This window comes from Parathalassolituus penaei (genome assembly GCF_026626885.1).
Taxonomy (GTDB): domain Bacteria; phylum Pseudomonadota; class Gammaproteobacteria; order Pseudomonadales; family Oceanobacteraceae; genus Oceanobacter; species Oceanobacter penaei.
The window spans coordinates 112,173-227,515 of the sequence record NZ_JAPNOA010000016.1; the positions used below are offsets into that span (position 1 = coordinate 112,173).

General features: G+C 55.6%; 103 protein-coding genes (2 of these 103 cut by a window edge). 46 read left to right on the forward strand and 57 right to left on the reverse strand.

Translation table 11 applies throughout. The annotated features are described in order from the left end of the window. The 3 genes from OUO13_RS03720 to nadC all read right to left on the reverse strand — a co-directional run. Positions 1 to 341 carry the 5' portion of a pilin gene (locus OUO13_RS03720; RefSeq protein ID WP_283172503.1) on the reverse strand. 118 nt of this gene lie to the left of the window's left edge, so the window shows 341 of its 459 coding nt (coding positions 1–341); its start codon is at positions 339 to 341; the stop codon falls past the left edge of the window. 333 nt (positions 342 to 674) lie between these two features. After that, entirely contained in the window at positions 675 to 1,334 is a 660-nt protein-coding gene (locus OUO13_RS03725) for a hypothetical protein (RefSeq protein WP_283172504.1), read from the reverse strand. A gap of 296 nt (positions 1,335 to 1,630) precedes the next feature. Beyond that, entirely contained in the window at positions 1,631 to 2,482 is an 852-nt protein-coding gene (gene nadC, locus OUO13_RS03730) for a carboxylating nicotinate-nucleotide diphosphorylase (RefSeq protein ID WP_283172505.1), read from the reverse strand. 237 nt (positions 2,483 to 2,719) lie between these two features. On the opposite strand from nadC, the gene ampD reads away from it, so the two are divergent. Both ampD and ampE read left to right on the forward strand, forming a co-directional pair. Continuing rightward, the gene (gene ampD / locus OUO13_RS03735) at positions 2,720 to 3,271 is read left to right on the forward strand and encodes a 1,6-anhydro-N-acetylmuramyl-L-alanine amidase AmpD (protein WP_283172506.1); all 552 of its coding nucleotides are present in this window, start codon (positions 2,720 to 2,722) and stop codon (positions 3,269 to 3,271) included. After that, positions 3,268 to 4,161, forward strand: coding sequence for a regulatory signaling modulator protein AmpE (gene ampE / locus OUO13_RS03740; RefSeq protein ID WP_283172507.1), 894 nt, complete (start codon positions 3,268 to 3,270; stop codon positions 4,159 to 4,161). Before ampD ends, ampE begins: the two co-directional genes overlap by 4 nt. 230 nt (positions 4,162 to 4,391) lie before the next feature. On the opposite strand, the gene OUO13_RS03745 is transcribed toward ampE, so the two are convergent. Next, positions 4,392 to 4,739: a PilZ domain-containing protein gene (locus tag OUO13_RS03745; protein WP_283172508.1), complete on the reverse strand. Its 348-nt coding sequence runs from the start codon at positions 4,737 to 4,739 to the stop codon at positions 4,392 to 4,394. Positions 4,740 to 4,885: 146 nt separating this feature from the next. Beyond that, positions 4,886 to 5,284, reverse strand: a complete 399-nt coding sequence (locus OUO13_RS03750) for a globin domain-containing protein (protein ID WP_283172509.1) — start codon at positions 5,282 to 5,284, stop codon at positions 4,886 to 4,888. A 455-nt stretch (positions 5,285 to 5,739) separates the two neighbouring features. Between OUO13_RS03750 and OUO13_RS03755 the strand changes: the two genes are divergently transcribed. Then, a complete protein-coding gene (locus tag OUO13_RS03755) occupies positions 5,740 to 5,889 on the forward strand; it encodes a hypothetical protein (RefSeq protein WP_283172510.1) in 150 nt (49 codons plus the stop codon). A gap of 322 nt (positions 5,890 to 6,211) precedes the next feature. Next, positions 6,212 to 7,306, forward strand: coding sequence for a 3-deoxy-7-phosphoheptulonate synthase (locus OUO13_RS03760; protein WP_283172511.1), 1,095 nt, complete (start codon positions 6,212 to 6,214; stop codon positions 7,304 to 7,306). A 539-nt stretch (positions 7,307 to 7,845) separates the two neighbouring features. Here OUO13_RS03760 and OUO13_RS03765 read toward each other — a convergent pair. The 4 genes from OUO13_RS03765 to OUO13_RS03780 form a co-directional block, all read right to left on the reverse strand. Then, positions 7,846 to 8,607 carry a sulfite exporter TauE/SafE family protein gene (locus OUO13_RS03765; RefSeq protein WP_283172512.1) on the reverse strand — a complete coding sequence of 254 codons (762 nt, stop codon included), beginning with the start codon at positions 8,605 to 8,607 and terminating at the stop codon, positions 7,846 to 7,848. A 116-nt stretch (positions 8,608 to 8,723) separates the two neighbouring features. After that, positions 8,724 to 9,521: a PepSY-associated TM helix domain-containing protein gene (locus OUO13_RS03770; protein WP_283172513.1), complete on the reverse strand. Its 798-nt coding sequence runs from the start codon at positions 9,519 to 9,521 to the stop codon at positions 8,724 to 8,726. Between the two features lie 25 nt (positions 9,522 to 9,546). Next, positions 9,547 to 10,080, reverse strand: a complete 534-nt coding sequence (locus OUO13_RS03775; protein ID WP_283172514.1) for an FMN-binding protein — start codon at positions 10,078 to 10,080, stop codon at positions 9,547 to 9,549. Then, a complete protein-coding gene (locus OUO13_RS03780) occupies positions 10,073 to 11,305 on the reverse strand; it encodes a cytochrome-c peroxidase (RefSeq protein ID WP_283172515.1) in 1,233 nt (410 codons plus the stop codon). Before OUO13_RS03780 ends, OUO13_RS03775 begins: the two co-directional genes overlap by 8 nt. A gap of 224 nt (positions 11,306 to 11,529) precedes the next feature. On the opposite strand from OUO13_RS03780, the gene OUO13_RS03785 reads away from it, so the two are divergent. The 6 genes from OUO13_RS03785 to OUO13_RS03810 all read left to right on the forward strand — a co-directional run bounded on the left by OUO13_RS03785 (position 11,530) and on the right by OUO13_RS03810 (position 19,085). Then, on the forward strand, positions 11,530 to 13,059 hold the full coding sequence (locus tag OUO13_RS03785) for an imelysin family protein (protein WP_283172516.1): 1,530 nt from the start codon (positions 11,530 to 11,532) through the stop codon (positions 13,057 to 13,059). Between the two features lie 12 nt (positions 13,060 to 13,071). Continuing rightward, complete coding sequence (locus tag OUO13_RS03790; protein WP_283172517.1) at positions 13,072 to 14,535, forward strand: di-heme oxidoreductase family protein; 1,464 nt, start codon at positions 13,072 to 13,074, stop codon at positions 14,533 to 14,535. A gap of 65 nt (positions 14,536 to 14,600) precedes the next feature. Continuing rightward, complete coding sequence (locus OUO13_RS03795; protein WP_283172518.1) at positions 14,601 to 15,854, forward strand: DUF1513 domain-containing protein; 1,254 nt, start codon at positions 14,601 to 14,603, stop codon at positions 15,852 to 15,854. A gap of 15 nt (positions 15,855 to 15,869) precedes the next feature. Beyond that, positions 15,870 to 16,946, forward strand: coding sequence for an imelysin family protein (locus tag OUO13_RS03800; protein WP_283172519.1), 1,077 nt, complete (start codon positions 15,870 to 15,872; stop codon positions 16,944 to 16,946). A 33-nt stretch (positions 16,947 to 16,979) separates the two neighbouring features. Beyond that, positions 16,980 to 18,143 carry a porin family protein gene (locus OUO13_RS03805; RefSeq protein WP_283172520.1) on the forward strand — a complete coding sequence of 388 codons (1,164 nt, stop codon included), beginning with the start codon at positions 16,980 to 16,982 and terminating at the stop codon, positions 18,141 to 18,143. Between the two features lie 117 nt (positions 18,144 to 18,260). Further along, on the forward strand, positions 18,261 to 19,085 hold the full coding sequence (locus OUO13_RS03810; protein WP_283172521.1) for an HAD hydrolase-like protein: 825 nt from the start codon (positions 18,261 to 18,263) through the stop codon (positions 19,083 to 19,085). Here the strand turns inward: OUO13_RS03810 and OUO13_RS03815 are convergent. The 4 genes from OUO13_RS03815 to gpmI all read right to left on the reverse strand — a co-directional run bounded on the left by OUO13_RS03815 (position 19,003) and on the right by gpmI (position 24,427). Further along, positions 19,003 to 20,223: a divergent polysaccharide deacetylase family protein gene (locus tag OUO13_RS03815; protein WP_283172522.1), complete on the reverse strand. Its 1,221-nt coding sequence runs from the start codon at positions 20,221 to 20,223 to the stop codon at positions 19,003 to 19,005. The two genes, OUO13_RS03810 and OUO13_RS03815, sit on opposite strands and share 83 nt — an antisense overlap. Before the next feature lie 12 nt (positions 20,224 to 20,235). Then, positions 20,236 to 21,615 carry a S41 family peptidase gene (locus OUO13_RS03820; protein WP_283172523.1) on the reverse strand — a complete coding sequence of 460 codons (1,380 nt, stop codon included), beginning with the start codon at positions 21,613 to 21,615 and terminating at the stop codon, positions 20,236 to 20,238. Between the two features lie 102 nt (positions 21,616 to 21,717). Continuing rightward, entirely contained in the window at positions 21,718 to 22,890 is a 1,173-nt protein-coding gene (locus OUO13_RS03825) for a murein hydrolase activator EnvC family protein (RefSeq protein ID WP_283172524.1), read from the reverse strand. A gap of 4 nt (positions 22,891 to 22,894) precedes the next feature. After that, on the reverse strand, positions 22,895 to 24,427 hold the full coding sequence (gpmI, locus tag OUO13_RS03830) for a 2,3-bisphosphoglycerate-independent phosphoglycerate mutase (protein WP_283172525.1): 1,533 nt from the start codon (positions 24,425 to 24,427) through the stop codon (positions 22,895 to 22,897). 241 nt (positions 24,428 to 24,668) lie between these two features. Between gpmI and OUO13_RS03835 the strand changes: the two genes are divergently transcribed. Then, positions 24,669 to 25,082, forward strand: a complete 414-nt coding sequence (locus tag OUO13_RS03835) for a rhodanese-like domain-containing protein (RefSeq protein ID WP_283172526.1) — start codon at positions 24,669 to 24,671, stop codon at positions 25,080 to 25,082. 9 nt (positions 25,083 to 25,091) lie between these two features. Then, on the forward strand, positions 25,092 to 25,562 hold the full coding sequence (gene secB / locus OUO13_RS03840; protein WP_283172527.1) for a protein-export chaperone SecB: 471 nt from the start codon (positions 25,092 to 25,094) through the stop codon (positions 25,560 to 25,562). A 120-nt stretch (positions 25,563 to 25,682) separates the two neighbouring features. Here the strand turns inward: secB and OUO13_RS03845 are convergent, their stop codons facing one another. The 9 genes from OUO13_RS03845 to OUO13_RS03885 form a co-directional block, all read right to left on the reverse strand. After that, positions 25,683 to 26,339 (reverse strand): hypothetical protein, encoded by a 657-nt coding sequence (locus OUO13_RS03845; RefSeq protein WP_283172528.1) that lies wholly within the window; start codon positions 26,337 to 26,339, stop codon positions 25,683 to 25,685. 94 nt (positions 26,340 to 26,433) lie between these two features. Further along, positions 26,434 to 27,357, reverse strand: coding sequence for a sugar ABC transporter substrate-binding protein (locus OUO13_RS03850; protein ID WP_283172529.1), 924 nt, complete (start codon positions 27,355 to 27,357; stop codon positions 26,434 to 26,436). 121 nt (positions 27,358 to 27,478) lie between these two features. Beyond that, positions 27,479 to 28,981, reverse strand: a complete 1,503-nt coding sequence (locus OUO13_RS03855) for a CoA-acylating methylmalonate-semialdehyde dehydrogenase (RefSeq protein WP_283172530.1) — start codon at positions 28,979 to 28,981, stop codon at positions 27,479 to 27,481. Between the two features lie 63 nt (positions 28,982 to 29,044). Further along, positions 29,045 to 29,944, reverse strand: a complete 900-nt coding sequence (gene iolE / locus OUO13_RS03860; RefSeq protein ID WP_283172531.1) for a myo-inosose-2 dehydratase — start codon at positions 29,942 to 29,944, stop codon at positions 29,045 to 29,047. A gap of 46 nt (positions 29,945 to 29,990) precedes the next feature. Next, positions 29,991 to 31,844 (reverse strand): 3D-(3,5/4)-trihydroxycyclohexane-1,2-dione acylhydrolase (decyclizing), encoded by a 1,854-nt coding sequence (gene iolD / locus OUO13_RS03865; protein ID WP_283172532.1) that lies wholly within the window; start codon positions 31,842 to 31,844, stop codon positions 29,991 to 29,993. 58 nt (positions 31,845 to 31,902) lie between these two features. Next, the gene (locus tag OUO13_RS03870) at positions 31,903 to 33,819 is read right to left on the reverse strand and encodes a bifunctional 5-dehydro-2-deoxygluconokinase/5-dehydro-2-deoxyphosphogluconate aldolase (protein ID WP_283172533.1); all 1,917 of its coding nucleotides are present in this window, start codon (positions 33,817 to 33,819) and stop codon (positions 31,903 to 31,905) included. Between the two features lie 460 nt (positions 33,820 to 34,279). After that, a complete protein-coding gene (gene iolG, locus OUO13_RS03875) occupies positions 34,280 to 35,290 on the reverse strand; it encodes a bifunctional inositol 2-dehydrogenase/D-chiro-inositol 1-dehydrogenase (protein ID WP_283172534.1) in 1,011 nt (336 codons plus the stop codon). Positions 35,291 to 35,467: 177 nt separating this feature from the next. Then, positions 35,468 to 36,364 (reverse strand): sugar phosphate isomerase/epimerase family protein, encoded by an 897-nt coding sequence (locus tag OUO13_RS03880; RefSeq protein ID WP_283172535.1) that lies wholly within the window; start codon positions 36,362 to 36,364, stop codon positions 35,468 to 35,470. A 176-nt stretch (positions 36,365 to 36,540) separates the two neighbouring features. Next, positions 36,541 to 37,371: a TIM barrel protein gene (locus tag OUO13_RS03885; protein WP_283172536.1), complete on the reverse strand. Its 831-nt coding sequence runs from the start codon at positions 37,369 to 37,371 to the stop codon at positions 36,541 to 36,543. 609 nt (positions 37,372 to 37,980) lie between these two features. Between OUO13_RS03885 and OUO13_RS03890 the strand changes: the two genes are divergently transcribed. The 4 genes from OUO13_RS03890 (at position 37,981) to OUO13_RS03905 (ending at position 42,598) form a co-directional block, all read left to right on the forward strand. Further along, the gene (locus OUO13_RS03890; protein ID WP_283172537.1) at positions 37,981 to 38,913 is read left to right on the forward strand and encodes a sugar ABC transporter substrate-binding protein; all 933 of its coding nucleotides are present in this window, start codon (positions 37,981 to 37,983) and stop codon (positions 38,911 to 38,913) included. A 123-nt stretch (positions 38,914 to 39,036) separates the two neighbouring features. Further along, complete coding sequence (locus OUO13_RS03895) at positions 39,037 to 40,590, forward strand: sugar ABC transporter ATP-binding protein (RefSeq protein ID WP_283172538.1); 1,554 nt, start codon at positions 39,037 to 39,039, stop codon at positions 40,588 to 40,590. Between the two features lie 135 nt (positions 40,591 to 40,725). Further along, the gene (locus OUO13_RS03900; protein ID WP_428982318.1) at positions 40,726 to 41,700 is read left to right on the forward strand and encodes an ABC transporter permease; all 975 of its coding nucleotides are present in this window, start codon (positions 40,726 to 40,728) and stop codon (positions 41,698 to 41,700) included. Positions 41,701 to 41,866: 166 nt separating this feature from the next. After that, the gene (locus OUO13_RS03905; protein WP_283172540.1) at positions 41,867 to 42,598 is read left to right on the forward strand and encodes a winged helix-turn-helix domain-containing protein; all 732 of its coding nucleotides are present in this window, start codon (positions 41,867 to 41,869) and stop codon (positions 42,596 to 42,598) included. 1,260 nt (positions 42,599 to 43,858) lie between these two features. Here the strand turns inward: OUO13_RS03905 and OUO13_RS03910 are convergent. From OUO13_RS03910 to OUO13_RS03920, 3 genes are all read right to left on the reverse strand, one after another. Continuing rightward, positions 43,859 to 44,713, reverse strand: a complete 855-nt coding sequence (locus OUO13_RS03910) for a MurR/RpiR family transcriptional regulator (protein ID WP_283172541.1) — start codon at positions 44,711 to 44,713, stop codon at positions 43,859 to 43,861. A 249-nt stretch (positions 44,714 to 44,962) separates the two neighbouring features. Continuing rightward, entirely contained in the window at positions 44,963 to 45,994 is a 1,032-nt protein-coding gene (locus OUO13_RS03915) for a substrate-binding domain-containing protein (RefSeq protein ID WP_283172542.1), read from the reverse strand. Between the two features lie 34 nt (positions 45,995 to 46,028). Beyond that, the gene (locus OUO13_RS03920) at positions 46,029 to 46,226 is read right to left on the reverse strand and encodes a hypothetical protein (protein WP_283172543.1); all 198 of its coding nucleotides are present in this window, start codon (positions 46,224 to 46,226) and stop codon (positions 46,029 to 46,031) included. 317 nt (positions 46,227 to 46,543) lie between these two features. On the opposite strand from OUO13_RS03920, the gene OUO13_RS03925 reads away from it, so the two are divergent. The 12 genes from OUO13_RS03925 (at position 46,544) to OUO13_RS03980 (ending at position 55,921) form a co-directional block, all read left to right on the forward strand. Continuing rightward, positions 46,544 to 47,383, forward strand: coding sequence for a MurR/RpiR family transcriptional regulator (locus tag OUO13_RS03925; protein ID WP_283172544.1), 840 nt, complete (start codon positions 46,544 to 46,546; stop codon positions 47,381 to 47,383). A 62-nt stretch (positions 47,384 to 47,445) separates the two neighbouring features. Beyond that, on the forward strand, positions 47,446 to 48,276 hold the full coding sequence (iolB, locus tag OUO13_RS03930; RefSeq protein ID WP_283172545.1) for a 5-deoxy-glucuronate isomerase: 831 nt from the start codon (positions 47,446 to 47,448) through the stop codon (positions 48,274 to 48,276). Positions 48,277 to 48,422: 146 nt separating this feature from the next. Further along, positions 48,423 to 50,006 carry a peptide chain release factor 3 gene (locus OUO13_RS03935; protein ID WP_283172546.1) on the forward strand — a complete coding sequence of 528 codons (1,584 nt, stop codon included), beginning with the start codon at positions 48,423 to 48,425 and terminating at the stop codon, positions 50,004 to 50,006. A 134-nt stretch (positions 50,007 to 50,140) separates the two neighbouring features. Continuing rightward, the gene (gene rplM, locus OUO13_RS03940; protein WP_283172547.1) at positions 50,141 to 50,575 is read left to right on the forward strand and encodes a 50S ribosomal protein L13; all 435 of its coding nucleotides are present in this window, start codon (positions 50,141 to 50,143) and stop codon (positions 50,573 to 50,575) included. Between the two features lies 1 nt (position 50,576). Further along, entirely contained in the window at positions 50,577 to 50,969 is a 393-nt protein-coding gene (gene rpsI, locus OUO13_RS03945; protein ID WP_283172548.1) for a 30S ribosomal protein S9, read from the forward strand. 228 nt (positions 50,970 to 51,197) lie between these two features. Continuing rightward, on the forward strand, positions 51,198 to 51,794 hold the full coding sequence (petA, locus tag OUO13_RS03950) for a ubiquinol-cytochrome c reductase iron-sulfur subunit (RefSeq protein WP_283172549.1): 597 nt from the start codon (positions 51,198 to 51,200) through the stop codon (positions 51,792 to 51,794). Further along, positions 51,778 to 53,025 carry a cytochrome b gene (locus OUO13_RS03955; protein WP_428982315.1) on the forward strand — a complete coding sequence of 416 codons (1,248 nt, stop codon included), beginning with the start codon at positions 51,778 to 51,780 and terminating at the stop codon, positions 53,023 to 53,025. The genes petA and OUO13_RS03955 overlap by 17 nt, the downstream gene beginning before the upstream one ends. Continuing rightward, complete coding sequence (locus OUO13_RS03960) at positions 53,025 to 53,786, forward strand: cytochrome c1 (RefSeq protein WP_283172551.1); 762 nt, start codon at positions 53,025 to 53,027, stop codon at positions 53,784 to 53,786. The genes OUO13_RS03955 and OUO13_RS03960 overlap by 1 nt, the downstream gene beginning before the upstream one ends. Before the next feature lie 90 nt (positions 53,787 to 53,876). Beyond that, a complete protein-coding gene (sspA, locus tag OUO13_RS03965; protein ID WP_283172552.1) occupies positions 53,877 to 54,509 on the forward strand; it encodes a stringent starvation protein SspA in 633 nt (210 codons plus the stop codon). 8 nt (positions 54,510 to 54,517) lie between these two features. Further along, the gene (locus OUO13_RS03970; protein WP_283172553.1) at positions 54,518 to 54,922 is read left to right on the forward strand and encodes a ClpXP protease specificity-enhancing factor; all 405 of its coding nucleotides are present in this window, start codon (positions 54,518 to 54,520) and stop codon (positions 54,920 to 54,922) included. Positions 54,923 to 55,067: 145 nt separating this feature from the next. Next, complete coding sequence (locus tag OUO13_RS03975) at positions 55,068 to 55,544, forward strand: Panacea domain-containing protein (RefSeq protein WP_283172554.1); 477 nt, start codon at positions 55,068 to 55,070, stop codon at positions 55,542 to 55,544. A 2-nt stretch (positions 55,545 to 55,546) separates the two neighbouring features. Then, positions 55,547 to 55,921: a hypothetical protein gene (locus tag OUO13_RS03980; RefSeq protein WP_283172555.1), complete on the forward strand. Its 375-nt coding sequence runs from the start codon at positions 55,547 to 55,549 to the stop codon at positions 55,919 to 55,921. Positions 55,922 to 56,152: 231 nt separating this feature from the next. Here the strand turns inward: OUO13_RS03980 and gatB are convergent, their stop codons facing one another. The 3 genes from gatB to gatC form a co-directional block, all read right to left on the reverse strand. Next, positions 56,153 to 57,616 (reverse strand): Asp-tRNA(Asn)/Glu-tRNA(Gln) amidotransferase subunit GatB, encoded by a 1,464-nt coding sequence (gene gatB / locus OUO13_RS03985; protein ID WP_283172556.1) that lies wholly within the window; start codon positions 57,614 to 57,616, stop codon positions 56,153 to 56,155. Positions 57,617 to 57,626: 10 nt separating this feature from the next. After that, positions 57,627 to 59,081, reverse strand: coding sequence for an Asp-tRNA(Asn)/Glu-tRNA(Gln) amidotransferase subunit GatA (gatA, locus tag OUO13_RS03990; RefSeq protein ID WP_283172557.1), 1,455 nt, complete (start codon positions 59,079 to 59,081; stop codon positions 57,627 to 57,629). Between the two features lie 63 nt (positions 59,082 to 59,144). Continuing rightward, positions 59,145 to 59,432: an Asp-tRNA(Asn)/Glu-tRNA(Gln) amidotransferase subunit GatC gene (gene gatC / locus OUO13_RS03995; RefSeq protein ID WP_283172558.1), complete on the reverse strand. Its 288-nt coding sequence runs from the start codon at positions 59,430 to 59,432 to the stop codon at positions 59,145 to 59,147. Positions 59,433 to 59,558: 126 nt separating this feature from the next. Here gatC and OUO13_RS04000 point away from each other — a divergent pair, with 126 nt between their 5' ends. From OUO13_RS04000 to OUO13_RS04035, 8 genes are all read left to right on the forward strand, one after another. Next, positions 59,559 to 60,596 carry a rod shape-determining protein gene (locus tag OUO13_RS04000; RefSeq protein WP_283172559.1) on the forward strand — a complete coding sequence of 346 codons (1,038 nt, stop codon included), beginning with the start codon at positions 59,559 to 59,561 and terminating at the stop codon, positions 60,594 to 60,596. A gap of 124 nt (positions 60,597 to 60,720) precedes the next feature. After that, positions 60,721 to 61,563 carry a rod shape-determining protein MreC gene (mreC, locus tag OUO13_RS04005; protein WP_283172560.1) on the forward strand — a complete coding sequence of 281 codons (843 nt, stop codon included), beginning with the start codon at positions 60,721 to 60,723 and terminating at the stop codon, positions 61,561 to 61,563. Next, positions 61,563 to 62,039: a rod shape-determining protein MreD gene (gene mreD, locus OUO13_RS04010; protein WP_283172561.1), complete on the forward strand. Its 477-nt coding sequence runs from the start codon at positions 61,563 to 61,565 to the stop codon at positions 62,037 to 62,039. The genes mreC and mreD overlap by 1 nt, the downstream gene beginning before the upstream one ends. Beyond that, positions 62,036 to 62,605 carry a Maf family protein gene (locus OUO13_RS04015; RefSeq protein WP_283172562.1) on the forward strand — a complete coding sequence of 190 codons (570 nt, stop codon included), beginning with the start codon at positions 62,036 to 62,038 and terminating at the stop codon, positions 62,603 to 62,605. Before mreD ends, OUO13_RS04015 begins: the two co-directional genes overlap by 4 nt. 62 nt (positions 62,606 to 62,667) lie before the next feature. Then, complete coding sequence (gene rng / locus OUO13_RS04020; RefSeq protein ID WP_283172563.1) at positions 62,668 to 64,119, forward strand: ribonuclease G; 1,452 nt, start codon at positions 62,668 to 62,670, stop codon at positions 64,117 to 64,119. Between the two features lie 8 nt (positions 64,120 to 64,127). Next, positions 64,128 to 68,156: a YhdP family protein gene (locus OUO13_RS04025; protein ID WP_283172564.1), complete on the forward strand. Its 4,029-nt coding sequence runs from the start codon at positions 64,128 to 64,130 to the stop codon at positions 68,154 to 68,156. Beyond that, entirely contained in the window at positions 68,153 to 68,953 is an 801-nt protein-coding gene (locus OUO13_RS04030; RefSeq protein WP_283172565.1) for a carbon-nitrogen hydrolase family protein, read from the forward strand. The genes OUO13_RS04025 and OUO13_RS04030 overlap by 4 nt, the downstream gene beginning before the upstream one ends. A 69-nt stretch (positions 68,954 to 69,022) precedes the next feature. Next, positions 69,023 to 70,000, forward strand: a complete 978-nt coding sequence (locus OUO13_RS04035; RefSeq protein ID WP_283172566.1) for a magnesium transporter CorA family protein — start codon at positions 69,023 to 69,025, stop codon at positions 69,998 to 70,000. An 81-nt stretch (positions 70,001 to 70,081) separates the two neighbouring features. Here OUO13_RS04035 and OUO13_RS04040 read toward each other — a convergent pair whose 3' ends face one another. Beyond that, the gene (locus OUO13_RS04040) at positions 70,082 to 71,422 is read right to left on the reverse strand and encodes an adenylate/guanylate cyclase domain-containing protein (protein WP_283172567.1); all 1,341 of its coding nucleotides are present in this window, start codon (positions 71,420 to 71,422) and stop codon (positions 70,082 to 70,084) included. Between the two features lie 230 nt (positions 71,423 to 71,652). Between OUO13_RS04040 and OUO13_RS04045 the strand changes: the two genes are divergently transcribed. After that, positions 71,653 to 71,823, forward strand: coding sequence for a hypothetical protein (locus OUO13_RS04045; protein ID WP_283172568.1), 171 nt, complete (start codon positions 71,653 to 71,655; stop codon positions 71,821 to 71,823). Between the two features lie 30 nt (positions 71,824 to 71,853). After that, positions 71,854 to 73,089 carry a phosphoserine phosphatase SerB gene (gene serB, locus OUO13_RS04050; RefSeq protein ID WP_283172569.1) on the forward strand — a complete coding sequence of 412 codons (1,236 nt, stop codon included), beginning with the start codon at positions 71,854 to 71,856 and terminating at the stop codon, positions 73,087 to 73,089. A 75-nt stretch (positions 73,090 to 73,164) separates the two neighbouring features. On the opposite strand, the gene OUO13_RS04055 is transcribed toward serB, so the two are convergent. Beyond that, the gene (locus OUO13_RS04055) at positions 73,165 to 75,264 is read right to left on the reverse strand and encodes an EAL domain-containing response regulator (RefSeq protein WP_283172570.1); all 2,100 of its coding nucleotides are present in this window, start codon (positions 75,262 to 75,264) and stop codon (positions 73,165 to 73,167) included. 944 nt (positions 75,265 to 76,208) lie between these two features. Here OUO13_RS04055 and OUO13_RS04060 point away from each other — a divergent pair. Continuing rightward, positions 76,209 to 76,760 carry a hypothetical protein gene (locus OUO13_RS04060; RefSeq protein ID WP_283172571.1) on the forward strand — a complete coding sequence of 184 codons (552 nt, stop codon included), beginning with the start codon at positions 76,209 to 76,211 and terminating at the stop codon, positions 76,758 to 76,760. Between the two features lie 27 nt (positions 76,761 to 76,787). Here the strand turns inward: OUO13_RS04060 and asd are convergent, their stop codons facing one another. From asd to OUO13_RS04075, 3 genes are all read right to left on the reverse strand, one after another. After that, the gene (gene asd, locus OUO13_RS04065; protein ID WP_283172572.1) at positions 76,788 to 77,735 is read right to left on the reverse strand and encodes an archaetidylserine decarboxylase; all 948 of its coding nucleotides are present in this window, start codon (positions 77,733 to 77,735) and stop codon (positions 76,788 to 76,790) included. Between the two features lie 39 nt (positions 77,736 to 77,774). Then, on the reverse strand, positions 77,775 to 78,599 hold the full coding sequence (locus OUO13_RS04070; RefSeq protein ID WP_283172573.1) for a sulfurtransferase: 825 nt from the start codon (positions 78,597 to 78,599) through the stop codon (positions 77,775 to 77,777). A 134-nt stretch (positions 78,600 to 78,733) separates the two neighbouring features. Next, a complete protein-coding gene (locus tag OUO13_RS04075; protein ID WP_283172574.1) occupies positions 78,734 to 80,569 on the reverse strand; it encodes a hypothetical protein in 1,836 nt (611 codons plus the stop codon). Between the two features lie 102 nt (positions 80,570 to 80,671). Here OUO13_RS04075 and motA point away from each other — a divergent pair, with 102 nt between their 5' ends. Together motA and OUO13_RS04085 are read left to right on the forward strand one after the other, a co-directional pair. Next, positions 80,672 to 81,526: a flagellar motor stator protein MotA gene (gene motA / locus OUO13_RS04080; protein ID WP_283172575.1), complete on the forward strand. Its 855-nt coding sequence runs from the start codon at positions 80,672 to 80,674 to the stop codon at positions 81,524 to 81,526. After that, entirely contained in the window at positions 81,526 to 82,506 is a 981-nt protein-coding gene (locus OUO13_RS04085) for a flagellar motor protein MotB (RefSeq protein ID WP_283172576.1), read from the forward strand. The genes motA and OUO13_RS04085 overlap by 1 nt, the downstream gene beginning before the upstream one ends. Before the next feature lie 19 nt (positions 82,507 to 82,525). Here the strand turns inward: OUO13_RS04085 and OUO13_RS04090 are convergent, their stop codons facing one another. The 3 genes from OUO13_RS04090 to rsgA form a co-directional block, all read right to left on the reverse strand. Further along, positions 82,526 to 84,973: a sensor domain-containing protein gene (locus tag OUO13_RS04090; RefSeq protein ID WP_283172577.1), complete on the reverse strand. Its 2,448-nt coding sequence runs from the start codon at positions 84,971 to 84,973 to the stop codon at positions 82,526 to 82,528. Between the two features lie 248 nt (positions 84,974 to 85,221). Further along, positions 85,222 to 85,560 carry a cupin domain-containing protein gene (locus OUO13_RS04095; RefSeq protein WP_283172578.1) on the reverse strand — a complete coding sequence of 113 codons (339 nt, stop codon included), beginning with the start codon at positions 85,558 to 85,560 and terminating at the stop codon, positions 85,222 to 85,224. Between the two features lie 4 nt (positions 85,561 to 85,564). Further along, positions 85,565 to 86,590, reverse strand: a complete 1,026-nt coding sequence (rsgA, locus tag OUO13_RS04100; protein ID WP_283172579.1) for a small ribosomal subunit biogenesis GTPase RsgA — start codon at positions 86,588 to 86,590, stop codon at positions 85,565 to 85,567. 104 nt (positions 86,591 to 86,694) lie between these two features. Here rsgA and orn point away from each other — a divergent pair, with 104 nt between their 5' ends. Together orn and fghA are read left to right on the forward strand one after the other, a co-directional pair. Next, entirely contained in the window at positions 86,695 to 87,243 is a 549-nt protein-coding gene (orn, locus tag OUO13_RS04105) for an oligoribonuclease (RefSeq protein WP_283172580.1), read from the forward strand. Between the two features lie 45 nt (positions 87,244 to 87,288). Beyond that, positions 87,289 to 88,128, forward strand: coding sequence for an S-formylglutathione hydrolase (gene fghA, locus OUO13_RS04110; RefSeq protein ID WP_283172581.1), 840 nt, complete (start codon positions 87,289 to 87,291; stop codon positions 88,126 to 88,128). A 92-nt stretch (positions 88,129 to 88,220) separates the two neighbouring features. Here the strand turns inward: fghA and mtnC are convergent, their stop codons facing one another. From mtnC to dksA, 14 genes are all read right to left on the reverse strand, one after another. Then, positions 88,221 to 88,940 (reverse strand): acireductone synthase, encoded by a 720-nt coding sequence (gene mtnC / locus OUO13_RS04115; RefSeq protein ID WP_283172582.1) that lies wholly within the window; start codon positions 88,938 to 88,940, stop codon positions 88,221 to 88,223. A gap of 2 nt (positions 88,941 to 88,942) precedes the next feature. Continuing rightward, a complete protein-coding gene (locus OUO13_RS04120; RefSeq protein WP_283172583.1) occupies positions 88,943 to 89,488 on the reverse strand; it encodes a 1,2-dihydroxy-3-keto-5-methylthiopentene dioxygenase in 546 nt (181 codons plus the stop codon). Between the two features lie 51 nt (positions 89,489 to 89,539). Further along, positions 89,540 to 90,190: a methylthioribulose 1-phosphate dehydratase gene (locus tag OUO13_RS04125; protein WP_283172584.1), complete on the reverse strand. Its 651-nt coding sequence runs from the start codon at positions 90,188 to 90,190 to the stop codon at positions 89,540 to 89,542. Continuing rightward, positions 90,187 to 91,218 (reverse strand): S-methyl-5-thioribose-1-phosphate isomerase, encoded by a 1,032-nt coding sequence (gene mtnA / locus OUO13_RS04130; RefSeq protein ID WP_283172585.1) that lies wholly within the window; start codon positions 91,216 to 91,218, stop codon positions 90,187 to 90,189. The genes OUO13_RS04125 and mtnA overlap by 4 nt, the downstream gene beginning before the upstream one ends. Before the next feature lie 93 nt (positions 91,219 to 91,311). Continuing rightward, the gene (gene pgi / locus OUO13_RS04135; protein WP_283172586.1) at positions 91,312 to 92,970 is read right to left on the reverse strand and encodes a glucose-6-phosphate isomerase; all 1,659 of its coding nucleotides are present in this window, start codon (positions 92,968 to 92,970) and stop codon (positions 91,312 to 91,314) included. A gap of 178 nt (positions 92,971 to 93,148) precedes the next feature. Beyond that, positions 93,149 to 93,529: an aspartate 1-decarboxylase gene (panD, locus tag OUO13_RS04140; RefSeq protein ID WP_283172587.1), complete on the reverse strand. Its 381-nt coding sequence runs from the start codon at positions 93,527 to 93,529 to the stop codon at positions 93,149 to 93,151. Positions 93,530 to 93,645: 116 nt separating this feature from the next. Next, complete coding sequence (gene panC / locus OUO13_RS04145) at positions 93,646 to 94,512, reverse strand: pantoate--beta-alanine ligase (protein WP_283172588.1); 867 nt, start codon at positions 94,510 to 94,512, stop codon at positions 93,646 to 93,648. Then, entirely contained in the window at positions 94,509 to 95,318 is an 810-nt protein-coding gene (panB, locus tag OUO13_RS04150) for a 3-methyl-2-oxobutanoate hydroxymethyltransferase (protein WP_283172589.1), read from the reverse strand. The genes panC and panB overlap by 4 nt, the downstream gene beginning before the upstream one ends. A gap of 133 nt (positions 95,319 to 95,451) precedes the next feature. Next, entirely contained in the window at positions 95,452 to 95,970 is a 519-nt protein-coding gene (folK, locus tag OUO13_RS04155; RefSeq protein ID WP_283172590.1) for a 2-amino-4-hydroxy-6-hydroxymethyldihydropteridine diphosphokinase, read from the reverse strand. Next, on the reverse strand, positions 95,967 to 97,334 hold the full coding sequence (gene pcnB / locus OUO13_RS04160) for a polynucleotide adenylyltransferase PcnB (RefSeq protein ID WP_283172591.1): 1,368 nt from the start codon (positions 97,332 to 97,334) through the stop codon (positions 95,967 to 95,969). Before pcnB ends, folK begins: the two co-directional genes overlap by 4 nt. Positions 97,335 to 99,393: 2,059 nt before the next feature. Further along, complete coding sequence (locus tag OUO13_RS04165; RefSeq protein WP_283172592.1) at positions 99,394 to 100,812, reverse strand: sigma-54-dependent transcriptional regulator; 1,419 nt, start codon at positions 100,810 to 100,812, stop codon at positions 99,394 to 99,396. Next, a complete protein-coding gene (locus OUO13_RS04170) occupies positions 100,809 to 103,730 on the reverse strand; it encodes an ATP-binding protein (protein WP_283172593.1) in 2,922 nt (973 codons plus the stop codon). Before OUO13_RS04170 ends, OUO13_RS04165 begins: the two co-directional genes overlap by 4 nt. A 123-nt stretch (positions 103,731 to 103,853) precedes the next feature. Beyond that, complete coding sequence (gluQRS, locus tag OUO13_RS04175; protein ID WP_283172594.1) at positions 103,854 to 104,771, reverse strand: tRNA glutamyl-Q(34) synthetase GluQRS; 918 nt, start codon at positions 104,769 to 104,771, stop codon at positions 103,854 to 103,856. Positions 104,772 to 104,824: 53 nt separating this feature from the next. Further along, positions 104,825 to 105,259 (reverse strand): RNA polymerase-binding protein DksA, encoded by a 435-nt coding sequence (dksA, locus tag OUO13_RS04180; protein WP_283172595.1) that lies wholly within the window; start codon positions 105,257 to 105,259, stop codon positions 104,825 to 104,827. Between the two features lie 178 nt (positions 105,260 to 105,437). Between dksA and OUO13_RS04185 the strand changes: the two genes are divergently transcribed. Both OUO13_RS04185 and sfsA read left to right on the forward strand, forming a co-directional pair. Further along, positions 105,438 to 106,619, forward strand: coding sequence for a pyridoxal phosphate-dependent aminotransferase (locus OUO13_RS04185; protein ID WP_283172596.1), 1,182 nt, complete (start codon positions 105,438 to 105,440; stop codon positions 106,617 to 106,619). Beyond that, on the forward strand, positions 106,616 to 107,356 hold the full coding sequence (sfsA, locus tag OUO13_RS04190) for a DNA/RNA nuclease SfsA (RefSeq protein ID WP_283172597.1): 741 nt from the start codon (positions 106,616 to 106,618) through the stop codon (positions 107,354 to 107,356). The genes OUO13_RS04185 and sfsA overlap by 4 nt, the downstream gene beginning before the upstream one ends. An 11-nt stretch (positions 107,357 to 107,367) precedes the next feature. On the opposite strand, the gene OUO13_RS04195 is transcribed toward sfsA, so the two are convergent. Further along, a complete protein-coding gene (locus OUO13_RS04195) occupies positions 107,368 to 107,715 on the reverse strand; it encodes a Rieske (2Fe-2S) protein (protein ID WP_283172598.1) in 348 nt (115 codons plus the stop codon). A gap of 251 nt (positions 107,716 to 107,966) precedes the next feature. Further along, positions 107,967 to 108,317, reverse strand: coding sequence for a pentapeptide repeat-containing protein (locus OUO13_RS04200; RefSeq protein WP_283172599.1), 351 nt, complete (start codon positions 108,315 to 108,317; stop codon positions 107,967 to 107,969). 50 nt (positions 108,318 to 108,367) lie between these two features. Here OUO13_RS04200 and OUO13_RS04205 point away from each other — a divergent pair, with 50 nt between their 5' ends. Then, positions 108,368 to 110,794, forward strand: coding sequence for a DNA polymerase II (locus tag OUO13_RS04205; protein WP_283172600.1), 2,427 nt, complete (start codon positions 108,368 to 108,370; stop codon positions 110,792 to 110,794). Positions 110,795 to 110,832: 38 nt separating this feature from the next. On the opposite strand, the gene OUO13_RS04210 is transcribed toward OUO13_RS04205, so the two are convergent. The 5 genes from OUO13_RS04210 to dsbD form a co-directional block, all read right to left on the reverse strand. Continuing rightward, positions 110,833 to 111,492 (reverse strand): response regulator, encoded by a 660-nt coding sequence (locus tag OUO13_RS04210; protein WP_283172601.1) that lies wholly within the window; start codon positions 111,490 to 111,492, stop codon positions 110,833 to 110,835. Then, the gene (locus OUO13_RS04215) at positions 111,489 to 113,651 is read right to left on the reverse strand and encodes a sensor histidine kinase (RefSeq protein ID WP_283172602.1); all 2,163 of its coding nucleotides are present in this window, start codon (positions 113,649 to 113,651) and stop codon (positions 111,489 to 111,491) included. The genes OUO13_RS04210 and OUO13_RS04215 overlap by 4 nt, the downstream gene beginning before the upstream one ends. A gap of 239 nt (positions 113,652 to 113,890) precedes the next feature. Then, complete coding sequence (locus OUO13_RS04220) at positions 113,891 to 114,136, reverse strand: HP1242/YdcH family protein (RefSeq protein WP_283172603.1); 246 nt, start codon at positions 114,134 to 114,136, stop codon at positions 113,891 to 113,893. Positions 114,137 to 114,215: 79 nt separating this feature from the next. Continuing rightward, positions 114,216 to 114,650 carry a thioredoxin TrxC gene (gene trxC / locus OUO13_RS04225; protein ID WP_283172604.1) on the reverse strand — a complete coding sequence of 145 codons (435 nt, stop codon included), beginning with the start codon at positions 114,648 to 114,650 and terminating at the stop codon, positions 114,216 to 114,218. A gap of 52 nt (positions 114,651 to 114,702) precedes the next feature. Next, positions 114,703 to 115,343 carry the 3' portion of a protein-disulfide reductase DsbD gene (gene dsbD / locus OUO13_RS04230; RefSeq protein ID WP_283172605.1) on the reverse strand. Its footprint extends 1,276 nt past the window's final position, so only the last 641 of its 1,917 coding nucleotides appear in the window; its start codon lies off the right edge, out of view — the gene reads right to left on this strand; it ends in the stop codon at positions 114,703 to 114,705.

The following is a 115,343-nucleotide window of genomic DNA, read 5'->3' on the forward strand; positions in this document are numbered from 1 at the left end:
GGTACACCAGAGGTTGCAGTACCAAAAGTTACAGTCAGAACAGCAGTGCTATCCGCAACAGAGATGCTGGCTACATTGCCGGCTTTGTGGTCACCAGGGGTGCAAGATACGCCAGTGTAACCCTTCAGAGCGGTGGCACAGTCGGCTGGCAGAGCGGAGTAACGAGCAGCGTATTCACTTACTGCCAGCTGCAGTGGACGTGCCGCTGCAACAGAATTGGTGGCTTCGGTACGCAGTACGTAGTCCTGGTACTGAGGAATAGCAACAGCTGCCAGGATACCGATGATCGCAATAACGATCATCAATTCAATCAGGGTAAAACCTTTCTGCATGGTTTTCATAGGAAGTTCTCCACTTGCTACAGATATGTAAGGGTCAGGCAAATCAGTGTGCGCTGAAAGCCAAACCGGTTTGATTCTGCCAACCTTGGCGATCTGGCCGGTTTGTTGTGCTTCAATAGACTATAAGCGAATGCTGTGCCAACTTTTGATGTTGGGTTTCAGGCGCCTTTTTACGCCACTTTCGTGACGCTCATCACGGATTGTTGGACGATCAGTTCCGAAGTGCCGGAATATTGATGAATCAAGTGGTGTTGAAAAGGTCAGATATTGACAAAATTTGTCAGGTGCTTGGGCCCTGCGACGTAATTGGTCGCAGGGTTATAGAAGAACGATTTAATCACCCGTGGCTATCTGGATTTCACGCAGCTGGCCATTTTTTTCCAGTAACACCAGATTTTTGCCGCTCTGGCCCTGAGGAATGGTGTAGGCACCGTCTTTTTCGAGTAATCCGTCTGGGGTGCTCTGTTTCATAAACGCTGCGAACTCCGCTGCAGTGGTGGAATGCAGGTCGGCTGGTGTGATCTGCTCCAGGCTGGCAGCACCAAATGGCGTGAAGTTGTTATCCGGTGCGTAATAAAACAGCTTGTTATCGGAGTGTGAGAGGAAGGCTCGGGTTTCCGGGTTCACCTGATGTGCATACAGGGTATCGAACCCCGCAGCAGGCAGTGCGGTATACAAGGCTAACGGCCGGGTGGTATGGACGGTATAAAGCCCCGCTACCAGCGCACTGAGCTGGGCAATGGCAATCACGGCAAGGTCAAAGCGCAGGCTTTTTTTGGCCGGGTTAAAGACGATCAGGGTTAACAGTGGTCCCAGTACCAGATCCACACCGGCAATTAACAGCAGGGCCCGATGCCAGCCGGTATCCACTTTACTGAGGATGCCCGGATACCAGACGGTAAACACCATAATGACGAGGGCAATAAAAATCGCAAGGCTGATGCCGAAGTGAATGCCAGCAGCTTTAAAACGGTTCAGTTGGGTCAGATGCATGGTCAGTATTCCTTACAGACAATAACGGACAGTCGGCAAGGTAAGGGCGACGCTGGCGGCTTACAAGAGGCGCTGGTTCACTTTGCCAACATGGCTGTGAAGACCGTGATGAAAAGCAGTGGTTCCCATGTTGTCAGGCATGTCGTTAGACATGCGCTCAGGGAGGGGGGGGTGTCAGATCGTGTTTTGGTTGCTGGAGAGACCGCTTCTTTTATCCTGATCTTGTTTTACGGATCTTGCTGAATTAAAGAAGCGGAGCAGGTATATGGCTGGAGTGAACAAACGATGGTCGATAGTTATTTGATCAAACGCATACTCAAATCAATCGCTTTGCAATCTTTGGTCAGGGCGCCAATCGAGATGTAGTCGACACCGGTTTCGGCGTATTCACGCAGGGTATCGGTGGTGATGCCGCCGGAGGCTTCCAGTTTGATGCGGCCACCGGTCTGGTTGCGGCAGTGGGCGACAGCGGCGGTCATCTGTTGTGGGTTGAAGTTGTCGAGCATGATGATATCGGCACCGGCGTCCATGGCTTCGTCCAGCTGTTGCATGTTTTCGACTTCAACTTCTACCGGTTTGCCGGGGGCGATCTGGCGCGCGCGTTCAACGGCATGGCTGATGCCGCCGCTGGCCATGATGTGGTTTTCCTTGATCAGGAAGGCGTCATACAGGCCGATGCGGTGGTTGTAGCAGCCACCCACACTAACGGCGTATTTCTGGGCGATGCGCAGACCCGGCAGGGTTTTGCGGGTATCGAGCAGGCGTACGCCGGTGCCGGCTACGCGGTCGGCGTATCCGCGGCAGCGGGTGGCGGTGCCGGAAAGCGTTTGCAGGAAGTTGAGCGCGGCGCGTTCGCCGGTCAGCAGGCTGCGCGCTGGGCCAACCAGTTCAAACAGTACCTGGTTCGGGCGCGCCCATTGGCCTTCACTCACGCGCCAGATCACCTGTACTGATGGATCAAGCTGACGAAATACTTCGTTTACCCAGGCAACACCGGCCACAATGGCGCGTTCACGGGTGATGATGCGGGCATGCGCCTGTTCGTCCGCCGGGATCAGTTGCGCGGTGATGTCGCCGCTGCCGACGTCTTCGGCGAGGGCAAGTTGTACGGCAGTTTGGATATCGGCAGTGTGCTGGCGCAGGTCCATGGTAGCTCTCTATGGTCTGGGTCGGTGTTTGGCTGCGGGTTGTGCCGCTGTCGACATGAGGTCAACATGCGGGAGCGCAGTTTCAGCGGCGGGAATGTTACACCGAACCGGCCAAGTGTGCATTTTTATGCTGTGTCGGGTGGTTTGAAGCCGGTGTCGCGGCCAACGGCTGAACGGCTGCGGCTGAACGGCTGCGGCTTCTGCGGTGATGGTATTTGGAATAAAAGGAATCCGGGATTGAAATTGGTTAACGGTGTTCTTGATGAGGCGGTGTGGTGTCCTTCGCCCAACTTTGGTCCGCGGCCAGCGGCCGAGGTGTCATTGCTGGTGATTCATAACATCAGCTTGCCGCCGGGGCAGTTTGGCACTGGTTGTGTGCAGCGTTTTTTCCAGAACTGTCTGGATACCTCCGAGCACCCATGGTTTGCCAATATTGAAGGGGTGCAGGTGTCGAGTCACTGGTTGATCGAGCGTGACGGCAGCCTGTTCCAGTTTGTGAACGCAAACGATCGCGCCTGGCATGCCGGGGTGTCGACCTTTGACGGGCGTAACAACTGTAATGATTTTTCGCTTGGCATCGAGCTGGAAGGCACCGATGATCAGGCTTATACCGAACAACAATATGAAGTGTTGGTGGCCATGATTGCGGCGATTCGGGAGGCTTATCCGCTGATTACGCCGGATCGTATTACTGGCCATGAACACATTGCTCCGGGGCGCAAGACGGACCCCGGACCTGCTTTTGACTGGGCGCGTTTGCGTGCCGGAATCACAACGGGGGATGTATGAAATTTCTGGTGCTGTTCCTGGCGGTTCTGCTGCATTACCAGCTTCCGCATAAAACCAGTGTTCGTCGATTTCGCAGTTTTGAGGGATGGCTGGCGCGGGTTCACCGTTTGCCGGTGGTGGCGAACAGCTCGGCCGATCTGCGTTTTGGTCTGGTGGTAGTACTGCCGGTACTGGCCTTTGCGCTGGTGTTCTGGTTTGTGGAGTCGCTGGCCTGGGGGTTACCGGCTGCGGCGCTGGAAGTGGTGCTGCTGTATCTGATTTTGTCGGAACTGGCGATGAGTGATGCCCTTGATCAGTACCGCGAGGCCTTGCTGAAAGGTGATGTGCAGGGGGCGTTTCTGATTGCTGAGAAGTCTCTGGCGGTGCCTGCGTTGGGGATGAGCAACGATGCGCGAACCATGAATGAAAGTGTGATGCGAGCCGTGCTGTTCCGCTGGTTCCAGTATTTTTTCATGATGGTGTTCTGGTACATGGTGGCCGATGTGGCCGGTGTGGTACTGGCCTGGTTGACCCTCCAATACGCGCATACCCGTGCAGAAGGCAAACAGGATTACAGTAACCCGCGTGCCGCCTGGTATCTGCATTGGCTGGAGTGGGCACCAGTACGGGTGTTAGGGCTTACTTACTGTCTGGCTGGCAATATGCTGAGTGCCTTGCCGGTATGGCGGGCATCACTCTGGAATACCGGTTCTTCCAGTGAGCAGGTTTTAACTGACATTGCCGGAGCAGCATTGTCGTTTGCTCCTGGTCAGCGTGAGTGGCACAGCGCTGAAGATGATGTCGGAGCAGCCGCCATGGAGCTGGAAGAGTGGCACCAGTTGCACTGGCGTTCGTTGTCGGTGTGGATGGTGTGGCTGGCGGTGGCCACCATTGGCGGCTGGATGCTCTAGCGTTTACTTCTCGGGCATTCACATCCCGGGCTGAAAGTTGCCTTGCTCGACAAAGTGGACAAAGGTGAAATTGGCTGAAATTGGAATATCGCTGGTGAATTTTACCGAGTGTATTCGATTCGAAGGGCCGGGACGCTGAATTCTGGTGTTTGTGATGCAAAAAAATCGCGGCTTATCGATCCTGTCAGAAGGGGCGAGGCCGCGATTTTTATTTGGGGCTTGGTAATCCTTCAGCCTCGCATATAGCTGCGAATCATGGTGGTCATCATGTCGGATGCCCCTTCGATTCGGCAGCCCGCGCCATACAGGCTTGGCGTGATCAGTTTGCTCCAGACTACCTCGACGGTGCACAGGCCTTTTCGGTGAGTATCCAGATGTGGCGGGATGTCGACGAGCTCAAGCTGCAGGCGGGTTCCCGGCAGAATCGGCTGGTAAGAGGAAATCATCATGCCGCCATCGGAGCAGTTGAGCAGCAGCCCGACATATTCCTTGTTGGCTTGTTGGAACACGCTGACATTCTTGTGCAGGGCGGCACGGTCGTTCAGGCGCTGTTCTTGAAGGCAAACGGCTGTATTCATGGGACATTCCTTTTGTAAGTGGAACCAGGCTGGTTAGAAAGACTATCGAACCGCTATGTTGCAATTCAATGAACTTCCTCCAGCCTGCCAATACTTCCCAAAAGTCGTCAATGGGGACTAACTGCAGCCTTTTTGTCTAACGAGTGTTACTTGTCGTACATGCTCTGGATCAAATCGATGCTTGGGCGTAGAGTACGTCGCCACACTTGCTCGAGCTCGCTGGTCCACTTCGGATCGTGGCGAGACAGCGTTTCCATCAGAGCATCCAGCCACAGGCTGTAATACATCGGTTTGATGTTCATTTTCTTTTTGCTGTGACTTTCCCCAAGGGCGCGTATTTTGGTATCTGGCAGACCACGAGCGTGCATTACCAGCCATAAAATGCCGCTTCGCAGCAGAGCACGCTGGGATTCCATGTTGGTGTTGGCAAACATGGCACTGACGTCGGACGATTTACCCATAAAAATGGTGTAGAAGTCTTCGAAGAAAACGGCATTACTGCAGCTGCGTCCGTAGCTCTGGAATACGAGATCGGCGTCGCTCATTTGGAAAGCTCCTCGGGAATGGTGGTCGGCGGCCCGGAATGTGTCTGAGGATAAATTTGTCCGACAAGAGTAATCGTGAATCCTTATTATCAAAAGTATAATTATTGATAATTCATATAATTTGTCGAGGCTGCGACTTATCTTGTCGTTAGTGCTGATGGTTGTTGACACTACCTGCTGGCGAGTCCTTTATCACACTGATGCCATTCATTAATGACTAAACTGTCACTTAAGTTGACTGTCACATCATAGACATCTTTTGATTGGGATCAATATTGATTCGTGAAATAGTCTGTTAGTTGTCGCTTCCTGATCACATTGTGTACTGGTCATACCGTTTTCCGATTGCTTCCAACGGAGTCGGCCGGTGTCAAAAAGTTGGAGTGACGGGTTGTTTTTCCTGTGATAACGATTAGTATCCAGTAAATCACTAATTTGATATGTGTCTGACAATCATGAAAAACACCACTTCCATGAACAGCTCTGCTCACAGCGCCCTCGCGGCCGCTGCGCTGCTGTCTGGTCGTGATCTGGTTGCTCAGGTGGCGTATTGGCAGTTCGGTTTTGGCTATTTTTATTTTAGCCAGGAGCCCGGCTGCCACTAACGTACAACTCGTACACAGGCAGTCCCGGCTCACGCCAGACTGCCACCGGAAAACCCCGACTGGCAGTCCCAGTCGGGGTTTTTTTATGGCCGTAATTTTGGCTGATGCCGGTCAAACCGGTACAAGAGGGGAGATGACCATGGGTCGTTCCGTACAACACAACAGTGCGATGAAACATCGCATCTGGATCCTCGCGGATTGGGCGCACTGGCGATTTAGCTGTGCGGCGGCGCGTTGGCGTTATCGCCGCTTCTGAACGATTGCGGATTTACCAGTTATCTGTTGAACGAATTGAACCACACCCCAGGTCGGAGATTTTGAAATGAACGTAGCTACCTCTAATACCACCACTGCAGCAGGCACCACAGCCCAGAAGCAGAACCACGAAATGCCAGCCCGTATGGCTCAAGATCCGGCAGTGCGTCCATTGCCAGTGCCTGCAGAGCTGAAGCAGCGTCTGCCGCTGTCGGAAGCGCTGCAGCTGCAGGTGGATTGCCAGCGTCAGGCGATCCGTAATTGTCTGAACGGTAGCGACTCCCGTCTGCTGGTGATTACCGGTCCTTGCTCTCTGCACGATGAAGTCGCGGCTCTGGATTACGGCCGTCGTCTGGCGGCGCTGAATGAAGAACTGTCCGACCGTTTGCTGATTGTGATGCGCGCCTACGTCGAAAAGCCGCGTACTCATATCGGCTGGAAAGGTCTGGCCTACGACCCGGAGCGTAATGGCACTGGTGATATGGCGTTGGGTCTGGAACGTTCCCGTCAGGTGATGCTGGATCTGATTGCACTGGGCCTGCCATTGGCGACTGAAGCTCTGAACCCGCTGGCGATGCTGTACCTGGATGATCTGGTGAGCTGGACTGCCATTGGTGCACGTACCACTGAATCGCAGACGCACCGTGAAATGGTCAGTCATCTGCCAATGCCGGTAGGCCTGAAGAACGGCACCGATGGTTCGATCAGCACCGCGGTGAACGCCATGATTTCAGCTCGTCACAGCCATCACACCCTGGGTGTGGATTGCCATGGCCGTATTGCCATGCTGGATACTCCGGGGAACCCGGATACCCATCTGGTGCTGCGGGGTGGTCGTGGTATCACCAACTACGATGCTAACAGCATTGCGATTGCCCGCAAGGCGCTGGCGGATGCCGGTTGTAATACCCGTGTGCTGGTGGATTGCAGCCACGATAACGCCTGCAAGCAGCATGAGCGTCAGCTGGATATTGCTCTGCAGGTAGTAGATCAGCGCCGTAACACCCCGGAGATTCTGGGTGTGATGCTGGAAAGCTACATTGAAGCGGGCAACCAGAAAATGGACGGTGAACTGGTATACGGCAAATCCATTACCGACCCTTGCCTGAGCTGGGCACAAACCGATGGCCTGCTGCGCGAAATGCACGCGCGTCTGGGCTAATGGATGGCGTGACTAATAGAAAGCGGGATAAATGGATCAATGCCGATCAGTTAAGGACTTTCCAATACTGATCGGCATCAGGGCCATTCCTGCGTTGTTATACCCATGAATATGCCGGGCATAACACTACACGGTCAATTCATCCTCTTGGCGACAACCTCATCATAGATTGCCGACGTTGCCCAGCGCAGCTGGCTGCTTCTGCCCATCTGGGCGAGCCGGAATTCACCGCAACGGCCGACCCGGCCGGGGCATGGATGCCCCGCAAGGCCCGTTGGCACAGGGATGTGCCATCGGGCCGGGGTCGAAACGCCGTTGTCGGGGAATACCGGATAAACGAGCCCAGTCGGGCTAAGCAGGGGGAGGCCCGCCCGGCCGGGGGACAAGGTCCCCCAAGAGGGCATACGGATGTACCAATTAACAAGCATTGGAAATCGTGCAGCCATCTGCTGTCGGTGATAAGCGCAGAGTGCCACTGGATGCTTGACTGATCAGCATTGGGGTTAATGGAAAGCGGGGTAATGACAGTGTGGCGGGGGTTAACCCGCCAGCACTGGCTTGAGTGCCTGCCACAGCAGTTTGATGGCCATCAGGGTCACTATTACCTTGAAGGCCAGTTTGAATTTTTCCGCCGGAATTCGGTTCAGCACTTTCAGACCCAACCAGGTGCCTGCCGAGCCACTGGCGATCATGGCGATGGTTAATGGCAGCCATTGCCAGAAGGCAAACCCCACTGCGGTAAAGACCAGCGCCTTGAGGCTGTGCTGAAAGGTCATACAGGCCGCAAAGGTCGACGTCAGCTTCAGCTTGTCGTAGTTGTTGCGATGCACAAATCCGGCAACCAATGGCCCGGTCGCGCCCACAAACATGGTGACAAAGGTGGTGAAAGCGCCAGCGGCCATACGTCCGCCGTTGCTCATGTCGCGATTTGGCGGTTTGGGCCCCCACACCAGAAACAGGATAAATCCGCCAACGGCCAGCTGGATCACTGTTAATGGCAGTTGCACTACTACCATGGAGGCCAGTGCGGCACCGGCAACGGCACCAATGCAGAAAAACTTCAGCATCCTCCAGTCGATGTGCTGGCGCATCATGATGGCGCGGTTGCCGTTGGAACCCAGTTGTACCAGCCCATGTACCGGAATCAGCGCCGATACAGGCACAATCGAGGCCATAATGGCCAGCAGCAGCACACCGCCACCAATGCCAACGGCAGATGTCAGAAACGAGGTAAACCCGGCGGCCAGAATCAGGAACAGGGTATTGGTGAGATCAAGGCCAGAGGCCAGCAGCAGATCCATAACAGCTCCACAGACGTATGAGGGGCGATATTCCAGTGACTGGAGAATATGGCTATAAAACCGGCGCAGGATAGGTACTGCGTCCGGTTCCTGCAAGCATTGATATGCTTGTTGACTCAGTTACGTGGACGGCGTGAAGGGGTATTCCCCTGTCGATGCAGACGGCGGCGCAACCAGCTCCAGGCCCCAGACGCGGCCAGAAACACCAATAACAGGCTGGCGGCATCCACTACCAGTACGCCAAAGTCCCCAAACAAACGACCGCTGTGCAGGTCGAGCAGGAAACGCTCGCGGCTGATGCCGGGCAGGGGTTGTTCCTGATTGAGGCTGGATTTCAAATCGGCGGGTAATAGTTGTGGTGCAACGGCGGTTGCTGGTGTTGCATCAACGGCCGCTTGCCAGCTCCAGCTGTTGTCGTCCAGCCACTGTGGTTGGCTGTTGCTCAGGAATAACCACAGCTGGTCGTTCTGGTTGCTGAGGCCGGTCGCGTTGGTCGGCAGCTCGGGCAGATTTTCGATCAACTGACCCTCGTTGGTGCGTAACTGGGCGCGCTGGTCACACAGAACCACAATGTTGTCTTGCCAGCTTACCGCCCCCAGCAGGGTGGAGGAGCAGTGCTCAATCCCTTGCTGATTAAAGTAAATCTCGTCACCGACCTGGCTGACCCATACAGTGCCAGCCTTGAATCCCTGATCTGTTTGCCGCGGCGGAATGCCATACAGCGCACCGATCCAGCGGGCGTACACCGGTTTCTCATACCAGCCGAGGCTCTGGCTGTGATTGATCAGCAAACCGGTGACGGCCAGCATGATCATTACGGGCAGCAGCAGAATGCCAACGCGGCGATGCCAGAGAATCAGACGAGCCGCCATGGGCATGGATGGACGGCGGCGATGGGGTTGGGCGGGTTTCATACGTTTTCCGATGTGGATCGCCAGTTCAGGACGCTGGCAGATCCAGTTGAGAGTTCAGGTACAACACCCAGCGCACACTGCTGGTGACGGCTCGTACCGACAGGGTCGCGCCGGTAATGCCATCGACCTTGCGATCCAGATTTTGGTCAGTGGTCAACGTGGCATTGGCGAACTGCTCGGTGAAAAAGCGGTTTTTCACTTCCCAGCCACGGGACTCACGGAAGGCCAGAATCACCACATCTTTTACTTCCTTGCCTTCGGTAATCACGCCGATGCTGATCGGGCGTTCCTTGCCGATTTCTTCCACGATCCAAGCACGACGCGAGTTGTCGCCCTGCCAGTAACGCACACGCATACCGTTGTAGGCATGGCCAAAAATACTGGTGGCAGCCTGTTTGTGGTCATTGTTGAGCCACAGGGTTTTGACCTCGGGGGTTACCGCGGCGAACGCCTGTTTCAGAAAATCTGCCTGGCTGAGGTAATCCTCAGCCGCAGCCGGGCGGGCCAGCAACAGGCTGGCCAACAGACACAGGAACAGGGGGAAACGTTGATCAGTCACAGAGGCCATCGTCCGGTAACAGGGATTCATAACGGGCATCGGTCAGGGTGCGCAGGAAACACACCAGCGCGTCCACGTCGTCATCAGTGAGGGTGCTGCCATCCTGCAGTTCGGTGGTACTGATGGTGTCGCTCACCTCCGGATCGGCCCAGGCCACACCGGTTTCCGGGTTGAGGCTGTTGGTGGAGCCGGTCAGGAAGTGGTCGTAGAAACGGATAACGGTGTCGAGATCCCGGAATACGCCGTTGTGCATGTACGGGCCGGTAACTGCCACGTTACGCAGGCTTGGCACCTTGTATTTGCCTCGCTCACTATCGGCCGTAACCGCGGTGTTGTTGGTCTGCAGGCCGGTATCCACATAATCGTCAGCACTGCCATTGTCCGCACGGACGTCAGCATTCACCGGTACACCGATGTTGTGGTACTCGTAGCCGGAGAAGGTTTCCTTGGCGCTGCCCTGGGATTTCAGCTGGTGGCAGGTGGCGCAGTTGGTGAACTGCTGGGAGAAAAACAGCGCCTTGCCCAGAGTAGCTTTGTCGAGTGGGTCGTAAATGCTGGTATCACCGGCGATATAACGGTCGTACTTTGAATCAAACGGCGCAAACGTATCGGTATCTTCAAATGCCGCGATGCTTTCGGTGAGGGCGTTATAAGCGGTATCGGTGTCGTCAAAAACGGTGTCGCCGTACAGCAGCTTGAATGACGCCACATAGTCGGCATTTTCCAGCAAACGATCCACCACGCTGGCCTTGTCCGGCATTCCCATCTCAATACTGTTCACCAGTGGACCTGCCGCCTGATCCTGCAGGGTGCTGGCACGACCATCGTGGAACTGCCCACCCAGATAACCGCTGTAGTCGGATTGCTGGCTGTTAAAACGGGTGCGCGTACCGTTCGAGAATTCGGGGGTCTGGTTGGCATAGGCCGCTGAAGGCGCGTTGCGATCACCCAGAGAAGCACTGTCGTCACCCAGAGACGTGGCACGAACGAGGCCGTCGGAGCCGGTGCGGTTATCGACAAAACCGGCGTCCGGGTTATGGCAGGTAGAACATGCCTGGGTGCGATTCAACGACAGGTTTACATCACTGAACAGGCTTTCGCCCAGCGCGGCCTTGGTGGTAAACGTCGGGGTGGCTGATTCAGAAGAGCCACTGGAGCCGCCACCGCAGCCAGTCAGAACGCCCGCACTCAGCAGGCCAGTCATCAGGATTAATTGCCAGTTCATGATTTCGTCCGGTTGTTCGTCTGATCCGGTGGTCCCGGATTTCTGGTGAATACGATGCAATATGGTTTGGGATATTATCACAGCAGTTAACGCGAATCATGACCTACAGCAATTGCAAATTGTTATCATTAAACATATTGTAATGTCACTCAGGATCTAACAATTCATAAGCGTCCATATCCGCATCAAAGCAAGGCGCAGGAATCCATTCGCAGGAGATACCCATGAAGCTTTCCCACCTGGCAATTGCCGTTGCCACTGCAACCCTTTTGACTGCATGTGGCGGTGGCGGCGGCAGCAGCTCGTCTTCTACCGATACCGGCACTGATACCGGTTCATCCACATCCGTGATCAATGTGACCAAGGTTGCCCAGGTGGCTGAAACCAACGCCGATATCGCTTACGCGATTTACAGCGATGCCGTTACCACTGCCAAAGCCCTGCAAACGGCACTGGCGACTTTCCGCGCCGATCCAACCGCCGACAACCTGCTGGCGGCCAAAAAAGCCTGGCTGGTGGCGCGTGAACCGTACCTGCAGTCTGAGGTTTACCGTTTCCGTCTGAGCCCGATTGATTCCACCGATTACGAAACCGAAGATGGTCCGGAAGGTGACATCAACGCCTGGCCACTGGGCGAAGCCCTGATCGACTACGTACAGGTGAACAGCTCGGATTTTGGTACTGACCAGATTGGTGTGACTTCCAACAGCGTGGGGATCGCTGGTAATGGTGCGGTGACCGCCGACAGCCACGACAGCAACATCATCAACACCACCACCATTGAAATTAACGCCGATCTGCTGGCCAATACCGTAACCGCTGATGACGAGCGTGACGTGATTGCCGGTTACCACGCGATTGAATTCCTGCTGTGGGGCCAGGATCTGAAAGACGATTACACCACCACTGACGGTACCGACCGCGAACAGGCCGTCAAAACCGAAGCGGTACGTGGCGCGGTTGATCCGGTGAACACGTTTGCTACCGGCGGTGAACGTCCATTGTCTGACTTCGTACCGGGTTACGATGGCACCAGCACCACCTACGACTCCAGCTCCCTGAGCAACCGTCGTCACAAGTACCTGGAAGTGGCGGTTGCCAAGCTGATCGCCGATCTGGAACAGGTGCGTGATGGTTGGGCTGAAGGTTCTGCTTACCGCACCGCGTTCACCAACATCACCACCGAAGCAGTAGCCAAAGAGCGTCTGACGGAAATTCTGACCGGTATGGGCACCCTGTCTGAAGGTGAGTTGGCCGGTGAGCGTATGCAGATTGCATTCAGCGCCAACAGCCAGGAAGACGAGCACTCCTGCTTCTCTGACAACACTCACCGCGACGTCTGGCTGGATGCCGAAGGTATCTCCAACAGCTACTACGGTGTGTACAACGGTTACGACAGTGACCTCGATGGTGTCGACGATGCCGGTACTACCATCAGTGGTTACGGTATTGATGACTACCTGACCGATGTTGGTCTGACCACCATCAAGACCAGTCTGGAGTCGGCACTGACCACCACCGAAACTGCTTACACCGCGATTGATGCCAAGGCCCGTACCGGTGTGCCGTTTGACGTGCTGATCATGGATGCCAACCGCAATCGCACCAACCCGATCTACCAGACCATTGTGGCGCTGAACGCTCAGTCCTCCGTGATCAGCGATCTGGCGGAAGAACTGGGTCTGGATGCTGATGTGGTGGATGACGAAGCCTCTGCGTGTGACACCACTGATCCAGAAGCGACTTGTGACTGAGATGTGTGGTTGATGGGGTTGCTGCGACTGTTACCACTGTTGTTGCTGGCACTGCAGGCCTTTGGCCCGCGGGTGTGGGCAGCTGCAGATGCCAATCCGGTTTTGGCCGGTGGCAGTGGCAGCACCAGCCGTCAGCCCGGCCCGTCCTTTGACCGGCCGGTTGCCAATATGCCAGAAGCGTTACGTCCGGATTTTTATGCCGGACGGGCGCTGGCCGAACAACCCTGGATCAAGGCACCCACTGCCACCGATGCGCGTGATGGCCTTGGTCCAATCTATAACGCCCGAGCCTGTCTGGCCTGCCATATCCGTGGTGGTCGTAGCCGGGTGCCGGACAACAGCGGCGAAGCCCTGTTTGTTGGCCCGCTGGTCAAACTGAGCCGTGCCGGTGCCAACGCTAACACGATTGATCCCCACGACGGCGTACTGGCTGATCCGGTTTACGGTGAACAGCTGCAAGTACGTTCAGTAGCCCTGTTGCATCAGCTCGGCAAAGCAACGCCTACCGCCATCGCCGCCAGTGGTGATGTGGCTCCTGAGGCCGAAGTGCGACTGTTCTGGGACGAACAAACCTTCCAGTATCCGGATGGTCAGCAGGTGGTGTTACGTAAACCGCGTTTGCAGGTAACCGAAGCCGCTTATGGCGATTTTCATCCGGACACCCGTTTCAGCCTGCGTAATGCGCCTCCCATACATGGTGCCGGTTTGCTGGAACTGATTCCTGAAGCCGATATTGCTGCCAACGCCGACCCTGATGATCGTAATGGTGACGGGATTTCCGGCCGCCTCAATCAGGTCTGGGACCCGCGTGATCAGGCCATGCGCAGTGGTCGTTTCGGCTTAAAAGCCAATCGTGCCAACGTCGACAGCATCGTGGCTTCAGCATTCGCCAATGATATTGGCATCAGTAATCCGCTGTTCCCGAATCAACCTTGCAGCAGCGCGCAAACCCGCTGTAACCAGCAAGCCGATGGCAATAACGAAGACGGCTTTGAGTTGCCCGCCGACCTGCTGTTGCTGGTCGCTAACTTCTCTCGTCAGCTCGGTGTGCCGCGTCGTGATCCCCAGCAAGTTGCTGATACGGCGTCAGCAGCCCCGCTGTTTGAACAGACCGGTTGTAGCCAATGCCATCAGCCACGTTGGCAAACCGCTGCCAGCTCCGAATTTCCGCATCTGGGCAACCAGACCATCTGGCCCTATACCGACCTGCTGCTGCACGACATGGGCGATGGTCTGGCCGATGAACGTCAGGAGTTTTTGGCCAGCGGCCGTGAATGGCGCACACCACCTCTGTGGGGCGCGGGCAGTGGCCTGAAAGTGAATGGCAGTGGCCTGTTCCTGCACGATGGCCGTGCCCGTTCGGTGGAAGAGGCCATTCTCTGGCACGACGGTGAAGCCCGTGCGGCCCGTCAGCGGTTTATCGCGTTACCGCAGCCGCAGCGCCAGGCCCTGACGGCGTTTGTAGATTCCCTTTGATGTGTTTGATCACCCGTTAGAACAACCGACAGACGTTGCGGCGGGTCATGTGAGAGAGACGGACGATGAAATTACCTGAGCAAGCGGGCGTTGTGCCCAGCTCGCAGCGGCGTCGCCTGCTGCAGATGATTCCGGGTGGTCTGGTTGCGGCGGCAGTAGTGGGTGCCAATCCCGCTCGCGCCCTGACCTCTGCCACCAATTCCCATAACACCACAACCGCGCTGCCAGCCGGCTGGCACGAGGCCTGGGTGAGTGCCGAAGGTTCGGACGCCGAGCATTTTGGTCTGGGCTGGATCAGCCCGGATTTGCAACAGGCCAACTCGGTACTGGCCGGTTTTCGTGGTCACGGCATGGCCCAGAACCCGCAACAACCGGCACAGGTAGTGATGTTCTCCCGTGCGCCTGGCCGTGAGCTGGTGGTGGTGGATATCCACAAACAGTCCGTGCTGAAGCGTATCGACTGTCAGCCGGGTTATCACCTGGCGGGTCATGGCTGTTTCAGTGCCGACGGTCGCCTGTTGTATTCGGTGGAATCCAACTACGAAAAAGGCAGTGGCCAGGTGGTGGTGCGCGATACCAGCAGCTGGGCGATTGTCGCCGACTACAGCAGTGGTGGTATTGGCCCGCACGAAGTGCGTCTGATGCCCGACCAGCAGACCCTGGTGATTGCCAACGGTGGTCTGCTGACCCATCCGGATCGCAAGGAAGAAGTGCTGAATCTCGACAGCATGGACTCCAGTCTGGTCTACATGAACGGAGCGACCGGCGAAATCCTCAGCCAGTGGCGTCTGCCGGAAAGCAAGGCCAGCATCCGGCATCTGGATGTTGCCCCGGATGGCACCGTGGCGATTGCTACCCAGGTTCAACGGGCGGCCATGCACAACAACGATCTGGTGGCGCTGGGGGCCATTCACAAACCGGGTCAGCCTCTGCAGTTGCTGGCTGAGCCCAGTATGGTGCTGGCGCAGTTCGATGATTACATGGGCAGTGTGGTGATCAATGCCCGTGAGCGGGTCGCCGGATTCTCCAGTCCTCGTGGCAATCTGGTGGCGTTCTGGAATATCGACAGCCTCGAACTGGCCGGTTATTACCGCTTCCACGATGTCTGTGGCCTGGCCTGCAGTCGCGATCAGAAGCACTTTGTGCTGAGCAATTCCGCCGGTGAAGTGCGTCTGCTGGATGCTGCCAGTCTCAAGGAAAACCGCACTCTGCGCATGAGCTGGAATGACCGTCACTGGGACAACCATATGAACAGCCTGCTGGTGCCTGATCTGCATCTGTCTTTCCGCGCTGCTGCCAATCCTGTTACGAGCGCCTGATTTCCGGAACCCGATATGAACAAACTTCTGTTGTCCTCTTTGTGTGTGGCTGCGGTCGGCTGGTTGGCCGGTTGTGATGGCACTCGTCCCAATGATGTCGCCAGCCTGACCCAGGAATCTCTGGATCTGGCGATCGAACAGGTGGTCGATAACACCATTATTCCCGCCACCAATGATTTTCTGAGTGCCAGCCAGGATTTGTCTGGCAGTCTGGAAGAATTCTGTGCCGCACCGGATCGTGCCGGTCTGGAAACCCTGCAGGAACGCTGGAAAACCCTGGCCACCAACTGGTACGGCGTGCTGCCGTTCAACTTTGGCCCGGTCAATGATGACGTGGTGTTCCCGGCGTATCTGTACATCGATTCCTACCGTCTGCGTGGCACCAACTACACCGAAACCGTGCGTACCGAAATTGACAACCTGCTGGCAAGCAGTGATGAGCTGAACACCACCTATTTCGAAGGCAAAACCTTCCAGTACGTGGGTCTGCTGGCGTTGGAAGTGGCGCTGTTTGAAACCGCCGCCAGCCAGAACAGTAACCTTGATGCAGTGGTGGCAGAGTTTGTCAGCACGCCACGCAAATGTGAGCTGGCCAGCGGCCTGGCCGGGTTGATGGAAGAAAAAGCTCAGTACATCGTTGATGGCTGGAATACCTCTTACCTCGAAGGTGAAAGCTCATACCGCACCCTGTTTCTGGCCGGTGATCTGGATGGTTCAACCCCGCTGGTGGTGCTGATTACCTCGGTGCAGGAATACCTCGATTACCTCGACGCCCGCGATACCGTGAATAACGTTGCTCAACTGTCTGCCAATAACTGGGCCCAGATGAGCAAGGGTATTGATGTAATCGAAGAGCTGCTGGAAGGCACCGATGCCTCCACCGTCAGCCTGCTGGGGCTGATGGATAACTCCGGCAATGGCACCAACGCCGATACCGTACGCGCCAATATTGCTGCTGCTCGCGAAGCGATTGCCGACCAGGATTCGGTGAGCTTCAACAGCATGGCCGCGGCTCTGGATGGCAACTGCAAACGTGAAATTCCGGATTCCCTCGACGTCAGTCTGGGCATCAACTTCACCGACGGCGACTGAACCCCTTAATCACCTGATGCACAGGATTTTTGCATGAACAAGATGACCCCATTTGTACTGGCGCCACTGGCGGCCGCCATGATGCTGGCTTCCGGTGTCAGCCGCGCCGATGACCAGGACGAAACCATTCGCCGTCTCGAACAGCGCATTCAGGAACTCGACCAGCGTCTGGAAAGCATGGCTTCCAGCATGGAAGAACAACAATCCAGCACCGAAGCCAGCCGCGTGAAGATTGGTGGTTACGGTGAGATGCACTACAACCATCTGAATGAAAACGGCACCGATACCCGTACGCTGGATATGCACCGCGTGGTGCTGTTTTTCGGTTACGAGTTCAGCGAACGTGCCCGTTTTGTCACCGAGTGGGAAGTGGAGCACGTGCTGGTCAGTGCTTCCAGCAGTGGTGCCGTTGAAATCGAACAGGCCTACGTGGAACTGGATGTGACCAACAACGCCCAGCTGCGCACCGGTATCCTGCTGATGCCGGTGGGCAGTGTGAACGAAACCCACGAGCCACCAACATTCTACGGGGTGGAACGTCCGGTAATCGAAACCACCATTATCCCGACCACCTGGTACTCCGCCGGTGTCAGCTTTAACCAGCACTTCGACAATGGTGTGAGCTACGACCTGATGGTATCGGAAGGCCTGAAAACCGACGATCCAACCACCAGTTCCGATGCAGACCCGTTTGATCTGAAAGCGGGCAAACAGAAAGGCTCGTTAGCCGATGCCTACGATCTGGCATTGACCGGCCGTGTGACCTGGCGTGGTGTTTCCGGTCTGGAACTGTCCGGTTATGCCCAGTACCAGCCAGACCTCGACCAGAGTGCTGAAACCTCTTATGCCGAATCCGCCACCCTGCTGGGCGGTCACGTGATTTACCAGATGGGTGATGTCACGGCAAAAGCCCTGTACGCCCGTTGGGATGTTGCCGGTGATGATGCCAAGGCTGCTGGCAAGGATGTTCAGGCCGGTGGTTATGTGGAGCTGGACTGGAAAGCGGCTGAGCAGTGGGGCGCGTTTGTGCGTCACAGCGCCTGGTCCCAGCAGTCCGGTGTGGATGCGACCCAGTCTGATGTTGGTGTGAATTACTACTACTTGCCGGAAGTGGTATTCAAGGCGGATTATCAGCTGCAGAACGAAGACGCCGGTGATGCCGACGGCTTCAACCTCGGTATGGGTTACCACTTCTGATCCGTCTGGTGTAACCAGCGGTTCCATCCTGCCCCGAGGTGTGTCGGCGGGGCAGGATACCGCCAGCCCGTTCGCGGCTGGTGTCTTTTCCTCGTTGTGATGGTCAGCGAGGTTCTTATGAAAAAAGCCGTGTTGCTCGATATTGATGGTGTCTTGTGGTGGCAAGGGGCGTTATTGCCCGAAGCGGCCGAAACCCTGTTATGGCTGCAAAACTCTGGCATTCCGTATCGTCTGCTGACCAATCGTGCCAGTGCAACGGCGGCGGAGATGGCGGCGGAGTTGTTGGCGGCCGGACTGGCACAGGCGGGTGTTGGGTTAACCGCCGACATGGTTATCAATCCGGCATCGATGGCGCGGCAACAGATAGCCGATAGCGGGCTTACGAACTGGCAAGTGCTGGTGCCGGAAACTCTGGTGCCAGAATTTACTCACTGGCAGATCGAGGACTGGCAACAGGCCAAAGGACTGCTGCTGGCCGATATTGGCAATGGCTGGGATTACCAGACGCTCAACCAGTGTTTGCAGTTTTTGCTGGAAAACCCGCAGGCACCCTGGCTGGTGCTGGGGTTGACCCGTTATTACATCAATTCGGAACAGCAGGCGCGGCTGGACATCGGTGCGTTTGTAAAAGCTCTGGAATACGCCAGTGGTCGGCAGGCCGAGGTGATGGGCAAACCGGCGGCTGGTTTTTTCAGGCAGGCTGCTGTCAGCATGGGCTACAGGCTCGAAGATTGTCTGATGGTGGGGGATGACTGGTTAACCGATGTGTTGGCTGCTGAGGCGGCGGGTGTAAAAGGGGTGTTGCTCCGAACCGGTAAATACCGGCCCGGAGACGAGTTGCAGTGTCCGCAGGCGCGGGTTATGGACGCCCTTGCTGAGCTTCGTGCGCCTGGAATCCTTGTGACAGGATCAGCAACTGGTGGAAGTTGGCTGGCGGAGTAATTTCGTTACCGGCCGGGCAAGCGACTTCCTTGCGTGGATCGCGGATGATTTCAGCCCCCACCGGCAGAGCCTGCATCGGGTAGTCCGAATAATGTTTCTGCTGCGGATGCTGGCTGACACTGGTGGCCGCAAACGCCTTGGTCGACATCGGCAAATTGGTTACCGGAATGCCATAATCTTTTACCGGACGCGGGACCTGGCTCTGTCCGTTGGCCGGACGCGAGTTATCCTGTGCACGGTTCGACAAGTCACTGGCCAGCGGTGGCATCGGCTTGCCATTGATGATGAGCGGCTGAGCCGTAGCGCCTGGTGCTCGTCCTGATTTTTGATAGGCGGGCAGATCGGATGCCAATGGTGGCATGGGTTTACCCGGATTACCGGCTGCAGTAGCGACCATTTGTGCATGTGGTTTGGGAGGTTGGTCCGGCAGTACATGACTCAAACCTGCCAGCCAGAATCCGCGCTGGTTCAGGGCGGGTAATACCGACTCCAGATAATCCAGGGTTTCCGGATACGGATGCCCGATCAGTACGGCCTGGCCATGCTGGGCTGCCAGTTTCAGGGCCTCTTCAAAACGCGCATGCAGAGCCGCATGACTGCGGTCGTTGTCGAGGAACACATCCCGTGCTGTGGACGGCAATCCGGCCTTGCGTGCTTCAGCCAGCGCCACACTGTTGGAGGTGGTACGGCTATCCACAAAAAACAGCCCTTCCTGACTCAGTACTCCCATCACCCAGTTCATGGCATTGGCATTCTGGGTCAGCAAGCTGCCCATATGATTGTTCACGCCCTGCACGTAGGGAATGGCACGGATGTCGTCGAGCAGGGTGGATTCAATCTGCTGGCGATTCATGGTTTCGGTAAGTGCACCGGGGCCCAGCTTGTATTCGTTGGTGTTGGCCATCGGTGCATGCAGCATGATGGTGTGACCACGGCGGTAAGCCTCACGGGCCAGAGGTGCTGCCCATGGGGTGTGTGGCAAAAACGCGAGGTTAACCTGGCCAGGCAAACGTACGGCGCGTTCACCCAGGGCATGGTTGTTGCCGATATCATCAAGAATCAGAATCAGCTTGCCAGCCTGCGCCTGAGAGGTCAGGAGCAGGCTGCAAAGGGTCATCAGGGATAACAGACGCGACACGTCAAACCCCGATCATTTGCCCTGCGACAGCAGCGTCATGCCGCGCAGCAGGGTGTGGGCTTCATAAAGCTGGAAGTCTTTCGACAGCAGCTCTTCGGCAGATGGCATGTCATTGGCTGTTTTGCCTTTACTGGCTTTGGCATCTTGCGCCTTGCCTTCCGGCACCTTGCTCTTGTCCGCCGCCGGTTTGGCTTCAGAACCCTGGTCGTTCGGGTTGCTGAGGTGGCCTTGCAGGTCGGCTTCCTTGATCAGGCGCGGTTTGGCACGGGTGGTCACGTCACTCTGTTCAACCCAGATATCCGGGGTGATACCCAGCGCCTGAATCGAACGGCCACTCGGGGTGAAGTAACGGGCGGTGGTGAGTTTGACGCCCTTGTTGTTGGCCAGCGGCAATACGCTCTGTACGGAGCCTTTACCGAAGGACTGGGTACCGAGGATCAGGGCGCGTTTCTGGTCTTGCAGCGCACCGGCGACAATTTCAGACGCGGAAGCCGAGCCACCGTTGATCAGCACAATAATCGGCAGTTTTGGCACCAGGGTATCGGCAGTGGCGTTAAACACCTGATCTGAACTTGGAATACGGCCGTGGGTGGACACAATCACACCGCTGGACAGGAATATGTCGCCAATTTCAACAGCCGCATCCAGCACCCCACCCGGGTTGTTACGGAGGTCGAGAATCAGGCCTTTGACGGCATTCTGGTCGAGCCACTTTTTCAGGGCTTTTTTCAGCTCAGTGCCGCTGTTCTGCTGGAACTGGGTAATACGCAGGTAACCCACACCATCACTCATCAGCTCGGCACGGACAGAGGCGGATTTGATTTCGGCACGGGTCAGTTTGAAGGTCAGCAGGTTCTGTTCACCTTCACGACGGATTTCGAGGGTGATCGGAGTGCCCGGTTCACCACGCATACGGGCGATGGCGTCGTTGAGAGAACCGCCCATCACCGGTGTGCCATCAATGGTGACAATCAGGTCGCCGGTGCGAATACCGGCTTTCTGCGCCGGGGTGTCGTCGATCGGAGTAACGACCAGTACCAGACCGTCCTGTTGACCCACTTCCAGACCCAGACCGCCAAACTTGCCTGAGGTGGTTTCCTGAAGGTCGGAGAAGTCTTCCGGCTGCATGTACACGGAGTGTGGGTCGAGCGCGGTTAACATGCCGTTGATGGCATAACCAAACAGGGTTTCGTCGTCGATTTCCTCGACATAGGAGCTGCGGATTCGCTCGAACACTTCGGCGAAGTTGCGCAGTTCATCCAGAGGCAATTGAGCCTGTGATTCTGCAGGGGCAGCAGCGGCTTTGGTCGGTGCCGACTCCGCGTAAACACCGTTACTCAGGACCAGTGACAGGAGCAGGGTGGCGAACCGCCGTGAGGCTAGGGTTTGCATGAATATTCTCAACAGAAAGAGTGCACAAAGCATGGCACAAATCGGGCGTGCTGTTAACGTGCCACTGACGAGGAATGCCACTAACAGCGCGGCTGTTGTCGGTTATTTTCGGCGCAGCCAGCTGGCCGGATTTTGGGGTTGTCCGCCCTTGCGGATTTCAAAGTACAGGCCAGCCTGAGATTGACCACCACTCATGCCAACAGTTCCGATCACATCGCCCTGATTGACCCATGAACCAACGCCGTATTGCAGCGTTTGGGTATGGGCGTAGAGGGTCAGGAAACCATCGCCGTGATCGAGAATCATCAGCAGACCATAACCGCGTAACCAGTCGGCGTAGACCACCCGGCCATGATGCACAGCCTTGATCTTGCTGCCTTCCGGGGCTGACACCAGCCAGCCGTGCCAGTTGCCAGGGCCTTCACTCTGCGGCGTACCAAAACTGGCCAGCAGTTTGCCTTCCACCGGTTTGGGCAATTGGCCCTTGAGGCTGGCAAATGGACGGGCATCGTTCTTGCGGGGGCTTTTTTCGACCAGGGTTTGTACTTCCTGCAACAGGGATTCCAGACGCTTGCGGTCGGCTTCCTTGCTGCGTAGCCGTTGCTGTTCGTTTTGCATCTGTTGTTGCAGAGAGGCCAGCTGGCGCTGTTGTTCCTGTTTGCTGGTGGCAAGACTGTCGGTCTGTTGCAGCAGGTCGGCTTCGCTCTGGTGCAGTCGAGCTTCTTCGGCGGCAATGTCCTCGCGGATATGCTCAAGGCGCTGTAATTCGCTGATGGCGGTATCAATCTGCTGGATGCGGGCGTTATTGAAATAACCAAACCAGGTCAGCATCCGTCGCGCTTGTTCGGGATCGTCCTGGTTCAGCAATAACTTGACGGGGCTGTTGGAGCCCAGGCGGTAAGCCGCCTGAACCTGTGCCTGCAAGCGGGCACGATGAGCAGCCTGCAGCTCATTGAGCTGCGCCTGCTCCTGGTACAACTTTTTTACCTGGGCCTGCTCCTCCTGGAGCAGGCGGCGTGTTTCTTCAATCTTGCGGCTCAGCTCGTCAATGTCCTTATCGGTTTTTTGCATGGATGAACTGAGTTTGCTGTGTTCATCACTGGCCTGATTCAGCCATTGCTGCAGCTTGGCGATCTCAACCTTGAGTTCTTCCAGGCGGGCTTCATCAGCACTGTTATCCGCCGCGCTGGCCGGTTGTCCGGCCAACAGGGCAACAGCCAGCAGCGCCAGTGCGCTGCTGTTTAATCGAGTTTTCCACGGACGTGGCTGAGACATGGGATTAACCGAAGTTGACCAGGGATTCACCGGTCATTTCGGCCGGCTGTGGAATACCCATCATGGACAGCAGGGTCGGAGCGATGTCACACAGACGGCCTGGCTTGATCTGGCCCTGTTCACGCTGGTTTACGTAAATCAGGTGCACAGGCCCAGTGGTGTGCTGGGTCATGGCGCGGCCTTCTTCATCGACCATCATTTCGGCGTTGCCGTGGTCGGCGGTGATCAGACACTCACCACCCACTTCCAGCACGGCTTCGGTTACCCGACGCAGGGCTTCATCGATGGCTTCAGCAGCTTTGACGGCTGCTTCGTATACACCAGTGTGGCCGACCATGTCGCCGTTGGCAAAGTTGCAGACGATCAGGTCATAACCGCCGTTCTTGATGGCGTCTACCAGTTTGTCGGTCACTTCCGGCGCGCTCATTTCCGGCTGCAGGTCGTAGGTGGCAACATCAGGGCTGTTGACCAGAATACGGGTTTCACCCGGGTATTCTTCTTCGCGGCCGCCGGAGAAGAAGAAAGTGACGTGGGCGTATTTTTCGGTTTCGGCGATACGCAGCTGTTTCATGCCCAGCGAGGACACGTATTCACCCAGGCTGTTGCTCATGGTTTCTGGCGGGAACGCGCAGTTGGCCTGAATGTCGGCGGCGTATTCGGTCAGCATCACGAAGTCGGACAGGGCTGGCACTACCGCACGTTCGAAGCCGCTGAAGGCCGTGTCAACAAAGGCACGGGTCAGTTCACGGGCACGGTCCGGACGGAAGTTGAAGAAAATGATGCTGTCGTTGTCTGCCACCGGCGCGGCTTCGCCAATCCGGGTGGCTTTGACGAATTCGTCGTTTTCACCACGCTCATAAGCGGCATTGAGTGCATCCATACCGTTAGCGGCGGTGAAATCGGCCTTGGCTTCGGTCATCAGTTCGTAGGCGGCTTTGACACGGTCCCAGCGATTGTCGCGGTCCATGGCGAAGTAACGGCCAACAATACCGGTCAGACGGGCGTTACCCAGCTCGGCACACTTGGCTTCAACCTTGCGAATGGAATCATCGGCAGAGCGTGGTGGCATGTCGCGACCATCGAGAATACCGGTAACGTAAACACGCTCCAGACCACGTTCCTTGGCCATCTCCAGCAGCGCCAGCAGCTGGTCTTCGTGAGAGTGAACACCACCTGGCGACAGCAGACCGGTGAAGTGCAGGGCACCACCGGCGGCTTTGGCCTTGTCCATGGCAGCACACAAAACGGCGTTCTGCTGCAGTTCACCATCGTCGATGGCTTTGTTGATACGGGTGAAGTTCTGGTAAACGATGCGACCGGCGCCAAGATTCATGTGGCCAACTTCGGAGTTACCCATCTGGCCTTCTGGCAGACCCACCGCCATACCGGAAGTCTGGATCAGGGTGTTTGGAAAACAGTCCAGCAGATGATCCCAGGTCGGGGTATTGGCATTGGCAATGGCGTTGTTGGTGGTTTCCTCACGGTAACCCCAGCCATCCAGAATGATCAGGGCAACGGGTGTTGGACGAGTATTCATAGCAATAGCACCGGTTCAAAAAGACGAATCTGGCGATTGTACAAAATCCGGGCGTTTTGGCCCAGCCCGCGGCAGTCCTGTGGTGGCACGGCGATCCCTGATTGTTGTTGGTATCTGGTCAGATGTGGCAGGAGGGGATGGCGCTGGTCGTTACAGCTTGCCGCTGTGCGCCAGCAAGCAGGACACTCGTCCATCAAACCGTTATACTGCGCCCTCGTTTTTACCGGCGATGACAAGAATCATGAATCACGTAATTGAATTTATTGGTAACCACTGGTGGCTGGTGGGTATCTGGGGTGCGTTCCTGGCAGCCCTGTTGTGGGACAACTCCCGTCGTTCCGGCGGCAGCGTATCTGCGGCAATGGCCACAACCCTGATCAACAAGCAGGATGCCGTGGTAGTAGATATTCGTGACAAGAAAGATTTCAGCACCGGTCACCTGGCCAATGCCCTGAACATTCCGTTCAGCAACTTTGCCCAGCGTATGAACGAGCTGGATCAGTACAAGAGTCGTCCAATCATTCTGGTGTGCAAGACCGGTACTACCGTGTCTGTTGCCGCCCGGATGCTGAACGAGAAGGGCTTCAACACCCTGCGCCTGAGTGGCGGCATGATGGAGTGGAACGCTCAGAACCTCCCGGTGGTACGTAAATAAGGAATAATCATGGCAGAGAACCAACAGCCGCAGTTTGCACTGCAGCGCGTATATGTGAAGGACGCATCCTTCGAATCTCCGAACACCCCGCTGGTTTTCACCCGTGAGTGGAAACCGGAAGTGAAACTGGATCTGAACACCGGTGCTCGTCGTGTGGATGACCGTCACTACGAAGTGTTTGTGAAGATCACTGTAACTGCCAGCCTGTCTGATGACGAAACTGCATTCCTGGTTGAAGTGATGCAGTGTGGTCTGTTCCTGGCCGACAACATTCCTGAGCCTCAGCTGAAAGCCATGCTGGGTGCCCTGTGCCCGAATATCCTGTTCCCGTACGTGCGTGAGAGCGTGGATAATCTGGTGGTTAAAGGTGGCTTCCCGGCACTGATGCTGGCACCGATCAACTTCGATGCCCTGTACCAGCAGCGTCTGGCGCACGAAGCTGAACAGGCTGCCCAGGGCGCTGGTGATACCGCGCACTGATCAGGCCTGCGGGCGATGATTGGTCATCGCTGTGCTTCTGAACAAACCCCGATGGCGGCAACGTCATCGGGGTTTTGTTTTTTGGGACTCCCGTTCGGGGGCCGACAACTCAGCCATCGCTCAACAAGCGCGATCATGGAACAACGGAATCGCTGCCAGTGCGGAGACTTCCTGCAAATACTGCTGCCACACCTCCGGCATCTGTAATCCGGCGAGCAGGGTGAAGTTGCGCAAGCGCGGGAAAATCACCAGATCATCTTCACTCAAGCGCTGCCCAAATGCCGACGGCAGGTCCGGCGCTGGCAGTTGCGCCAGCACGGTTTGCAGGCGCTGGAGGTGCAGGTTGCTGTTGGCCAGTGCCTGGGCAAAGGTCTGGTTGATCAGGGCTTCTTTCTGCTGGCGGAAATGTTCGCGCGCTGACTCGGTTGCGAGGCTGGCAAAACCGGCTTGCAGGTAACGCGGGAACAGCAGGCAGTTGCTGTTGTAATCAACGCTGGCCAGCTGTTTCAGCAGTTGCTGACGACGGGCTGGCAGACCGGCGCGCAACGGCTGTTGGGGGCTGCCCAGGTTCGACAGCAGTTGCACCACATCAAGACCACCGGTGAGGTCGGCTTGTGGATGTTCCAGAACCGGTAACGGCTGGGCGTCCAGTTGCTGGTAGCGGGTATCGAGGTCGTCGTTTAACGGGTGGACTTTCTGCAGTGGCAGCTGGTGGTAGTGGGCCAGCATTTCAGCCGCAATACAGCTGGGGCAGTGTTCATCGAGATAGAGTTTCATGGGGTTTCTCCGTGCCTTGGTGGTTTTGCTTGCAGGCAGCGGAGTGGTGGCGCCAGCGGCCACCAGGACCGCTGTAGTGCGCCTGTGGGATCTGTCAGTGGATGTAGTTTTTAATGTTGGATGGCGTTACCAGTTCAAACGGAACCCAGATGTTGCGCTCCGTTGGCTGTTTTTTGCTCATGGCGATGGCGGCTTTTACCGATTCCATCCCTTGTGCGGTGGCGTTCTGGAACACCGTAATATCGAGATCGCCGTCCTGCATGGACTTGAGGCCATCCGGGGTGGCGTCGATACCGGCAACCACCACCTTTTTCATATCCACACCACCGGCTTTCATGGCCTGGATGGCACCAATTGCCATTTCGTCGTTGTTGGCAATCACGGCATCGAAGCGCAGGCCTTCTGTCAGCCAGTTGGTCATACGATCGTAGGCTTCGGTGCGTGACCAGTTGGCAACCTGTTTGTCGACGATCTTCATACCGTTGCAGTCGGCGCTGCTGATCACCTGTTCGATGTCTTTGGTGCGCGTGTGGGCGGCGTGGTTTTCGAGAGGGCCGATCAGCACCAGTACATCGCCTTTGCCACCTAACAGGCGGCAGACTTCTTGGGTTTGCAGGGTGCCGGAATCCAGTTCATTGGAGCCGACAAAGCTGGCCAGCTCCGGCAGTTTGTCGACGTCGGCCGGTGGGTGGTTGGCGTAAATCAGCGGAATACCGGCTTCACGCGCCTGCTGGGTAATGGATACGGTGGAATCACCGTCAACCGCATTGACGATAATGGCGTCAACGCCGGTGGCAATAAAACTCTGGACCTGATCCAGCTGGCGGCCGACGTCGAGTTTGGCGTCTTCCAGTTGCAATTCAACACCGGATGCAGCGGCTTGTTCTTTCATGCCGTTGAGCAGAATGGTCAGGAACGGGTTGTCGAATGAGGTCATGGTGACGCCGATGCTGGTGGCCGAAGCGGTGCCGGCAGCCAGAGTCAGCACAGAGGCGAGCAGGGTTCTTTTTATTGTCATGGGATGCTCCTCGTTTCTGGGGATACACAGGGTAGTGCGTGTTCGAGCGTATGTTCGAGCATGTGTTAGAAGGTACAGGGCAAAACGCCGGCGGATGCCGGCGTTTTGAGTACTGCGCAGATTACTTCATGGTCGGCATGGAGAATTCGGCACCTGCACGCAGACCGGTTGGCCAGCGGGCGGTGATGGTTTTCATGCGGGTGTAGAAACGCACACCGTCCGGGCCGTGCATGTGCAGCGGGCCAAACAGGGAACGCTTCCAGCCACCAAAGCTGTGGAACGCCATCGGCACAGGGATTGGCACGTTTACGCCGACCATACCCACCTGGATTTCTTCGCAGAACTGGCGAGCGGTATCACCGTCACGGGTGAAAATCGCAGTGCCGTTACCGTATTCGTGGGCGTTGATCAGGGCCACGGCTTCGGCGTAGCTGTTCACACGTACCACGCACAGTACTGGGCCGAAGATCTCCTCGTTGTAGACACGCATACCCGGTTTGACGTGGTCGAACAGGGTTGGGCCAACGAAGTAACCGTTTTCGTGGCCAGCGTAGACAAATTCACGGCCGTCACGAATCAGAGCTGCGCCCTGTTCGATACCGGAGGTGATGTAAGCCTTCACCTTGGCGGCATGTTCCTTGGAAATCACCGGGCCCATGTGAGCTTCTTCAGCCAGACCCATGCCAGGGCCTACACGCATCTGGTCGATTTCTTCGCTCATGCGGGAGATCAGTTTGTCGGCCACTTCGTCGCCTACACACACGGCCACGGAAATCGCCATACAACGTTCACCGGCAGAACCGTAAGCAGCACCCATCAGGGAACCTACCACCTGTTCAGGATCAGCATCCGGCATCACCACCATGTGGTTCTTGGCGCCGCCCAGAGCCTGTACACGTTTGCCGTGCGCAGAAGCAGTGGAGTAGATGTATTCGGCAATCGGGGTTGAACCCACAAAGCTCACGGCTTGTACGCGTTCGTCGGTCAGCAGCACGTCGACCGATTCCTTGTCGCCGTTCACCACGTTGAACACGCCATCCGGCAGACCGGCTTCTTTCAGCAGTTCAGCCAGACGCAGCGGGGTAGACGGGTCTTTTTCGGATGGTTTCATCACGAAGGTGTTACCGCAGGCGATGGCGACCGGGAACATCCACATTGGCACCATGGCCGGGAAGTTGAACGGTGCAATACCGGCACACACGCCCAGTGGTTGCATCAGCGACATACTGTCGACGCCACGGCCAACGTTGAGGCTGTGTTCACCTTTCTGCAGGTGCGGGATACCACAGGCAAATTCCACCACTTCCAGACCACGGGTCAGTTCACCCTTGGCATCCGAGAACACCTTGCCGTGTTCACTGGTGATCAGCTCGGCCAGTTCGTCGGCGTGTTGTTCCAGCAGCGCCTTGAACTTGAACATCACACGGGCGCGGTTCAGCGGGGTTACCTTGCTCCAGGTTTTGAAGGCTTCCTGGGCGGAGGCAATGGCAGCACGGGTTTCGTCAGCAGACGACAGGCCAACCTGTTTGGTCTGTTCGCCGGTTGCCGGGTTGTAAACGGCACTAAAACGGCCGCTGTCGCTGGCCACCGACTGGCCGCTGATGAAGTTACCAAGAGTTTGCATGGTTTGTTCCTCGTCGGGCGCGGCTTCTTGGCCGCGCGCTGTAAATGGGGTTGGCTCCAGGGATCAGGCTTGCAGTTCGAGGCCGGATTCGGCACAGAAACGCTTGAGGTTGTTGGCGCCCAGGGTGGCGTAGGTCAGAGGGTGTGCCACCGCCGGATCCTGTTCGGCTTCGACGACCAGCCAGCCGCTGTAGTTGGAGGCCTTGAGGCCTTTGAACAGGGTCAGGTAATCGATGAAACCGTCGCCCGGCACGGTAAACACACCGGACAACATGGCGTTCAGGAAGCTCATGTCGCGGTTTTTGGCATCGGCCAGCACGTTCGGACGCAGGTCCTTGCAGTGCACGTGAACGATACGATCGGCATAACGCTGCTGAACGGCAATCGGGTTGCCACCGGCGAAGGTCATGTGGCCGGTATCCAGCAGCAGACCCATGGATGGGCCAGTGCCCTGCATCATACGATCCACTTCGGCTTCGGTTTCGATCACGGTGCCCATGTGGTGGTGGTAGGCCAGCTGCACGCCCTGTTCCATACACCAGTCAGCCACGGCATTGAGTTTGCCGAGGAATTCTTCCCACTGCTGTTCAGTCATGCGTGGACGGTGTGACAGCGGGGTGTTGATCTGGCCATGGATACAGCCGGTGATTTCGCAATACACCATCACCTTGCTGCCCAGCGCTTTCAGCAGTTCCAGGTGGTCACGGATGGCTTCGATTTCCTGCTCGACGCTGTTGGTCAGCAGGTTGCCGCTGCACCAGCCGGATACCAGATTGAGGCCGTGGGCATCCAGAATCGGGCCCAGAACGTCGGCCTTGCGTGGAAATTTGTGGCCCAGCTCGAAACCGGAAAAACCGGCTTGTTTGCCTTCACTCAGGCAGGTTTCCAGTGGCGTTTCAGCCCCCAGGGTTGGCAGGTCATCGTTGGTCCAGGTCAGCGGGTTAATGCCAATGCGTACGCTCATTATTATTCTCCAGTGCTTGGGTCGGCGCGTATCTTGTCGGGCGCAATTACAGGTTATTGAATTGGCGAGCTTTGAAGCTTTCGTAACGACGACGGGCTTCGTTTACTTCGGCGCGTGGGGACACTTCCGGCACCGCCACATCCCACCAGCTACCACCTTCGCTGGTCGTGTTCAGGGCATCGGTGTCGAGGGTGATCAGGTAACTGACCGGTGAGTCCTTGGCACGTACCAGCGCCTGTTCCAGTTCACGAATGTTGTTCACTTTTTCGGAACGGGCACCCAGTGCGGCGGCGTGGGCGGCAAAATCGGTTTTGGGTGCACCACCTTCAACGGTCAGGCAGTCTTCCAGCAGGTTGTTGAAGCCCGGGCCACCGCAGAATTGCTGCAGACGGTGGATACAGCCGTAACCACGGTTATCGAGCACCACCATGATGATCTTGTAACCGAGCATCACGGAGGTCGCGATTTCGGAGTTCAGCATCAGGTAAGAGCCGTCACCCACCATGACGTACACTTCGGAATCCGGCTTTGCCATCTTGGCACCCAGGCCACCGGCGAGTTCGTAACCCATACAGGAGTAACCGTATTCCATGTGGTAACCACGGTCGTAACGGGTGCGCCACAGCTTTTGCAGTTCGCCTGGCAGACCACCGGCGGCACAGACAACGATGTCTTTGTCCGGGTTGGCGGCGCGGTTAACCGCACCCACCACTTCGGCGTCGGTTGGCAGATCGGTGCCACGGTCGGTGGTGGCGATATCCACATTGCGCTGCCACTGGGTGCGCAGGTTGTCGGCACGTTCGATCCAGTGACCGTTTGGCAGCCAGCCGCCGAGGGCGTTGGCGAGCAGTGGCAGGGTCAGTTTGGCGTCGCCGACCAGTGCTTGGGCCTTGTGTTTGATGGCATCAAATGAGGCCACGTTCAGGCACAGCAATTTGGCGTCCGGATTGACCATGGCACGGGAGCCGGTCGAGAAGTCGCCCAGACGGGTGCCGACGGCAATGATCAGGTCGGCATCGGCACACAGATCGTTGGTCGATGCAGCACCGGTAACACCGATGGTGCCCATGTTCTGCGGGTGATCCCACGCCAGCGCACCTTTACCGGCCTGGGTTTCACCCACGGGCAGATGGTAGGTCGATACAAAACGTTCAAATTCTTTCAGCGCGCCTGAGTAGTGCAGACCACCACCGGCGATTACCACTGGCTTGCGAGCCTGTTTGATTAGTGCCACGGCATCGGCCAGCTCACGGGCATCCGGGCCCTGACGACGCAGACGGTGAATCTTTTCGGCAAAGAAGCTTTCAGGGAAATCAAACGCCATGGTCTGAACGTCCTGAGGCATGGCCAGACACACCGGACCACATTCGATCGGGTCGGTCAGCACACGCATGGCTTGTGGCAGCGATGCCAGCAGCTGTTCCGGGCGGGTGATGCGGTCAAAGAAACGGCTCACCGGCTTGAAGCAGTCGTTAGAGGTCAGGGTGTAGTCGTGGAAGTTTTCCACCTGTTGCAGCACCGGATCAGGCATACGGGTAGCGAAGGTGTCACCAGGCAGGAACAGCACCGGGATACGGTTGACGTGGGCAACCGCCGCTGCGGTCACCATGTTCACCGAGCCTGGGCCTGCAGAGGCGGTGCAGACCATCATTTGCTGGCGGTTCATGGTTTTGGCGTAGGCGATGGCGGCATGGGCCATGCCCTGTTCGTTGTGAGCGCGGTAAGTCGGCAGCTCATCACGAACCTGGTACAGGGCCTCCCCAAGCCCTGCCACGTTACCGTGGCCAAAAATGGCCCAGCAACCGGCGAACATCGGTTTGATTTCGCCGTTGATTTCAGTTTTCTGAGCAGTCAGGTAACGGATAACCGCCTGAGCCATGGTGAGTTTTATTGTTTTCATGTCAGTTCTCGTGACGGTGCTCTGGGCCAGCCCGAAGGCTGGCCGTGATGTGGTTTGGTTATTCGCCGTTACGGGCTTTCCAGGTTTTGACCAGTTCCAGATAGTTGGCCACGATGGCGCTGATCAGTTGTTCGTCGTTGTATTCTCCAGCCAGCCACTTGCGGCTTGGGGCGCTGAAAATGGTGCGACCAATGGCAAAGCCTTTGCAGATGTCGAAACCAGCGCTGTCCATAAAGCCTTTTTTCAGCTCGTCGGCCGGAGCATCCAGACCCAGCATCACCACGCCACGGCAGTGTGGTGCGCGTTCGGCGATCAGGTCGGAAATCGCCTGCCAGTTGGCCGGGCTTTGTGGTGGCAGTTTCCACCAATCCGGTTTGACGCCGAGGTTGTAGAAACGCTTGATTGAGCTGGTGTACACGGCATCGGTAATGGTGCTGTCACGCGGTGGAATCAGCTCCAGCAGCAGTTCGTGGCCGGATTCACAGCAGGCGTTCCAGAGTTCCAGTACCTGACGTTCCTGGGCGGCGCGCATCTCGACAGCATCGTCCGGGTGGTAGAACACCAGACATTTGACGATATGCTCACGTGGCCAGCTTTTCAGGCGTGAGCCAATGCTGCGGCCACCTTCCAGTTCAATCGGACGGCTGCTCGGGAATTCCACCGGACGACCAATCCACCAGTTACGACCGGTGACGTCGTTGAGGGCATCCTGACCGTAGGTATCGTCGATCAGTACACCGACCTGGCTCTGGCCAATATGGCGTGAGCCTTCTTCGGTGGCCTGTACCAGCAGACGCTTCAGTTGTTTGATGCGTACCGGGTCGGCACCGGTTTCACGGGCCATGTCGAACAGCTGCTTGCGGTGGTCGAAGGCGAGGATGCAGAGATCCTTCCATTCGATGGCGTTGCGCTGGGTTGTCACGCGGTGCAGGTAGTTCAGGTGAACATCACGGTCCGGGCGTGGAATCTCATGGGCATGTTCGATGTAGTAGTCCAGCTCTTCGCCGCTTGGGATGGCGGGAGCGCAGCCATGACGGGATACCACCAGGGCACCACAGGCGTTGGCGTAGGCGCAGCAACGTTCGTGGGATTCGCCACGAATCCAGCCGCGCAGGAAGCCGGACATAAAGGCATCACCGGCACCGAGGACGTTCAGTACGTCGACCCGTACACCACGGAATACCTGGAAGTCGTCCATGCTGGCCGGAATCTCGCCATCCAGAACGGTGCAGCCCAGCGCGCCCAGTTTCAGCACGATGGTGGCTTTGGATACGGAGCGGATCTTGTTCAGCGCTTCGATGGTGTTGGTGCTGCCACCGGCAATGTGCACTTCTTCTTCGGTGCCCACGATCAGGTCGAAGTGAGGCAGCAGGCGTTGCAGGTGCTGGCTGATACCATCGTTGGAAATAAAGCGGGTTTCACCGTCACCGAGGCTGGTTAATCCCCACAGCACCGGGCGGTAGTCGATATCCAGAACCACCTTGGTGCCAGCGGCCTTGGCGTATTCAATGGCGGTCAGGCTGGCGTTGAGGGTCTGTTCGGTGGAGAAGTGGGTGCCGGTAATTACCAGCGCCTTGGCGGAACCGATGAATTCAGGGCTGAAGTCGGCGGCGTCAATGGCCATGTCGGCACAGTCACGGCGGTAGAAAATCAGCGGGAAAGTGTCCTGATCCTTGATGCCCAGCAGCACCAGGCCGGTCAGGCGGTCTGTATCGGTAATCACATGGCTGGTGTCGACACCGGCGCGCGCCAGTTCTTCGCGCACAAAACGGCCCATGTGTTCATCACCAACGCGGGTCAGCATGGCGCTTTTCAGACCCAGACGGGCAGTACCAAAGGCCATGTTGCCGGACGAACCGCCCAGGTATTTGTTGAAGCCGGACATGTCTTCCAGACGGCTGCCAATCTGTTCACCGTACAGGTCAACTGCAGCTCTTCCAAGGCAAATCAGGTCCAGCGCTTTTTCAGCACTCATTTTATTGTTCTCCTGTCGTGACCCCTGATCGGAACCTGCAGACACTCTATTCCAGTTGATTGGAGTGGTGCCAAGGTTCCTGTTGGTAAGTGCCGGTGACCTGGCCATTGGCGGCCTTTGTTGTTCACCAGCCATCTGTTTCAATGTCTTATTTCTATTTTGAAATCTTATGGAACAGATGTTTTATCTGCTCCAGAATAGAATGAAAATTCTAAAAAAACAACAGATCGAACGTTAATTTCTATTTCATTTTTCGCGTTTTGAAACATTTGTTCCAGACTATCCGGATGTGGTCCGGAGACGTCAGAACAGTTATCCGGGCGTGGCCAGACAACAGATACAAAAAAGCCCTGCGTGCAGCCCAGGCAGCGCAGGGCAAGAGCTTACGAACAGCATTCCGGATGTGGGGTTACCGCGCCGGGCTGGCCTGCCCGGCGGCGGGTTTTACAGCAATGACGGATCAGGCGTAGAAAGCCGGACGTGGTGGCATTTCGATCGCTTCGATCTGACCCGTCTGCTGGGCTTTCACGCAGGCGTCGGCCGCCACGGCAGCAGCCAGACCATCCCAGGAGGAGGCGCCACGCATCTGGCCAGCGTTACAGCCGTCGAGGAAGTCTTGCAGTTCAACGTCGTAGGCGGCGATGAAACGATCTTTCCAGTCCATCAGGATTTCGTTGGACAGCTTGGCGCCTTTACGCATCAGCAGGCTCTGTGGTTCTGGCAGGTTGGCGATACCTTCTTCACCCACTACCGAACACTGGATGTCGTAGCCGTACTGGCAGTTCACGAATACTTCAACGTCGATGCGGGTACCCTTGACGGTTTCCAGCAGGACGATTTGCGGGTCAGCCAGCTGGCTGTGGGTGTAACGGGTCTTGCGCGGGAAAATCACCTGCGCTGACTTGTAGTCATCGTTCAGCAACCAGCGGAACACATCCAGCTCGTGGATCAGGGTGTCGTGGATGGCCATTTCGGTGATGTAACGCTCTGGCACGGTCGGGTTGCGGTGGGCGGCGTGGATCATCAGGGGTTCACCGATGTCGCCCGCATCAATACAGGCTTTCAGCTGACGGTAACCGCTGTCGTATGGACGCATGAAACCGACCTGAACCAGACGCTTGCCTGCGGCCTGTTCAGCTTCAACGATGTTGAAACAGCCCTGGGCAGTGGTCGCCAGTGGCTTTTCACAGAATACATATTTACCGGCCTTGATGGCGGCAACCACGAACTCTTCGTGGGTTGGGCCCCAGGAGGTTACCAGTACCGCGTCTACGTCGGCGGCGGCGATCAGGTCGTGGCCGTTGTCATAGACCTTGGCATCCAGTTGCAGACGGTCCACAACGGCTTCGGCCTGTTCACGGTTAACGTCGGTTACCGCAACCACCTTGCCACCGGTGAGGGTCTGGTTGATACGACGGGCATGGTCTGCACCAATTGCACCGGTTCCGATTACGCCAATACGAATAGTCATCTTGTTGGTCCTTGAGCAGTTAGCTGCTGGCAGTGTCTTGTTTCTTTTATTTGTCTTGTTTCTTGTATTTGTTATGCGGGTGCGAACCCAGGTCGTTCTGATCGTTGTTTCAAAACCCGAACCGGGCAGGGCCGCAGAACAGCCGAAACCACGGCTCTGTCCGGACGGGGTAACTCGTTATTTCCAGTACTTGTCGACGTACTTCTGGATGTTGTCACGCATGAAGCGAGAGGACTCTTCGGCGCGTTCTTCCCACGCAAATACGCAGCTGGACAACACGCCGTCGAAGCCGACTTCGTGGAGGGTCTTGAAGAACACATCCCAGTCGATTTCGCCTTCACCCATGTTGAGGTGCTGGTGCACGCGGGCTTTGGAGCCTGGTGGGTTCACGATGTAACGCAGTTGTGAGGACGCCTTGTGGTTAAAGGTGTCGGCAACACGGGCGTGAACCAGCACGTCTTTGGTGGCGCGGATGCTGGTGGCCAGATCGTCGCCATAATAGAAAGCGTGCGGCGCAATAAAGGACGCCTTGATGGAGCTGGAGTTGATGGTTTTGATGATCTCAACTGCCGGGTTGATTTCTTCAACCCAGTCTTCCGGGTGCGGTTCAACACTCAACACCAGGCCTTCGCGTTCGAGGATTGGCACCAGTACATCCATGGAGCGCCAGAAAGCGTTCTCACAGGCTTCGGCGGTGTGGGTGCCGGTGCGGTCGGCGGCGGAACGCTCAGGCGAGCCGCCGCGGCCAAACTCGGAGATCAGCAGCGGGTTATCGAGTTCGACGGCGATCTGGATGGTACGTTTCCAGTTGTCCATCGCCATTTCCCACTCATCCTTATACGGACTGGACCAGCGGTACATTGGCTGCAGGGTTGATACGGATACTCCGTGTTCACGCATGGCGCGTTTGAAGGTACTCAGACGCTCCGGGTAAACGCGTGGACGGGTCCACCACTGCAGGAAGTCAGCGCGTGGTGACAGTTCAATATGCTCGTAGCCCAGTTCCCGTGTCTTGCGGCAGATTTCTGGCAACGACAGGTGGCGATGCATATAAGGATCGAGTGCGATTTTCATGTTGGCCTCTTTTTTATTATTTGCCCTGGCCGGTGACGGCTCCGGGCTTTTTCCGGAACCTGTATATCAGGTCAATGCCAGATTAGAATATACGTTCTGTTTTTGCAATCGTCTGGAACGGAATTTCTGGCCCTTGTCAGTCAGGCGGTAAAGCAGCTCACAAAGGCCAGTCAGAATCAGCCTTTGGCCAATGATTCGTTCACAAAACGGATGCTGTCGTTAACAGCGGCAACGTGGTCTGGCAGGTCCCAGACGGCGGCGCAGAATGGCTCGAATGACACCGGGCCGGTATAACCGGCGGCCAGCAGGGTGCGCAGCTGTTCAACGTTACCCAGACGGTCGGCCGGACCAACCAGCAGACGGTGGCTGTCGAGCATGTCGTCGAAGCTGATTTCAGGATCTTCCAGGCCAGAAATGTGGATCAGGCCAGTACGGTCCGGGAAGTATTCGTCTTCACCGGCACCCCGGTGGTGGAAGGTGTCGTGAACCAGCTTGAAGCGGTCGGCACCACCAATGGCATCAATGGCTTCAATCGCCTCACGCTTGGAGCGCAGGGATGAAATCGGGAAACCCAGTGGCTCCACAAAACCCATCAGATCAAATTCTTCGAGGATTGCTTTTAATCCACGCAGGGCGGTGTGCAGGGCTTCGGTACGTTCAGCAGATGGTTCTGTCATGGTGCCGTCGTTTAATGGACACACCACCAGACCCAGGGCTCCGGCGGCCTGCGCCAGTTCGGCCATGGCGCGGGCCTGTTGTTCGCGTTCTTCATTCCATACGTTAAACGGGTACAACGCGTTAACGCTCAGCACGGTGATACCCAGCTCTTTGGCGCGAGCACCGGCGGCGCGAGCGGTTTCGAGATCGGTCAGGCTGTTGCTGCCAACGTCATTACGGAACTCGACGGTTTCCGATTTCAGCTGGTGAGCAACTTCCAGGAATTCAGCAATGGTGAGCTTTGGGCAAACCATGTGGTTGAGGCCAAAACGTGGGGTCAGACTGGACATAGTGGTTACCTTGAGTTGGGAACCGAGCGCAGCGAATCGGTGAGAATCGTCTCTCGTTCGGTTTTTGTTGTTATGGCTTAACGAGTGGTCCAGATACTAGGAACAGCGATTTGAGAGCGTCAAACGAAAGATGTCAGGATGATGTTATGTGCTTTCAAAAACTATCATTTGAGATTTTTGTTCTGTTATTTGAGGTTTTTACATCATGAATACAAGAATGGGGGAATGGCTCTTCAATCAGACATTGTTAATCAATTAACTAATTGATTTTAAAGGAACTATACATTTTCCGACAGAATCGGTTAGGGTGTTGCCTTGCTAAAAAACGACCAGTTTTTGAGCGGTTTTACGGCGAAGATATGAAAGAAATCACTCATCTCTGGCAGTAGGGCCGTGCTGACTTTTTCACCAGAATGGAACAAAAAAACGGTTGACAAAGATCGCTGCAACGATCAAATTGGAATGCATGTTCCATTTTGCTCAAAACGTGGAACGTATGTGCTGATCAGTGCCAGGGGCAATCCCTGAACGCCACTGGCGGCATAAGCCGGGAACTAAGAAAACAATAAAAATTGGGCACCGGTGCCCTCCATCGAGGATAACAACAAGATGAAAAAGTTCGTTTTTTCAGCACTGACTGCTGCCATTCTTGCGAACCCTGTAGCCGCAGGGGAACTGAAGATTGGTGTGGCCATGGCACTCTTTGACGACAACTTCCTGACTTCGCTTCGCAACGGTATTGAAGCCGCTGCCAAGGAGCAAAAGATCAGCGTCCAGATCGAGGACGGCAAGAACGAAGTTGGCACCCAGCTTAACCAGATCCAGAACTTCATCGCCTCCGGCGTAGACGCCATCATCGTTAACCCTGTCGACACTGACGCCACCGTATCCATGAGTGCAGACGCTGAAGCTGCCGGTATCCCTCTGATCTACGTAAACCGCCAGCCGGTGAACGTTGACATGCTGCCGGACAACCAGGCGTTTGTGGCTTCCAACGAAGTGGAATCCGGCACCATGCAGACGGAAGAAGTCTGCCGTCTGATGAAAGGCAAGGGCAACATCGTTGTGATGATGGGTGAACTGTCGAACCAGGCCGCCATCCAGCGTACCAAGGACATTCACGACGTTATTGAAAAGAACAAGGACTGCTCCGGTATGAAAATCGTGGCAGAACAGACAGCAGAATGGTCACGTATCAAGGGTAACGACCTGATGACCAACTGGCTGTCTGCTGGTCTTGAGTTTGATGCCGTGATCTCCAACAACGACGAAATGGCGATTGGTGCGATTCAGGCTCTGAAAGCCAGTGGTCGCAATATGGATTCTGTGATCGTAGCGGGTATTGATGCGACCCCGGATGCGCTGGCTGCTATCAAGGCCGGTGATCTGGACGTGTCTGTGTATCAGAGTGCTGTAGGTCAGGGCCGTGGTGCCGTCGAAGCAGCAGTAAAACTGGCTCGTGGCCAGAACGTGGACCAGAAAGTATGGGTTCCGTTTGAACTGGTTACTCCAGCCAACCTGGACAAGTTTCTGAAGAAATAATCCTTGGGGAGTGTCCCCGGGATTATTCACACGGCTGCCAACTGGCTCCCTGTCTGGTTGGCAGCGGTTGTGATCTGGGGGGCGCGCTTCTCTCTTGCTGAACCTGAGTGGAGGTATTGCGTTATGAATAGCGCATCAGCGGAATTGATGTCTGTGACTGACGCAATTCCCGTCAAAAAAGCGTTCAACTCCGAATATGTCCTCGAAGTACGTGATGTACGCAAGGAGTTCCCCGGAGTAGTGGCGCTCGATAATGTGTCTTTGCGTATTCGTCCCGGAACAGTTCATGCCCTGATGGGAGAGAACGGCGCTGGCAAATCGACTCTGATGAAAATCATCGCCGGTATTTATCAGCCGGATCGTGGTGAAGTACGTCTGCGTGGTGAAAAAGTCTGGTTGCCAACCCCGTTGGCGGCACAGGAAGCCGGTATCGCCATGATTCACCAGGAGCTGCTGCTGATGAATCCGATGACGGTTGCCGAAAACATCTGGATTCGTCGTGAACCGAAAAACCGCTTTGGTCTGGTTGACCATGTGGCGATGAACCGTATGACCCAGGAGCTGTTTGATCGTCTCAATATCGATCTGGACCCTGAATCTGAAATCAGCGAGCTGTCGGTTGCCAACCGCCAGATGGTGGAAATCGCCAAGGCAGTGTCGTTTAACTCCGACGTGCTGATCATGGACGAGCCAACCTCGGCCATTACCGAAAAAGAAGTGGAACACCTGTTCCAGATTATTCGTGACCTGCGTGCGCGTGGTATCGGCATCGTTTACATCACCCACAAGATGAACGAGCTGTTTGAAATCGCCGATGAGTTTTCGGTGTTCCGTGACGGCCAGTACATCGCAACCTGTGCGTCTTCCGACGTCACCCGCGATGACATCATTCGTATGATGGTGGGCCGCGACATTACCCAGATGTTCCCGAAAGAAGAAGTGGAGCTGGGCGACGTGGTGCTGTCGGTGAAGAACCTCACCCGTGACGGTGTGTTCCGCGATGTGTCCTTTGATGTGCGCGCCGGTGAGATCCTCGGCTTTGCCGGTCTGGTCGGCTCAGGTCGTTCCGATGTAGCAGAAGCCCTGTTCGGGGTAAAACCGGCCGATAGCGGCACCATCAATGTGTTTGGCCAGGATGTCAAAATCACCAACCCGCATCAGGCGATCAAGCTGGGAATGGCGTTTCTGACCGAAGACCGCAAGGAAACCGGTTGTTTCCTGCCGCTGGATATTCAGGAAAACATCCAGGCAGCGGTGCTGCACGATCAGTACGTTGACGGTGCCGGTTTTGTGGCTGAAAACGTTCTGGAAGATCGCAGCATCGAGATCTGTCAGCGTCTGCGGGTCAAAACCCCGAATATGCACGAGCGTATCGAGAACCTGTCTGGTGGCAACCAGCAGAAGGTTCTGATCGGTCGCTGGCTGCTGACCAACCCGAAAATCCTGATTCTCGACGAGCCAACCCGCGGTATCGATGTGGGGGCCAAAGCCGAGATTCATTCACTGATTACCCAGCTGGCGCACGAAGGCGTAGCGGTAATCATGATTTCTTCCGAAATGCCGGAAGTACTGGGTATGAGCGATCGCGTTCTGGTGATGCACGAAGGGCATGTAACCGGCATTGTTGATCGCAGTGAGGCCGACCAGGTCACGATTATGGATCTGGCTGCACGTTGAACCACCAACCGGTAGCAATTCTCGCTCTGTTGCACCGGCAAGAAATATAAAAACGAGGTTGATATGACAATGAGCACTACTGGTGACCGCGTGGAATTCACTGAACGTAAGGCACTGACCAAAACGCGCAAAAAAATGCCACCGGAACTGAGCATACTGCTGGTTCTGCTGGGGATCTCCGTCTTCTTCGAAGTGTTGGGCTGGATGCTGGTTGGCCAGAGTTTCCTCGCCAACATGAGCCGTCTGCAGATCATCATTCTGCAGGTATCGGTGATTGGTATTATTGCAGTGGGTGTTACCCAGGTGATTATCACCGGTGGTATCGACCTGTCTTCCGGTTCGGTTGTGGCGATGTCGGCGATGATTGCCGCCACCTTTGCACAAAACAGCGAATGGCCAAAACTGATTCACCCTGGCCTGACTGATTTGCCATTTATTGTGCCGCTGCTGGTGGGTGTGGGGATTGGTGCACTGGCCGGTTTTATCAACGGCTGGCTGATCACCAAAACCAAGATTCCACCGTTTATTGCCACTCTGGGCATGATGGTATCGGCTCGTGGTATCGCTCGCTGGTACACCGATGGTTCGCCTGTGTCCGGTTTCACCGAAGGTTTTGCGATGCTGGGTAACGGCCTGGATCGCTGGATGCCGGTGGTGATTTTCCTGGCGGTAGCCGCGTTCTTCCACGTCGTAATGCGTTACACCCGTTTCGGCAAGTTCACCTACGCCATTGGTGCCAACCCACAAGCAGCGCGTGTATCCGGTATCAACATTGATGCTCACCTGATCAAGGTTTACACCATTGCCGGTCTGCTGGCCGGTCTGGCAGCGATGGTCGCGATTGCCCGTATCAAAACCGCTCAGGCCGGTATGGGTATGATGTACGAACTGGATGCGATTGCCGCTGCGGTAATTGGTGGTGTGTCGCTGTCGGGTGGTCGTGGTCGTATTACCGGTACTGTGATTGGTGCTCTGATTCTGGGTGTGATGTTGTCCGGTTTTACCTTCCTGCGTATCGACGCCTATTACCAGGACATCATCAAGGGCGGCATTATTGTGGTGGCCGTTGTGGTTGACCAGCACCGTCAGAACAAGCGCAAGAAGTCCTGATCCGGTTGTTGATCAGGGTTTGAATGGATAGTCCCGCTTCTGCCGCAGTTGCCTTCAAGGCTGCGGCAGAATGCTTAACCCCAATCGAGTTGAACGACAGTCGCTGGTTGTTTTCTGGTTCGACCGCACCAGACCGGCGCTGATTAACCACCCTTACAGGTGATGTATGTCAGGACGTTCCCGTATTCACGTTGTCGAGCACGACGATAATGTTCGTTTGCTGATGCAAGCCTGGCTGGAGCTGCAAGGCTTTGAAGTGGCCGTGTTTCCATCACTGTTCGCCATGGGCGAGCTGAACGACCAGCCGGATCTGGTGGTACTGGCCGCACGGGGTTCCCAGGATGTGGAGCTGCTGCGTGAAGTCAGCGATGTGCCGGTGATCCTGTTGTCGGAACCCGCCGCTGACGAAGTGGATACCGCCCGTATCCAGGCACTGGACTCTGGTGCTGATGATTATCTGGCCAAGCCGTTTAACCCGCGTGAACTGCTGGCCTGTTGCAAGGCGATTCTGCGTCGCTCACGTCGGGTCGAGCCGGAAATCCGCTCACCACGTACCCCGAGCCGGTATCGCTACTTTAATGGTTTCCAGCTGGATACCGTGGCCCGCCTGCTGGTGAATCCGGCTGGTACGGCGATTTCCCTGTCCGGTTCCGACTACCAGCTGTTGATGATGTTGCTCGACAGCAGTGGTGAGGTTCTGACCCGAGACACCATTGCGGAAATTACCCGCGGACGTGACAACCTGCCGATGGATCGTTTTATCGATGTCCAGATGAGCAGACTGCGTAGCCGATTGGGCGAAAATGCCCGCTCACCGGCGTTGATCAAAACCGTTCGTGGCAAAGGTTATGTGCTGACCGCTGCGGTTGAATGCAGCAATTTTGCCCGCTCGGCGTAAGCCAGCGGGTTCTTTTACCGATTTATCTTCTTGCTTTTCTGCTTTGCTCAGGCCGCTATGCGGCCTTTTTTATTGGTGGCTTGCCCATATGGACAATGAACGGTTGCTAGCTGCGCTGGGTGAAATCGGTGTTGATTGATACTGTTCGTCTGACGCTTGCGGCTACTCGGCTTGTTAATTGGCCAGGCTGTTTGCCCTCTTGGGGGACCTTGTCCCCCGGCCGGGCGGGCCTCCCCCTGCTTTTGCCCACTGGGCTCGTTTATCCGGTATTCCCCGACAACAGCGTTTCGACCCCGGCCCGATGGCACATCCCTGTGCCAACGGGCCTTGCGGGGCATCCATGCCCCGGCTGGGTCGGCCGTTGCGGGGCATCCCGGCTCGCCCAGATGGGCATTGGGTAGCCAGCTGCGCTGGGTGAAATCGGTGTTGGTCTGGCTGTTGCTAGTGGTTTGGGTCTGGATGCTGTTCGTCCGACTTCTGGCGGCTACTCTGCTTGTTAATTTGCCTGGCTGTTTGCCCTCTTGGGGGACCTTGTCCCCCGGCCGGGCGGGCCTCCCCCTGCTTTTGCCCACTGGGCTCGTTTATCCGGTATTCCCCGACAACAGCGTTTCGACCCCGGCCCGATGGCACATCCCTGTGCCAAAGGGCCTGGCGGCGCATCCATGCCTCGGCCGGGTCGGCCGTTGCGGTGAATCCCGGCTCGCCCAGATGGGCATTGGGTGGCCAGCTGCGCTGGGGGAGTTAGGTGTTAATAGTTGCTCTGTTGTAGGGTGGGCATTTATGCCCACAAGAATTGGCCTCGACGTCCGGCGCTTTGCGGCTACTCGGCTTGTTAATTGGCCAGGCTGTTTGCCCTCTTGGGGGACCTTGTCCCCCGGCCGGGCGGGCCTCCCCCTGCTTTTTCCCGACTGGGCTTGTTTTTCCGGTATTCACCGACAACGGCGTTTCGACCCCGGCCAGATGGCACATCCCTGTGCTCTGTCTATCGGTGAAAATAGGGCCTGGCGGCGCATCCATGCCTCGGCCGGGTCGGCCGTTGCGGTGAATCCCGGCTCGCCCAGATGGGCATTGGGTGGCCAGCTGCGCTGGGGGAGTTCGGTGTTAATAGTTGCTCTGTTGTAGGGTGGGCATTTATGCCCACAAGAATTGGCAACGACGCCCGACGTCCGTCAGGTGGCGTTTGAGCAGCGGTGTACGATGGGGAAGTGCGAAAAGAAAAATGGCCATTAATCAATGGCCATATATAAGAAGCAAGACGACTCAGGCGTTGCCGTTGTCGGGTATTCGAGTGTCTTTCAGGCTGTCCTTGATCTTCTTCAGATGCGCCTGGAAATCCACACCACGGCGCAGGGTAACGCCGGTGGCGAGTACGTCGACCAGTATCAGTTGCACAATACGGGAGGTCATTGGCATGTACTTTTCGGTGTCTTCCGGTGTCGGGAACGACAGGTACACCGAGCTGGCTTCGGCCAGAGGTGAGCCTTCGGCGGTTATTCCAATCACGGTGGCGCCGTTGGCGCGGGCTATTCGGGCGATTTCGACCATTTCGCGCGTGCGACCGGTGTATGACACCGCCACAATCACATCGCCGGTATGGGCCGCAGCGGCGACCATTCGCATCATCAGCACATCGTCGTAGGCGGTAACCGGCAGGTTAAAACGGAAAAACTTGTGCTGGGCATCCATGGCCACCGGGCCGGACGCGCCCAGACCAAAAAAGGAAATCTGTTTGGCCTGGATCAGAAAATCAACAGCCCGTTCAATCGCGGTGGTGTTGATCTGCTTGCGGGCGTTTTCCATCGCTGCAATTGTCGAGGTAAAAATCTTGTCGGTGTACTCCTCGGTGGAGTCGTCCTGTTCGACATTGCGGCTGACGTACGGTGTGCCGGTCGCCAGACTCTGGGCCAGCTGGATCTTGAAGTCCGGGAAGCCGGATGTCTCAAAATTGCGGCAGAAGCGGTTCACCGTTGGTTCACTCACTGACGATGCGGTCGCCAGTGACGAAATGCTCATACGGGTGGCGGCTTTGGGATCGGCGAGGATTACATCGGCTACTTTGCGTTCGGATTTGTTCAGGCCTTCCAGGCGCTCGCTGATTTGATCAAGCAGGCTCATCAGACCTCCCGGTCGGCTGGTGAATCGGCATTCAGAATGGGTTGTTGAAGTCGTTATTTTACTACGTCTTCAAAGAGGCGGCACTATATCGACACCCAGCCTGTGAATCCAGCCCGAAATCACCGCAATAGGTGTCTTGTTATGACACAAGTGGCGTCAGGTTGAAGGGGGATCGTATTCGGGTAGAACAAAAAGCGTACAGTAGGTAAGTGTTCTGGTTAATAACTTACCGGTTGATGTCGCTTTCTGTCAGACGTTTTCGGATATATGCAAATCCACCGGTAAATACACGGGCGCAAAGCGTACATCGGGACGGGTAGACAGGGCCTGATCCAGCATCTGGTGTAATTCGTTGGCAAGTTTTTCCAGAGGAGTGGCGATGATGACATCCAGCAGACCTTCGGCCAGAGCGGTGCGGTTGTTGGTGGTCAGCTCGTTACAGACCACTACCAGGCGACGATTGCCGCGTTCACGGCGCACGGCCCGAATCACACCATCCACACCACCTCCTGCGTTATAAATAGCCACCAGATCCGGGTGATCATCAAGCAGCTGGGCGGTGGCTTCGGCCGCCAGGCGTTCGTCATCCAGGTTCAGCAACGATGGCAGCAGTACAAAGTCGGGGGCCTTTTCACGCAGGTAGCGGATAAAGCTGATTTCGGAAATTTCCTGATTCCGGTAACGATGGCTGCCCAGCAGGATGCCGACTTTGCCCGGGCGCGGGCTCAGGCGGGCAATACTCCAGGCGGCACAACGGCCGGCGCTGTGGCTGTCTAGGCCGATATGGCCGTTACAGCCATTGGCCGACAGTGGCGACAGCAGAGTCAGGACAATTTTGCCGTCGGCATTAAGCTGATCCACTGCCAGATTCACCATGTGGTGATCCAGCGCCACCAGAATCACCACGTCGGCATCCAGGGTTTTGTTCTGCAGTTCGGCAACGATGAAGTCAGGGCTGACTTCGTCCATAAAATGAATGCGGGTATCGAGTGCAAAGCGCCCGAAGTTACGTGAAACCTTGTCGACGGTGTCGCCCAGCGCCCGATAAAAAGCATCACAGCTGCGTTGTAACAACACCACCACCTGCTTGCGTGGACGGGTTTCGCGCAGTCGGCGTTTTAACAGGCCAGCGGCGTGATAGCCGATTTCTTCGGCGGCCAGCAGTACCCGTTGGGCGGTGGCTTCACGAACGCGGGTGCGGGTATTCAGAACCCGATCGACAGTCGCAATACTGACCCCGGCTGCTTCAGCGAGATCCTTGATGGTTGGGCGGCTCGACATGGTGAACTGGACTATTCCGGAAAACGGGTGGCTCTCAAGGGTGGGAGTCTTGCTCGGGTTCTTCGTAGTGATAGAAGAAGTTCCACAGGCACCAGCCGAACAGGCCGAGCGATATCATGCCCCAGAAGGACTGGCCGCTTGACCATTCCAGTGAGCTCCAGATCAGGCAAAACACGGAAACCAGAATGCGGCGCCATAACGGGCGAAAGAATTGGGCATCGAGTTCAGTCATGACGGGCCTCTGTTGTGTTTGTTGTTGGCCGGATGTCACACCTTAGAATGTTTGTTCTGTTTCGGCAAGGCTTGCGCGCGACAAAACGCAAAACTTGACAGCCATGCGGTTTTTGCATCAAATGGAAAAAATATTCCAAAGTTATGAATTTTGAAATGGACTGTCTGTTCTGACGTAGCGGTTGATGGCAGGTCTGGCATTACCCGGGTTATTCCGGGTCTGGATTCCGACACCGGGCGTCGGTGTGGTGCAGGTTGAATTCCAATTTCTGACGAAAGGAGTTTAACTAGCCATCCCGAACGTTATGAGAGGAAGCCATGGAGCAAGTACCTGCGACGCTGGCGGAGCTGAAAACCACCATTACTGAACAGCATGGTCGCCTGAGCAAGCGCCTGAAACAGGTTGCCGAGTACCTGCTGGACAACCCGAACGATATCGCGTTTGGCACCGTTGCGGTGATTTCCCGTAACGCCGGAGTGCACCCATCCACTCTGGTGCGCTTTGCCAACGCCTTTGGTTACAGCGGTTTCAGCGAAGTGCAGCGTCTGTTCCAGCAACAGCTGATCGAGGAGGCGCCGAGTTATCAGGAACGTATCCGTATTGCCCGTGATGAAATCTCGGAAGACGGTGACGATAACCCGGTACGCCTGCTGAATCATTTTGTGCGGGCCAATATTTCGGCGCTGGAGCATCTGGGTGACACCATTGCGGAAGCCGATATGAGCCGCGCTATCGATATTCTCGAACGTGCACGTTCTACCCATATTGTGGGGGTTCGACGGGCGTTTGTAGTGGCCAGTTATTTTGCCTATGCATTGCGTCATATCGACTGCAAGGCGTTTCTGGTGGATGGCGTTGGTGGCATGTATCGCGAACAGGCGGCGTCGATTACCGCGGATGATGTACTGGTGGCCATCAGTTTCCATCCGTATGCCAGCGAAACCCTGGAAGTGGCGCGTGCCGCTGTTGAGCGCAACGTACCGCTGATTGTGATTACCGACAGTCAGGTCAGCCCGCTGGCGTCCTCGGCATCGGTCTGTTTTGTGGTGAAGGAAGCCAGTGTCCATGCCTTCCGTTCGTTGTCATCGTCCCTGTGTCTGGCGCAATCGCTGGCCATCGGTCTGGCACATCGCAAGGACAATATTCCATCTGAATGACACCGGGTCGGCTCCGGTGTCGTGATCGATATCTGAAGCTGACAATAACAAGAGGTGTCTTCATGTCGCGTTTGCTCTCCCGTGCCAGTCAACCGGATGCGGCTGGCCGTATCCAGAACATCACTCCGGATTCTGCCGGCTGGCAATATGTGGGCTTTGAAGCCTTTCTGCTGGAACCAGGACAGACCCTGAGCGCCGAAACCGGTGAACAGGAAGTCTGTCTGGTACTGCTGGCTGGCAAGGCAGACCTCGCCAGTTCCGATCAGCAGTGGTCCAGCGTGGGAGAGCGTATGAGCGTGTTTGACGAACAGTCACCGTACGCCCTGTACCTGCCTGCCGGTGAGCGTTACACCGTTACCGCAACCACCAAGCTGGAGCTGGCCGTCTGCAAGGCGCCGGGCAAGGGTGGTTTCCCGGTACGTCTGATTGAACCGTCCATGTGTCAGGCTGAAACCCGTGGTATTGGCACCAACCAGCGTCATGTCTGCAACATCCTGTTTGGCAACTTGCCAGCCGATAGCCTGCTGGTGTGTGAAGTGCGGACGCCGTCTGGTAACTGGTCCAGCTACCCACCGCACAAACACGATACCGATAACGCACCGCACGAAACTCATCTGGAAGAAACCTACTATCACCGTATTAATCCGGAGCAGGGGTTTGTATTCCAGCGCGTTTACACCGACGACCGCAGCATTGATGAAACCATGAGTGTGGAAAACCGCGGTGTGGTGATGGTGCCAGGCGGTTACCATCCGGTTGGTGCGCCGCACGGTTACGATTCCTACTATCTGAACGTGATGGCAGGCCCTTCCCGTAACTGGATCTTCCATAACGATCCTGATCACGCCTGGATCATTGCTGCCGATAAGGAAAAAGCTGCCCGTCAGGGCTGACCGTCCTTGCTGACCTGCGTCGGATTCCGGCTTGCTTCCGGGATTCGACTGCTGTCGGATTCTGCTTTTCTGGTATACTCCCGCGCCTTTTAAGGCCGCCGGTTTTCGAGTGCGGCGCCTTCAACCAGTTACTGAAGATACTGTCCATGCCTTCGTTCCTTGAAGAAGTCCGTCGTCGTCGCACGTTCGGCATTATTTCGCACCCGGATGCCGGTAAAACCACCATTACCGAAAAACTGCTGCTGCTGGGCAACGCGATCCAGCTGGCCGGTACTGTAAAAGGTCGCAAGACGGGTCGTATGGCCACTTCCGACTGGATGCAGATGGAACAGGAACGTGGTATTTCCATTACCACCTCGGTAATGCAGTTTCCGTACAAAGAACGCATGGTGAACCTGCTGGATACACCGGGTCACGAAGACTTCTCGGAAGATACCTACCGAACCCTCACCGCCGTTGACTCGGTGCTGATGGTGATCGACGGCGCCAAGGGTGTAGAAGACCGTACCATCAAGCTGATGGAAGTCTGCCGCCTGCGTGATACCCCGATTTTCACCTTCATTAACAAGATGGACCGCGAAGTGCGTGATCACATCGAGGTGCTGGATGAAATCGAGACCGTACTCAAGATCAAGTGTGCGCCGGTGACCTGGCCAATTGGTATGGGTAAGGCCTTCAAGGGTGTTTACAACCTGCTCACCGATACCGTCCATGTGTTTACGCCGGGGCAGGGCAGTGTGGTGCCGGACGACATCCGCATTGAAGGTCTGCACTCGGACGAAGCCATCGCCCTGCTGGGTGAAGACATGATCGCCGAGCTGGATGACGAAATCGAACTGGTGCGTGGTGCCAGTCATGAATTTGATCTCGACGAATACCTGCGTGGTGAATTGACCCCGGTATTCTTCGGGACTGCACTGGCCAACTTTGGTGTGCGTGAGCTGCTCGACTACTTCGTTGAGTGGGCACCGGCACCGCTGGCTCGTGAAACCGACGCACGCGCCGTTGATCCGGAAGAAGATGTTTTCTCCGGATTTGTGTTCAAGATTCAGGCTAACATGGATCCGAAACATCGCGACCGTATCGCATTCATGCGTGTGTGTTCCGGTACTTACACCAAGGGTATGAAGATGCTTCATTCCCGTCTTGGCAAGGAAGTGAAAATTGCCGATGCCGTGACCTTCATGGCAGGTGATCGCAGTCAGGTGGAAGAAGCCATTTCCGGCGATATCATCGGCCTGCACAACCACGGTACCATCCAGATTGGTGATACCTTTTCTGCGGGTGAAAACTTCCGTTTCACCGGCATTCCGCACTTTGCACCTGAGTTGTTCAAACGTGTACGTCTGAAAGACCCGTTGAAAATGAAAGCCCTGCAGAAAGGTCTGCAGCAGTTGTCAGAAGAAGGGGCCACCCAGCTGTTCATGCCGCTGAATAACAACGACCTGATTCTGGGTGCCGTGGGTGTGCTGCAGTTTGATGTGGTACAGCAACGTTTGCGTGACGAATACAAGGTAGAGTGTATCTATGAGCCGGTCAGTGTTACGACCGCGCGCTGGGTATACTGCAAGGACAGCCGCATGCTTGAAGATTTCAAGCGTAAGGCTGCGGAAAACCTGGCAATGGACGGTGGTGGTTATCTGACCTACATCGCCCCGACCCGGGTTAATCTGAGTCTGACTCAGGAACGTTGGCCGGACGTACAGTTCCGGGCAACTCGCGAGCATTAAGGCATAACGAGCCGATGCTCGGAAGCAACCCTGAACTGGTAGTTTTCTGCACAATTCAGGTTGCGCCAAGGGGGTGGCTGCTGTAATATGCCGCCCTCTTTTCTGATCAACATGCCCTTGAAGGCGAGAATTTGATGAAAACTTACAGCGCTAAACCCGAAACCGTAAAACGTGAGTGGTTTGTTGTGGACGCAGCTGATCAGACGCTGGGTCGCCTGGCTACCGAGGTTGCTCGCCGTTTGAGAGGCAAGCACAAGCCAGAATACACTCCTCACGTTGACACCGGTGATTACATCGTTGTTATCAACGCCGAGAAAATCAAAGTTACTGGCTCCAAAGCCACTGACAAAATGTACTACCGTCACACTGGTTACCCAGGTGGTATCAAGTCTATCAGCTTCGAAAAGCTGATCGATTACAAGCCACAGGACGTAATTGAGATTGCGGTGAAAGGTATGCTGCCTAAGGGTCCCCTGGGTCGTACCATGTTCAAGAAAATGAAAGTTTACGCAGGTAGCGAGCATCCACATTCAGCTCAGCAGCCGCAAGAACTGAAGCTGGGAGAATAAGATGGCCGTTTCTCAATACTACGGTACTGGTCGTCGCAAGACCTCTACTGCACGTGTGTTCCTGCGTCCAGGTACTGGCGTGATTACCATCAACAAGCGCTCTCTGGACGAATACTTCGGCCGTCAGACTGCTCGCATGGTAGTTCGTCAGCCGCTGGTTCTGACTGAGAACCTGGAAAAGTTCGACGTTATCGTTAACGTTGCTGGTGGTGGTGGTAACGGTCAGGCCGGTGCTATCCGTCACGGTATCACCCGTGCCCTGATGCAATACGACGAGACTCTGCGTTCTTCCCTGCGTGCCGCTGGTTATGTGACCCGTGACGCTCGTGAAGTTGAACGTAAGAAAGTGGGTCTGCGTAAAGCACGTAAGCGTCCACAGTTCTCCAAGCGTTAATACGACTTCCGTATTACTGCTTCAAAAAAGCGCCCATTGGTCTATATCAATGGGCGCTTTTTTTATTGATTTAACCCCACAAGGTATTGGGGTATCGCAGTTGTTTCCATGTGTTGTTTTCTTTACTATGTGCGCCGCTCTGCGCTTCACATCGGGTCTGTGCATCGTGACTTCAAGGCTCATGACCTCGCAGCAGAAAAAGAATTGTAATGATGGGAGAAGATGGTAATGAGTCAAGACGGCGTAAATAAAGGTCGGCGCACTCTGCTTCTGGGTGTGACTTCCGGTCTCGGCGCTGTTGGTGCTGGCTTCGTCGCTGTACCCTTCGTAGGATCCTGGAATCCAAGCGAAAAGGCTAAAGCGGCAGGTGCACCAGCAAAGGTCGATATCAGCAAACTGGAACCGGGTGCGATTCTGATTGCAGAATGGCGCGGTAAGCCTGTGTATATCGTTCGACGTTCTGAAGAGACCCTGGCAAACCTGCCGTCTCTGGCTGGTCGTCTGAAGGATCCAGAGAACAGCAACAAGGCTCAGCAGCCTGCGTATGCTGACAACGTGAACCGCTCCCGCAAACCGGAAATCCTGGTTCTGCTGGGCGTTTGTACCCACCTGGGCTGTGCACCCAAGTATTTCGCCGAAGTGAAGCCAGAACCGTTTGATGCCCAGTGGCAAGGCGGTTGGTTCTGCCCATGTCACGGTTCCCGCTTTGACCTGTCTGGTCGTGTATTCGTGGGTTCTCCTGCTGCGGCTAACCTGGAAGTACCACCGTACTCTTTCGAGAGTGAAAACGTGTTGGTAGTTGGTGTGGATGAGGAGCACGCATAATATGAGCACCAAACAAAGCAATGGTTTCATGGGCTGGATTGATGACCGTCTGCCGGTTACCCAGACCTATGAAAAGCATATGTCCAAGTACTATGCTCCGAAGAACTTCAACTTCTGGTACTTCTTCGGCGTACTGTCCATGTTGATGTTGGTTAACCAGATCCTGTCCGGTATCTGGCTGACCATGAACTTCGTTCCAAGCCAGGAAGCGGCCTTCGCCTCCGTTGAGTACATCATGCGTGACGTACCGTACGGCTGGATCATCCGTTACATGCACTCCACCGGTGCGACCTTCTTCTTTATCGCTGTATACCTGCACATGATGCGTGCACTGATGTACGGTTCTTACCAGAAGCCACGTGAACTGATCTGGCTGTTCGGTATGTTCATTTACCTGGCTCTGATGGCGGAAGCTTTCATGGGTTACGTACTGCCATGGGGCCAGATGTCCTACTGGGGTGCTCAGGTAATTATCTCCCTGTTCTCTGTTCTGCCGTACGGTAACGAACTGACTGAGTGGATCCGTGGTGACTTCCTGATTTCCGGTGCCACCCTGAACCGTTTCTTTGCTCTGCACGTCGTTGCTGTGCCACTGGTTATTGTCATGCTGGTTGTACTGCACCTGCTGGCTCTGCACGAAGTGGGTTCCAATAACCCTGACGGCGTTGACATCAAGAAACTGAAAGACGAAAACGGCAAGCCGCTGGATGGCGTCCCTTTCCACCCTTACTACACCGTGCACGACATGGTTGGTATTGTTGTGTTCCTGATGGTGTTCTGTACCGTTATGTTCTTCTTCCCGGAAGGCGGCGGTTTCATGCTGGAATACGCGAACTTCGAACCTGCTAACGGTCTGAAGACTCCTGCTCACATTGCACCTGTATGGTACTTCGGTTGCTTCTACGCCATTCTGCGTGCGGTTCCGGATAAAGTATTCGGTGTTATCGGTATGGCTGGTGCTATTGCTGTGTTGTTCGTACTGCCTTGGCTGGATCGTAGCCCTGTGCGCAGCTGGCGCTACAAAGGCTGGATCAGCAAGATCTTCATTATTGTGTTCGCATTCGACTTCGTACTGCTGACCTGGCTGGGTACTCAACCAGCAACTGAAAAACTGACTCTGGTTGCTCAGGTTGCTTCGGTTATTTACTTTGCTTTCTTCCTCCTCATGCCGTTCTACACCCGCATGGAGAAAACCAAGCCAGTACCAGAACGTGTAACCGGGGGCCACTAATGAAAAAGATTTTTGCTCTGATTGCGATTGCCCTGCTGCCAGGAATGGCACTGGCCAACGAATCTGATGTGCATCTGGATGAACACCGTACCGACCTGCATGACACTGCGTCACTGCAGCGTGGTGCCCAGACTTTTATGAACTACTGCATGGGCTGTCACTCCATGGAACACATCCGGTTCAACCGGATTGCCAAGGACCTTGAGATCCCTGAAAAGCTGATGATGGACAACCTGGTATTCGACACCGACAAGAAGTTCGGTGCTCTGGCTACCATCGGCATGCGTAAGGAAGACTCCAAGAAGTGGTTCGGTGCCACTCCTCCGGATCTGACTCTGGTTGCTCGTGTTCGTCGTCCAGACTGGCTGTACACTTACCTGCGCAGCTTCTACGCCGATCCAAGCCGTCCGTGGGGCGTTAACAACGTGGTCTTCAAGGACGTAGGTATGCCTCACGTTCTGGCTGGTCTGCAGGGTGTTCAGGCAATGGGTACTGCCCAGGTTGCCGTTGGTTTCGACACTCTGACTGGTCGCGAGATCACTGAAGAGCACGAACACGCTCTGTACCTGGAGAAAGCAGGTTCCCTGACTCCAGAACAGTACGACCGTGTTGTGTTCGATCTGGTAAACTTCATGACCTACGCTGCTGAGCCAATGGCTGTAGAGCGTCAGAGTCTTGGTTGGTGGGTACTTGGCTTCCTGGCCATTTTCTTTGTTCCGGTATACTTGCTGAACAAGGAATTCTGGAAGGATCTCAAGTAATTCCTGACCGGAATGAAGTACCAAGCCTGGCCGTTATGCGGCCGGGCTAATTTTGTTTTCAGACTGATGCAATTTTATAGCGAGGAAAGTATGGGGGTTGTAGCCAAGCGCTCTACCATGACGTTTTATTCGGACGCCTCAGATCATTTCAGCCACCGGGTGCGTATCGTACTCGCTGAGAAGGGCGTCGCTGTTGATATTCTGGACGTGGATCCAGGCAATCTGCCGGAAGATCTGACGACCCTGAATCCTTACAACACTCTTCCAACTCTGGTTGATCGCGAGCTGACGCTCTACGAAGACCCGAATATCATGATGGAATACCTCGACGAGCGTTTCCCGCATCCGCCGCTGTTGCCTGTTTATCCGGTTGCGCGTGCTGAAGCCCGTCTGTGGATCAAGCGAATTGAAAAAGACTGGTGTGGTCTGATCGACACCATTCTGACTGGTGAAGCAGAAGAAGCAGACAAGGCGCGTCAGAATCTGACCGACAGCCTGGTTGGCATCGTGCCTATCTTCCAGGAAATGCCTTACTTCATGAGTGATGAGTTTTCCCTGGTTGATTGCTGCGTAGCACCAATCTTGTGGCGTCTGCCGGTACTGGGTATCGAGCTGCCAGCCAAGCAGTGCAAACCACTGCTGAGCTACATGGAACGTCTGTTTGATCGTGAATCATTCCAGGCCAGCCTGAGTGAAGCTGAAAAGGAAATGCACGACAAATGAGCAGTGTCATGACCCCCAGCCGCCCGTACCTGGTGCGAGCGCTGAACGAGTGGATTCTCGACAATCATTGTACCCCGTACGTGCTGGTTGACGCCTCTCTGGCTGGGGTTCAGGTGCCTCAGGACTACGTTAACAAGGGCCAGATTGTTCTGAACATCAGCCCGGTAGCGGTTCAGAGTCTGCTGATTGACGACAACGGCATCTCGTTTAATGCCCGTTTTGGTGGTGTGCCGATGTCGGTGTACGTACCTGTGGTCGCTATTCTGGCGATTTATGCCCGTGAAAACGGCCAGGGTATGGTGTTCGGTGGTGAAGCCGGTGCACCAGACCCGGAAAATCCACCGGAGCCGCCAAAACCACGCAAGACCGAACCGGAGCCCGCTGCTCGACCTGCTTTGAAAGTGGTCAAGTAAGAAGGCTGCCAGAGGTCTCTGGTCTGACGTCTGAGGTCTGACGTCGGACGCAATAAAAAACCGCCGAAAGGCGGTTTTTTATTGGCTTACGCTGGGCTGTTGCATTAAATTAACTGTATAAATAGTCAGCTCTTTCGAGGTTGATATGTATCGCGCGGTCGATGTTGCCTACAAAATGCTGGAGATGGCCAAGGGGCGGGGAATAGAACTCTCCAATCTTCAGTTGCAAAAGTTGCTCTACATTGCTCATGGCTATCTGCTCGCCTGGAAAAACAAACCCTTGTTTTCTGATGAGGTCAGTGCCTGGAAATACGGGCCAGTCATTCATTCTGTCTACAATGAATTCCGTTCTTATGGGGCAGAGAAAATTCCTGTCGGTCCTGTTGAATCAGGTGTTGCCGATGAGGATGTTATTCAGACGCTCAATGGCATTCTGAAGCTTTATGGTGACAGGGATGCCATGGCACTTGTGACTCTGACACACCAGCCCAAAACTCCCTGGCATAAAGTCTGGGAAATCGATGGTGGTAGTCGGCAGTTATTCGCCCAGATCCCGGATGAGCTGATCAAAGACCATTATCGCCGGGTTATCACTGATCCAAAAGCTGTGGCAGGGTTGTAGTGATGATCGATCCATTTGCAGAAGGAGTTGCAAACCCGGCCAGTCATATTGATGCAAATACCAGCGAATTATCGCTTGCTTCTGAATTGGATAAGGCTGAAGTCCTCCGGAAAAATGCTGAAACGGAACATCAAAAAGCCCAAACCTGGGAAGTATATTCACATATCGGCTTGAGAGTATGCGCAGCTTTTTTTGTGGCGGTTCTGCTTTGTGTATGGATGTCGTTTCTATTTGATAGCGTTGATTATTATTTTTCCCAGATGAAAGAGCTTAAACAGGAAATTCCATCCGAAGTTATGTTGGCGGTCATTGGTGCTGGAGCAACGATTGTCGGTCTGATGGGATTTATTCTGAAGGGATTGTTCAAGAGTAATTGAATGGCATTTTCGATTTGGTAGGGTGTATTAGCAGAACGCCGCCCGGCGGACTGCGTAATACACCTTATCAATCTTCTGGTGTAATACGCCGTTGGCTATTACACCCTACAAAGGGTAGCGTCAGACCTCAGACCTCAGACCTCAGACCTCAGACCTCAGACCTCAGACCTCAGACCTCAGACCTCAGACCTCAGACGCTTAACAGCTTCAGACGTCTGACGCTCTCACAGATCAACCAAGCTCGTTCAGTTTCTTCTGCAGTACATCCATCACCACTTGCGGGTTTACCCCCTTGGCGGCTTTACGCACGAGGCCGATAAACGGACCAATAGCCTTGGCGCGTTTGTCTTCCGGAGTGGCGAGGTAGCCTTCAACCAGTTTGGCGTTGGCGGCCAGCACTTCAGCCACAATGGCTTCGATTGCACCGGTATCGGATACCTGTTTCAGACCCATGGAGTCGACCAGGCTGTCGATGCAGGCAACGGAGCCGTCGCCTTTGCCTTCGGCGAGGGCGTTGAAGACTTCCTTGGCACCACCGTTGTTAAGGGTGTTGTCCTTGATCAGTTGCAGGATACGACCCAGCTGTTCAGCGGAGACGGCCAGTTCGGCAATGCTGATTTCCAGGCGGTTAAGGGTGGCGGAGACATCACCCTGCACCCAGTTGGCCGCCAGCTTGTAATCGTTGACGGTTTCAGCAACGGTTTCAAAGTAGGCAGCCAGCTCGCGGTTGGCAGACAGTACTCCAGCATCAACACTGCTGAGGCCATGTACTTCGACAAAACGCTTGCGTTTGGCATCCGGCAGTTCTGGCAGAGTGGCGCGTACAGCGTCGATGTAATCGTCGTCGATGATCACTGGCAGCAGGTCCGGGCATGGGAAATAACGGTAGTCGTTGGCGACTTCCTTGGAGCGCATGCCGCGGGTTTCGTTTTTGTCGGCGTCATACAGGCGGGTTTCCTGAATGATGCGACCGCCGTCTTCGAGGATATCCATCTGACGCTGGATTTCGGATTCGATGGCGCGTTCAACGTTACGGAAGGAGTTAACGTTCTTGATTTCGGTACGTGTACCGAATTCGGCCTGGCCTTTTGGACGCAGGGAAACGTTACAGTCACAACGCATGGAGCCTTGTGACAGGTCGCCGTCACAGATGCCGAGGTAGGTAACGATGCTGTGCATCTTGCGGAAGTAAGCGGCCGCTTCTTTGGCAGAACGCATTTCCGGCTCGGATACGATTTCAACCAGCGGTGTGCCGGCACGGTTGAGGTCGATACCGGACATGGCACCAAAGCCTTCGTGTACGGATTTGCCAGCGTCTTCTTCGAGATGCGCACGGGTAACGTTGATGCGTTTGGTTTCGCCGTTATCCAGTTCGATGTCGATATAACCCTTGCCCACAATCGGGTGGTGCAGCTGGGTGGTCTGGTAGCCTTTTGGCAGATCCGGGTAGAAGTAGTTCTTGCGGTCGAAGACGGAGCGTTTGCCAATTTCGGCATCAATCGCCAGGCCGAACTTTACGGCCATACGCAGGGCTTCTTCGTTGAACACCGGCAGAACGCCCGGCAGACCGAGGTCTATGGCGCAGGCCTGGGTGTTGGCGTCAGCACCAAACTCGGTAGAGGCTCCGGAGAAAATCTTGGATTTGGTGGCCAGCTGAGCGTGGATCTCGAGGCCAATAACAACTTCCCATTCCATGACGGACTCCTTATACCAGACCGGCTGGCGCTTGCTGGTGCCAGTCGGTTGCTTGTTGGAACTTGTGGCCGAGGTTGAGCAGGCGGCCTTCTTCGAAATAGTTACCGATCAGTTGCAGACCCACTGGCAGGTTATTAACGGTGCCGCATGGAATCGACATGCCTGGCAGACCGGCCAGGTTGAGGGCGATGGTGAAAATGTCTTCGAGGTACATGGACACCGGGTCGGAGGTCTTTTCACCGGCGCGGAACGCAGGGGTCGGAGTTACCGGGCCCATGATCACGTCCACTTCCTTGAAGGCTTCAACAAAGTCGTTCTTGATCAGGCGACGAACCTGTTGGGCTTTCAGGTAGTAGGCGTCGTAGAAACCGGCCGACAGGGCGTAGGTACCGACCATGATGCGGCGTTTGACTTCGGCACCAAAACCTTCACTGCGGGAGCGCTTGTAGAGGTCGTTGATGTCTTTCGGATCGGCAACGCGGTGACCAAAGCGCACACCGTCCATGCGGGACAGGTTGGCGGAACACTCGGATGGCGCAATCACGTAATACACCGGAATCGCCAGGTGGGTGTTTGGCAGGCTGATTTCCTTGACCTTGGCACCCATCTTTTCGAACTCGGCAACGGCGGCACGAACCTGCTGGGCCATGGCTGGATCAAGATCGGCGCTGAAGTACTCTTTTGGCAGACCAATGGTCAGGCCTTCGATGGAGTCGTTCAGGGTGGCGGTGTAATCCGGTACGGCGCGATCCACACAGGTGGAATCTTTTGGATCAAAACCGGCCATGACGTTGAGCATCATGGCAGCGTCTTCAGAGGTGCGGGTCATAACACCGCCCTGATCCAGAGAGGAGGCGTAAGCGATCATGCCCCAACGGGAAACGCGGCCATAGGTTGGCTTGATACCAGTGATACCGCACAGGGCCGCAGGCTGGCGAATGGAGCCGCCGGTGTCGGTGGCGGTGGCGCCTGGCACCAGTCGAGCAGCAACCGCGGCAGCAGAGCCGCCGGACGAACCACCCGGAACACGCTCCAGATCCCACGGGTTTTTCACCGCACCGTAGAACGAGGATTCGTTGGAGGAACCCATGGCGAATTCGTCGAGGTTGGTTTTACCCAGGCACACGGCGCCAGCGGCGTTGAAGTTGCTGACGACGGTGGCATCGTACGGTGCAACAAAGTTGCCCAGCATACGAGAGCCGCAGGTGGTCAGCACGCCATTGGTACAGAAAATGTCCTTATGGGCCATCGGTACACCGGTCCAGATACCGGCCTGACCGGCAGCACGCAGTTCGTCGGCCGCTTTGGCCTGAGCCAGTGCCTGTTCTGGCGTTACGGTGATAAAGCTGTTGTAAACAGGGTCGAGCTGTTCGATGCGGGACAGCAGCGCCTGGGTAATCTCGACGCTGGAGTATTCACCCGCTGCCAGTTCCCGGGCAATTTGGGCAATGGTCTTGTTATGCATGTGGAATTCCTTGAAACCGGTTAACGCCCGGGCAGTTGCCCGGCCAGTACGTGAGATACGTGATTATTCAATCACTCGTGGCACCAGGTAGTGGCCGTTTTCGGTGGCCGGTGCGATCTTCTGGAAGTGTTCACGCTGGTTGGTTTCGGTTACCTGGTCAGCGCGCAGGCGCTGCACGGCATCCAGAGGGTGAGCCATAGGGGCAACGTCGCTGGTGTCAACGGCAGCCAGCTGGTCCACCAGGTCGAGGATATTGCTCAGGTTTTTCTGGTATTCGGCGACTTCGGCGTCGCTGATTTGCAGGCGGCACAATTCGGCGATGGCCAGCACCTGATCCTGTTCCAGAGCCATGTCGGTTCTCCAGTATTCAAGTCTGTGAAAACGCCAGAGCCTAGCACAAATGCGCCTTGCCCTAAATCCCCGCCATTGCTAGAGTTAGCCCTCATTTTTTGCCAGCTGCAAACAGGATACGGTGGGATGTTCAAAGCACTCAGGGGGATGTTCTCCAGCGATTTGTCAATCGACCTGGGGACCGCAAATACCCTCATTTACATGCGCGACAAGGGTATTGTTCTCAACGAGCCATCAGTTGTTGCCATTCGCTTGCAGGGACATCAGAAAAGCGTTGCGGCCGTAGGTAGCGAGGCCAAGCGTATGCTGGGTCGTACCCCGGCCAACATTCAGGCGATCCGTCCAATGAAGGATGGTGTGATTGCCGATTTCGAAGTAACTGAAAAAATGCTTCAGTACTTCATCAAGCGTGTTCATGAAGGCAGCTTCCTGCAACCAAGTCCACGTGTTGTAGTCTGTGTTCCTTACCAGGCTACCAAGGTTGAACGTAAGGCTATCCGCGACTCAGTACTGGGTGCGGGTGCCAGCAAGGCGTATCTGATTCACGAACCAATGGCCGCTGCTATTGGTGCCGGTCTGCCAGTTGATGAAGCTCGTGGTTCCATGGTGGTGGACATCGGTGGTGGTACTACCGAAATCGCTATTATCTCCCTGAGCGGTGTTGTGTACGCTGAGTCCGTGAAAATCGGTGGTGATCGTTTCGACGAAGCCATTGTTGCGTATGTTCGTCGTAACTATGGCAGCCTGATTGGTGAAGCCACCGCAGAACGTATCAAACAGGAAATCGGTACTGCCTACCCGGGCGCTGAACTGCGTGAAATCGACGTTCGTGGTCGTAACCTCGCCGAAGGTATCCCTCGCAGCTTTACCCTGAACTCCAATGAGATTCTGGAAGCCCTGCAGGAATCCCTGGCAGCCATCGTGCATGCGGTAAAAGGCGCACTGGAACAGGCGCCACCAGAGCTGGCTTCTGACGTGGCCGAGCGTGGTATGGTTCTGACAGGTGGTGGTGCACTGCTGCGTGATCTCGACAAGCTGCTGAGCGAAGAAACCGGCCTGCCGGTTCTGGTTGCCGAAGACCCGCTGACCTGTGTGGCTCGTGGCGGCGGTCGTTTCCTCGAAACTGCTTCCGAGCAGGCGCTGGCACTGCTGGATCACGAATAATTCGGATCCGGTTTGATCTGCAGACACCATCGGGGGCTTCGCCACCGGTGGTGTTTTGTTATCCGGGGTCGTAACCGGTTGGACGTTTGTTGTCAGGAGTCGGCTTATTATCACGCCATTCCAGGTGTCCCAGTTTCAGGGACAGCGTACGCTGGCTATCTGCCTGCTGGCCGTTGCCGCCATGTGGGTCGATAACCACTATTCCGTTTTGCAGCCGGTGCGTTATATCGCCGGTTATGCCCTCTATCCTGCCCAGCAGGTGGCATTGCTGCCGTCCACGGTTGCCACCTGGATGGACGAATCGGCATCGTCGCGGCGTGAGCTGCTGGATGAAAACCGCCAGTTGTCAGCTCGTAATCTGGTGCTGGAGTTAAAAGCCCAGCGTCTGGCGGCACTCGAATCCGAGAACAGTGAGCTGCGGGAACTCCTGAGTGCTTCCGAGCAGGTTAACGACCGGGTGCTTGTAACTTCCCTGATTGCAGTTGATCCAGACCCTTACAGCCAGCAAGTGCTGATTAACAAAGGTGGTGAGGACGGTGTGTTTATTGGTCAGCCGGTACTGGATGCTCACGGCCTGCTGGGGCAGGTGGTAGAAGTGTTACCGCACAGCAGTCGGGTAATGATGATTGCTGACTCCAACCATGTGGTACCGGTGCAGGTAAATCGTAACGGTGTGCGTGCTATTGCTGCTGGCACCGGTGAGCTGGACCGCCTTGAACTGATCTACGTGCCGAACACCGCCGATATTCAGGTCGGTGATTTGCTGGTCAGCTCTGGTCTTGGTGGCCGGTATCCTCGCGGTTACCCGGTTGCTGTGGTTGAGAGTGTTGATCACGAGGCGGGCCAGATGTTTGCGACCGTCAGTGCGCGCCCGAGCGCCAGTCTGGATCGCAGTCGTACCTTGATGTTGCTGTTTAACCAGGGGGCTGGCCAGGTGCCACCTCCGGAACTTTGGCAGGATAATTAATGAACCTGCAGTCTTTTATTCTGGGTGCTTCCTTTCTGTTTGTCGGATTCACTCTTGAACACTTGCCAATGCCAGAACTGCTGTTGTGGTTCCAGCCATTGTGGATCCTGCTGGTCATCACCATTCTGGTGCTCAACGCGCCAGGCCTGTTTGGCCTGTGGCTGGCGATTCCGGCCGGTCTGATGATGGATGCTGAAATGGGTACGTTGCTGGGAACCCATGTGTTCACTTTTGCTGTGCATATTTTTCTGGTGCAACTTCTGAGCCGTCGTTTTGGTGTCTACAACCTGGTGCAACAGGCGGCATTGGTCTGGCTGCTGGCGCTGGGCCATCAGGTGTTGCGTCACTGGTCGAACCAGCTGATTGTTGAATGGCCGCATCCGGTACAGCTCTGGATGCCGCCGCTGGCTTCTGCGCTGGTATGGCCATGGCTGTACTCGATTGGTCAACTTCTCATGAGACGCATACTGGCATGATTATCCTGGCTTCTTCTTCACCTCGTCGCAAAGAACTGCTGCAGCAGATCGGAGTGCCCTTTTTGGTAAAGGTCGCGGATGTTGATGAAACTCCTATGGCCAATGAACGTCCGTATGACTATGTGCTGCGTCTGGCGCTTGCCAAGGCGACCAAGGTCGCGGCTGATTCTGACCTGCCTGTGCTGGCCGCCGACACCACGGTGGTGTTGAATGATCGTATTCTCGGCAAACCGGAATCCGAACAACACTGGCGGGAAATGCTGCAGGCCATGTCTGGTCAGGAACAGCAGGTGATGACCGGTATTGCGCTGGTGCATCCTGAAGGTGTTGAGGCGTTGGTGGTGACGACCTATGTACGTTTCCGCGAGTTACCCGACAGCATGATCGACGCCTATATCGCTACCGGCGAGGGCCAGGATAAGGCCGGTGGTTACGGTATTCAGGGTATGGGCGCTGTGCTGATTCGCGGTATTGAGGGCAGTTACAGCAACGTGGTCGGTTTGCCACTGACGGAAGTCAGCCAGTTATTGCAGAGCGCCGGTTTGCCCTTTTGGGTTAAAACCTGAGGCGGAATTTCCGGACGGTGCCGATTTTCGGTGTCGCCAACTGTTTGCAAGGAATCCTGACGGTGAATGCAGAAATTCTGATGAATATCACACCCACAGAGACGCGGGTGGCAGTGGTTGAAAATGGGGTGTTGCAGGAGATTTTTATCGAGCGCACCAATCATCGTGGTCTGGTCGGTAACATCTACAAAGGCCGCGTTGCCCGGGTTCTGCCGGGGATGCAGGCGGCGTTTGTGGATATAGGTCTGGAGCGTGCGGCGTTTATCCATGCAGCCGAGCTTGGCCATCCGGACAGTTCAACTCCGATCAACCAGATTCTGCATGAAGGCCAGTCGCTGGTGGTGCAGGTTACCAAAGATCCAATTGGCACCAAAGGTGCTCGTCTGACCACCCAACTCACCATTCCATCCCGTTATCTGGTGTACATGCCTGGTGCGGAACATGTGGGTGTGTCGCAAAGAATTGATGACGAAGGTGAGCGTGATCGTCTGAAGAAACTGGTCACCAGCTGTATGGAACGTGAAGGTCTGTGTGGCGAAGCCGGTTTTATTCTGCGTACCGCTGCCGAAGGCGTAGGTGAGGACGAGATTCTGGCCGATACCCGTTACCTGCGTCGTTTGTGGCGCAAGCTGGAAGAACGCATCGCCGAGTTCACACCACCACGCATTATCTACGATGAGCTGCCGTTACCCCTGCGTTCGCTGCGCGACTACGCTCGTCCGGAAGTTGAAAAAATCCTCATCGATTCACGCGAAACCTACGACAAGATCGTAGGCTTTACCCAGCAATATGTACCGGAAGTGGAAGAACGCCTGGGTTATTACGCCGGTCCGCGCCCTATTTTTGAGCTGTACAGCGTTGAAGATGAGATCCAGAAAGCGCTGGAGCGCAAGGTACAGCTGAAGTCCGGCGGTTATCTGGTCATCGACCAGACCGAAGCCATGACCACCATTGATGTGAATACCGGTGGTTTTGTTGGGCGTCGCAACCTCGAGGAAACTATCTACAAGACCAATCTCGAAGCGGCTACCGCGATTGGTCGCCAACTGCGTCTGCGTAATCTGGGTGGCATCATCATTCTCGATTTTATCGACATGATGGACCCGGAGCATCAGCGTCAGGTGTTGCGGATGCTGGAAAAGGTGCTGGAGAAAGACCACGCCAAAACCAAGATCAGCGGTGTATCCGAGCTGGGTCTGGTGGAAATGACGCGTAAGCGCACCCGCGAAAGCCTTGAGCAGATGTTGATGGAGCCTTGTCGTGCCTGTGGAGGGCGTGGTTCGGTAAAAACCGCAGAAACCATCTGTTATGAAATCTTCCGGGAAATCCTGCGCGAAGACCGTGCGTATGGTGCGGGCAATTATCTGGTACTGGCCAGTCAGCCGGTGGTCGATCGATTGTTGGACGAAGACAGCAATGGTTTGGCGGATCTGGAGGCGTTCATTGGCAAGACCATCAAGCTACAGGTGGAAGCCCTGTATACTCAGGATTATTACGACATCATTTTGCAATAGGACACTGAATGAGTTTCCTGGCAGCCTGCTGGAGACAAATCTGGATTACGGTTGTGGTGGGTTTGTTACTCACCGCTCTGTATACCAGCCTAGGTCGTCAGCTGATCCCGCTGGTCGAAACCCGTCATGCTGATATTGAGCAACTGCTGACGGAACAGCTGCAGCAACCGGTCACGATTGGTCGTGTCCAGGGGGGCTGGCGCTATGTCACGCCTGTTCTTCGTCTCGATAACGTTCAGATTGGTGTCACCGGCTCTGATCTGAATATTCGCCGCCTCCAGCTGGAGCTGGATGTAGCTCGCACTCTTTATTACCGTCTGCCCGTTTTCAGTCGAGTTGATGTCGACGGCGTGCGCGGCGCGTTCCGTCGCCAGGATCGCCAGTGGTTTATTGGTGAAAAATGGCTGCTGACCGCTTCATCTGCGCCAGCCGATCCAGAGCCAGAGGTGGCTGCTCCGTCTGATCCTGATGCGAAACCCATGTGGGCGCGTATTCTGGAGCGTCAGGACCGGATTTCCCTGCATGACTGGCAGATTGATGTTGAAGGTTCTCCCGGCATCATTGATCAGGTGCGTATTGATTCCCTGTTGTGGCGTCATCAGGGCAAACGCACCGGCCTGACCGGCAAACTCGCCTACGGTAATGGTGTGGAGTCGTCAGCGATTCACCTTGATACTGTTCTGGGCGGTCCATTGTGGCCGTGGAAACAGCAATCGGCCCAGGCGTATCTGGAGCTGGAACCGGTATCCCTGTTGCGCTGGATTCCGGATAGTCTGCCGATGGGTCTGCACATGGAAGATCTGGCCGCCTCTGGCAAGGTCTGGTTGCAGCTGCAAAACGGCCAGCTCGACAGCCTGTATGCGGATCTTGGGGTGGATCGTCTGCAAATGACGACCCGTGCAGAACCGCTGTCGATTACCAACGGTCGGATTCGCCTTGGCGGTATGCATAACGGTTCCGACTGGCACGTGCGGGTGTGGCCAGAACTGGGTGAACAGGTACCGCTCAACGACGTTACCATCAGTCGTGTTGTGCTCGAAAACACCTCAGGCTGGCAGTTTGGTGTACCGCAACTGGCAGTTGAGGATGTCCTCAAATACCTGCTGAATCACGCCCTGTTACCCGCGCCGTTCGATCGTTATCTGAGTAATATTGCGCCGGTAGGGGTGGCCGATGATATTCGTGTGTCGCTGCTGCCGGGTGATACTCCGGTGGTGGATGTGCGCGCGCGTCTGACCGGAGTCAGCAGTCAGCCCTACAACGGTATTCCCGGCTTCACCGGGGTCGATGCCGATCTTCATCTGCAGCCATTTCAGGGGATTGTGGATGTGTATCACCAGCCATCGGTGGTCATGAATCTGGCTGGTGTCTACAACGAGCCCTGGCAGCTGGATGATGTCAGTGCTCGCGTGCAGTGGGATATTGGCACGGATCAGTCGCGTTTGTGGGTGACCGGTATTCAGGCGCGTTCGGGCCATCTGGATGTTCGTGCCGAGGTGGCCATGCATTTCCCGTCGTCACGGTTTCCGAATCGCGAAAGTTTGTTCAGCCTGCTGTTGGGGGTTCCGAAGGCCACGGTTGCTGACCGCCAGCGGCTGGTGCCGGATCTGGTTGAAAAAGACGTTCGTGACTGGCTGGCGTATTCCCTTCAGGAAGGTGAGCTTTCCAACGGTGTTTTTCTGTTGAACGGCAACCTGGCCCAGAATCATCCAAAAAATGCCCTGACGACCCAGCTCTATCTGGATGTCGACAAGGCCCGTTTGCGTTACCTGGACGGCTGGCCTCAGGTCAGTGATATCAAGGGTAATCTGTTGATGGATACGCCCGCGCTGGATATTCATCTCGATCAGGCCACAACACTGGGTGGCAAGCTGGTGGAAGGAACCGGTACGGTCAGTCTTCAGCCCGATGCGCGTAATCAGACTCAGCTGGCTGTCAGTGGTCAGTTGCAGGGGGGATTCCGTGAGGGCCTGTCGTATTTCACAACCACTCCATTGCAGAAGCTGGTTAACAATGCTTTCGACAAATGGTCCGGCTCCGGCGCTTTGCTGACGAATTTCCGTTTAAATATGGGGCTGGGGCAGAAGGGGGGCGAACCCAAAGTACAGCTGGAAAGCCGTATTCATAATGGTGAGTTGACCCTCGGTGAGCTGGGCCTGACCTTCAGTCAGCTGGATGGCAGCATTGGTTTTGACTCTTTGAAAGGCCTGAGCAGTAAAGACCTGCGCGGCCAGATTATGGGCGGGCCATTTAATGCATCCATCAGCTCCAAAGTGCTGAGTGGTGGCTTCAGTTCAAAAATCGAAGCAACCGGTTCGGCCACCATGGATGCCTACAAGCGCTGGCAACCCACCTTTCTGCTGGATCCGGTCAGTGGTGGTTTTGACTACAAAGCCAGCTTCAGCATCAACACTACCAATAGCAACAGCCAGTTTGACCTGAGTTCCACTCTCAAGGGTGTGCAGATGGATTTCCCGGCCCCCTTTTATAAGGAGGCCGCTGATGGTGAGCACCCGCTAACCGTCAAGGTCAAACCTGGTCGTGAAACCCGGATTTCCCTTGAGTACGACAAACACGCACGGGCGGTACTGGCGCTGGACGGCAAGGGTATCAGCCGTGGTCAGGTTTATCTCGGTGGTGAAGAACCTTTCTTACCAAGTGATGCGGGCATCGAGATTCGTGGCACCCTGGAAGATCCGGTAAACGCCGCCGACTGGTGGAATTTGTGGCAGCGTTTACAACCTCTGGCGCTCGCCAGCAGTGCTTCGACTTCTGCTGTTGGTGAGTCTGTAAGCGATTCTGCTTCTGGTACAGCACCTGACGATACCAACCCGTTACGGCGGGTCGAACTGCGACTGCTGCAATTGCAGGCCTGGGATATGCCGGTTGGAGAAACTGTCCTGGTTGCTGATCAGTCCTGGGGGGAGTGGAATGTGGATATCGAAAGTGAGCTGGCCAAGGGCAAGGTCATTTTGCATCCCGGTAACGAACCACTCGATATCAAGCTCGAATATCTGCATTTGCCACAACCAGAGGCAGACGAACCTGGTTCGGCTACACCGGTAGCCTCGAGCGGCGACCCGATGCTGGCGCGTTTCCGCCAGCGTCTGGAGACGGATATTTTGCGCGACATCGAACCCGCGACCATCAGCTCCATGGATATTCATATTGATGAGGTGTTTCTGGGTGGCTGGAATCTCGGTGCCTGGACGCTGAAATCCCGTCCCCAGGCTGATGGCCTGCATCTGCTGATTGAAGATGGCCGCATGAAAGGCATGAACTTCACGGGTGATCTGTATTGGGTTGTGGACGACTGGGGTCATAATACCCGTCTGGAGAATTTCCAGGTCAAGGGCAGTGATCTCGGTTCGGTACAGAAAGCTTTCCGCCAGTCGGTGCTGGTGGATGGCAAAACCTGGCGTTCGGCGCTCAATATGCAGTGGATGGGTTCACCTCTGGCCTTTAATACCTGGTCGCTGGATGGTATTGCCAGTGTCCGGATTGAAAACGGCAGCTGGAAAACCGAAGGCACCGGTGCATTGCGCGCTTTCGGAGTGCTGAACTTCAACTCAATTTCGCGGCGCCTGCAGCTCGACTTTTCCGATTTGTATCAATCCGGAGTTGCCTTTGACGTTACCAAAGCCAAAGTCGAGATTCATAACGGCCTGCTGAACTTCACCGAGCCGCTGGTGATCGATGGCCCTGGTGCCAAGTTCCTGGCCTCGGGCACCTCCAACCTCAATGACCAGAGTCTCGATCTCAAGCTGGCGGTAACCTTCCCGGTAACCGGTTCGTTACCGGTGGTGGCGGTACTGACCGGATTTGCAGCACCGATTGCCGGTGCCATTTACGTGACCCAGAAACTGATCGGTGATGAGTTGGAGAAATTTACCAGCGCCAGTTACGACGTGCGTGGCACCTGGAGTAACCCGGATCTGAAGATCCGTCAGGCGTTTGATAACGACGTGGATGGCAAACAAAGCCGTGGGTTTAAAGACCGATTCATGAGTATTTTCGGTATGGAGGAGAGCAAATGAGCCGGGTTGCGGTCATACAGATGACAAGCCTTGCCGATCCACTGGTGAATCTGGCCACCGCCAGAACGCTGGTAGCCGATGCGGCCGCAGCCGGTGCACGTCTTGTGGTGCTGCCGGAAATGTTTCTGAGTCTGGAAGGAAAGCGTTATCCGGGACTGGCCGCCAGCACTGACTGGCAGGAAGAACTGGCGAGCTGGTGCCGACAGTGGAAAATCTGGCTGGTGGCCGGAGCGGTTCCGCAGGCGGCGCCGGATGAACAGGAAACCCGTGTCAGCTCCGCCTGTCTGGTGTTGGATGAACAGGGGGAAGTGGTTGCCCGTTATAACAAGATTCATCTGTTTGATGCGGCCGTTGGTGATGCCCAGGGCACCTATCGTGAATCGGAGCGTTTTGCACCGGGTGACGAAGTGGTGGTGATTGATACGCCGGTTGGGCGTCTTGGCCTCAGCATCTGTTACGACGTGCGTTTCCCTGAGCTGTTCCGCCAGTTGCGTGAACGTGGGGCTGAACTGATATGTGTACCGGCGGCTTTCACCTGGCGCACAGGGCAAGCTCACTGGGAGGTATTGCTGCGTGCCCGTGCCATCGAGCAGCAATGTTATGTTCTGGCGTCCAATCAGTGTGGCTGGCACGACGAAAAACGCCGTACCTGGGGGCATTCCTGTGTGATTGATCCGTGGGGTTCGGTGGTGGCCAGCCTGGCGGAAGAACCGGGATTTGCATTGGCAGATATCGATCTCAAACATCTGGCCGACGTGCGCCAGAACATGCCGGTGGCCAGCCATCGGCGTTTGTAAGCACGGCGCTTGCTGCGTGACGGCTACCCTGGGTGGCGTAGCCGGTGCTCAACAAGAGGAGTTTTTGACATGATCAGAACCTTGCTGGTCGACGAGCAGGGGCAAGCCATCAGTGGTGGTCTGGAACTGGTGGAGTGCTGGCGACATCAGAGCAGCTCGCGCTTGTGGCTGGATCTGCAATCCGAAGGTGAGTTGGCCAAACGTCAGGATCGTGAACTACTGGAGTCGCTGGGTTGCCACCGGCTGGCGATTGATGATGCCCAACGGGACCGTCATCCCCCCAAACTCGAAGAGTTCGATGACCACGTGTTTATCCTTTACCGTGGCATTGCCAGTTTCGACAGCGAACTGAATTATGACCCGCAGTCGATCTCGTTTTTTATTGGTCAGCGCCTGTTGATCAGTTACCACCCGCAGCCGTCAGTGGCCGTTAATCGCCTGTTTGAAACCAATGCGGCTACCCATTTGCAGCGTTGCCCGGCACAACTGGCCATGCGCCTTATGCACACTTCGTCGGGTATTTACCTGGAGCATATTCTCGAGTTTGAAGATCATCTGAGTGATGTCGAAGACCAGATTATGGCGCGCGGATCAGACGCCATGATGCGGGAGTTGATGGCTTATAAATCGCGGCTGGTGAAGTTAAGGCGAATTTTTAACTACCACGAGAGTATTTCGTCGGAGCTGCGCAGTGGTGACTACGAACTGTTCAACCTCGAACGTGATGACCTCGAACATATCCTGACCGACCTGCATGACCGCTTTGAGCGCCTTAACAGTCTGGCCAGCCTGTTTTACGACATCTGTCGAGATCTGATTGATGGTTATCTTGCAGTGACATCACACCAGCTGAATAACACCATGCGGGTGCTGACGGTTATTACTGCGATTTTTGTGCCGTTGAGCTTTCTGGCGGGGTTGTATGGGATGAACTTTGAGTACATACCGGAGCTGCGTACCCACGACGGTTATTTCGTATTGCTGGGTGTTATGGCGTCGATTGCTACCGGTTTGCTACTGTGGTTCCGGCGCTTGCGCTGGATCTGAAATTTTTCATTGGGGAGACGATAAAGAATAAAAAGACCCGTTAGGGCCTTTTTATTACAGGATCGGTATGGCAGTCGGGGCTCACGAAATTTTTTCGGTGGTTGAAGCAATGTGATGGATCTGGCGTTCAATCAGGGTGCGGCTTTTTTCAGGCAGGCTACGCAGCCAGAAGTTGGTTTGTTCGTTACCTTGCAGGTCGCTCACCAGAGGGCCTTCGTCCCATTCCAGGCCAATCTCCACTGGCAATTCACTGATCAGTGACTGGCTGACCAGAACCCGGTTTTCTTCACTACGACGCGCCAGATGTGACGCCCAGAACAGAGTGTCACCAATCAGGCTGTAATGGGTATTTTGGTCCTGACTGACCGGGGCCAGCAGGATTGGGCCCCAGTGAGCAGCACAACGCAGGCTGACTCGCGCCAGAGCCGGATTCTTGCGGCGGGCACTCTGGATCAGACCAATGCACAGCTGGGCAGCGTAAATGCAGTGCAGAGTATCGCGCTCGTTGCCATCTGGCAGACCAAAAATCATCACGATGCCATCGCCCTGATAACGGTCGAGGGTACCGTTGTACAGTTTGGCGGCCTGGCTGAGCAGACGATGGTATTCGTCCAGCGTACTGGCCAGTTCGTTAGCACTCAAGCGTGCCAGTAGAATGTCCAGCTCATCAATTTCAAAATAGAGAATTGCACAACGCTGGTAGGTAACGCTGCTGGTGCGTGGTTTTTCACTGCGATACATAAACTGGCTCAGAGCTTGCTCTAATGCCAGACGACGTGATTCATTCTGTTGCAATCGACGAAGGCTATAGTGCAGATCATTTATTTCATTGATCTGGCCGTCGTTGTGTTCTGGGATGAACAGCGGCTTGCCTTCACCCCACTGTTTGAGCTGACGGGTAATCTGTTGCAGGTAGGAACCGGAGCGCTCTGCCAGATGATAGGCGATAAAGCCCGCCAGCAGCGATGACAAGCCAGTTGCCATCAATGCCAGCGACAGATAGCGGCCAGCAATACGGTCGGCGGTGATAGTGTTGATGGTGGCTTCGATGTTGCCCAGCACCTTGTCATCCTGGGTCAGCGGCAGATTGATAATCTTGCCGGAACTCTGGCGGCCACTTTCGGCAATGATCTGGGCGCTGGTGTCCATGATACGAATTGATGGCATCTCCGGCCCCCTTGTCCAGTCTGCCAGGGTGACATTCAGGCTGATGCGATCTTCTTGTAGCACGGCAGGAGCGATCACCATCGACAGACGTTGCAGCTGGCGAACGCTGTCATCCTGCACTTCCTGACGCAGGCTGCCGAGCAGATGGCTATAGGTCAGGATCGAAATCACCAGACCGGCAACCAGCAGTTGCAGGGCGGCGAGGATTCCGCAGGTTTGACCCAGATTAAACTTACGTCGAAAGAGATTGCGCATGGATAGTTGCCAGAATAATCAGACGGAGATTTCCGAAAATTAGGTGTTATTATAGGCGCCGCTTACGGCCAGCGGCACCGGACAATGCGCAATTTTCACGGCTGACGGTCAAAAATGGCCAACTTGAGCCAGATTTATGCGGTGTTGCTGTTCGCCGACCGGTTTTCAGGACGTTGTGAGCCAATCATAACGCCCGCCAGTCTGACTAACCTTAATCTCGAGGAACCACCATGAGCGATGTTAAAAAGTCTCTGAAAGACAAAATCGAAAAAGTAGAAAAAGGCCTGTTTCTGATGAGCCTGGATCGTGTACGTGCCCTGTCTGTGCACGAAACCGTTGAGCTGATCGAAGAGCTGCGCGGTGTGGTTGCGGCTGCCAAAGCCGATCTGGAAAAACTGTAATTGGCCTCTGGCCGGAAACGGGAAACGAGTGTGACCGAACTGGTTCTTATCCGGGTAACCGGTGCCGACAAGCCTGGGCTTACGGCAAGCATCAGCGCCATCCTGGCGCAATATGGTGTCACGATTCTGGATATCGGCCAGGCCGAAATCCATGACACCCTGTCGCTGGGGATTCTGGCAGCCATTCCGGCCAGCGCCGACGCCGCCCCGGTCCTCAAGGATGTGCTTTTCAAGGCACATGAACTGGGGCTGAGCGTCAGTTTTACCCCTGTCTCTGCCGACAGTTATGAAAACTGGGTGGCGGGGCAGGGCAAATCCCGACATATCATTACCTTGCTGGCGCGTTCGATGGAAGCTGAGGCCATTGCGCGTGTGACCCGGGTAATTGCCGACAGTGGTCTGAACATTGACCAGATTTCACGCCTGTCCGGTCGGGTTCCTCTGGAACAGACCGAGCAGACGGATACCAAAACCCGTGCTTGTGTGGAATTCTCGGTACGTGGTGAGGCGGATCAGAGTGTAATGCGGGCGCGTTTCCTCGAAGTGGCAAACGAACTGGGGGTCGACGTGGCGTTCCAGGTCGACGATGTTTACCGTCGTAGCCGCCGTCTGGTGGCCTTCGATATGGACTCTACCCTGATCGAAACCGAAGTGATTGATGAACTGGCGCGTGCGGCCGGTGTGGGCGAGCAGGTAGCGGCCATTACCGAACGGGCGATGCAAGGCGAACTGGATTTCAAACAGAGCTTCGCCGAGCGGGTTTCCTTGCTGAAGGGCCTGAATGCCGATGTTCTGGAAGGTATCGCCCAGAACCTGCCAATCACCGAAGGTGCCGAGCGTCTTATCTACAACCTGCGAGCGTTGGGTTACAAGACTGCCATTCTGTCCGGTGGTTTTAACTACTTTGGCCGTTACCTGCAAAAGCGTCTTGGCATTGACTATGTGTTCGCCAACGAGCTGGAAATGGAAAACGGCATTGTTACCGGTCGTGTGATTGAGCCGGTCGTGGATGGTCAGCGTAAAGCCGACCTGCTGCGCGAGCTGGCTGCCAAAGAAGGCATCCGTCTGGAGCAGACCATTGCTGTTGGTGATGGTGCCAACGATCTGCCAATGCTGAGCATTGCCGGTCTGGGGATTGCCTTCCGTGCCAAACCGCTGGTACGTGAAAACGCTCGTCACTCAATCTCGACGTTAGGCCTGGACGGTATTCTGTACCTGTTGGGTTATCGCGATCGCGACATCATGGAACCACCAGTCGCCGACTGAGTGGTGTCTGACCTCCGCGATTACCGACCGGTAACCGCGGAGGTGCAGAGTGCTTCTGGGCAGACGCTGGTCTGCTCAGAAGCTGCTCTCTTCTTCAAAGTTGTAGCTCATGCTCTCTTGTGGAGCCTGCACGTAGTAACCTTGTACAAAATGAACGCCCAGTTGCCAGAGGCTGGCGAGTGTTGATGCACTCTCGACCTGCGGCAGGATGGTCTGTTTGTTGGCTTCGTGGAGTTCCGCCAGAAGGTTCTTTAACTGTTGCTGATGATCCGGGCTGTCGTTCATTTCTCGTGTATAAGAGCCGTCCAGCTTGACGTATTCAACGGTCAGATGCTTGAGGTTACGTGATGGGTTCAGAGCGCAACCAAAACGGCTGATAGCGCTGTGAATGCCTTTTTCGGTCAGGCTTTCGGTAAAACCCTGAGCCTGTTTAAGTACCCTTCCGGCGTCGTCTTCACTGAACTGGATAATCACCGACCCACGCGGCAGTCGGGCTGCTCGTAACGCTACACCGATCCAGCCAGGCAGGCTGTCATCCAGAATGGAGGCAGAAGTCAGGTTGATGAATACGCGGGTGTTATGGCCTTTCTGGTGATGTTCACCAACCATTTTCACTGTATTGAGGATTACCCAGCGATCAATTTTGCGTTTCAAAGCATCGGTTACATCCGGCTTGTTCATGAACTCACCAGCCGAAATTTCCATGCCATTACTGCCTGGCAGACGTAACAGGGCTTCGTAATGCTCTGCATCGCTGCCGCGCAAGCTGATCAGTGGCTGGAACATGAGGCGGAAACCATTTTTGCGCAGGGCCTCGGTCAGCAAGTCTTCCATGCCGACTTCGTTGGCTTGTTTCTCGCGTGATAGCGGTACATACAGCATCACGCCATTGCCTTGTTCATGGCCTTCGAGCTTGCGGACTCCATCGGAAGCGTAGTGCGCCTGCTGTAGCACATCCTCCGGACGGGAACTGGTTTCGTTGATCAGCGCAATACCGATACTGGCGGTCACTGAAATTGTGCGGTCGCCCAGATCAATCAGCAGATTCTCAATATGTTGGCGTAGCGATTGAGCTGTACCCACGGCTTGATCGGCACTGATGCCCATAAAAATGCAAGCGTAGATATCTTCACTGATGCGCGACAATATGTGTTCGGCATTGATACGTTTTTTCAGTGAGTTGGCCAGCTCCAGCAGGACGGTATCAGCGCGGCTGATACCGACTTCGCTTTTGACCTTACCGAAGTGATCAACATTGATATAGAAAATGGCACCAGTTTCACCGCCCAGCACCGCCTTGTCGACGGACTTTTCGAGTTGGGCCATGAAATAAGGCTTGTTATAAAGGCCGGTCATGATGTCAACATTGCTCATTTCCCGCAGGCGGGCTTCAAGCTCGTTGTTCTTGTTGGAGGCCTTGATGCTGACCTGAATACAACGCTCTTCACCGTAGGTTGCACGTGAGAAGGTCATATTCATTGGGAACGGGTTGCCGTCGCCATCAATCCCGATGGTGTTCAGTTCGTCGGTCTGCTGGTTGCTGCTATTGTAGTGTTTGAGGAAACTCTTGAAATCACCCTGACCATTGCCGTCGACCATGTCCATGATTGGCATGCCTTCAAGATCGGCAACACTCTCGTAGCCAAACAGCTTCAGATACGAGCCATTAGCGAAAATGTGCATGCCATCGTGAATGTAGGCAACAGCCTCTCGAGAGCTTTCCAGCATTGACTGAGCCCGTTTTTCTGCATCACGTACCCTGATTTCCATCGCTCGCATTTCACGGCGGATACGCAAGTGATGCATTTCACGATCAATAGCCAGCATCAACAGGTTGGATTCATCCTTTGGTACAACGGCGGCGGCACCGCGCTTCAGTGCATCTTCCATCAACATCAGATCAATGTCCGGTGTCAGAAGGATGAGCGGCAGGTCTTTGTTGAGGCGCTGGATCTGCTGTTGCAGGTCTTGGTAACTCAGATTGTTGGCCTTCACCTCAGTAACGAGGATATCCCAGCCTTTTTGTTGTAGCTGCTGGGTGAATTCGTCCAGCGATGTAAAGGCCTGAGCCCTGGTGGCGCTGCCGGAGCTGCGCAACAAACTTACAATGCCTTCGGCGTCGTTCTGCGACTCGGTGTGAAGCAGCAGATGCAGGGTGTCATTAACTGTCGACATGTTGATCCTTTTGCGTGTCCGATGCGTTGTACCGTCCTACAGTTGTGTATTGTAGCGGATCTTGCCCTTCACAGAGCTTGCCGAACGATAAAATTCACCTGACCAATGTTACGAGCGTTAACTGACGCGTGTTTCAGGTAACACTATATGCAATCCGGCATCCTTGCCAGAGTCTTTACTGGACTATTCTGACGAGTTTCTCACAGCGTGATGACGACTTTGGCGATGTTGGCCGGATTCCAATACCCAATATTTGTCAATTTCCGCTATTTTCCTTGCCATCAGGTTTTCCGTCCCGACGTGGATCAATAAGATTCTTGTCCGGGAGAGGACGTACATTGTTTCCGATATATGGTTATCCACTCGGCAAGCAATAAACCTCTTTGCAAGTGGGCCATCATACTCTACGTGCATGGGGCATTTCTGCATAGCCAGGTGCCCGCGATGCCATCCCGAAAGCCCCGAAGTGCGCGGGTTGCAGTGCGTTTGAGCGGTGTTGACGAACTTGGAAAGTACTCGTCATTTCGCTGCATTCGTCGCCTTGCTCATACGCGCTGCAGCGCTCGCGCACGACTGCAGGAGTTAGGGCGAAGCAGGAGCCAGAGCCGAGAGCTGTGCAGAGTTATTCAGAGTGTCTCTAACGCTCCGGAGGGGGCGCTGCACTCGCGCAGAGTTATTCTGAGTGCACCTGGACCGGTGGTCAAATTCGACAAGTATCAACTGTGCAAGAAATTGTTCTTTGGTTGCAACAGCCTTATGTCATAGAGATGGATATAACTGACTGTTCCAAACAATCTGTGTCGTAACCTTGACTCGGATTGTGATTATATGGCGCGGTTAGCCCTGTTTGATCTGGCTTTTCTTTACCTTGTCGTTCTGTACAAGGTAATTCCTCCGTTTGCCTGTTACTGATGTTGATCGGCTACTGTTTATCGGAATATTTCATGAAAAAATCGATCCCTTTCTTGCGTCATTTTGTCCGTGTTTTGTGTGGCCTGCTGCTGGTTGCTTCTGCATGGGCTGAGACTCTGGCGGCTGATGGTAGCCAGCTTCTGTTACGAACGGGGGATAACCAGTTGATTTTGACCCTGCGCTGGCCGGTGGCTGTGATTAAACAGATCAGTGGTATGCCAGCCATGCCTGCAGCGGATACCGAAGAAACCGATGCGGGGGCCTGGCTTGGTTACGTCAAGGAGCATGTGCAGGTAAAAGCTGGCGATCAGCTGTTACCGCTGAGTATTGAAGATCTGTTTGTGGATCAGCCGGTGGTGGATACCAGTGCCGGAGAGACGTTGCAGATGGTGATCCATGTGGATACCAGTGGTCACAGTGGCAGCGGGCTGGAGCTGCAATACGATGCTCTGGTGCATGCGGTTCCGGAGCACAAGATCAAGGTTCTGGAGTTGCTGGAGGGCCAGGGCGTCGAGCACGTTATTCTGGATAGCGAGCACACTCATCTGGTACTGGATCAGAGCGGCCGTCTGGCCGCTGACTGATCCGGGGAATACGCAAGGGGCGGTCGATCAGTTATCGCCGCCACTTTCGGCATTGGCTTCGTCAGCGTCAATACTGTCGTCGTCGGCTGGCTCATCACTGAAAGCGTTGGCTGCGGGGGCTGCACCAATGGTGGCGATGCGTTTGCCCATACGTACCGGACTGCCATTTTCCAGCTCACGATCCCATTGCAGGGTGTTTTCCGGGAAGCACAACACAACGGTGGACCCCAGCAGGAAACGACCCATTTCGGCGCCTTTCTCCAGCTCGACTGGTTGTGGATTTTCGTAGTTCACCACACTCAGACGACGCAGTGGTGGTGTTACGCGGCCACTCCAGACGGTTTCAATTGCCGCCACAATCATGGCGCCCACCAGAACCATGGCCACCGGGCCAACGTCGGTTTCGAAAATCGCAACCAGACGTTCGTTGCGGGCAAACAGACGAGGCACATTTTCAGCGGTGGTCTGGTTTACCGAAAACAGTGAGCCAGGCACATACACCATTTCTTTCAGGGTGCCGGTGATTGGCATATGCACCCGGTGATAATCCCGAGGTGACAAATAAATGGTGGCGAACTCACCGTTGCGGAACTGACGAGCACGCTCTTCATCGCCGCCCAGCAGTTCCAGTACGGTGAAGTCCTGACCCTTGGCCTGGAAAATACGGCCATCGCGGATTTTGCCGAGTTGTGAAACCGCGCCATCAGCAGGCGACACAATGGCATTGGCATTGCTGTCGAGCGGACGGGCGCCTGGGCGCAGTTCGCGGGTGAAGAAGTCGTTAAAACTCTTGAAGTCGTCCCGTGACTGACGGGCGGCGTCGTCCAGGCGGATACCAAACTGGTCCATGAACTGACGGATCAGGAAGTTTTTGACTCCGGTGTGTTCGCATTCGGCCAGTTTGCCGACCAGACGCGACAGCAGGTGCTGTGGCAGCAGGTACTGGCTGGCGATAAACAGGTCATCTTTCAGCACGTTATTCTCTCTTCAGATTCGGTTCATGGTGGGTAGATATCAGGGCTGTTCACCGGTGGTAACCGGTGTTTCATCGCTGTTACCCCATTCGGACCAGGAGCCCGGATAAGCCTTGATGTTCAGGCCGAGGATCTTGCCTACCAGATAGGTATAACCGGAACGGTGGTGAGTCTGGCAGTGGGTGGCGATTTCCTTGTCGGCGGTCAGACCCATGGAGGTCAGTAGCGCCGAAAATTCATCGAGATTATTGATACGCAGACCACGGGCCTTGTCCATGCCTAGTGTCCATTCATAGTTCACTGCGCCAGGAATATGGCCGCCACGACGGGAAATAACCTTGTCGCCGGTGTATTCCGCATGGGAACGGGCATCCCAGACGGCGAAGTCCGGCTGACCAATACGCGCCATGATATCTTCCTTGCTCAAGGAGAACCCGACTTGCAGACCGGTCACTTCGTATTGGCTGGCTACCGGGTTGTTGATGCCACTTTCCGTTGCCAGACCATCCTGCAGCCAGGCATGAATACCACCGTTGAGATAGGCATAACGGCTGTGGCCAATCATATCCAGTGCCCAGATCAGGCGTCCGGCCCAGCCGCCGCCTTCGTCGTCGTAGGCAATCACGGTGGTGTCAGGCGTCAGTCCCAGTTCACTGAACAGGGCTGACAGCTGCGTCAGTGACGGCAGTGCGCCCGGCGTTGGAGCGCCCCCTAGTTGCAGGCGTTTGAAGTCGAGATGAATGGCGCCCGGTACGTGATGTTCCGCGTAGGTTTCGGCTTTGCTCTGGTCGATGATCAGCACCTTGTCCAGTGGCAGCAGAGCAGCCAGCTGTTGTGGTTCCAGCAGCAAGGGAAGTTGGTTCATCCTTCAGGACTCCAATCAGAAAACAGGAATAGTCCGCAGTGTAACCGCCCCGGCGCCGGATGTGGAGCGCACTCCGGCAGATGGGGCTCGCTGAAATAGACCGTTGTGATGAGGCAAGTTCCTTCCCGGAGTGCTCAGTTGCGCGGGTTGGACTTCTGCTGACGCAGGTTCTGCAGGCCTTGGCTGCCACTTTGGCAGAGGCTGCGAAAGGCGTTCCAGACCTGCGCGGAAGGAGCTTCCCCTGCGGTGCCGGCGATCACGACGCCAATCGGCCGCGAGCCTGCGTGTATCGACATCAACAGGCAGAAAGGTGGCAACGCCATCTGCAGGTTATCGGGCAGGTTACGCAGCAGCTTTGCCCGGCTGGCCGGGGTGATCTGAATGCTGGCCGGTTGTTCGAGCAGTTTGCTGAACAGGTTGGTGACGGAGAGTTCGACTTGCAGTTTGATGAGTGGGTCATGTTCAGGTAGTCCTTCCTGATATACCAGTCGTAACTGCTGTTTATCGCGGGATAACAGGGTGACGGCAGCCCAGGGTAATCCCAGGTCTTTGCGAATACCGTGTAGTAACGCCTGCATCAGCTGATGCCAGTCACCAAAACTGGCTGGATTGTGCTGCAAGCGTTGTTGCAGAGCATCGAGACTGGTGTGCTCCGCCCTGGCTGGTTCTTGTTCTTCCGATTTTTCTTCTGCAGGTATCCGCACCGGAGGTCGGCCGTTGATCAAGGCTGGTACGGCCAGTCGATCAAGGATCGGCGACTCAGAGTGGGCGGCTTCGGCCTGTAATGCTTGTGGTGGCTGTACGGCAGGGCGTTGCCGTCGGGCTGCAACGAGCGGGGTTTCCTGCGCTGTGCGGGTCAGCCGTGGCTGAGGATGAACGCGTGTATCTTCAATCACGCCTGCCGGTTTGCTGCGGCTTCGTTTTTCCTCTTCTTCTTGCAAGCGTTTGCGCTGTGCTGCCTGGACTTCATCTTCATACCAGGGGTAGTGCAGTACCTGAGGTTCTGGCTGCAACCAGTGCAATACACCACTGCCGAAACTGCTGCCCTGCTGTTCGGCACTCAGCAGCTGCGCTTCGCGTAAAATTCCCGACCAGACATACAGGGGTTTGCTGAGCCAGTGGGTACTCAGGGTTAACCAGCGGCGGGTCCGCGCCGAATCCGGTTCGATATGCAGATGCCAGGCGAGCGTGCAAGCGAACAGCGGCGTTAAATGCGGCTGATTAAATGTATGGATGAGATGACGACCGATCTTGTCGGGTAAATCCCAGGGGTCGTAGCGGCGTAACAGATGCCACTGTTGCAGACTTGGCCATTTGGCTGGATTCCAGCTGTCTTCCGCCAGCGGCGGCAGTGCCAGTTTGCGGGCGAGGGTTTGCCAATCCTTCAAGTGACGATCGCTGATTCGTTGTAGCGCATGCCAGGGCTCGCGCCTCCGGCTGGCGAAATACAGAAAATTACGGGCCTGATCATTGGCTAATAACCAGCTCCACAAGGGCGCAGCCAGCAGCAGGGTGGCCCAGCGCGCATAGTGGACGCTGTTATTACCTTTCTGGGTTGTCCACCAGGCGGCAATCTGGCTTGCCAGATGGGCATTGTGCAAGGCAGTTCGATACGCGAGTTCGCGTGGATCTTTGGTGTCGGCGTTGATCACCGGTAAACGTTTGACCAGTTTGACCAGCTCCTGCATCCCCAGCAGGGACAGGCAGTTGGCTGCACCGCTGATCTGATGACGGCATTCCGGGTTTTGTTGGACGGTTAACAGCTGCAGGTTCAGGCACAGGGCCGGGTCCCGCTCCACCACAGGAGCCAGATCCTGAAAGTTGACCTGGCGGTCACGCATGGCCTGATGCACCCGGTTACGGGTTTCTTCCAGAATCGGAAACTCAGGCTTGGTCAGCAACTGCTTCCATTCCGGTACGGCCCGGTAATCCGCAGGAGGTACAAATTGGGAATCTGGATGGGAGGTCATAACCCTGTTTGAGTAAATGATTGGGGTGTTCTTAACTATAGACAGGTTTATTGCCGTCATCGGATGGCAGCTAGCAGACGCAAGGGCGAGCGGGGGCCGTAGATGCTGTTTTTGATTGGGATGCTGATTGTGTTTGGCAGCGTGCTGTACGGCTTTGTGATGTCGCACGGCCAGCTGCTGGCTCTATGGCAGCCCTTTGAAGTACTGATTATTGTGGGAGCAGCGCTGGGATCTTTTCTGGTTTCCAATCCCTGGTCTCTGGTGAGACGTACCTTTGCCCTGTTGCCGAGAGTGATTGTAGGGAGCGGCAAACGTGAACACGCCATGCAGATGGATTTGCTCAATCTCATCTTCGATATTCTCAACAAGGCCCGGCGTGAAGGCATGATGGCGATTGAAGCCGAAGTCGACAGCCCGCAGTCCAGCGCGATTTTTGCCCGTTATCCGGATATCCAGCGTAACCGTGAGCTGGCCAATTTTGTGGCGGATTATTTCCGTATCATTGTGGTGGGCAACCTGTCAGCTTTTGAGCTGGAAGGTTTGATGGATCAGGAAATAGATACTCGCTTGCACGAACTTGAACAGCCGGGGACGGCAGTTACCCGCGTTGCAGATGCCTTGCCCGGTTTCGGGATTGTGGCGGCGGTGTTGGGCATTGTGATTACCATGGGGGCCATTGGTGGTGAGGTCACGGCAATTGGTGCTCATGTGGCTGCGGCGCTGGTGGGGACATTTTCGGGGGTATTGCTGGCGTATGGTCTGGTTGGCCCGATTGGCAACAACATGAAGCATCTGGCCGATCACGAGATTCGCCTGTACGAAGCCGCCAAGGCGGCTATTATTGCATCGTTACACGGAGTGCCACCACAGTTGGCGGTCGAGTTTGGTCGTAAGGCGCTTTATACCCACTGTCGCCCCGGTTTTGATGAGCTGGATGCTCGTCTGCGAGGCCGTTAATGGAGAATCTAGGCCCCAAGACGCCCATTATTATTCGCCGCGTGGTGCGGCGTCGGCATGATGATCACGGAGGTGCCTGGAAAGTGGCTATGGCTGACTTTGCGTTGGCCATGATGGCGCTGTTTCTGGTGTTGTGGATCATCAACAACTCCTCCGAAGAACAACGTATGGCCATCTCCGGTTTCTTCCAGGACCCCAAAGCCTACGCGGATGGCAAGCTGATGCCGTCATCATCACCGATCGACCTTGGTGGCTCGCCGTCCGTCATGACCAATCTTGGCGATGAAGGCACCAATGCCGCTGATACCGTGCTGGAGTTACGCCAGAATCGTATTCGCAGCCCTGACAATAACGATGATCCTGACAGTGAAGCGTTAAAAGAGAGAATTGAACAGCTGATTGTCGCCAGCCAGCGGCTGGGGCCATTCCGTAACCAGATCATGATCGACATTACCCGCGAAGGTCTGCGTCTGCAGATTATCGACAGCCGTGATCGTCCGATGTTTGCCTCCGGCAGTGCTGACCTGCAGTTTTATACCGAAGATATTCTCTGGGAACTGGCACCCATTCTGTCGGTGGCGCTGGTGGGCGGCATGCGGCTGGTGATTACCGGCCATACTGACAATGAGCGTGGCAGTAACAGCCCGTACCCCGAGGATGACAATAACTGGAAGTTGTCAGCGTTGCGTGCCGACTCCGCCCGCAAGGCGTTGATGGAGGCTGGCCTGGAGCGAAAACAGATTGCTGAGGTGGTTGGTGTTGGTGATACCCAGCCGCTGGACCTGGCCAATCCGCAAGCACCGGCCAATCGTCGTATCGTTTTGCTGCTGCAGAATCCACCGATCGATCAGCAAGACCCACAGGCCTTGCAGCAGCGCCAGCAAGGATTTGAACAATCGCTGGATGCCTTGCAGAAACTGCAGGAGCAGCGCAACCGGGCTGACAACCCTTACGATAATCCGCCCAATCTCAGGGAATAGTGGCGGCTACCGGGGGCATTCAAGGCAACAAACCTTCGAGTCGATCCAGCAGCTGGTCACACTCCACATCAAACATCGCCAGATTACGCTGCAGTCGTGAGTCGTCGTTATCGCGAATCTGTTCGAGAACATGTCGCGTCAGCTGGCACAAACCTGTGTGTTGCTGGCGAATACGACCGAGGTCGGCGACGGAGATATTGTCCAGTGTTTCCGGCAGTCCCGGAATCCGGTAAATCTGCCGTAACCACTGGGTGGCCAGTTGCGGATTGTACTGGCATTGGCGCAGGCGTTTACGCCAGCTGCGCCAGTGTGCCATGGCAAACAACAGGCAGCGGCATTCGGCCCGCAGTGGGCGGCGGTTGTACCAGAGCGGTTCGATCTTACGGCTGTACAGCCATTGTGGAATGGCTTCGGCAGGCATCGGTTTGGCGATAGCAAAGCCCTGGGCCTGCTCACATCCCAGTAACAGCAGGATTTCGCCCTGGGTAACACTCTCGACACCTTCGGCAACGATATCGCGATTGAGGGCGCTGGCCAGCTTGATCACGCCATCGAGAATGGAGAGGTTTTCCGGGTCATCAAGCATTTCTTCGACAAAACTGCGGTCGATTTTTAACACCTGGGTGGGCAGGCGTTTCAGATACGTCAGCGATGAATAACCGGTGCCGAAATCATCCAGCGCAAAACTGATCCCCAGTTTGCGGCATTCGGCTATCACGTCAGTTACGTGTGTCACGTTTTCCAGCGCGCTGGTTTCCAGAATTTCCAGTTCCAGCAGGTGTGGTGGAACCGATGGAAACTCATCCAGAATCTGCAGCAGGCGGGGCAGGAAGTCGGTTCGTTGCAGATGCAGGCCCGCGATATTCACGCTGACCTGAATGTGCAGGCCCTGCATTTGCCAGGCGGAAATTTCGCGCAGTGTTTGACGCACCGTCCATTCACCCAGTTCAATCAGGAAGTTTTGTCCTTCCATGGCTGGCAGGAATTCGCCGGGGGTAAGCAGGCCTCGCTCCGGGTGGTGCCAGCGTAACAAGGCTTCTGCACCGGTCATTTGGCTGGTACGCATATTGATCTTGGGCTGGTAATACAGCGTCAGCTCGCCGTTGGCACAAGCGCGGCGCAACTCGTAGAGGTCGCGATGGCGATGGCGTAACAGCCGCTCCAGTTGTGTATCGAACAGGTGATAGCGGTTTTTACCGGCCAGTTTGGCCTGATACATGGCCTGGTCGGCCTGACGCATCAGCTGGTCGCCGTCGACTTCGTCCTGTTGTGGGTAAAAGGTGATGCCAATACTGGCGGTCAACTGCAGCTGCAGATCCGCAACCTGCATGGGTTCGGCGATTGCTTCGAGCAGGCGGTCAAGAATCGGCAGGTAATCATCGTTGTTGTCCAAATCGGGCAGTATTGCCACAAACTCGTCGCCACCGAGACGAGCGATGGTGTCTGCCGCTCGCACGGTTACACGCATACGCGCCGCCATGGCGATCAGCAGTTGGTCGCCAATGTCATGGCCGTGAATATCGTTGATGCGTTTGAAACCATCGAGGTCGAGAAACAGCACGGCAATGCGTTTGCCATTACGTTTGTGGTGGGCAATTTCCTGGCGTAGCCGGTCTTCCAGCACGATGCGGTTGGGCAGGTTGGTCAGCACATCGTTGTACGCCATGTACTGGATCTGCTGTTCGGTTTTCTTGCGTTCGCTGATATCACGCAGGAACACAAAAAACTGGCCTGTATCGAGACCGGAATAACTGACGGAAACCTCGACCGGCCACTCGCTGCCGTCCTTGCGGCGGTGAGTTGTTTCGAAAATATCACCGCCGTTACTGATAATACGTGCGGTACGATTGGCGACACTCTCCGCGGTTTCATTGGGATCAAGGAATAGTAAGGATTGGTTGAGCAATTCTTCCCGGCTATAGCCCGATTGCTGGCAATAAGCATCGTTGATGTCAATCAATTTACCTGTGCGATCCACCACCCATATGCCATCAAGGCTGCTGGTGAGAATAGCCTGATAACGTTCGCTGCTATCACGCAGCGCCTTTTCGGTCTGGTGACGTTGAGTAATGTCGTGGCCAATTCCCAGCACACCCAGCAGTTGCCCGTCGGGTGAGTGAACAGCTGTTTTGGTGGTTTCCAGCAGAACCCGGGTGCCATTGCAGAGCGTAATCCACTCTTCGTTGATCATGGGTTTACCGGCATTCATGGCCTTGATGTCGTGCCAGCGAAAAAAGTCGGCCTGTTTCTGATCGACAAAGTCGTAATCGGTATGCCCGAGAATATCAGCTTCACGAGCACCAAAAAAAGCTTCAAATAATGGGTTACAGGCGAGATAGACTCCTTTGGGGTCTTTCATCCAGATCATGCCTGGTAAATAGAGCAGGAGCGACTCCAGCAGGACGCTGTTATGAGTATGGGAGTTGTTACCTGCCAGCATAGGGATGGAGATGATGGTCTCTTCCATAATCCAATTCTGCAAAGTCTGAGGTCAGTAGCAATGCTGTCCACGATAGAGTCGCCAAGACTATCAGTTTTCCCAAAGAATCGTAGAGGGAACAATCATTCGGTTGGCGTCTGACAATCCAATTGTCTTGAACGTCTGGTGAACGGTAGCAACAGTGTGGCAGAACGTCGAATCGCGGCAGATGTTTTGCTGAGTTTGTCGCGAATTATGGCCTGAATGTTCGGTCGTGCGGGCGTCTCTGGTCAGATTCACTGGGCTGGCGTGGGCGAGCCATAAAACACGGCTAACCAGATGGTGGTATCGGTGGTCGCGGCAACCCGATGGCGGCAATGGGGCGGAATATGGATGCCGTCGCCGGAGTTCAGGGTCAACAGACGACCGTCGTCGAATTCAATCACGCCCTGACCCTGTAACACCATCACCCATTCACCTTCAGGCTGGTCGTACCAGTAACCCTCTGGTGAGGATTGCCCGCAGGAGACAATTCGTTCGATACGAATGCCCGGTAAACGCAGGATGTCTTCAAACTGCTCTGCCTGACGGGCGTCAGGCAGATGTTCAAAGAGATTGAATAACGGCGTGTTCATGGTGTTACAGCTCGGACAGGGTTTCCAGAATCCGTTTGTAGCTGCTGAAGCGGGCTTCGCTGATGATGCCTTCTTCAACGGCTTCGATCAGGGCACAACCCGGTTCCTGTTCGTGGTGGCAATCGCGGAAACGACAGTGGCCGGCAACGGCGCGTAATTCACGGAAACCGTACAACACGTCGTCTTCACTCATGTGCCAGAGGCCGAACTCGCGAATCCCCGGAGAGTCGATCAGGTCGCCACCGGCCGGGAAGTGGTAGAGGCGGGCGGTGGTGGTGGTGTGACGGCCTTTGCGGGTGTGTTCCGACAAGGCACCAATACGCAGGTCTTCACCTGGCAGCAGGGTGGCAATCAGTGAGGATTTACCGACACCGGACTGACCCACAAACACGCTGACCTGATCGTTGAGGAATTCTTTCAACTCACCGAGGCTGTCCGGATCGTGGGCACTGACCTGCAGGATGCGATAACCCAGATAACTGTAGCGGTTCAGCAGGTCGGCCAGGTGTTCGCTGTTATCGTCGTTCACCAGGTCGATCTTGTTGAGCAGGATGATCGGTTCGATATGGCAGTTTTCCGCCGCCACCAGATAACGGTCGATCAGGTTGGCGTGCGCATACGGTTCCGGCGCAATCACCAGCAGGATGACGTCGATGTTGGCGGCAACCGGTTTGATTTCGTTATACGGGTTGGGACGTGACAGCTCGGAGTTACGTTCCAGTACGGTTTCCACCACACCGGTTTGCACGCCGTTCTGTTCCTGACCCGGACGAAACACCACGTGGTCACCGGTAACCAGCGAGCCGAGGTTGGCGCGCAGGAAACAGCGGTAACGCTGACGCTGTTCATCCTCGACTTCCACCTGGGTACCGAAATGCGCAATCACCAGGCCATGGGTTTCGTCACCCAGGTCGCCAGCGTTCAGCTGTTCGGCAATACGTGCTTCTTTTTTGTCGGCACGCTGGGCCTTTTCGTCCTGGATTCTGGCAATACGCCAGGTTTGCTGTTTGGTGAGTTTGCGTTTCGCCATCGGGGTCTGTCTGTCTTGAAGTTGGGCGTATTGTCCGTGTTGGTCAGGGCAAGAGCAACCGGCTAAACTGCTTTCCTTAATCTTAGTGAAAACCGGTACAAGCAATGAGTCAGCAAGACACCCTGGTGTGGATGGATCTGGAAATGACCGGCCTCGAGCCGGAACAGGACGTTATTATCGAAATCGCCACCATCGTTACCGATGGCAATCTGAATGTGATTGCGGAAGGTCCAGTGTTTGCCGTGCACCAGCCGGACATTCTGCTGGACGCCATGGATGAGTGGAACACCCGTACTCACGGTAATTCCGGCCTGACCGAACGCGTACGTCACTCCGATGTGTCGGCTCGTGATGCCGAGCTGCGCACCCTTGAGTTCCTGGCTCAGTATGTCAAGCCGGGATCATCACCGCTGTGTGGTAACAGTATTCATCAGGATCGTCGCTTTCTGGTCAAATACATGCCTGAACTCGAAGCGTTTTTCCATTATCGTAACCTCGACGTCAGCACCCTGAAGGAGCTGGCCAAGCGCTGGAACCCTGAAGTCGTCTCCTCCTTCAAGAAAACGGCGAGCCATCAGGCGCTGGATGACATTCGTGAATCCATCGCGGAACTCGCTCATTATCGCCAGCATTTCCTGAAATTACCGGAATGATCCGGTGAAGACGGCGGCCAAGGCCGCCACATGCAAAGGATTACGATGAACAAGATCAGTGAAAACCGCAGCTTTGGTGGCTGGCACCGCCAATACGAACATGCGTCTGCCGTGCTGGATTGCCGCATGCGTTTTGCTGTTTACCTGCCGCCACAAGCCAGCGTTGAAACACCGGTGCCGGTGTTGTACTGGCTGTCCGGTCTGACCTGTACCGACGAAAACTTCATGCAGAAAGCCGGTGCCCAGCGTATGGCCGCCGAACTCGGCATTGCCATTGTGGCTCCGGACACCAGTCCACGTGGTGATGGTGTTGCCGATGAAGATCGTTACGATCTGGGCAAGGGCGCGGGTTTTTATGTCAACGCTACCGAAGCGCCGTGGAGCAAGCATTACCGCATGTACGACTATGTGGTGAACGAGCTGCCTGCGCTGGTGGAGCAGGAATTCCCGGTAACCCGTGTACGTGCCATCAGTGGTCACTCCATGGGCGGCCATGGTGCTCTGACCATTGCCCTGCGTAATCCGGAGCGTTATGTGTCGATGTCGGCGTTCAGTCCAATCGCCAATCCGTCCAACTGCCCGTGGGGTGAGCTGGCGTTCACCACCTATCTGGGTGCGGATCGTGAGGTCTGGAAAGGCCATGACACGGTTGAACTGCTGAAAACAACGGCTGCGCGTATTCCGGCGCTGGTGGATCAGGGCTCGGCGGATTCTTTCCTGGCCGAACAGCTGGGCACTGATACGCTGGAGCAGACCGTTGCGGCTACCGATTACCCGATGACCGTGCGTCGTCAGGACGGTTATGACCACAGCTATTACTTCATTGCGTCGTTTATTGAAGATCACCTGCGTTTCCACGCTGATCATCTGAAGGCTGCACAGTAATCCTGATGTGACCACCAACAAAAAGGGCCGCAATTGCGGCCCTTTTTGTTTCTGGCGTTATTCCATGGCTGGCGGTTTACAGCTCTGGCGGTTTACAGCAGCTCTGGCTGGATGTCGTCAAAACTGCGTACAGCCCGATGGGCCGGTTGCTCCGGCAGTTCACCATCGCGGATCAGCCAGCAGGTTTGCATACCGGCGTCGCGGGCGGCATCCAGCTCGGCTTCCACATCCGACAGGAACAGGATTTCCGCCGGTGCTGCGGCGTGTACGGCGGCCAGTTGGGTGCTGATCGTACGGTAGGAATCAGCGTTGATCTTGGCACCGATAAGGGTATCAAAATGGCCGCTGAACAACGGCAGCAGGTTGCCGTACTGGCTGAATTCAAAAAACAGCTTCTGGGCTTCGACCGAACCGGACGAGTAGATGTAGATCGGCAGGTTTTCCTGATGCCAATGCTGCAGCTGGGCTACCGCATCCGGGTACACATGGGCCTGGTAATCTTCGTGGCGGTAGCCGTTTTCCCAGATGCGTCCCTGCAGGGCTTTTAATGGTGTGACCTTGCGATCCTCGGCAATCCAGTTCAGCAATGCCTGAATCAGCGCCTCGGTATTGGCGGTGGTCAGGTGGGTAATGCCTTCTTCGATCAGGATATCCAGTGTGGCTTGCAGTTGGGCTTGCACAAAGTCATCCATGATGTGCACGCGAACGTAGGCCGCCAGATTCTGGGTGGCGTACGGAAACAGAACGTCTTTGACGAACGAAATGGAGGAGGTGGTTCCTTCGATGTCCGTCAGGATGACACGTACAGGCATTATCAGTTTTCCAATCGGTTGAAGCGGTCGGCAATGTTGTCGCCAGTGTAGTGGGCGACCCAGCCTTCCGGATTATTAAACAGGCGAATAGCGATGAAGTCGGGGTTAGGACCCATATCGAACCAGTGTGGGGTGTTGGCCGGTACACTGATCAGATCACCGCGTTCACAGAGTACTTCGTAAACCCTGTCATTTATGTGAAGACTGAACAAACCCTGACCCGCAACAAAAAAGCGTACTTCATCTTCGCCATGACGATGCTCGCGCAGGAAAATCTGGCGCAGTTCGTCTTTTTTCGGGTTTTTGCGATTGAGGCTGACCACATCCACGGTCTGGTAACCTTCTTCTGCGATCAGGCGGTCGATGTCGGCGCGGTAAGCGGCAATAACTTCGTCCTGGCTGGCGCCCGGACTCAGTTCTGCACTGGCTTGCCATTGTTCAAAACGCACACCGGCAGCGGCCAGACGGGCGCGAATACTGCTGATATTCTGGCTGGCAAACTCCAGCTGGGTGATGTCGGCGTGTGGGTAAATACGGATGGCGGACATGATTTCCTCGTGGTGCGCCGAGGTTGTTACCGGCGGTAACAACCCTCGGTGTTACGGTTGTCGGGACTCCATTTGGCCCAGACGAATGAGTTCAAGCTGGTAGGCGCATAGATGGTCGAGTGCTTCCAGATGCCGGAAACAGTCGGCCAGATTGTGGCCCCAGGTGTAGATGCCGTGGCCGCGAATCAGGTAGGCGCGGCATTCCGGTAGCAGCAGTGGGTCGAGCCCTTCGGCCATGCGCGGAATGTTCTGATCGTTATCAACAATCGGAATCACCAGTCGGCTTTCATGGCTGTTCTGGCCTTCGATGGCTTTTTGTAATTCCCAGCCGGTCAGTTCCAGTTCTGCCTGTGGCCATAAGGCCGACAGCAAAACCGCATTGCGCGAATGGGTGTGCAACACCGCTCCGGCTTGTGGGTAGCGCTGGTAAATCTGGGTGTGTAACAGGGTTTCCGCAGAGGGTTTGCCGCGGTTGCTGATACCTTCCGGGTTGACTGCTCGACCTTGCCAGTCGACCACCAGAATATCGGCCGGCGTGAGTTCACCCTTGTGTTTGCCGGAGCTGGTCAGTGCGCAGTACTGGTCGTCCAGACGTGCGGAGTAGTTCGAGCTGGTGGCCGGTGACCAGTCGTTGTTGTAGAGGATTCGGCCGTAATGGCAGAGATCCTCAGCCAGCTGTTGAAAGCGCAGCGTCAGGTTCATGCCTGACGGCCTTCCGCACGGGCACGTGCAAAGAGAGCGGCGACGGTTTCCTTGCTCGGGTTGTGGATCAGACCGGCTTCGGTGGCGATCACATCAATCAGCTCGGCGGGAGTCACGTCAAATGACGGGTTGATTGCCGGGAACTCGTGTGGGGCAATCTGGATGCCCTTGATGCTGGTGACTTCCGACATCGGACGTTGTTCGATCGGGATCTGGTCACCGCTGCTGAGGCTGAGGTCAAAGGTGCTCAGTGGCGCAGCAACCATGAATTTCATGCCGTGGTGACGGGCCAGTACGGCGAGACTGTAAGTACCAATCTTGTTGGCAACGTCACCGTTGGCGGTAATACGATCGGCCCCCACAATGACCCAGTCGGCCTTGCCCTGCCGGAACAGTTGCGCAGCGGCGCCATCACACACCAGCGAGGCGGTGATGTTGTCTTGCTGCAGTTCCCATGCGGTCAGGCGCGCACCTTGCAGCCATGGACGGGTTTCACCGGCATAAACCTGTTCCACCTTGCCGTCATTCCAGGCGCTGCGAATCACACCGAGGGCGGTACCGTGGCCACCGGTTGCCAGTGCGCCGGTATTACAGTGGGTATAAATACGCACCCCTTCTGGCATAACGGACGCGCCATGGTTGCCCATGGCGAGGTTGGCAGCGATGTCTTCTTCGTGAATCCGGATCGCTTCGGCGACCAGCGAAGCGGCATCGGTAGTGCCCAGAGTCGCCATACGTTCCAGTGCCCAGAACAGGTTAACCGCCGTTGGACGTGAGGCTGCCAGTACCCGGAAGGTTTCGGTCATATCACCACCACGCAGGGCTTCCAGAGCATAACCGTAGGCGGCTGTGATGCCGATGGCAGGTGCGCCACGTACCACCATATCGCGAATGGCGATGGCGGTGTCGGCGGCACTGGTACATTCGATCCAGACCTGTTCATGCGGCAGGATGCGCTGGTCCAGCAGGTAAAGGCGGTTGTTGCGCCATTCAATGGCGTTGACTCGGGACGGGCTTTGGGCAGACATGATTCGGAGTTCCGTGCAGGCTGTAGCCGTTAAACTGGGCAATAAACGCGCTAGTTTAACGGCTACGGCGGTTGCTGTCGCCCTGCGGGAGGATTACAGCAGTTTTTGCATGCGACGGAAGGCGTCTACCAGACCACAGGTTGAACCATCAAAGTTGGCCGGAGAGTCGCCACTGAGCAGGGCGTCCAGCACGCGGTTGCCCAGTTTTTTGCCCAGCTCTACACCCCATTGGTCGAACGAGTTGACACCCCAGATCATGCCCTGGGCAGCGACCTTGTGTTCGTACAGGGCAATCAATGCACCCACCACTTGTGGTGTGGATTTCGGGAAATACAGGGTGTTGCTCGGGCGGTTACCACTGATGGCTTTTTGTGGTGCCAGTGCACGGGCTTCGGCTTCCGGCATACCGGCATCCAGCAGTTCCTGCAGAGCTTCCGCTTCGGACTTGCCTTGCAGCAGGGCCTGGCTCTGGCTCAAACAGTTGGAAACCAGCAGGGCATGGAAATGATCAATCGGGTTGTGACTGGTCATTGGCATGATGAAATCAGCCGGTGAAAAATGCGTGCCCTGGTGTAACAACTGGTGGAAGGCGTGCTGACCGTTGGTGCCCACACCACCCCAGATCACCGGGCCTGTGTGGTAATCCACCGGTTGGCCCTGACGGGTCACCGACTTACCATTACTTTCCATATCCAGTTGTTGCAGATGCGCTGGCAGTGTCCGCAGGTAATGGTCATACGGCAGAATTGCATGTGAGTTAACACCAAAGAAGTTGACGTACCAGATTCCCAGCAGTGCCATCAGCACCGGCATATTCTGCGCCAGCGGTGCGGTGCGGAAGTGTTCGTCCATGGCGTGGGCGCCACGTAACAGGTCGCGGAAGTTGTCGATACCAATCGCCAGTGCCAGCGGCAGACCAATGGCAGACCACAGGGAATAACGACCACCGACCCAGTCCCACATCGGGAAGATGTTTTCTTCGGCGATACCAAACTCAACGGCTTTTTCGACGTTGGACGACACGGCCACAAAATGTTTGGCCAGGTCTGACTCGTTACCACCGTTTTTCAGGAACCAGCTGCGGCAGGCGAGGGCGTTTTTCAGGGTTTCCTGGGTGCCAAACGACTTCGACTGCACAATAAACAGCGTGGTGGCCGGATTCAGGCGTTTCAGAATCTCAGTGATATGGGAGCCGTCGATGTTGGCCAGATAGTGAATATCCAGGCGGCTGTCCCAATATGGCTTGAGCGCACCGGAAGCCAGTTTCGGCCCGAGGAACGAGCCACCAATACCAATCGACACCACATCGGTGAACGGCGCGTTGGTGTAACCACGCCATTGGTTGCGGCGGATCTTCCAGCAGAATTCTTCCATACGATGCACGGTGGCACGTACTTCCGGCATGATATCCACGCCATCTACCATTACCGGACGGTCACTGAAGTTACGCAGAGCGGTGTGTAAAGCTGGGCGTTTTTCGCTGTTGTTAACAGCAGCACCTTCAAACAGGTCGTTGATCTGGGCTGGCAACTCACGTTCTTCGGCCAGTTGCAGCAGTAAGGCAACGGTGTCACGGGTAATCCGATTCTTGGAGTAATCCAGGGTCAGGCCTGCGGCTTGTGACTGGAATTGCTCAAAACGCTTAGGGTCTGCGGCAAACCATTCAAGCATATGGTGATGCTGAATTTCGGTATAGTGCTGCTTCAAAGCCATCCAGGCAGGAGATTGGGTAAGGCTGCTGTCCCTTGACATAAACAATCCTTGGTGGTCATTGTTATTGTGAACAGTATACGGACTGCTACTGCCTGCAGCAAAGTGTAAGCCCTTGTTGCCAGTAGGTTTTCTTGCGAAGTGGATAATCGGTAGGACGAAGTGTTACACGGCGGGGAAAACAGGCCCCTGTTACCGTGGGTAACAGGGGCCCCAGGGTTCAGGCCATCTGAACCGGAATGTCGAAGCTGGTGTGGCTGACGCTGTTATCAGCGTTGATGTACACCATCTTTGGCTTGAAGTTGGCCAGTTCCTGTTCGTCATAACTGCCGTAGGTGCAGATAATAACGCGATCGCCAACATCGGCCAGGCGGGCAGCAGCACCATTTACAGAAATCATGCCGGAGCCATCTTCGGCACGGATGATGTAAGTAGTGAAACGATGACCGTTGTCGATGTTGTAAATCTGGATCTGTTCAAACTCACGCATGCCGGCAAGATCCAGCAAGGTGCCATCAATGGCACAGGAGCCTTCATAATTCAGCACCGAGTGGGTCACACGGGCCTGGTGAAGTTTGGCTTTCAGCATAATGGACTGCATGGTAACCCCTTACATAAACATCGGTTCCGGGCGCAGTGCGGGGCCCGGCAACCGGGGATCGGCCCCTGATGATCGATCAATAAATAGACGATCTGACGAGGGGGCGAGAGTATGCCTTAATCAATATGTGGATTCAATGCGACCTGGATATTATCAATCAGGCGGGCATTACCGAGGAAAGCAGCCCCGAGAATCACCAGTTTGTCACCTGGTTGTGGCGCGGAAACCACTTCCAGATTGTCAGCACACCGTACTTCGAGGTAGTCACAACGGAAGCCACTGTTATCAATAGCCTGACGCGCCTCAGCGATTGCTTCTGCAACGGTTACCCCCTGTTTGAGTAACTGTCCCAGTTGTTGCAACCCCTGATGCAACGCCGGGGCAATTGCACGTTCTTCCGCTGTCAGATACCCGTTACGGGAACTGAGTGCCAGACCATCGGCCGCGCGGGCTGTTGGTACAGCGGTAATTTTAATTGGCATGTCGAGATCAGCGACCATCTTGCGGATAACGGCTATCTGCTGGTAGTCCTTTTCCCCAAAAAAGGCTTGATCCGGTTGGACCATGTTGAACAATTTGGTGACCACAGTCGCCACACCGTCAAAATGGCCGGGACGAGCCCCACCGCACAGACCTTCCGATACACCCGGAACGGTCACGCGGCTCATACTGGCCTGGCCGTTCGGGTACATTTCTTTTACATCCGGTGCAAACAACAATTCACAGCTGGCGGCCGCCAGACGCTGTTGATCCTGTTCGAGTGTACGTGGGTAACGCTCGAGGTCTTTGGGGTCGTTAAACTGCATCGGATTAACAAAAATACTGGCAACGACAAAGCAGTCTTCGGCATGGGCGCGATCAACAAGGCTGATATGCCCGTCGTGCAGATTGCCCATGGTTGGCACAAAGCCGATACGTTGGCCCTGGCGGCGTGCCGCCAGCACCTGTTCGCGCAATTCGCGAATGGTATGAACAGTGATCATGCGTTAAACCCGTGCTCCGGGCCGGGGAATGTCCCGGCTTCCACTTCCTGAACGTAGGCGGCGAACGCCTCTTTGACTCCACGACCATCGGTCATGAAATTTTTCACGAATTTGGGTACATGGTTGGGATTCAGGCCCAGCATGTCATGCATCACCAGTACCTGGGCATCCGTGGCACTACCAGCACCAATACCAATAACCGGCACTCGCACAGAAGCGGTAATACGTTCCGCCAGTGCTGATGGTACGCATTCGAGCAACAGCAGGTCGGCTCCGGCATCCGCGAGTGCAATCGCATGACGTACCATAGCTTCAGCACGTTCCTGCTCGCGGCCCTGAACGCGATAACCGCCGAATTTGTTCACCGACTGTGGCGTCAGGCCCAGGTGTGCGCACACTGGAACCCCCTGACGGCCCAGCGATTCAATAATCGGAATCAGCCAGTCGTCACCTTCGAGTTTGACCATGTGAGCACCGGCTTGCATGACTTGACGAGCGCTGTCGAGAGCTTGCTCAAGCGTGCCGTAACTCATAAACGGCAGGTCGGTCATGATCAGTGCAGGGCGTGCCGCACGACGGTTGCCACGGGCAACACAGGCGGTGTGATAAGCCATTTCGGCTACGGTCACGGGCAGGGTGCTGTCCTGACCTTGCAGAACCATACCCAGGGAATCACCAACCAGAATGGCGTCTACGCCTGCGTCAGCGGCCAGCTGAGCGAAAGTGGCGTCGTAGGCAGTCAGGACGCTGAACTTTTCCTGCTGGTCTTTCTTGGCCTGCAGGGTCCTGATATTGATTGGGCTCATGGGCGTTCTCCAGTCCAGGTTCGTTCGTACACAAGGACGCTATGGTGCTTATTGGTGCCGGTAAGTCAATATTGCCAATTGAATTTCATTCTATCGGAAAGGGTCTTTACTTTTCCGGATTAAATGTGGCCGTTCAGATGACGGGGGGTGGCAATAGTGGGACCAGCGGTGCTTCCTTGCCGCTTTGAATGTCTGCCAGAACCTTGGTGGCCCAGGCACTCAGTGGACGGCCATCCGGCATATTGAGCGCCGGAGCGATTTCCATCAGGGGTAATAATACAAAACTGCGCAGTGCCATCTGGCTGTGAGGAACGGTCAGACGTTCACTGCTGATCACCTCGTCGCCATACAACAGGATGTCGACATCAATACAACGCTCGCCCCAATGACGCAGTTTCACCCGGCCCTGATCCCGCTCCAGCTGTTGCAGGTTGTCCAGCAAAGCCAGTGGAGCAAGACAAGTGCGGATGCAGGCGACGGCATTGACATAATCAGGTTGATCCTGGGGGCCGACCGGCTTGCTGCCGTACAGGGATGACACCTGCTCCAGCTGGATACCGGGCAGGGCGGCGAGAGTTGTAACAGCTGTCAGCAGCTGCTGGACCGGGTTGTCGATATTGGCACCCAGTCCAAGATAGCAGAGTGTGGTCATGAGCGATTACGCGGTGCCCGACGACGACGGCGACGCGCCGGACGTGGTTCTTCCGGGTTTTCGTCATTAAATTGCTGACGACGGGATGGTGTTTCCGGTACACCATGTTCGGCTTGGAAACGGGTCCACCAGGAACCGATTCCGCCCAGATCTTCACCGGATTGCTCACGCAGCAGCAGGAAGTCATAAGCCGCGCGGAAGCGTGGCAGACTCAGCAGCTCAAGACTCTTGCGGCTCTGGGTACGTGGCAGACGCAGCTGCATTTCCCAGATCTCACGCATTGGAATCGAGAAACGTTTTGGAATCGCCAGATGCTGGCACTGCTGGTGCAGCAGGCGGTCAGCGGCTTTTTGCATGGCCGGGTGCGGCGGCAATCCGGTTTTTTCGAATTCACGAGTCATGCGAATCAGGGCTGGCCACAACAAGGCAGCAAGGAAGAAATACGGTGTTACCGATTTGTCAGCACGAATGCGCGCATCGGTGTTACGCATGGTATTTTCGGCCAGTGCCAGCGCCAGCGGATCACTGCGCAGACATTGCTCGGTGGCCGGGAAAATATGTTCAAACAGGTTGTACTGGCGTAACAGCTGCAGTGTTACCAGAGCGTTACCAGCCAGGAACAGTTTGAGAATTTCATCGAACATGCGTGCAGCAGGCACCTGCTCGAGCAGGGAGGCCAGCTGTGGAATCGGTGCGGCGGTTGCCGGTTCCATGGTGAAGTCGAGCTTCGCCATAAAACGGATCGCCCGCAGCATACGTACCGGGTCTTCACGGTAGCGGGTTTCCGGATCACCAATCAGGCGCAGCTGACGATTTTGCAGGTCTTCCCAGCCGCCAGCGTAAGCGTACACGCCAAAATCAGCGATGTTGTAATAGATGGCGTTAACGCTGAAGTCACGGCGCACCGCATCTTCGTCACGGGTGCCATAGACGTTGTCGCGCAGGATCATGCCCTGCTCACCGGTGGCGGCTACCTTGCTAGAGTGCTCTTCGGTTGGTGGGGCGCGGAAAGTGGCGACTTCGATGACATCTCGTCCGAATACCACATGAACCAGCTTGAAGCGTCGACCAATCAGACGCGCGTTACGAAACAGCGCGGCGACCTGTTCGGGAGTTGCATTGGTTGCAACGTCGAAATCCTTGGGATGAAGACCCAGCAGGGTGTCGCGTACGCCACCGCCAACCAGCAATGCTTCGTAACCGGCATTGTGCAGGCGATACAACACCTTCAGCGCATTTTCGCTGAGCTGGCTGCGGCTGATGCTGTGCTCGTCACGGGTAATGACTTGGAACAATGGCTCGTCTGCCACTTGCGGGGCATCTGGACTGAGGATGTTCTTGATAAAACGGGTTATACGCTTCACTGAGTGCAGTTCTGTAGCTCGAAACGGAAGGCGACGAGTGTACAGCGGAGTGAACTCCAGATAAATAAAAAAGCCGCTCGAAGCGGCTTTCATCTGGGGAGGCCCGTGTTCTTATTGTTGTATGTCCCTCAATGCTCGGACTGGGGTCATCCGCTCTTTTGAATATTCAGTATCGCCTGTTTTTATTTTTATCGGCGAAGCAGACCATTCGAAACAGTCGGATCAGCGACACCTCTTGTTATTTTTGTTGTCGAGGTTTGCTGTTACGGCTCTGGTATTTATTTTTATTGTCAGAGCCAGGAAGCTAACGCAGCTTTTATTTTTATTGTTTGCGTCGCTTCGTGTAAATATTAAAGCAGGTGCTGTGCCAACTTTTAAAAGTCCTTATAAATCAAGTGTTTGTGTTTTGTTGGTGGCGGTTGGCATGGCTTTGACAGTGTGGCTGTTACCCTGTTTCGTGGCCTTGGGTAACAGTTTGGGCCACAGGTAACACTTTGAGCCAAAGGCGTGATTACGGGTCAGTCCGCCGGGTAACAGCCGGGATTTTTTGAACTTTTGCGAAAACTGGTCTTCCGGGCTATTCCGGAGTGTTACCTGAATGTGTGGCTGGGGCTGCTGGGTGTGTGGCTGCTGTGTATGTGACAGGGGGAGGAGAGTGTTACCGTTTTGAATAACTGCTGTCCTGGATGACGATGTGGGGGCGGTAACACTCAACCTGAAACACTCGACCCGAATAGCAACATGCGGCGCAGAACAGGGCTGCACAACATGCTCCCGTATTTTTCAGGCCCAGAATGAACAAAACCCGTAATCAGTTACCTGATTACGGGTTCTGGAGAGAGTTTGAGACTTCTTCTTGTTCTGACACTCGTCGCTGATTTTTTATTTTTATTGTTCGGCGATGTGATGTGACTGATCGCGGTTCTTATTTTTATTGGTGCGTCGTCATTCTTATTCTGATCCGGTATTAGCTATAGTCGTGCCAATTTTTAAAAATCCATATAAAACAAAAGGTTATGATTTTATTTCGCGGAAATGTGCAAGAAATCGCAAGGTTTTGTTACGTTCGGCGTGGTGAGCGGTAACAAGTAGTGTTACGGGTAACACTTTGGGAGGGGGTCGCAGGTGTTACTTCCTGGTTGTTGTGTTGCGGGATTGGTGTAGATCGACAGGTTGTGGTGGTGTTCGCCAAAAGCAGAGGCCATAAAGAACAAAACCCCGCATCGGGGTGACGATGCGAGGTTCTGGAGAGAGCTTGAGACTTCTTCTTGTTCTGACACTCGACGCCATGTTTATTTTTATTGTTTGGCGTTTTGGCGGCTGTGCGTGTTTTTTATTTTTATTTTCAACGCTACCACTCTTGTTGTGATCTATATGAAGCCAATGTCGTGCCAACTTTATAAAGTCTATTAAAATCATTGAGTTAGGTTTTTTAGAGGGATGTTTTTCAGTGTTGGAAACAGATTGTGTTACGTGGGGCTGTTGCTCTGGGTAACACACTTTGGGCCAGGTAACACTCTGGTATCACTACAAAGGTATTGGTTGGTGGTTTCAACAATTCAGATCGAAGTTCATTGTCTGTTGTAACTAACACTTGGTCGAATGCTGTCGCGACGCCTCGTGGGGCATTGCTGTTACGGGGCTGTGAGTGGCGGATGGAAAAGTGTTACCGGAGCAGACATGTGCGCGCGGTTAGTCCGGGGGCTGGCTGCTGATTTTGGGATGCCCAGATGAACAAAACCCGGGATCAGTTACCTGAACCCGGGTTTCGGAGAGAATCGGAGACTTCTTCTTGTTCTGACACTCGCGGCCGCACTTGTTTTTATTTGACGGCGCTACGGGTTGGTTGACGACATTCTTGTTTTTATCGCGTCACCACTCTTGTTGTGATGCAGATAAAGCTAAAGCCGTGCCAACTTTTTGGGGTTTTGGAAAACCCTTTAAAAACAAGGAGTTGTGCTTAAGTCGGAAATTGTTTGCCATATAAACTGTGAGGTTGTTACCAAAAGTGTTACCACTAGTAGCGTAACACTTCGGTAGCATGAGGCGGGCGGTAACACTACTTGGCTTTTTTGCGAGGGATTCCCAAACGCTGGCGACGTTCCCACAGGCTTTTGCGTGAAATGCCCAGTTTGCGGGCCAGATCGGTCTCGGTCATCTTGCTTTCGTTTTCCAGCACAAAGTGCATGAAATAGTCGTCCAGTGACAGATCACCATGATCCGCAGCGGGCTCGCGTTCAACCGCAACGTTGTTGTTTTCAACGAGGTTTTCACGCATGGCCTGACTGATGTAACGATCCGGAGACAAGTCGATCCCCAGCAGGTCGGCGCTGATCCGGTTGCCATCGGCAAGAATAACGGCGCGCTCAACCGCGTTTTCGAGTTCCCGCACGTTACCTGGCCACTGATACTGGCGAATTGCCTGCATGGCGGCGGCATCAAATTTCATGCTGGCCTGAGCCATTTTTTCGCAGCTGCGACGCAACATGAACTCAGCCAGTTCTAGAACGTCATCACCACGATCACGCAGGGCTGGCAGGCGCAGTTCCACAACGTTGAGGCGGTAATACAGGTCTTCACGGAATTCACCACGGCTGGCCATTTCGCGCAGGTTACGGTGGGTTGCCGCAATCAGGCGTACATCCACTTTCAGGCTTTGCACCGAACCAACCCGGCGGATTTCGCCTTCCTGCAATACCCGCAGCAGACGTGCTTGTGCCTCCAGTGGCAGCTCACCAATTTCGTCGAGGAAGAGGGTGCCACCATCAGCGGCTTCAACCAGACCCTGACGTTGGGCGGCGGCACCGGTAAAAGCCCCTTTTTCGTGGCCGAACAGTTCGGATTCCAGCAGGGTTTCCGGAATAGCTGCGCAGTTAACCGAAATCAGCTGGGCGGACGCGCGACGGCTTTGCAGATGCAGGGCCTTGGCCACCAGTTCCTTACCGGTGCCGGATTCACCGTGAATCAGTACCGTGGCGTCGGTGGGGGCTACCTTGCTGATTTTCTTGTAGAGCGCCAGCATGGCATCACAGCTGCCGATAATGCCGTTATGGCCACTATTGATAACGGCTTCGTTAGTGTCGTCGTCATCGTTGCTTTCTGCTGTTGCAGAGCTGGTTGGCGCAGGCTCAGGTTTGCGAGCCAGAATGGTCTTGACGGCCTGAACCAGCTCTTCGTGATCAAATGGTTTGGCGATGTACTCAACCGCACCGAGTTTCATGGCATCAACGGCGCTGCGCAGACTGGCGTAACTGGTCATCACCAGCACGGGTGTGCGCGAGGCCAGGGCGATCAGTTCGGTACCCTGACCACCCGGCAAACGCAGATCGGTGATGATCAGGTTAAAGCTGTCGAGATCCTGCTGGCGGGCAGCATCCAGGCTGTCCGCTTCGGTAATTTCGTAGCCGTGACGCTGTAACAGGCGACGAATCGACTGGCGAATGATGGCTTCATCTTCGACGACGAGGATACGACTCATAAACTGGATTCCGTCCTGTGTTCCGGAAGGTAACGTGGCAGGCTGACTCTAACACATGTACCACCGTTGTGATCAGCGGGGCTTTGTATCTTCACCTGACCATAGTGCTCTTCAATAATGCTGTAAACCAGCGCAAGGCCAAGGCCGGTGCCTTTGCCAACTTCCTTGGTGGTGTAGAACGGCTCGAAAACCCGACCGAGAATTTCCGGTGGGATACCGTGCCCTTCATCTGTTACCCGAATACACACCTGATGCTCATCCTGAATTGTATCAGCAACAATAGTGTCACCGGGCTGACTGGCATCACGGGCGTTACCCAGAAGGTTGACGAATACCTGCACCAGACGCTGGGAATCCCCAAGTACCATGGCATCCGGGTCGCATTCGTTGATAAACAGAATGTCCTGACTGCGTTTGCTCAGACGCAACAACTGCATGGCGTCTTCAACACAGGTGTGGATGTTCACTTCTTCATGTTCGGTGGAATGGTTACCGGCATGGGCGAAGTTCATCAGTGATTGCAGGATTTTGCCGATGCGTTTGGTCTGATCGCGAATCTGATCGGCGATTTCCCGGGTGTCGGGATTTTCGGCTTCGTACTGCAGCGTCTGCGCCAGACAATCAATACCGGTTACCGGGTTGCCGATTTCGTGGGCAACACCCGCTGCCAGACGGCCGATCGATGCCAGGCGTTCGCTGTGCATCAGCTCGCGCTCCAGCAGCTGGGTATCGGTCTGGTCTTCCAGTAGTAACACAATGCCACCGGGTTGGCCGTTTGCCGACTGGATCAGGGATTTATGCAGGTTGTACCAGCGTGGGCGGCCTTCAATATCAATCCGCTTTTTGTACTCGTGAAGTGGCACGGCGTTGGTAAAGCTGCTCAGCAGTTTGCCCCATGGATCGGGCAGGCCAGCCAGCAGGGTGCCGGTAACACGATCCGCCGGAATGCGGGTGAGTTCTACCATGGCATGGTTCCAGAGCAGGATTTCGCCATCTTCTGCCAGCGAGCAGGCACCAATCGGTAACCGCTCCAGTGTCTGGCGGTGATAACGACGCAGGTGGTCAAGTTCGCCTGCCAGGCCGGACAGACGATCATGGAAGCCTTCAAGGCGTTGTTCGATCAGGAAGATATCCGAGGTCAGTTCGGCACCCTGCTGCAGTGGCAGGTAACGCTGGATAATGTCCTGGGCAACGGTCGGCCCCATCAGGTTGGCGAGGTTGGCTTCCAGACGCACACGCAGGCGGCGCAGCTCGTGTGGACGATCTTCGTAACCCGGCAAGCCGAGATCAGCGAGTGCCTGGGTGACTTCCCGTTCGGCCATAAAACGGCCAAGCGGACGGCTGAGGGCCAGAATGGCATCGTTGGAGTTTTCGGCCACCAGTGGGCGCATGCTCGGACGCTGTGCGGCGAGAATACAAGCATCGGCGGCGGCATTTTCAGCCGGATGGGTAGTGCTGCGCAGACTTACCAGCACCAGTGTTCCGAAGTTGGCGATCAGGCTGCCAATCGCCGCGTACTGCCAGTTGCCGGCATCGTAGATTAACCAGGTTGGCAGCCAGTCCTTGCCATGCCATAACAGGTCGGGCAGCAGGGCGCTGCTCCAGACGGTAAAGCCGGCGACCAGACCATAAATAAAGCCTTTGTGGTTGGCACCTTTCCAATACAGCAGGCCAAACACGCCTGGCATAAATTGCAGGGCGGCACCACAGGCGAGAATCCCCAGCCGGTTCAGATCCAGACGATGGCCAATGTGCAGATAAAACAGGCAGGCGCTGCCAATAATTGCCACAACCAGCAGGCGGCGGCTCCATAGCAGCCAGCGATAAAAATCGGTAGCCGGACCAGGCTTGTGGTGAGGGAACAACACGTGATTCAGCAGCATGGTAGAGGAGGCCAGAGTCATCTGGATGCTCACCCCTGTTGCCGCGGCGACACCACCCATAAACACCAGCAAGGCCAGCCAGGGCGATTTCATTTCCAGCGCTAGCCCCAGCGAAAAATATTCAGGCGGCACGTTTAATGTCATAAGTTTACCGGCCCAGATCAGTGGCGGCACCACCATACTGAGGATCAGCAGCAGTACTGGAAAGGCCCAGCTGGCCAGCCGTAATGAGCGGGCACTGACGTTTTCGGTAAAGGTAATGTGGAATGTGTGTGGCATGGCAATGGCGATGGCCAAGCACATCATAAACAGGGCGTAAGACGGTGTTGCCGGTGGCGAATAGGTGCGCGATGCAAAATAGGCGCTGACATGGCTGAGCCACTGATTACCATCAGGCAACTGTGGCAGCAGGTCAAATAGCAGGACACCGGCGGCAATCAGGACGGCAATCAGTTTGAACAGGGTTTCCAGCGCCAGTGCAAACACCAGACCTTCGTGGTTTTCCCGCGGGGTCATATGACGGGCGCCAAACAGGATCGACAGGATCATCAGGGTGACTGCAAAGCCCGGCACCAGCCACATATCCGACCACTCCGGGGCCAGCATATGCATGGTATTGGCGACGGCTTTCATTTGCAGGGTCAGCAGCGGAATTACGACGCCAAGCATACAGATGGCAACCAGAACCCCGGCGCTGGCACTGCGATAACGGAATGACAGCAGGTCAGCCAGCGAGTTGAGCTGGTACATGCGGGTGATCGAAAGAATGGGCTTGAGCAAGAGCGGTGCCATCAGGAAAGCACCAGCAAGGCCCATAAAATAGGCGAGGTAACCAAACCCATAGAGGTCAGCCAGTGCCACACTGCCGTAATACCCCCAGGCGCTGGCAAAAACGCCGAGCGACAGCAGGTAAATCACGGGTTGTTGTACCCAACGACGTGGAACCCAGCCGCGCTCGACGGCGTAGGCACTGAAATACAGCAGCGAGAGGTATGCCAGCATGATCAGGCATAACAGGCTGAGGTTAAACGTCATAATCCGGCATCCACAAGCGTCGGCAAAGGCCCATGGCCCCGCCACAAAATGCCGACAGACTACCACAAACTCTGAACGCAGGTTGAGAATGTCGATTGTTCGACCACGCGCCCGGCGCGGTCGTCAGGCAGGCTGGCGGAAGTGGTCCGGTGCTGGCATCTGCTGCTGGCCAGCCAGCTGTTGTGGCTGCCAGTTGGGGATCGCCCAGCTCAGCAGTTCAGCTGGACTGGCGCCGCGCAGTGCAGCGGGCGGTTGTTGTTGCAGCCATTGCAGCGCCAGCCAGAGATTATCGGCACTGGCCGCCGGATTCAGTGGCAGGGCTAGGTTCTGTTTGCTGAGTTTCTGACCGTTGCGTTCGACCGCTACCGGAATGTGACTCCAGACCGGGATGCGGGCGCCAAGGGCGCGGTACAAGACCTGCTGGCGCGGGGTTGAATCAATCAGGTCGATGCCACGCATCACATGGGTCATGCCCTGATCAATATCGTCACAGACCACGGCCAGCTGGTACGACCACAAGTGATCACGACGGCGGATCACAAAATCACCGATTTCCTGATCCAGACTGAAATGCTGCAGACCTTGCAGCTGGTCCTGGAATGACTCGATGCCCGATCCGACCAGAAAGCGCCAGGCGCATTCACCACCCGGATAAGCACAACGCCCCAGATGCAAACCGCTTCCCAGTTGTTTACGGGAGCAGCTGCACGGAAATGCCAGTCCTCGCTCGGTCAGGCTGTGCAGACAAGCTTCATAAGCCTCACCACGCTGGCTCTGGTAACGAATGTCACCATCCCAATACAGGGCACAGCTTTCCAGCGTTTGCAGAATATGGGGAACGGCGTTTGGATCTTCGCGCGGCGGATCGAGGTCTTCGATGCGCAGTAACCAGCGGCCCTGATGGGAACGGGCGTCGAGATAACTGGCAACGGCGGCCAGCAAGGAACCAAAATGCAGCGGTCCGGTAGGGGATGGCGCAAAACGGCCGGTATAGGCGGATTCAGAAACGGAAGACGTTGATACGAGAGAGTCGGGGAGCATGACGGGCTCCGAGGCAGGTAGCAGGTGCGGGGGCGAACCCCCGCAATCCGGGATTAAACGCCCAGCTGCTTTTCCTTGATTTCAGCAAGGGTCTTGCAGTCGATACACAGGTCGGCGGTAGGACGGGCTTCCAGACGACGGATGCCGATTTCCACACCACAGGCTTCGCAGTAACCGTAGTCGCCCTTATCGATCAGGTCGATGGTCTTTTCAATCTTCTTGATCAGCTTGCGCTCGCGGTCGCGAGTACGCAGCTCAAGGTTGAACTCTTCTTCCTGGCTGGCACGGTCATTTGGGTCAGCGTAGTTGTTGAGTTCGGTTTGCATGTGTTCCTTGGTGCGATCAACTTCTTCCATCAGCTCCTGCTTCCAGCTGCGCAGGATGTTGGCGAAGTGCTCCAGCTGAGCATCGCTCATATACTCTTCACCGTCTTTGATCTCGTAAGGAGTAAAGTCGGTCAGGGCAAATTCTTTCTTATCTTGCGGCATGGTGGTACTGCCTCACCTGTTAACGGATTCAATCAACCGAACACGGCCAAAATTGGCCCCCAAAAAATAATAAGGCCGGGAAACTATCAGATAACAGCGAGTGCGCCAACTGTTTCCTTTGGTTCCTCTTCCGCTCATCTGTCAGAATACCGTTTTTGTCAAAAACCGGACATTTTCGATGAATCCAGTTGCTCCCAAACAGAATGAATGCACGGAACGTGCCCATGATATCCAGCCTTTTCACGTAATGGCGTTGCTGGCTGAAGCCCGCCGTTTGCAGGAGGCTGGGCGCGACATTATTCATCTGGCGGTAGGCGAACCGGACTTCCCGACACCGGAGCCAATGGTAGAAGCGGCGGTAAAAGCCCTGCGTGCAGGCCAGACCGGTTACACCCCGGCGTTGGGCATGACGGCACTGCGTGAAAAGATCGCAGCTTATTATCAGCAACGCTTTGGGGTCACCATTCCCGCTGGTCGGATTCTGGTAACGCCCGGTGCTTCCGGTGCCCTGTTACTGCTGGCAGCATCCCGTATTGAAGTGGGGCAAACCCTGATGCTGGCTGATCCGGGCTATCCGTGTAATCGCCAGTTCGCACGGGTTTTCGAAGGTCGTGGCCAGTTGATTCCGAGTGGTCCGGAAACGGCTTTCCAGCTGACTCCACAGATGGTGCGAGAGCACTGGAATGCCAACACCCGCGCGGCTCTGGTGGCCAGCCCGGCCAACCCGACCGGTACGGTGTTGTCGCCACAACAGCTGGTGGATCTGGCCGCGGCTGTGCGTGAACAACAGGGTGAGTTGTGGGTCGACGAGATTTATCAGGGCCTTAACTTTACCGGTGAGGCCCATACCGTGTTGTCGGTGGTCGATGATGCTGCGGTCATTAACAGCTTTTCGAAATACTTCGGTATGACCGGCTGGCGTCTGGGCTGGACGGTGGTGCCGGAGTGCTGGGTAGAACGTATGGATGTGCTGGCCCAGAACCTGTTTCTGGCGCCACCAACACCGGCCCAACATGCGGCGATGGTGGCATTTGAGCCGGACACTCTGGCCATTCTGGAGCAACGCAGGGAGATCCTGCGTGCACGTCGCCAGTGGTTGCTGAAAGCATTGCCGGAGCTGGGCTTTGGTATTCCGGTGGAGCCAGATGGTGCCTTTTATATTTATGCCGATGCCAGCCGGTTTACCGATAACAGCCTGGAGTTTTGCCGTCGTTGTCTGCAAGAGGCGGGGGTTGCGATTACACCGGGTGTTGATTTTGGTGTGTTTGAAGCCAATACCCACATTCGTATTGCCTACAGTGCTGAACTGCCACGTCTGCAGGAAGCCGTTGATCGTCTGGCGGCCTGGCTGCCGAAATGAGGTATCCGCAGCGCCTGCAGCCCGCGATCCTGTTACGCCGGTATAAACGCTTTCTGGCGGATGTTCGTCTGGACTCGGGTGAGGAAATCACCGTGCACTGTGCCAATACCGGTGCCATGACTCATTGTGCGGAGCCAGGCAGCCGGGTGTGGTTGCTGGACAGCCAGAATTCGGCGCGCAAGTACCGGTTCAGCTGGGAATGGACCACCATCGCTGGGCGTTGGCGTGCCTGTATCAATACCGCGCGTGCCAACCAGCTGGTGGCAGAAGCACTGGAAAACCGCTGCCTGCCAGCGCTGGATCAGTGGCAAGAGTTACAGCGTGAGCCGCGCGTTGAAGACGGCCGTCTGGATTTCTGCCTGCATGAGGCCGATGGCCGCAAGGTCTGGGTTGAGGTCAAAAGTGTCACGCTGGTGCGTGCAGCCAGTCTGGCGACGGATGGCGCGCCGGTGGTTTGTTTTCCGGATGCTGTGACCAGTCGCGGACGCAAACATCTGCAGCGTTTGCAGGCGTTGGTCGCCGCTGGTGATCGTGCGGTGCTGCTGTTTTGTGTGGCGGTTGATGATGTTGGTGCGGTCGAGGCCGCTGCGGATATTGATCCTGACTATGCGGACGCTCTGCAGGAGGCTGTGGCGGCTGGCGTTGAAGTGATCTGCGCGCGCGTGCGTTTTACTTCTGACGCCAGTGGCGACCATATGTGGCTGGAGGCCACCCAGGGGTTATTCCGGCAGCCTTGAATGGGGGGCGCTTATCCGCCTGCCAGAATCCCGATCACGCCATCACGGATTTCAACCGCAACGGCCTTGAGTGAGCGTCCACTGCAAGGCCCGGAAATACAGTAACCATCATGAATGGTGAAGAGGGCGGCGTGAGTTGAACACTGGATAAAGTATCCATCGGCATCCAGAAACTGATCCGGTTGCCACTCCAGCCGGATTCCCAGGTGTGGGCAGCTGTTGTGATACGCCACTACCTTGCCTTCCTTGTGAACCAGCACCAGTTCCAGTTTTTTGTCGTTGATCTCCAGATCAAAACCCTTGCTGCTGTCGGCAGGTAACTCCGTCAGTGGGAAAAGGGCAATCCAGTGGTCGGTCATCGAGGGGAACTCCGCAAATTCAATTGCAGCAGCATACCGTCAGAGGTAACAGCCCGGCAAAAAAAAGCCGCTCAATGAGCGGCGAAGCAACCGTGACTAGCTTGATGAGAGAGATCACGACACGGCTTTCGCCGGGTAATGAACACCGGGGCTATCGCTAGCGCCGATGAAGTAAATAATAGTGCTTCTCATTTGCTTCTGTCAATAATGATTCTCATTTAAATTTGAGTGTCTGGCCTGACTTGATGCATTTACTCAGATCGGCTGTGGCGCAGGCGCGTCCCCAGTTCGACCGACATCCGAATCTCGTCGGCGCTGAGTTCCGCCGGAAAATAGCAGCCGCTGATACGGGCGTTGGCAAGGCTTACACCATCCAGGTTGCAGCCACGAAAGTCGATGCCGCGCAGATCGGCTCCCCGCAAGTAACAGTCCCGAATGTCCATGCCACTCAGCAGCAGCCCACGCAGGTCGAGGCCACGTAAATCCATACCGCGCAGGTCGCACGTTTGTCCCGCCTTGATGGCCTGGTTAAACCCCGCAACATCATCATTGCGCAGTTTCTGATACAGCGGATCCTGGCTGATGGCCGGAGAAGTGGTCATGCGATACCTCTTTCTTTAGAGTGAGCCCAACTGAGTATAGATGACACTTCATGGTGCAGACGTCGGACGTATTCCTGCTGACCAACCGCTGGTTTGATGACGAATCGGGAGAAAGCACCACCCTTGAGTTCTGGTGGCATTCTCCCGAGGGCATCATTCGCCAGCAGCTGTTACAACAGGCGGTGTGTTTTATCGAAAGCGCGGATCAGCCAGCTGCCGAACAGATGCTGAAGACGCTGGGCTGGCCGGTTCAGATTCGCCCACTGGCGCTGTCGACCTTTGCCGGAAAACCGGTATCCGCCTGTTATTTGCCCGGCGGTTTTTTGCAGCGCTGGCGAGCACTGCTTGCGGAGCAGCAAATCGTCTTGAGAGAGGCTGATGTCCGTCTCGGCGATCGTTATCTGATGGAGCGTTTTGTTTACGGTGCCGCACGTTTGCAGTGGGATGGGGCAGTTCAGGTATCGGCTGCGGCCGGGTTTGCCGATTGCCAGCAAGGGCGTTTGTCACCCGGCAGTTATCGCCCGCAATTGCGCTGGTTATCGCTGGATATTGAAACCTCGATTCCCCGGCTTGGGGAAGAGATCCGTCTTTATTCCGTTGGTCTGGTGAGTGCTGATCGGCGTCTGGTGCTGGTGGTGGATGAGCATGATGCCGATACCGCAACACGCGCCGACATTGTGCATCTCGCCTGTGAGGCGGATGCACTGCAACGCCTGAATCAGGAGCTGGCCCTGATCGATCCCGATGTGATCATTGGCTGGAATCTGGTGCAGTTTGATATTGAGGTGCTGGTGCGCAAATACCGTCAGCACCGCATCGCCATGAGCTGGGGGCGGGATGGTGAGGCGCTGCGCTGCTGGCAGCGCCGGGATTTGCCCGGTCGTATCCAGATTGCCATGAACGGTCGGTTGGCACTCGATGGCATTGAGCTGTTACGCGCTGCCAGTTACCAGTTCGAGAGTTTTGCCCTCGATGATGTGGCGCGTGAGTTGCTCAGTGATGGCAAGTTGATCACCGGACACGAACGCGGCAGCGGTATCGAACAGGCGTATCAGAAGAATCTTTTGGCCTTTGCCGATTACAACCTGCAGGATTGTGATCTGGTGTGGCGGATTTTTGAGCGCACTCGCCTGCTGGAGTTTGCGATTGAACGCAGTCTGATGACCGGTTTGCCGCTGGATCGTATGGGTGGTTCGGTGGCGGCGTTTGAAAACCTGTATTTGCCGCGGTTGCATCGGGCGGGACGGGTGGCTCCTAATCTGGGCGAGGGTTATCAGGCTGAAAAAAGTCCGGGCGGTTACGTGATGGATTCACGGCCGGGCCTGTTTGAGCACGTGCTGGTGCTGGACTTCAAAAGCCTGTATCCGTCGATTATTCGCACGTTTTGTATCGACCCGCTAGGGCTGGTGGAGGGGCTGGCGGAAGATTCGGCAGACCAGCGTGTGCCGGGCTTTTTTGGTGGGCAATTTCATAAACACCGGCATTTGTTACCGGATCTGATTCGTCAGCTCGGTGAGCGTCGCGATCAGGCCAAACGTGAGGGTAACAAACCGCTGTCGCAAGCCATCAAGATCATCATGGCCTCCTGTTATGGGGTGTTGGGCTCTGAAGGTTGCCGCTTTCACGATACCCGTCTGTCGGCGTCCATTACCAAACGTGGCCATCAGATCATTCTTGAGAGTTCCAGCTGGATTCGTGAGCAGGGCTACGAGGTGATTTATGGGGATACCGACTCGGTGTTTGTGCTGGTCGGTCGTGCTGTCAGTGATAACGAGGCTGATCAGATTGGCCTGACCCTGATGCAGGGGCTGAATCAGTGGTGGCAACAGCGCCTGCAGAGTGAGTTCGGCATCAACAGTTGTCTGGAAATGGAGTATGAAACCCATTACCGGCGCTTTTTTATGCCCGCCATTCGTGGGGCCGACACGGGCAGCAAGAAGCGTTACGCCGGCTTGATCAGCGCTGCCAATGGCGAACCTCAAATGGTTTTCAAGGGGCTGGAGGCCGTGCGCTCGGACTGGACGCCACTGGCTCGCCAGTTCCAGCAGGAACTGTATCGGCGGATTTTTTTGGCAGAACCCTGGCAAGAGTGGCTGCAACAGCAGGTGCAGAATTTGCTGCAGGGGCGGCTGGATCACCTGCTGGTCTATCGCAAACGCCTGCGTCGACCACTGGCGGATTATCAGCGCCAGATTCCCCCTCATGCCCGTGCTGCCGGGCGGCTGGATCAATGGCGGCAGTTGCAGGGATTGCCACCCCGTTATCAACAGCAAGGCGGCTGGATCTGTTACCGCATGGCGGCGGGTGGTCCGGAACCGCTGGTGGACGAAGAGTCCGGCTGTCCACCGTTTCCATTATCGGCCCCGGACTATTCCCATTACCTCGACAAACAGTTACGCCCGGTCGCCGAGGCGATTTTCCAGTTTACCGGTGATGATCCGGAACGCTGGTTACAAGGGCAGGGCTCGCTGTTCTGAGTACGATTGGCATGTGCTGGCAAGCCATGATGGACCACTCAGCCCAGCCCTAATCGTAATGCTTCGCGGGTGGCTTCGGCGCGACTGGATATATTCAGTTTGCGGTAAATATTCTTGATATGGTCGCCCACTGTGTGGCGGGATATTTCCAGAAAACCGCTGATTTCATTGCTGCTGAAACCGCGGGCGATAAGCCCGAGTACCTCCTGTTCGCGCTGGCTCAGGGAATGTTGCGCAGGCTGTGTCTGCGCTTGGGCTCTGACCTGAAATCCATTCAGCAGGCGGCGGGCAATGGATGCCGATAACGGCGGTTGGCCGTCTTCGATGCCCTGTAATTGTCGCACCAGTTGGGCGGTGCTTTGGTCTTTCAGCAAATAGCCCATGGCTCCCGCTTGCAGTGCTGCAAACAGATGCTGGTCATCATCAAAAATGGTGGCCACCACGATGGTGCAGTCGGGCGCGCTCTGTTTTACCTCGGCGATCAGGTCAGTTCCGTCACCGTCTGGCAAACCAAGATCGATCAGCAACAGGTCGCAGCGATTCTCCGTTAGCCACAAGCGGCCGTCATGGAGGTTATCGAACAGCTGGCAGGTGACGCCGGGGAACGTTTGCTGGCAAACCGTGAGCAGAAGTGCCTGCGAGTCTGGCAGGTCTTCAATGATCAGGGCCTGACGAATCTTGTGTGCAGTTTGGGTCATGGTTTCGCCCAGATGGTGGCGGGTAATGTCAGGTGGATGCTGACCTGATCGGCTTGTGGTTGTTGCACGCTGAGGCTGCCACCCAGCTCCTGCAGCCGTCCGCGCAAATTGCGCAGACCGTATCCTTCCTGCCAGTGGTCGGGGCTGGTATGCAGGCCGTTATTGCTGATCTCCATATGCAATGGTGTGCTCATCGACGGTGCAACCGGCATGCTGATGACAATCGCGGTTGGGGTGGCATGGCGGAGAGCGTTGGAGACCAGCTCGCGTAATATCGAGGTCAGAACGCTGCGCACGACAGGTTTCAGGTTGTCGGTCGGTAGCTCGAACGGTACTTGCCAGGTCAGGTGTACAGAGGCGGCTTCGCAACGACCACTGATTTCAATACGCAGGTCTGCAAGGGTGTCGGCAAATGACTGTAACGGTGAATCGATAGCATTGATGGTGCTGCGCAGATCCAGAATGGCATCACGGGCCAGCTCTTCGTTCGGGGTGTTACGCAAACGATGCAGCAGCTTCAGCAAGCGGGCACCGATATTGTCGTGCAGGTCGCGACCGATCCGGCGACGTTCTTCATCAATACCTTGCTGATAATCGCGGCGGTCGTGAATCAGCTGTTCCAGTAATTGGGTAAGGGAGTTGGCAAAGCGGACATCCTGACGGTTGAACAGACGGGCGCCGCGTTGGGCAAATTCGAGAGAAACAGGTGCCAGTTCGCCGTGGCTGGCAATCAGCAGTTGTTGACCATCATTGGCCAGCTGCGCGCTGCCAGTATCTGCGTCCATCCCGTTGGCTCTGTGCAGGTGGAGTGGCTGAAAGTGTGCTTGCAGTAACGCTTGCCAGGCCTGCTGGCGTTGTTCAGGCGGCTGCCAGGCAATCGCTGACAACTGTGGCATCAGGTTGTTATCCGGTTGCCAGGGGGAGCCGACCATCCGATTCCATAACCATTGGCGCAGTGGCAGATAAATCCAGCCGGTCAGGAACAGAGCCAGTCCCATCGACAGATTGTGGCTCAGCCCCATTACTGCCAGCAGCAGATAGTCCAGTAGCAGAATCAGGCCGGAACCTGCCGTCCAGAGCAGGGTGCGGTAACTCCAGATATCCATATCAAAGAGCCGGTAACGGCGTAGTCCGAGGGCAATGCCCAGGTACAGAATCAGAAACAGGGCGATGCTGTCGCTCTGGCTGAATGGTGCATCCAGCCCCAGAAAGTTGACCACCATGCTGTTCCAGCTGATCAGGGTAATGCTGATGAGGATGGAGCTCAGGAACCAGCGTAACGCTGCCCGTTGTAACGGGTTACGGGCACTGGCGCGCCATTGCCAGACGGCCAGCAGCAGGATGGCAATAATTTCCATAAACACCGGCCAGCGTAACAGCAGCTCCAGGTTGTCACTCCATTGCCTGAATTCAATCCAGGCCTGTGCGGCTAATAGCACTGCAAGGCCGGGCCAATAGCGCCACACCGGCAGGCGCTGTGGGTACGTCATAAACAGCATCAGCATAAACGCCACGGTGGCTTCAGTTCCGATATGGTTGATATGGGACAGCCACAACATCCAGTCGGAAGGAACTGACCAGCTGCGGGTGGAGTAAACCGACGCCGCCAGAATCGCAGGCATCAGACAGGCACTGCTGGCAAAAAACAGGCGAGCAGAGGTGTCGTTATGGCGTAACCAGAATACCCAGCCGGAAATAACCAGCGCCAGCAATGCCACCACCTGTTGTAGCCAGAACTCCTTGGGCAAATCCTGCAGCTGACGAGGACGCAAATGGGTCTGCCATTCAACCGGATTACCGTTGGTATCGGTTGCCCGGATCACCAAAGGGGCGTAACCAAATGCAGACCAGAGATCCTGACGCTGGATGATGCGATTGTAGTCCTGGTAACGATCGACAAAGTCGGGGTCTTCGAGGAAGTCGTTTCGTTCCGGAATAATCTGTTGCTGGCGGTTGCTGACGCTGACAGGTATCAAGGGTCTGGACGTTGGGGGGGTATCCGGGTCGGCATCCGCATGCAGGTAAAGGGTGCCGTTTTTGATCAGCCAGTGGCCGTCAAACTGCGGAAGCTGCAATGCCATCCAGATACTGATGGAGCAACAGAATATGGCCAGCAGTGTAGTTGCATGCAGCGCCAGTGAAGGTCGGTTAAATAACAATCCCTTGTTCTCCTCGACTGCTGTGAGGGGAGTAATATCGAGACCAGAGGTACAGCAGAACCGTTGCGCCACTTTCCATGATGGCGACGCAGAATGTCAAATGTTTGTATATTTATGTAAGTGCTCGTTGATCGGGATGGTCGTTTTCGGCTGGTCGAGGCGGTTCGGCAGCCGTTAACGCGGACATAAAAAAAAGCCGCACACCACAAGGGCAGGCGGCTTTGAGGAAGCGGTGCGAATCAGACAGCAGCTGCAGTCAGCATGCCGTACAGTTCGTCTTTCAGAGCAACGCGGCGGACTTTCAGGCCTTCCAGGCGCTCATCGGAAGCAGCTTCTTTCTCTTCTTCGATACGACGCACTTCATGATCCAGTTCGTGATATTCATCGAACAGTTTGGCGAAGTGACGGTTGTTCATTTTCAGTTCGCGGATCTGGTCAGCCATTTCCGGGAATTCGTGGTGCAGGTCGTGAGCTTCGACGATCATGGTGATCTCCTTTTGATTCGCCTTCAGACTAACGTGCCTGCCGCCCGTCCGGTTTGACCTGTGTCAGGGCTTCACCTGTTCAGCTGATTTTCTGAATGGCCTGACCTATCCACTGTTTCAGCTGTGGTGCTGGCAGGGCTCCGGCCAGACGGTCGATTTCTCGGCCCTGGTAAAACAGGATCAGGGTTGGAATGGAGCGAATGCCGTAACGGGCGCTGGTCATCTGCGCTTGTTCGGTATCAACCTTGGCGAAGCGGATATGGTGCTGCAGTTCGCCGCAGACCTCTTTGAAGATGGGCGCCATCATCTTGCAGGGGCCACACCAGTCGGCCCAATAATCCACCAGAACCGGCATTTCGTTTTTGCTGATAAAGCGCTCGAAATCGGCATCGGTCAGATCAACCGGTTTGCCACTGAACAGCTCGTCCTTGCAGCGGCCACATTGGGCTTGCAGTTGCTGTTTGTCGTCTGGGATGCGGTTGATTGCGCCGCAGTGTGGGCAGGTATAGAGCATGGGAGCCTCCGGGGTCGGTATGCTCCCTATATGCGGGTTGGGTTATGGAGATTCAAGGGGCCGGTTTGGTCAGGCCAAAGGCTTGCAGGTGTTCCATAAACTGCTGGTGGTTCATTTCGCCGGTAATGCGGGCTTCACTGATTTCCTTGCCCTGATTCAGGAACAGGATGGTCGGAGGACCAAAAATCGCCTGGCTTTTCAGGAAGGCAATCTGTTCCGGGGTCTGGTCGGTAATGTCGAGCTGTACCCAGCGCATGTGGGACAGGGCGCCCTGAACATCCGTCTGGGAAAACACTTCTTCATCCATAATCTTGCAGCTGATGCACCAGTCGGCATACAGGTCGAGCATCACCCGATTGTTGCTGGCCAGCAGGCTGTTGACCCGACTGACATCGGCGGTGCGTTCAAAAGGAGCCTTGTTACGCTCTGGTCCGGCTTGAGTAAATCCTGTGAGCGGTTGCAGTGGATTGCTGTTTCCTTGAAGTGAGCCGATCAGGGCGCTGGCGCCGTAAATCAGCAGCACCCAGGCCAGTCCTTTGATCAGACGCGCAGCACCGGCAGCAGCCTGATCAAAGGCGCCCAGATAAATGGCATAAACAGTGGCCAGCACACCCCACAGGGCAAGGCTTAGCGATTCTGGCAGCAGGCGTGCCAGTAACCAGATGGCCACCGCCAGCAGCAGTACACCAAACA

What these genes read in the sequence shown, in the direction of transcription:
- OUO13_RS03725 (WP_283172504.1), bottom strand. Translation starts at nt 1,334, where the DNA reads ATGCATCTGACCCAACTGAACCGTTTTAAAGCTGCTGGCATTCACTTC.
- nadC (WP_283172505.1), bottom strand. Translation starts at nt 2,482, where the DNA reads ATGGACCTGCGCCAGCACACTGCCGATATCCAAACTGCCGTACAACTT.
- ampE (WP_283172507.1), top strand. Translation starts at nt 3,268, where the DNA reads ATGAAATTTCTGGTGCTGTTCCTGGCGGTTCTGCTGCATTACCAGCTT.
- OUO13_RS03745 (WP_283172508.1), bottom strand. Translation starts at nt 4,739, where the DNA reads ATGAATACAGCCGTTTGCCTTCAAGAACAGCGCCTGAACGACCGTGCC.
- OUO13_RS03750 (WP_283172509.1), bottom strand. Translation starts at nt 5,284, where the DNA reads ATGAGCGACGCCGATCTCGTATTCCAGAGCTACGGACGCAGCTGCAGT.
- OUO13_RS03755 (WP_283172510.1), top strand. Translation starts at nt 5,740, where the DNA reads ATGAAAAACACCACTTCCATGAACAGCTCTGCTCACAGCGCCCTCGCG.
- OUO13_RS03760 (WP_283172511.1), top strand. Translation starts at nt 6,212, where the DNA reads ATGAACGTAGCTACCTCTAATACCACCACTGCAGCAGGCACCACAGCC.
- OUO13_RS03765 (WP_283172512.1), bottom strand. Translation starts at nt 8,607, where the DNA reads ATGGATCTGCTGCTGGCCTCTGGCCTTGATCTCACCAATACCCTGTTC.
- OUO13_RS03770 (WP_283172513.1), bottom strand. Translation starts at nt 9,521, where the DNA reads ATGAAACCCGCCCAACCCCATCGCCGCCGTCCATCCATGCCCATGGCG.
- OUO13_RS03780 (WP_283172515.1), bottom strand. Translation starts at nt 11,305, where the DNA reads ATGAACTGGCAATTAATCCTGATGACTGGCCTGCTGAGTGCGGGCGTT.
- OUO13_RS03785 (WP_283172516.1), top strand. Translation starts at nt 11,530, where the DNA reads ATGAAGCTTTCCCACCTGGCAATTGCCGTTGCCACTGCAACCCTTTTG.
- OUO13_RS03790 (WP_283172517.1), top strand. Translation starts at nt 13,072, where the DNA reads ATGGGGTTGCTGCGACTGTTACCACTGTTGTTGCTGGCACTGCAGGCC.
- OUO13_RS03795 (WP_283172518.1), top strand. Translation starts at nt 14,601, where the DNA reads ATGAAATTACCTGAGCAAGCGGGCGTTGTGCCCAGCTCGCAGCGGCGT.
- OUO13_RS03800 (WP_283172519.1), top strand. Translation starts at nt 15,870, where the DNA reads ATGAACAAACTTCTGTTGTCCTCTTTGTGTGTGGCTGCGGTCGGCTGG.
- OUO13_RS03805 (WP_283172520.1), top strand. Translation starts at nt 16,980, where the DNA reads ATGAACAAGATGACCCCATTTGTACTGGCGCCACTGGCGGCCGCCATG.
- OUO13_RS03810 (WP_283172521.1), top strand. Translation starts at nt 18,261, where the DNA reads ATGAAAAAAGCCGTGTTGCTCGATATTGATGGTGTCTTGTGGTGGCAA.
- OUO13_RS03820 (WP_283172523.1), bottom strand. Translation starts at nt 21,615, where the DNA reads ATGCAAACCCTAGCCTCACGGCGGTTCGCCACCCTGCTCCTGTCACTG.
- OUO13_RS03825 (WP_283172524.1), bottom strand. Translation starts at nt 22,890, where the DNA reads ATGTCTCAGCCACGTCCGTGGAAAACTCGATTAAACAGCAGCGCACTG.
- gpmI (WP_283172525.1), bottom strand. Translation starts at nt 24,427, where the DNA reads ATGAATACTCGTCCAACACCCGTTGCCCTGATCATTCTGGATGGCTGG.
- OUO13_RS03835 (WP_283172526.1), top strand. Translation starts at nt 24,669, where the DNA reads ATGAATCACGTAATTGAATTTATTGGTAACCACTGGTGGCTGGTGGGT.
- secB (WP_283172527.1), top strand. Translation starts at nt 25,092, where the DNA reads ATGGCAGAGAACCAACAGCCGCAGTTTGCACTGCAGCGCGTATATGTG.
- OUO13_RS03845 (WP_283172528.1), bottom strand. Translation starts at nt 26,339, where the DNA reads ATGAAACTCTATCTCGATGAACACTGCCCCAGCTGTATTGCGGCTGAA.
- OUO13_RS03850 (WP_283172529.1), bottom strand. Translation starts at nt 27,357, where the DNA reads ATGACAATAAAAAGAACCCTGCTCGCCTCTGTGCTGACTCTGGCTGCC.
- OUO13_RS03855 (WP_283172530.1), bottom strand. Translation starts at nt 28,981, where the DNA reads ATGCAAACTCTTGGTAACTTCATCAGCGGCCAGTCGGTGGCCAGCGAC.
- iolE (WP_283172531.1), bottom strand. Translation starts at nt 29,944, where the DNA reads ATGAGCGTACGCATTGGCATTAACCCGCTGACCTGGACCAACGATGAC.
- iolD (WP_283172532.1), bottom strand. Translation starts at nt 31,844, where the DNA reads ATGAAAACAATAAAACTCACCATGGCTCAGGCGGTTATCCGTTACCTG.
- OUO13_RS03870 (WP_283172533.1), bottom strand. Translation starts at nt 33,819, where the DNA reads ATGAGTGCTGAAAAAGCGCTGGACCTGATTTGCCTTGGAAGAGCTGCA.
- iolG (WP_283172534.1), bottom strand. Translation starts at nt 35,290, where the DNA reads ATGACTATTCGTATTGGCGTAATCGGAACCGGTGCAATTGGTGCAGAC.
- OUO13_RS03880 (WP_283172535.1), bottom strand. Translation starts at nt 36,364, where the DNA reads ATGAAAATCGCACTCGATCCTTATATGCATCGCCACCTGTCGTTGCCA.
- OUO13_RS03885 (WP_283172536.1), bottom strand. Translation starts at nt 37,371, where the DNA reads ATGTCCAGTCTGACCCCACGTTTTGGCCTCAACCACATGGTTTGCCCA.
- OUO13_RS03890 (WP_283172537.1), top strand. Translation starts at nt 37,981, where the DNA reads ATGAAAAAGTTCGTTTTTTCAGCACTGACTGCTGCCATTCTTGCGAAC.
- OUO13_RS03895 (WP_283172538.1), top strand. Translation starts at nt 39,037, where the DNA reads ATGAATAGCGCATCAGCGGAATTGATGTCTGTGACTGACGCAATTCCC.
- OUO13_RS03900 (WP_428982318.1), top strand. Translation starts at nt 40,726, where the DNA reads ATGCCACCGGAACTGAGCATACTGCTGGTTCTGCTGGGGATCTCCGTC.
- OUO13_RS03905 (WP_283172540.1), top strand. Translation starts at nt 41,867, where the DNA reads ATGTCAGGACGTTCCCGTATTCACGTTGTCGAGCACGACGATAATGTT.
- OUO13_RS03910 (WP_283172541.1), bottom strand. Translation starts at nt 44,713, where the DNA reads ATGAGCCTGCTTGATCAAATCAGCGAGCGCCTGGAAGGCCTGAACAAA.
- OUO13_RS03915 (WP_283172542.1), bottom strand. Translation starts at nt 45,994, where the DNA reads ATGTCGAGCCGCCCAACCATCAAGGATCTCGCTGAAGCAGCCGGGGTC.
- OUO13_RS03920 (WP_283172543.1), bottom strand. Translation starts at nt 46,226, where the DNA reads ATGACTGAACTCGATGCCCAATTCTTTCGCCCGTTATGGCGCCGCATT.
- OUO13_RS03925 (WP_283172544.1), top strand. Translation starts at nt 46,544, where the DNA reads ATGGAGCAAGTACCTGCGACGCTGGCGGAGCTGAAAACCACCATTACT.
- iolB (WP_283172545.1), top strand. Translation starts at nt 47,446, where the DNA reads ATGTCGCGTTTGCTCTCCCGTGCCAGTCAACCGGATGCGGCTGGCCGT.
- OUO13_RS03935 (WP_283172546.1), top strand. Translation starts at nt 48,423, where the DNA reads ATGCCTTCGTTCCTTGAAGAAGTCCGTCGTCGTCGCACGTTCGGCATT.
- rplM (WP_283172547.1), top strand. Translation starts at nt 50,141, where the DNA reads ATGAAAACTTACAGCGCTAAACCCGAAACCGTAAAACGTGAGTGGTTT.
- rpsI (WP_283172548.1), top strand. Translation starts at nt 50,577, where the DNA reads ATGGCCGTTTCTCAATACTACGGTACTGGTCGTCGCAAGACCTCTACT.
- petA (WP_283172549.1), top strand. Translation starts at nt 51,198, where the DNA reads ATGAGTCAAGACGGCGTAAATAAAGGTCGGCGCACTCTGCTTCTGGGT.
- OUO13_RS03955 (WP_428982315.1), top strand. Translation starts at nt 51,778, where the DNA reads ATGAGGAGCACGCATAATATGAGCACCAAACAAAGCAATGGTTTCATG.
- OUO13_RS03960 (WP_283172551.1), top strand. Translation starts at nt 53,025, where the DNA reads ATGAAAAAGATTTTTGCTCTGATTGCGATTGCCCTGCTGCCAGGAATG.
- sspA (WP_283172552.1), top strand. Translation starts at nt 53,877, where the DNA reads ATGGGGGTTGTAGCCAAGCGCTCTACCATGACGTTTTATTCGGACGCC.
- OUO13_RS03970 (WP_283172553.1), top strand. Translation starts at nt 54,518, where the DNA reads ATGACCCCCAGCCGCCCGTACCTGGTGCGAGCGCTGAACGAGTGGATT.
- OUO13_RS03975 (WP_283172554.1), top strand. Translation starts at nt 55,068, where the DNA reads ATGTATCGCGCGGTCGATGTTGCCTACAAAATGCTGGAGATGGCCAAG.
- OUO13_RS03980 (WP_283172555.1), top strand. Translation starts at nt 55,547, where the DNA reads ATGATCGATCCATTTGCAGAAGGAGTTGCAAACCCGGCCAGTCATATT.
- gatB (WP_283172556.1), bottom strand. Translation starts at nt 57,616, where the DNA reads ATGGAATGGGAAGTTGTTATTGGCCTCGAGATCCACGCTCAGCTGGCC.
- gatA (WP_283172557.1), bottom strand. Translation starts at nt 59,081, where the DNA reads ATGCATAACAAGACCATTGCCCAAATTGCCCGGGAACTGGCAGCGGGT.
- gatC (WP_283172558.1), bottom strand. Translation starts at nt 59,432, where the DNA reads ATGGCTCTGGAACAGGATCAGGTGCTGGCCATCGCCGAATTGTGCCGC.
- OUO13_RS04000 (WP_283172559.1), top strand. Translation starts at nt 59,559, where the DNA reads ATGTTCAAAGCACTCAGGGGGATGTTCTCCAGCGATTTGTCAATCGAC.
- mreD (WP_283172561.1), top strand. Translation starts at nt 61,563, where the DNA reads ATGAACCTGCAGTCTTTTATTCTGGGTGCTTCCTTTCTGTTTGTCGGA.
- OUO13_RS04015 (WP_283172562.1), top strand. Translation starts at nt 62,036, where the DNA reads ATGATTATCCTGGCTTCTTCTTCACCTCGTCGCAAAGAACTGCTGCAG.
- OUO13_RS04025 (WP_283172564.1), top strand. Translation starts at nt 64,128, where the DNA reads ATGAGTTTCCTGGCAGCCTGCTGGAGACAAATCTGGATTACGGTTGTG.
- OUO13_RS04030 (WP_283172565.1), top strand. Translation starts at nt 68,153, where the DNA reads ATGAGCCGGGTTGCGGTCATACAGATGACAAGCCTTGCCGATCCACTG.
- OUO13_RS04035 (WP_283172566.1), top strand. Translation starts at nt 69,023, where the DNA reads ATGATCAGAACCTTGCTGGTCGACGAGCAGGGGCAAGCCATCAGTGGT.
- OUO13_RS04040 (WP_283172567.1), bottom strand. Translation starts at nt 71,422, where the DNA reads ATGCGCAATCTCTTTCGACGTAAGTTTAATCTGGGTCAAACCTGCGGA.
- OUO13_RS04045 (WP_283172568.1), top strand. Translation starts at nt 71,653, where the DNA reads ATGAGCGATGTTAAAAAGTCTCTGAAAGACAAAATCGAAAAAGTAGAA.
- OUO13_RS04055 (WP_283172570.1), bottom strand. Translation starts at nt 75,264, where the DNA reads ATGTCGACAGTTAATGACACCCTGCATCTGCTGCTTCACACCGAGTCG.
- OUO13_RS04060 (WP_283172571.1), top strand. Translation starts at nt 76,209, where the DNA reads ATGAAAAAATCGATCCCTTTCTTGCGTCATTTTGTCCGTGTTTTGTGT.
- OUO13_RS04070 (WP_283172573.1), bottom strand. Translation starts at nt 78,599, where the DNA reads ATGAACCAACTTCCCTTGCTGCTGGAACCACAACAGCTGGCTGCTCTG.
- OUO13_RS04075 (WP_283172574.1), bottom strand. Translation starts at nt 80,569, where the DNA reads ATGACCTCCCATCCAGATTCCCAATTTGTACCTCCTGCGGATTACCGG.
- motA (WP_283172575.1), top strand. Translation starts at nt 80,672, where the DNA reads ATGCTGTTTTTGATTGGGATGCTGATTGTGTTTGGCAGCGTGCTGTAC.
- OUO13_RS04085 (WP_283172576.1), top strand. Translation starts at nt 81,526, where the DNA reads ATGGAGAATCTAGGCCCCAAGACGCCCATTATTATTCGCCGCGTGGTG.
- OUO13_RS04090 (WP_283172577.1), bottom strand. Translation starts at nt 84,973, where the DNA reads ATGGAAGAGACCATCATCTCCATCCCTATGCTGGCAGGTAACAACTCC.
- OUO13_RS04095 (WP_283172578.1), bottom strand. Translation starts at nt 85,560, where the DNA reads ATGAACACGCCGTTATTCAATCTCTTTGAACATCTGCCTGACGCCCGT.
- rsgA (WP_283172579.1), bottom strand. Translation starts at nt 86,590, where the DNA reads ATGGCGAAACGCAAACTCACCAAACAGCAAACCTGGCGTATTGCCAGA.
- orn (WP_283172580.1), top strand. Translation starts at nt 86,695, where the DNA reads ATGAGTCAGCAAGACACCCTGGTGTGGATGGATCTGGAAATGACCGGC.
- fghA (WP_283172581.1), top strand. Translation starts at nt 87,289, where the DNA reads ATGAACAAGATCAGTGAAAACCGCAGCTTTGGTGGCTGGCACCGCCAA.
- mtnC (WP_283172582.1), bottom strand. Translation starts at nt 88,940, where the DNA reads ATGCCTGTACGTGTCATCCTGACGGACATCGAAGGAACCACCTCCTCC.
- OUO13_RS04120 (WP_283172583.1), bottom strand. Translation starts at nt 89,488, where the DNA reads ATGTCCGCCATCCGTATTTACCCACACGCCGACATCACCCAGCTGGAG.
- OUO13_RS04125 (WP_283172584.1), bottom strand. Translation starts at nt 90,190, where the DNA reads ATGAACCTGACGCTGCGCTTTCAACAGCTGGCTGAGGATCTCTGCCAT.
- mtnA (WP_283172585.1), bottom strand. Translation starts at nt 91,218, where the DNA reads ATGTCTGCCCAAAGCCCGTCCCGAGTCAACGCCATTGAATGGCGCAAC.
- pgi (WP_283172586.1), bottom strand. Translation starts at nt 92,970, where the DNA reads ATGTCAAGGGACAGCAGCCTTACCCAATCTCCTGCCTGGATGGCTTTG.
- panD (WP_283172587.1), bottom strand. Translation starts at nt 93,529, where the DNA reads ATGCAGTCCATTATGCTGAAAGCCAAACTTCACCAGGCCCGTGTGACC.
- panC (WP_283172588.1), bottom strand. Translation starts at nt 94,512, where the DNA reads ATGATCACTGTTCATACCATTCGCGAATTGCGCGAACAGGTGCTGGCG.
- panB (WP_283172589.1), bottom strand. Translation starts at nt 95,318, where the DNA reads ATGAGCCCAATCAATATCAGGACCCTGCAGGCCAAGAAAGACCAGCAG.
- folK (WP_283172590.1), bottom strand. Translation starts at nt 95,970, where the DNA reads ATGACCACACTCTGCTATCTTGGACTGGGTGCCAATATCGACAACCCG.
- OUO13_RS04165 (WP_283172592.1), bottom strand. Translation starts at nt 100,812, where the DNA reads ATGAGTCGTATCCTCGTCGTCGAAGATGAAGCCATCATTCGCCAGTCG.
- OUO13_RS04170 (WP_283172593.1), bottom strand. Translation starts at nt 103,730, where the DNA reads ATGACGTTTAACCTCAGCCTGTTATGCCTGATCATGCTGGCATACCTC.
- gluQRS (WP_283172594.1), bottom strand. Translation starts at nt 104,771, where the DNA reads ATGCTCCCCGACTCTCTCGTATCAACGTCTTCCGTTTCTGAATCCGCC.
- dksA (WP_283172595.1), bottom strand. Translation starts at nt 105,259, where the DNA reads ATGCCGCAAGATAAGAAAGAATTTGCCCTGACCGACTTTACTCCTTAC.
- OUO13_RS04185 (WP_283172596.1), top strand. Translation starts at nt 105,438, where the DNA reads ATGAATCCAGTTGCTCCCAAACAGAATGAATGCACGGAACGTGCCCAT.
- sfsA (WP_283172597.1), top strand. Translation starts at nt 106,616, where the DNA reads ATGAGGTATCCGCAGCGCCTGCAGCCCGCGATCCTGTTACGCCGGTAT.
- OUO13_RS04195 (WP_283172598.1), bottom strand. Translation starts at nt 107,715, where the DNA reads ATGACCGACCACTGGATTGCCCTTTTCCCACTGACGGAGTTACCTGCC.
- OUO13_RS04200 (WP_283172599.1), bottom strand. Translation starts at nt 108,317, where the DNA reads ATGACCACTTCTCCGGCCATCAGCCAGGATCCGCTGTATCAGAAACTG.
- OUO13_RS04205 (WP_283172600.1), top strand. Translation starts at nt 108,368, where the DNA reads ATGGTGCAGACGTCGGACGTATTCCTGCTGACCAACCGCTGGTTTGAT.
- OUO13_RS04210 (WP_283172601.1), bottom strand. Translation starts at nt 111,492, where the DNA reads ATGACCCAAACTGCACACAAGATTCGTCAGGCCCTGATCATTGAAGAC.
- OUO13_RS04220 (WP_283172603.1), bottom strand. Translation starts at nt 114,136, where the DNA reads ATGATCGTCGAAGCTCACGACCTGCACCACGAATTCCCGGAAATGGCT.
- trxC (WP_283172604.1), bottom strand. Translation starts at nt 114,650, where the DNA reads ATGCTCTATACCTGCCCACACTGCGGCGCAATCAACCGCATCCCAGAC.